The organism is Odoribacter sp. AF15-53, assembly GCF_003479425.1.
Classification (GTDB): domain Bacteria; phylum Bacteroidota; class Bacteroidia; order Bacteroidales; family Marinifilaceae; genus Butyricimonas.
In genome coordinates this window covers 173,015-288,357 of the sequence record NZ_QUHC01000005.1, presented here as the reverse complement: position 1 = coordinate 288,357, position 115,343 = coordinate 173,015, and the positions used below count along the sequence as shown (strand labels likewise).

The following is a 115,343-nucleotide window of genomic DNA, read 5'->3' as shown; positions in this document are numbered from 1 at the left end:
TCCCCTCTCGCGATCTTTGCCTCTTTCAGAAGGCCTGCCGCCTCCATGGCACCCTGCACCCGTCTCATCTCTTTGCCTTCACGGCTAACAAAAACCATCGTGGGCAACGCCTTCACGTCATATTTCTTTACCACCTCGCCATTCTCCTTCGCCTCCACGTTCACCTGCACGCAAACAAAATGAGCGTTGAAATAATCTCCCACCTCCGGCAACGTGAATATCCGTGTCGCCATCGCCTTGCACGGCCCGCACCAATCGGCATAAAAATCAACGAACAAATCCTTCTTTTCCTCTTTTGCCTTCCTCAAAGCTTCTTCATAAGAACCCTGGAACATAACGATTTGAGCAGACAAATTCCCCAGCATCCCGAACAAGAATGCTAACATATAAAATAATTTCACCATAAACTCGGATTTAATTTTTACAAGAATCGTTATTCAAGATTTATGACCCGCGACAGGCGGTCCCACCGCAAATCATAAATCTCAGAATCAAACTATTTATCCACTATAAAAGTGAATGCTTCTTCCAAGACAGCATACTGTCCCTCGTTTTCAATCGCTACCGACACGACATACCTTCCCGCGGGAGCCTTACAATCAAACGCGACATTCATACGTCCTCCCCCCAAAATGGTCAACGATTTACGAAATAACTCCGCATTTCCCGGGTTATCGTTCCTCACGTTCGCGATAGCATACGACAAAGGTTCCGTTCCCAACACACTTTCTATGGGTTGAGTTACCCACGGGGACTGATATTTAATTCGATTTTCAAGTTTAACGATTTCACTTTTCATGATTGCTTCACTCGCAAATCCCAACTCTTGAGCAACCTTATCAACTGTATTCTCTTTAATACTTGCAATTTCCTTCCCTAATTCCCTATATTTAGCAAAAAGAACCTTATACGAGTTATTCAATTCCTCAATTTGTATCCCAAGCTCCTCATATTCCTCATCACTAGTTGCCGCATCCTGAAGATCCATCAAATCATATATTTGATCCATGAGGTTATCCAATTCGTCTCCCATGTCAGCTTCCTTTTTTTGTAATTCCTTGATCTCATCAAGCAAAGATGACATGTGTTCATTATAATCAGCATTATATTTATCCAAAGTCTCTTCAACCTTATAGATATGCAAACTGTCTACAGCATACGCTGCGTTCTTCACGTCCAAATAGCCGACTTCGACATCGTTACAAGCGAAGAAGCCCAACGAACATCCGACTATTAATATATACCATATCTTTTTCATCATCTATTAATTAAAAAGTTACTTACATTAAAGTCATAATTCAAAGATTGTACTACCCCATTATTGGTTTGAATATTCGAAGACGCGACAACCTCTGGCTTTGCTTTCTCGTTATTCCGGATAGCAATATACAGGTGAAAAGCTCCCGCATGTTCCATTCCTTGATACGGGTCTTGCAATTTCCACAAGAAAAGTTCACCTCGTACACTTTCGTAAACAGCGCCTCCTTCTTCCGTGATATTATCCTTGATAACCAACCGACGTCCCTCCGGAATTTCTTCCGTCATAAGCCTTTTAGGAACAATCAAGGCTTCCAAAAGTTTTTTACAATCAGCCACGTCAATGTCACTCACGCGAGTATAACCTTTTTCCAATAAGTAACGGCAAATAACATGATTCGTTATCCCGAAAAAAGTAATTTGCTTGTACTCACCGGTACCATCAAAAAATGATTTCATACCCGCATGCTCGATCATCACTTTCGTGGAGTCCCAGTCATAACCGTTCGTGTGAAAATAATCCCACATAGAACAATCGTGTACTCCATTTGCTAATCCTCCATCTATATATTCGTACTTCGTGCAGGAACAAAATACCACAGCAACCATGATAATTACTCCCTTGCATATATTTTTTATTGTTGATGCCATAACCAATAATTATTTTGTTTCAATAATGTGTTTTTCTCAAAAGAATTGCGAGCAACAGGCAGATAAAGAGCCCCGTCTTTCACATCAGCATCCGTCAGACTCTTGTAGGCAGCAGACAATTCATCCCGGAAATATCCATTTCTCACGATATCATAATAGCGCTGTCCCTCGCCGAAAAGCTCTCTCTCCCGTTCATGAAAAATCTCTTTCCGTAATTCTTCCATATCCGCGGTACCACTACCCGCATATTTTCCCAGTCCCGCTCTTTCACGAATTACATCCAAATCATCTTTTGCAGTTGCCATCTTCAACCGGGCCCGGCATTCAGCCCGAAGCAAAATCAAATCCGCCAATCGCCAAACCACCCGATCTCCTTCCATGACCAGCAAAGGCGCAACCCCTCCAAGATGTTCGATCACCGTCTGATCCGTTGAATAATAGGGTTTATTCCATTTATTTATAAAGGCATATTCAGAATAAATATATTCTTGTTTAAAATCTCCAATTTCCTCATCCCAGACCAGCATTGAATCTATTTTTTGTTTCCCCAAATCTTTCCAGAACTCCACCCTCCGGGTATCCGTCTTCTCCGGGAATATTTCTTCCACGGTAGTAACCAACATTTTTATATATCCGGACTTTTCGAGTTCTCTAAGATCGTTGGTTAAATAGGGATAATTTATTAATGCCTGCCCGGGATAAATAGAATAAAATTCCACTTGCGCCCTTCGATCATCATCCTGATTATTTACAGCAATACTAAAAATCGTTTCACTACTGTTTCTAACAGGTCCTAACGTGTTATTCACCATATCCCCTACCGTCTTTTCCAACCTATAGTCCCCGACCTTTCCATCAATCACGAGTGAGGCGTGTTCTTCCGCTTTTCTCCAGTACTCCTCCTTGCCGTACAATCCTCCCATCCACGCGTAAATATGGGTAAGCAACGTATGAACCGTTCCCAAACTGGCATATTGTTTAGAAGTTACGGCCTCACCGTTGGCATCCGTCAACTTGTCATACGTGGGAAGTATTAATGCTTTTTCAGCAGCACTCAAGGCTCGCGCGAACAGAGAATCGACAGGGCTTTTACCAACAGCCTCGATAGATTCCGTCGGTTGATCCAGGGGAGCATCCCCCCAGTTTTGAGCCACGTTAAAATAGACCAATGCTTTTATAAAATTAGCCTGTGCAAGCCAGTAATCCGCTCTCTCTTTCGAAATATTCTCAAAACGGAATCTGTTTTCTTCAAGCATATTTGCAAGATAAATCGCGTTGTAATTCTGCGACCAACTCAACATGAACCTCCTGCTCATAAAACTCTGGGGATCGAGTTCCCGATAGCCTTCATTACCGGCGAGACTATCAGCTTGCAACCCGCACCACCCAAAGGGATGAACGATCGAAGAAGCATAAATATTTTTCTCGAACCCGAACATGGATATCAACGTACTTTCCAAGTCTTTCTCGCTCTTAAAAAAGTTCAAATAAGTAACAGACTTCTCGGACTCGATAGTCAACCAGTCGTTACAAGCAAAAAGCGGTAGAAAGAATAAAATGATAAATATTTTTTTCATAACCTCTCTTTTTTAGAAATTAACAGTCAAACCTACAGTGAATTTCCTTGGCAACGGATAAGTCTGCAACATATCTATACCACTCGTAATATCCACCGTTTCGGGATCCAAACCGGAATAATTCGTAATCATAAACAGATTTTCCATGGTCAAGAAAACACGCAGACCGCTAAGCCCGATCTTCTTGGCTATCCGATCGTGCAAATTATACCCAAGCGTCAATTGTTTTAAACGAATAAAATTCACGCTCTCGATATTTTTATCAAAGCCACCGTTAGACTGATACCCTAAACTAGTGTAGGATTGGTAAGCCGGGAAATCATAATTACCACCGGTTCCATCCCACATGCTATATTTTCGAACATCATTCAACAACGGGCTTTCATCCCCGAACGCAACACTTGCACGTTGATATTTTGCCTGATTAATGATATGACGTCCCAATGAATACACGAAAAAGACATTCAAATCAAATTGTTTCCATCGAATTTCATTGGAAATACCTCCATGCGCTAGCGGGAGAGGTGTTTCTGCATAATATTTGTCTTTTTCATCAATTGAGCCATCACTATTCAGGTCCAGTATCTTACGTGTTCCTTGAAAAAAGATTCCATAACCTCCATCCGTGTTCAACGGCTTAGGCAAACCTCCTTCTCTATCAATATAGTACACAGGAACGTCGGCCGACGTATCATAAAATCCGTCTGTTTTAAATACCTTCATGCGATATAACGGCTTGCCTATCACATTGTTTTCAAAATCATAACCATCTATCGTTTTATCCAAACGATTCCAATTCCGGGAGACGTTGAATTTCATTCTCCACTTCACGGCTGTTTCACGGAAGATATCAGCAGTAAGTTCCAACTCAATACCCTGGTTAGTCGTTGCCAACGCATTTTGCCACTGGAATGTATGAAGATAGATATCTCCCTGAAGCGGCATATTGTTCAGCTGCCCTGTGGTGCGACGATAATAATAATCAAGAGTAAACTTCAGCCGGTAATCCAGAAAACTCATATCCAACCCCACGTCATATTGAGCGGTCTCCTCCCATGTCAATTTCCTGTTTATCACGCCACCATTTACATTGGGTAAAATACCGATATTACCGTAAAAACTATTCTGACTCTCTCCCATTAATCCGTGTGCCAAATAGCGTTGGTTAAATTTCTGTCCCGATTTTCCCCAGCTGGCACGGATCTTTCCAAGACTTAACCAATAGAAAGGTTTCATGAAAGATTCATCCGAAAATATCCACCCGACAGCAAAAGAAGGAAAGGTCGCCCAACGTACTTTTTCCCCGAACACGGAAGAACCATCCCGGCGGACCGTGGCTTCAAACATATACTTTTCTTTATAATTATAGGTCAGACGCCCGAAATAACTATTCAAACGGTCTTCTTCAAAATCAGACGCGTAAGTAAATGCCGATATCCACACCGGGGTTTCCGACCCCGCGTCCGAATCGTCGACCAATCCTTGCCGATCTCCCCAAGTACCTTGAACATAATGGATAAAATCATTCGGTCCTTTTTGAGCGCCACCCGAATTGCTATAAACCTGATTCTTCAGGAACGACAGACCTAATAAGACACTGAAATTATGATCTTGTTTCAGCGTGTAAGAATAATTTAATAAATTCTCGTTCTGCAAAGATATACTTCTGGATACAGTGCCTTCTGATTTCGACCAATGGTGTCTTTCATCATTTGCACTCGGTTCAAATTGATTCATATTCTGTTGGCTATAATCAACCCCACCCGATATACGCAAAGAAAGATTCTTGATGATCTCGTAATTCAATACCATATTGTAGCGTGCTGAATAATCGTGATTTTTCTGTTCAACGCTATTCGCCCTGCCCAATAATTCATCCACGATATATCCACTACCAGGAACTAAGGTGGAAGTTTTCATCGGATCGACAGTAATTCCTCCAATCTTAGCCCCTCCTTTGGCTCCTCCCTTGCTCCTGTTGGAATAACCCATTGAAATTTGATTATCCACGGACAATCGTTTCGTCGGGCGAGCCGAGATATTGGTCATCACGTTAAGACGCTGGAAATCGCTGCCATACATGATTCCTCCTTCCTTAAAATAACCGGCTCCGATCATGTAAGTAATCTTATCCCCTCCCCCGCTTGCCTGTATATTCGCGTTGTACACGTTCGCCGTACGATAACCATACCGATACCAGTCCGTTGAATTATTGTAAAAACTATTCAAACTATCCTGCAGCACGAATGAAGTATTCGCACCTTTATTCGTCCCGAAAAACCAGTCATAATAAGGTTGATTACCCTCGTTCTTTGCCACGAAGTTGTACACTTCCCCGAAAGACGAAGGCATCCGCCAGGTTCCGTCAGCAGCCTGATAAGGCGTTTTTGTATTACGCAATCCTTGAAGATGATACCAACGTTCCAATTGTCCCCCGCTTTGCACCGGAGTCCGGGGCAACCAAGATGCAGAGTAAGAAACATTAACCAAGAACTTCGCCTCTCCGGAACGTCCTTTTTTCGTCGTGATCAAGATCACCCCGTTACCTGCACGCGAACCGTAAATAGCGGATGAAGCGGCATCTTTCAATACCTCGATGGACTCGATCATCGAAGGATCCAAAGATGATAACGTGTTCGTTCCCGTGACAGGCGAAGTAAAAGCCTGCATCGGGACTCCATCGACCACGTATAGCGGGGTCCCGTATGCCCTATCGGCTCCCTCCGCGTCTTGTCCATGGGCATCTTTCACGAAAAATGAATTGTATCCCCGGATCGCAACAATAGACCCACCACCACCGGGAGCTCCTGAAATATTATTCACTTCCACGCCAGCCATATGCCCCTGCAACAAACTCTCGAAACTATGCGTGGGCAATTCCTTGATATCATCTGCTTTTATTGAAGAGATCGAACTGATCACGGTCCGTTTCTTCTGTTGTCCGTAAGCGATCACCTGCACTTCATCCAACCCCGCGACATCCTCCTGCAAGACAATCCGGATAGAATCCCGTGTATTCTCCGTAAAGTTCACCTGTTGCGATTTAAACCCCACGAATGAAAACTCCAACGTGCCTTTCGTGATCGGCAATCGCAAAGCAAATTTACCAGTTTGGGCTGTCGCCGTACCCACAGTAGTACCCATGAGTTTTACCGTCACACCCGGCAAAGGCTGCTGTTTGCTATCCAACACCACTCCGGAAATCACGACCCCTTGTTGCCCGGAAGCAGTCACCTGCACGAACGGGCGCACGATCACCACGTTATCCGAAATCTCGAAACGATAATCCTTTCCGAAGACTAAAGGAAGAACCTCTTTCAAAGGCTTGGCAACCACCTCCACGGTCACCTTACGATTCGCGTCCACCTCCCGGTTACTAAAAAGAAAGTCTTTCCCGGTTTGCTTCCTTAACTCCTTCACGACATCCCCTAGCGGCATATCCTTCACGTGAAGAGTGATATTGCCGTTCTGGGCGCTTGCCGGCATTCCCGCCATGCACAAGCCACAAAACAACAAAACCAGAAACGCTCTCGTCGTCCGAAAAGACCGCGAGCAGAAACTCCGGGGAGTATTCTGTTGCTTGGTTTGATTTTTTTCCATAACTTTGTATTAATAGTTTAACATGACTAATCCCGAATCCTACTTCGGATTAGTTTACAGAACAAGACGGTATCTGCGCTAACAGATGCCGTTTTTTATAGTGAGGCATTCACCATTACCGTCCGGCCGGAGACGGTAAAGCGAACGTCCGTCGTTTTCTCAATCATATCCAAAGTCTGGCGAATAGTATTATCCCTCCACACTGCCCCCGTGAACTCGTAGACCTTCAACTCCTCGCTCGCCCAGAACACCTGCAAATCATACCAACGCTCCAATTGCACCAAAATCTCTTCCAATGGCATTTTCTCGAAATAAAAACGCCCGTTTACCCAAGAGACATAATCTTCCGCATTCACTTTCTTTACTTGCACTTCCCCGTGCGAGAGAATCGCCTGCTCGTCAGGCTTCAAAACAACAGATTCATCACCCAGGTATGCCCCCACTTTCACGCTGCCACTTACCAGAGTCGTGAACGACTTATCATTCCCCGGGTAAGCACTTATATTAAATTTCGTACCCAGCACCTCCACGATCGCATCATTAGCAACCACCCGGAAAGGAGCCGTCGAATCCCGCTGAACCTCGAAATATCCCTCTCCTTTCAAATATACCATCCGCTCCTTTCCCGTGAACGGCGAAGGGAAACGTAATTCGGAATCGGCGTTCAGCCGAACCCGCGTCCCGTCACTCAACACCAAGTTATATTCCCCGCCCCTGGGAACGATCACCGTTTGATAAGAAACCTCCGCATTTGCCGTTTCTTCTGCGTTACATATCAATGTACCCGAGGTATCAATGGCCAACAACTTCCCATCCTTCCCATGAATCGAATCTTTCGCCAAAGTGGACAACTCGATCCGTTTTCCCCCTTCCAGTAACAAAAACACCTTCCGGACAATCGTCGTGTCCGGCCTGCCAGCCTCCACCACCAAAGCAGGAACATTCCTCTCCTGCCGCATCAACAAGATGCAAGCCAGCAACAAGGGTAAAAGAAAAACAGCCGCGTATCTCACGTAACGCAACACCCGTTGCCGCGTGGACCTTCTAGCCAGTTCATCCTGAACTTCCCTCCAAATCTTCATTCGATCCGGTTGCAAACCCATCTTCCTCAACCGAAGTAATCGTCTTTTCACCGCATCCCGATCTTCACCCTTCAGTTCTTCCCGTAAGGCTTTCATATCCACCTCTTCCCCCTTTAACAAGAAACGCCGGATTAGACCATCTATACTATTTTCTCTCTCGTTTTCCATTTCTATCGCTTTACATCTTTATAACAAGATGAAGATAAAAACGAGTGAAAAGAAAATTTATTTTTTTTGAGAAATAATTTAACAGCCCGTTTCCAAACAGAAACAAACAACTGTATTTCAATGCAATAAAGCAATAAGAAGAATTATTATTTTTACAGGAACATTCAAATCATCCCGCAATTTTTTATACGCAAACCGAACTTGCGTCTTGACCGTGTTGATAGAAACTCCCAGTTTATCACACACCTCCGCATATTTCAACCCCTCCACGCAACTCAAAACAAAAATCTCCCGGCACTTCTCCGGCAACCGGTCAATGGCCTCCAGCAATTGACGTCGCAACTCCTCCAACTCATCAAGATTCTCCCAATCGAAAACCTCTTCCTCCGTGCTCAAAATTTCCTGCCGATACTTTTCTTCTACTTTGGCATGCACCTGTTGATTAATACAAATATTCCTCACGGATCGCTGCAAATAACCGTAAATTGAATCCGAGTACGAAATCTTTTCCCTCATCGTCCAAAAACGCACGAAAACCTCCTGCACCACATCTTCGGCAAACTCGACATCCTGGCAAAAACCTAGAGCATAGGCATACAAAGAATCAATATACGTTTTAAAAAAATATTCAAACGCATCCGAATCCCCTTTTTGCATCCGCTCAAAAATAATATTTTCATCCCCCTTCGCAGTAAATAACATCACCAATATATCATTATTGATCCTACACAGGAACATTTACACATTTTATATCAGCAAATGTATATAAAAAAGAACAACAACAAAATATCGCCCACATTTTTCACATTTGAATTATTTATATATATTTGTACCCGCAAACGGGGAATTAGCTCAGTTGGCTAGAGCGTTTGAATGGCATTCAAAAGGTCGTCGGTTCGATTCCGATATTCTCCACGCAATCCGCTTAAAACCAGTATTTTAAGCGGATTTTTTAATTCAGTTACGGATTTTCCAATTGAACCTCAGAGACCATTCTTATCTCTTTCGAGTTAAAGAATTCATTAATACAATATAAACGTGAAAAGATTAATTCTGAACAATCCCGAATTAGATCTTATCCTCTCTTGATATAATAGGTGCATCGACCATACGTAATTTTATTTCTTCTATATCCGCCGCCAACAATTTCATATCAAGCTCCATCATCCGAGAAAAGCATTCCTTCCCCCCCAAACAAGCCCTTACCAAAACTATACCAACGCTTACATCTCTTCCTTATCTCTTCGTTATCTTTTCGATATCTCTTCGTTGCTATATAGGAAACTTTAAGGATACTATAACGAAAAGATAACGAAGACATACAAGACTAACTATTTATTTACCCATGCTTTAAAGCAAATCAAACCCACCCGTAGACATCCCTGGAAATAACTCTCTTCTTTTATAAAAATTGCAAAATTTGGCATAAAATATGTTGCAACTAAACTCATCTAACCTTAAAACACAACATTATGGAAGTTATCGCAGCACGCACCATGAACACGCTCTACATGTACCTGGATGTCGCATTCTTGCTTTTCCTTGGGGCAACCCTGATTTACACGAAAAGATACCTCGCTATCCTTGTCGGACTATTGGCTGGAGTACTGTATTTCATCGTGGATTACGGCTACTTTTACCAGTTCTTGGGTACAAGAAGCGTCGAGGGAGCCAACCCGTTCTGGTTCCTCCTGTGGCTGAGTATGAGTTACGGTTTTACCAACTTCGTGTGGATATGGCTTTGGCTCGATCGCGACAAGCGGGCACTGGAGTGGTCCATACTCATCATCGCCTCCTGGTTCACGACCTCGTTGCTCAGTCAAACTTTCGGAACCGGATTCGACACGATATCCATTTCAAGAGGAACGGGAGCCTATCACGGGATCATGGCCCTCATCCTTTTCGTGGGATACGCCATACTTTGTATTCACAACATCAGAACAACAGATCCGGCCAAGAAGATCAACATCCCGTGGATACTCGCGATCGGGATACTCGTGCAGTTTGCCTGGGAATTCGTGCTTCTGATAACCGGAATACGTAACCCGAGTTTCATGACCATCGTGGTCAACTCACTCCTTGAAACCAACCTGGGATTACCCTACATGTATTTTATACACCGGGCCGTAAACAAGCGGTACAGCGAAGACCTCTCCCGCCATGAAATACAAATCAAGGCGTGAAAGACTCTCGCTCACTGAAAAAAAGGGCAACGGATACAACTCGTTACCCTTTTTTTCGTAAATTAGCCACGAACAAAAACTGGATTTTATGGAACAGGAGCGCAAAGAAGAGAACCAAAATCTGACAAAAAAGATTCGCCCGTACAAAATCATATATCCCATCATTATCGGGCTTGCAGTGGTCTCTTACATGCTATACAAGGAATTCGACCCAAAAGCATTTGACATGATTACCTTCACGTGGAATACCGTGTTCTGGTTATTCGTTGCCGTCCTGTGCATGGCCATTCGCGATTTCGGGTATATCGTCCGGATCAAAGTGCTTTCCGGCGACAAACTGACCTGGATTCAATCCATACGAATCATTTTCCTGTGGGAATTCACGTCGGCAGTCACCCCTTCCGCCATCGGGGGAACCAGCCTGGCGATCCTTTTCGTGCATAAAGAAGGCATCGGGGTGGGAAAAAGCTCGGCCATGGTCATGGCGACCTCCTTTCTGGATGAATTGTATTTCATTATCATGTTCCCTCTCATCCTCCTGTTTGTCAACCACCAAGCACTTTGGAATATGCCCGACACCACGAAAGCCGTGGCCGACGGGCTGATCCTTGTCGCCATCATCGGGTATTGCGTGAAATTAGTCTATCTCATCATATTAAGCTACGGACTCTTCAAAAATCCGCGGGGACTCAAATGGTTAATCATGAAATTATTCAAGTGGAGACTTCTGCGGAAATGGCGTCATGATGCCAACGAGGCGGGAACCGACATTATCCGGAATTCCCATGAATTAAAAAGCATGCCATTCGTGTTCTGGTTAAAAACATTCGGGGCAACCTTCTTCTCGTGGACAGCGCGTTACTGGGTGGTGAATGCTATTCTCGTGGCTTTTTGGTTCGGACGCTATGATTGGGCGCAACATTTTCTTATCTTTGCACGACAACTCGTCATGTGGATCATGATGCTGGTAAGCCCGACACCAGGTGGTAGCGGCTTCGCGGAATTCGTCTTCTCCAAGTACCTCGGGGAATTCCTTCCGAGTGCCGGGGTAGCCATAGCGATGGCCATTTTGTGGAGGCTCATCAGCTACTATCCCTACCTGTTTATCGGGGCATTTATCGTTCCGAAATGGATTGCCCGAAGCTTCGGCAAGACATCGAAGAAGACGAAAGTGAACAGTTAAAAATTTAACACATTAACGATTAGAGATCATGGGACTATTTAAACAACCGGAATACCGCCGTTTTGACCTGAAGCCCCGCTACTGGGACCCGGAGGCTGAGGCCAGAAAAGAACGGGAGAAACGCATCCGTGCCGAGCTAGGCTTGAAGGAAGACGGGGATGAATACATTCCCGATGTCAGGGCCGGATTACAAAGAGAATACGCGAAACGTAAAGGAGAACGCACCGGGCTACGGTTGGGTTACTCTACGCGTCTTTTCATGATTCTCATCATTTTGTTATTAGCAGCCTTCTACCTGGTAGCTTACAAGTTGGAGGTTATCATGAAATTCTTCTAAGGAACCCGGTATGGCAGACGTTATTCAATTATTACCCGACTCGGTAGCAAACCAGATCGCGGCAGGAGAGGTAGTGCAACGCCCGGCTTCTGTCGTGAAAGAATTAATGGAAAATGCCATTGATGCAGGCGCGACGAAAGTACAGGTAATCCTGAAAAACGCGGGGAAAGGATTCATTCAAGTCATTGATGACGGGAAAGGAATGTCCCCAAGAGACTCCCGCATGGCTTTTGAACGACATGCCACATCCAAAATATCCAGCGCACAAGATTTATTCAATATCCGTACCATGGGATTTCGCGGAGAAGCACTGGCTTCCATCGCTTCCGTGGCGGAAGTGGAACTACGCACGAAGCGGGAGGAAGACGAGTTGGGAACTTACCTGTTCGTGGCTGATTCCGAGTTGAAAAACCAAGAGAATATCAACTGTTCCCGGGGAACAAACATGATGGTCAAGAACCTGTTTTACACGATTCCCGCCCGGCGGAAATTCTTGAAATCGGACACCACCGAACTCCGTAATATCACCACGGAATTCCTGCGCGTGGCCCTTACCACCCCGGAAATAGCGTTCACGTTGACAAATAACGGGAACGAGATATACAATTTACCGGCCTCCGGGCTACGCCAACGAATCGTGAATGCTTTCGGCAAAACGATTAACACCAAACTACTTCCCGTGAACTGCGAGACCGGGATTGTCACGATCAACGGTTTCGTGTGTATCCCGCAACATGCCCGCAAGACTTACGGGGAACAATATTTTTTCGTGAACAACCGGTTCATGAAACACAATTTTTTCCATAAAGCCGTGACGGAAGCATACGCGGGATTAATCAGTGCAGACATGATTCCCTCGTATTTCCTGTATTTCACGGTAGACCCGGCAATCATAGATGTCAATATCCACCCGACGAAAACGGAGATCAAATTCCAGGACGAAAGCGCTATTTTCCAAATCATACTGGCCAGCGTGAAAGAAGCCTTGGGTAAATTCAACGTGACGCCGACGATAGATTTCGACACGGAAGACAAAGTCGATTTCACGCTACCGGAGACCCCGATCCTTCCGAAAGTCCCGAAAGTGAGCTACAACCCTCACTACAATCCGTTTAACTACTCCTCTTCGATCTCGAAAGAAGATTCCGATTTCGAGCAATCAAGAGACAATAGCATTCACAGGCACTCGGAACCCCGACACAAAGAACAGGTTCCCGCCAACTGGGATGTCCTTTTCGCAGGCTTGGAAGATAAGCCCGAAGAAGTACAAACGGAAATTCCTGAAATGGCCGAAAAACAAGAAGATCACGAGGGAATTATCTCTTTCGTGCAGATGAAAGGTCGGTTTATCGTAACCCCCGTTCATTCCGGCCTCATGTTTATAGACCAAAAACGGGCACACGAGCGGGTGCTGTTTGAGCGCTACCTCGAAACACTCTCACATCAACAGATCAGCGGTCAGAAAAGCCTCTTCCCCGAAACGCTGGAACTCTCGGCAGAGGATTTCATGCTTGTCAAAGAAATCATGAACGATCTGGCCATGCTGGGTTTTGAACTGGGAGAATTCGGCAAAAATTGCTATGCCGTGTACGCCACCCCTTCCGACCTGTCAACCTCCAGGGGAAAAGAAGTATTGATAAGCCTTATAGAGCATTACAAAAACACGGAAGGTTCCATTCGGGACAAAATGAGGGAACGTATCGCCCTCTCGCTGGCAAAAGCAGCATCGTTGGATTATAACACCTCCTTGGATAAACAGGAAATGAGTGATTTATTCGACAATTTATTCGCTTGCAAACACCCGAACTACACGGCAGACGGCAAAACGATTATCCACATTCTTAAAAACGAGGATGTAACCCAATGGTTCAAATAACCCCGGATCAAGTTAAAAACAATTTTCAAGTAAGATTCAATTTTCTTTCAGATACTCCCGCAAGATTTTAACCGTTTCGGGACTTGACGGACGGGACATATCCGAGTTGATAATACGCCCATCCGGGGCGATCAGTATAAACCGGGGGATACCCCGGATCATATAAAAATCCATGAAAGAACGATCACTCCCCATGTACAACTGCACCTCTCCCTTGGGATTCTCCCGAACTCGCTTTTCCCAGACGGCCCGATCGTTATCACAAGAAACAGCCACGAAAACAATGTTATCATCGGCAAACTGTTTTTCCAGTTTTTCCCACGCGATATTCTCATAACGACAAGGTACGCCCCACGTGGTCCACACGTTGATAAAAAGATATTTCCCCCGGAAATCCTCCAGTTTAACCGCCTGTCCGGCAATATCGGTAAACATGAAATTATAAGCCGGCTTACCGGGTACAATCTTCATGCAACGATCGTAACACTCCTGAAAACGCTTACGCAACGCGGGATCTTTCACGTGAAGATCATAAATTTTCAATATATCATCCGTGTGCTCGTCAATTCCCGCACCAAGCAAATAAGAGTAGATGTAACGATCGACCAGGAACTCCCTCAACGTCCGGTTTGTCAAATGATTCGCGACGTAATCCAATTGCGCAATCAATTGCTTGTAAGCATCGAATTCCTGCAAATGGTACGTGCTAATTAATGATACCAACGAAGCCATGCCCTCTTGATATTCTTTGAGAACTAACAATTTTTCATCTTCCTTGATCAAATTCTTGATGCACGACAGGTAAACCGTGTCCGGCTGGTAATCTTTATTTCCCGTACTCCACGCGTGATACAACGGGTAATTCTCCAGTGCCCTGTAAGTGGAATACTTGATCCGGTTCCGTTCCATTTCCGTGAACGCGGCATCAAAGCCCATGGTATCCAGGAAATGAACCCGTTCCTGAATCTGTCCTCTCAATTGCTCCAGAAATTCTGTACCGTCCAATTCGTAATCAAAAGAGAGATTTTTCATAATCTGGCTATTCAGATACCTGTTTTTGGGCGCCCCGTTCCCCTCGAAACGGACATTTCCCCTGGCATTATCCCCGTATATAAATATATTCAAGTCATTTCCTTCTTCGATAAACAAAGGGATACGATCTTTCCCGTATTTTAACGTCCCGTATCCATGCTCGCCCTGTTCCAAGGTAACTTTGGCATACCCCGCCTCGTTCACGTCAATATTCCGTTCTACCCCGTTAACCGTCAACTCCGGTTTATCCCCGGAAGCCCCGACAAGATTAAATTCCACAACAGTTCTACGGGTATCACAACACCACATCAATAATATTAGAATCAATATTATGCCTCCAAATTTTCCCATCATATAGCGCACCTTTTTTCCAATTTGCTAAAATAATCATAACTTCTTTTAACCTGCGTTAATATTTAAACTTTAACATTTTCTTAACGTTAGACACCTTGTTATTTAAATCAAGTCTAAATAGATTTACAATCCTTTAAAACGATCAAGAAAATGAACAACATGGACAAAAAACAAGCCTTGCATTATCACGCTATGGGACGCCCCGGAAAGATCGAAGTCGTTCCGACAAAACCACATAGCACACAATATGACCTCTCGTTAGCCTACTCGCCGGGAGTTGCCGAACCCTGTCTGGAAATTCAGAAGAATCAGACAGACGCTTACAAATACACGGCCAAAAGTAACCTGGTTGCCGTGATCTCGAACGGGACAGCCGTGCTCGGACTCGGCGACATCGGGGCATTATCCGGGAAACCGGTCATGGAAGGAAAAGGATTACTTTTCAAGATTTTCGCCGATATTGATGTTTTCGACATCGAGGTGGACACGAAAAACGTGGATAAATTCATCGAAACGATCAAGATGATCGCACCAACTTTCGGGGGAATAAACCTGGAAGACATCAAGGCCCCGGAATGTTTTGAAATTGAACGTCGTCTGAAAGAGGAACTGGATATCCCCGTGATGCACGACGACCAGCACGGGACGGCTATTATCTCGGCAGCCGGACTATTGAACGCCCTCGAAATCAACGGGAAAAAGATTGATTCGATCCGTGTCGTTGTTAACGGGGCCGGGGCCGCCGCCATTTCCTGCGCCCGCCTTTACAAAGCTCTAGGCGTGAAGAAAGAAAACATGCTTATGTGTGACAGCAAAGGCGTGATCTACACGGGAAGAGCCGGACTCAACGCAGAGAAAGAGGAATTTGCCGTTGAGACATCCGCACGCACATTACCTGAAGCACTCGTGGGAGCCGATATGTTCCTGGGACTTTCCGTTGCCGACATTCTAACCGAGGAAATGATTCAAAGCATGGCAAAAGACCCAATCGTGTTCGCGCTGGCCAACCCGAACCCGGAAATCGGTTATGACAAGGCCATACATAGCCGCCCGGATATCATTTTCGCTACCGGACGCTCCGACTATCCCAACCAGATCAACAACGTTCTCGGATTCCCGTACATTTTCCGCGGAGCACTGGATGTTCAGGCACGGGGGATTAACGAAGAAATGAAACTGGCCGCCACTTACGCGCTGGCCGAACTCACGAAAGAACCCGTGCCGGAAAACGTGAAGATGGCCTACAATGACCCGTCACTTGCCTTCGGGCGGGATTATATTATCCCGAAACCATTGGACACCCGCTTGATCAGCCGTATCGCCCCGGCTGTTGCCAAGGCTGCCATGGAATCAGGTGTTGCCCGTAAAGACATCGAGGATTGGGATGCCTATCGCGACCAACTGGAAAAGAGGATGGGACAGGATGAAAGACTGATGCGTCGCATGACCCGGAAGGCGAAAACCAATCCCAAACGGATCGTGTTCGCAGAAGGGGCAGACATAAAAACGCTGATGGCCGTACAGGAAATTCTTTCGGAACAAATCGCTCATCCCATACTCATCGGTACGAAAAAAGAGATCGAAGCCCTTCAAAAGCAATATAAACTGGAACTACCCGAACTCACCATTTTCGACCCGGCTAAAGAGGCGAAGAAGATCAATCAATACACCCAAGCTTATTACGAGAAAAGACAGCGTAAGGGGATTATTCTGGAACAAGCCAAAGAGTTAATGAAAAACCCGAACTTCATCGGGCTAATGATGGTAGAATCCGGGGATGCCGACGGGTTTATTTCCGGCATACACTCCAATTACCACGACGTTCTCCGGGCTGCCAAGGATATTATCGGCCTGAGAGCTTGTTGCAAATACGCCGTGGGAATGCACATCGTGACTAACAAAAAGGGAACATATTTCCTGGCCGACACGACCGTCAACAGCCACCCGTCAGCCGACACGCTCGAATGCGTGACCGTTTTAACCTATGAAGCCGTGAAACAATTCAATGTTGAACCCGTTGTCGCCCTGACATCATACTCCAATTTCGGGGAATACCGTCTGGGAAGCCCGGCACAAATACAGGAAGCCGTGGATACATTACATCGCAAATATCCTGAAATCTTGGTTGACGGTGAAATGTCCGCTTCTATTGCCTTCAACACGGAACTGAGACAAGCCCGTTTTCCTTTCTCCCCGTTGGCAAACAAGGATGTAAACACGATCATCTTCCCGAACCTCAGTTCCGGAAGTATCGCTTTGGGCGTGTTGCAAGAACTCGGAAACAACGAAATCATCGGTCCCGTCCTGTTAGGATTGAACAAACCCGTACATATATTACAAATGGGATGTAGTGTGAGAGATATCGTTTACATGACCACCCTAGCCGTGACGGATGCACAAAAGGAGATGCCGGTGGATATGTGTCGAATCTGACGATTCGAGTTTATAAAGTTTATAAGGTTCATAAGGTTTATAAAGTTTGTGGACCCCCGCGGGGCGCTTTGTATACGGCAGCAGAAGCTGCCGTTAACTTTGTCCGAAGGACACCCGTAATCTTATAACTTTATAAACTTTATGAACCTTACAAACTTTACAAACTTTATAAACCCAAGAGTTTTTATTCCCTCACCGGAATTTTATCAATCCTTCTCTGGTGACGCCCTCCCTCGAAATCCGTGGCCAAGAATGTATCCACAATATTCTGAGCCTCTTCGTAAGCAATGAAGCGGGCGGGCAGACCGACCACATTAGCATTATTGTGTTGACGAGCTAAAGCGGCAATCTCCATATTCCAGCATAAAGCACAACGTATTCCCTGGTGTTTGTTGGCTGTCATTGAAATACCGTTACCACTCCCGCAAATAGCAATTCCTTTCTCGTACTCTCCCGATTCAACGGCAGAAGCCATCGGATGAGCCGTATCCGGATAATCCATACTCTCGGCAGAAAATGCTCCGAAATCTTTTACCTCATGACCTTTTTCACGAAGATATTTCACTAATCGTTCCTTATACTCGTAACCGGCATGGTCACATGCTATCGCTATTTTCATCTTTATAAAAATTATAGCTGTCCAAACAGCATTAGTTATACATTTCTACATACAAAGGTAATACAATTGTCTATTACGAGGGTCATTCCGACAGAAATTATCACTAGTAATCACAATTTACGCCCCTCCAGCGGCAAACGTCTCGCGGCAAATATCCGGTCAATTCGAAGTTCATGTTTAATCAAACGACGAATCGTGCTGAACTTGGGATGAATGATATTCCCCATCCGCAAACTACTTTCCTTCAATATAAATATCAACAGACAAAACAGTGCCAGCAAGACCAACCAACCAAAAATCTCCTTCATAGAAACCATCATTGCCTGTTGCCGCACGATGCCATACAACTGGGGTAAAGGGATTCCCGCGGCCGCAGCATGCACGTCATCAAGCTCGCCACTCAACAACATCGTATTTTTTGTCACCACGACATTCAATATCCGTCCCAAAAGCGCGTTACCGATCACGCCACCCAAAGTTGCACTTACAAGCGTTTGAGTGGTAACCGCGTGAAAGAAAATACGAAAAGGCACACTTCCCGACAGAGCCGTCAGGAAACAGATCGCCACGACCACATATCCCATACCTCGCAAGAAAACAGGCAAATACAACGCTTCTTTGGGAAGATTATAATCCAGATGAAAATAAAACACAAGCAGATAAGCGGTAACACACGACATGGCAAAAACCAACATCCGCTTATATCCCCATTTACGGAGAGCAAAAGTATAATACGTGAAAATAGCCCCGGCAACGATCCCTAGCAACACAATCCAATTCAACGAAATCAAATGCAGGGCATCGTATTTCAGAATCCCCTCCATGTAAATATGCTCCAACACGTGCTGGGGAGCCAACAGGAAATCAATGACAATATAAAGCACGAACGTCAACCACATCGGCCGATACGTCCAAATCGACAAGTCAAGATAAGGATGCCGGATGACTAACGCCCTTGATATATTAAGCAAAAGAGAAACCACCGCTATAAACGAAGCCATCCGGATATGGGGAGAGGAAAACCAATCATAATGCTCGCCATACACGCCCACGAACACGATCGCCAACACGGTTATCCCCCAGAGAGCCCCACCGAGCCAATCAATCCCGTAAAGAGGCAAATATTTCATCAAACGATCGTCACGAAACCCTATCAGCACGAAAACAAGCACACCAAGCAGTAGCGCGATAACGAACCAATGCATGTACTGCCAGTTAATCCACGTGGCGATATGCACGGTCGTCAGCCCGGAAAGCTGAATACAGGCATTTACCATGAGAAAAATGTAACAGAAGAATATCGACAAATCCCGCTTGGGTGTAATCCAAAGCTGTAGAGACGAATTACATTCAAACGTCCCCCACATACGGAAAAATCCCGCGATAAAACTCACGCCGACCAACACCACCACGTTCCCGGTATTCAGGCAAATCAAATTAGCAAGGACGATAACAACCGCACAAACCGATAACGACGTGCGCGGCGGGAAGCGGAATTTAAGCCTGAACAGGATGGCAAAAGAGAGAGCCATACTTACCATGGAGGCGTAACCGGCCATCATGATATCTTCCTGTTTCAAGGCAAGCGCTCCCCCCATCTCGCTAACTGCCGCCAGATACACGCCGCCTGAAAATTGGAAAACAACGGCGATAAGAATTATAATCCAGGGACGAAGTTTTTCCGGGACGAAATCACGCATGAAAGCTAACGAAAACTTATTATGATCATCCATATCATCAATAATTTACAAAACATTGAACATTCATCCCGGCACGAAGACGACGAAGTGCTTGGGGATCGTTCTCTTCCGTAAATTCAATTTTCACGGGTATACGTTGTTCCACCTTGACAAAATTCCCTGCCGAATTATCCTGCGGCAAAAGTGAGAGAGAAGCCCCCGTGGCTTGGGATACAGAACGCACAACCCCTTTGAAGGTGACATCGGGCAAGGCATCAACCTGAATATCGACAGCGTGATCCGGGACAATATGAAGCGTCTGCGTCTCCTTATAATTAGCCACGATCCATTTGTCATTCTCGTCAATCACGTTCAATAACGTTTGCCCGGGTTGCACGAGTTGCCCCTCCTGAATATTCTTCCGTCCGGTAATTCCGTCACACGGGGCAATAATCACCGTGTACGAAAGATTCAACCGGGCAAGGGCAAGAGCCGCCTCGGCAAGTTTTATGCCCGCTTCGGTTTGCTCCAGACGCCGGGTTTGTTCCAAAGTAACCAGCGAAGCGGACTTTTTCTGCCGGGAAAGCAACTCGAACCTCGCCTTTGCCGCCAGGTAGGCGGTTTCCATTTTGTCATATTGCTGGCGGGTTACCGCATCCTGTCCCAAAAGATTCTTAAATCTCTTGTAATCACGTTCCGCGTTATCCAACAAGATCTTCGCCTCCTGAAGACTTGCATCCGAAACGGCAACATTGTTCTGGGTCGTGCTCACCCCGGTAGAAACGACATGCTTTCCCGAAATAGCATTCTGATAGTCGGCTTCTGCCTGAGCCAACCGGAGAACAAACTCGGCATCCTCGATTAATGCCAGCGTATCCCCCTTACGGACCTGCTGGTATTCATCGAAATAAACTTTCTTGATAAAACCCTGTACTCGGCTATTTACAGGCACGATATGCTGACGCACTTGCGCATTATCCGTGTATTCGACCGTCCCGAAATGAAAGAAACGGGAGCACACCCCGACAAACGCAATCAGTATGACAATGACAACAATCGTGTTCGAAATGATTCTTCTAGTTCTTCTATTCATAATAGTGTATTTTAAAGTGTTCCTGATACATAGAGAAGTTTATAATAATGGAAAATGATATTGATGCGGGCATTCACCAACTGCTGTTCTGCCGATAATTTGGCAGCACTCGCATCAAGCATGTCTGTAATAAGCGCCATATCATTCTTGTACCGGTTATTTACAATCGTGTAATTTTGATTGGCCAACTCGACATTCTTAATTTGCGCGTTAAGCTGCTCGTGCGCTTCCGTGTACCTGATATAATCTGCCTTCACGGCAAGTTCCGTCTGTTCTTTCGTATCGTCGTATTGCTGCAATGCCCGGCGAGTTGTCAGCCGACTATGTTTTAACGATTTGTTCGACTTGTAAAGCGACGCGATGTTATACTTTATTCCCACACCCACGTACCAGTAATTGAAATTCTTATCTATGGGCGGAACCTCTATCGTGATCGGGCCATCGAAATGATTACTCGCGAAAAAAGCAACCTTGGGAAGCAAATCCGATCGTGTCACCCGCTCCTGCTGCTTGTTCATCTCCACGGTCAAAAAACTCTGCTGCAATGGCAACGAATGACGTAAAGCCCGTCCGGTCCAATGCTCGGCATCATTGATTGGCATAAAACGGGATACGAGCGTCGTGTCCGGCTCCACGTACGTTTCTTCCGGTAATCCTAAAATTGTAACCAAATTGTTATTCAGAATTGCAACGGAATTTCGGATTTGAGTACGAGCCAATTCCAGGTTTGAAAGTTGAAGTTCATACCTCGTAACATCATTTCCCAGAGCCACTCCCTCCGTATGCTTCGCTCGAATATCCGCGAGAACCTGACGAGTCTGCTCGATATTCTGCTCGTAAACCCGAAGAAGATTCTTTTGTTTAAATAGATCAAGGTAATAACCCACCAACATAAAACGCAGTTTATCCCGTTCGTTTTCAAGGGAAAGACCCGCCATCTTTTCCTGCAACTTGCCGATTTCTATCCCGCTATTCACGACTCCTCCCGCGTATATCACCTGGGATACCTCCAAGGCAAAATTGTTACCGAAATGCGGCATGGGCGCCTTCGTAGAATTCGAAAAATCACGATCCAACAAAATCCCGTTACCCAAAAAACTGGCAGAAATTGACACGTCCATATCAGGAAGACGGGCACTTTTAGCGATTTTCACATTCTGGGTTGCTTCCTCGATCATCGTGGAATACGGCCGCAATGCCTTCGCATTGCGATCAGCGATAGAAAACATTTCCTCGATCGTGACAACCCGCCTGCCCGTATTCTGGGCATGCACACACACTGTACATAACGACACACAGAGCATCGCTATGAACAAAAATAATTTGCTCATACGTTTTTATTAATGAATTATAGAATTAAATGAAAAAAATAGGAAAGATCAGATGCAACTACCAGGTATTCTCCATTCACCTCCCCACAGATGGGTAAAAGTTAATCGAGAAGGAATAAACACGTGATTATCAGGATACCTTTTATGTAACATCAAAGTAAATTTTTCATTTTTGCGGGTGCAAAGATACAAAAAATCGAAGAAAATCAGAACCGGAGAAAAGAACAATTTTTGCAAAAAAAATAAACGCTCCCGTTACCGGAAGCGCTCATTTTATCTCATTACGAGATCAAAGAATCAATTTATATCCCTTACCGTGAACATTGATGATCTCCACCGACGGATCTTTCTTCAAATGTTTACGCAACTTCGTGATATAAACATCCATGCTTCTGGCATTAAAGTAATTGTCATCAGCCCAGATATTCTTCAATGCGTAATTTCTCTCTAATACTTTATTCACATTCAAGCACAACAAACGAAGTAACTCTGACTCTTTCGTGGTCAGTTTTTGTTCTTCTTCCCCGTCAAACAAGGTTTGTTTCTTAGAATTGAATGTCAATTTACCAATCTTGAAGATTTCTTGTTCATCTTCCGGCTTCAACCCGGTTGATCTTCTCAACACGGCCTCGATACGAAGCAACAATTCTTCCATACTGAACGGTTTGCTCATGTAATCGTCGGCCCCCAGTTTGAACCCTTCCAACACATCCTCTTTCATTGACTTGGCAGTCAAGAAAATAATTGGAATTTCACTATTAATTTGTCTTACTTCTTTCGCGAGCGTAAAACCATCTTTTTTAGGCATCATCACGTCGAAAATGCAAATATCAAACGGTTCATTCAAAAACGTTTCATACGCGATTTCTCCATCTTCACATAAAATAGTCTCGAAACCTTTAGCTCTCAAATATTCTTTAAGAAGCATACCCAAGTTGGTATCATCCTCTGCCAATAAAATTTTAATTTTCTCATCCATAGCTATGTTGTTTTAAATAATTCTCATTTTTAAATTCTCTGAAAAAATATACGAAATTAGAAAAATAAGGTTCTCTTTATTTTTTGCTTTTTTACGGTTAATGGTAAAACAATATCAAAACAGCTACCTTTCTCCAGGGAGCTTTCCACGTCAATCCTTCCACCGTGAGCCTCAACGATTTTCTTCACATACGACAGTCCTAAGCCGAATCCCTTCACATCATGCAGGTTGCCCGTAGACACACGATAGAATCGTTCAAAGATCAACTTCTGATCTTTTTTAGCAATTCCTATGCCATTATCTATGACACTTATTACAATTTCTTTATCTTTATTACGAGTATAAATCGTAATTTCGGGTGGTTTCACGCAATATTTTATAGCATTATCAACCAGATTCGAAATCACGTTTGTCACATGCACCTCATCTGCAAGCACTTCATCTTGATCCGCCTCAAGATAAGCCGAGAATTTTCCGCCTTTATCTTCCACACGTAAGCTAAATTTAGGTAATAAATCTTCAATCAACTGATTCATATTTATATTCTTTAGCTTAAGTTTCATTCGCGTCTCCGAAAATAAAGCCGTCTGCAACACTCGTTCCACCTGAAAAGTTAAACGCTTGCTCTCGTCCCGGATAATGGTGGCCACACGGTCTATGGTCTCCGGCGTATTCGTCACGGCCCCGTCTTTCAACATCTGCGAAGCCAAAGAAATCGTGGCGATCGGAGTCTTGAACTCGTGGGTCATATTATTAATAAAGTCATTTTTTATCACCGATAATTTTTTCTGGCGAACGATAACGATCAGACAGAACACGGCACAGAACACGATAGCAATCGTGATCAGCAATCCCGGCAACACCATCCACGCCGATCCCGCGGTATCAGTAGAAGCATCCGGGAATTTCAAATACAAAACAGCAGAATTACCAGCTTCACCCGGGAAGATCTTCCGGTTAAGCGTAATATCATCCGCCACGTGATTCAAAAAATTCTTGGATGTCAGAATAAACTTCCCGTTCTCCTTGATTCCGAATTCAAAACGAGAACGAATCCCTGCATCCTTCAAAGAATTTCCGATAAAGCCGTACAGATTATTCAAATCTACCCGCCCCTCGATCAAATGCTTATCTTCTTTACTCTCCGGCACGAACTTATAATTCTCACCCGTACGCTCCTTCATCGCCTGTTGCAACTTGGTAATCGAAGTCGCCAGATTATCCTCCTTAAACTTGCTTCCCACAAATTCACTCACATCTTTCACCTCCGCCTCATCATCCACCAGGCAAAGCATCTTACCCAACATCAATTCGGGGTCATTTTTCAAAGCAACCTGCCGTTTCGGGTCAATGTACATCGGGGCATCAATCTCCATGCCCTTCTCTTTTGCCGACAACAGATTCTTATTCTCCACAAGTCTCCCCGCCTCCTCCTGCTTGCGAATATAATCGACCATATCATCCATAGCCCGGTTCACAGAGTAAAAAAATTGCTCTTTTTTTACCTCGTAAGCCGTCTGGAAATAACTGGCCTGGAGTATAATCAACCCCAGCAAGGATATACCAAACACAACTCCTAATATAATTATCTGTTGTTTTCTCATACACGCAAATTTAACAATTCAATTTTAACAATTAGCACGCTTAATACAATTTAACAAAAATATAACTCACTGAGATTCTTTCGTGTTCTATACTTTTTCAAAATCCATCAAGCTTACGGGCCATTCAGTTAACATTTTAACGTTAATAAAACTTATAAATTTATCACTTAATCAAACACTTAGACGTCATGCCATCTCTTAATCCATCAAAACAGCGAGGCTTGCCAATCATCAGTTTTTCGATTCTTCCGAAGATGTTTATAAGCTAAATCGGTCACTTCTCGTCCTCTCGGCGTTCTTTTTAAAAAGCCTTCTTTAATCAAAAACGGCTCGTACACCTCCTCCAACGTGCCCGGATCCTCACTCACTGCCGTCGCGATCGTGGTCAACCCGACGGGACCGCCTTTAAATTTATCGATAATCGTCAACAAAATCTTGTTATCCATATCATCTAGACCGAACTTGTCAATATTCAACGCCTCAAGAGCAAACGTGGTAATCTCCAGGTCCACCACCCCATTCCCCTTCACCATCGCGAAATCCCGCACCCGGCGTAACAACGCATTCGCGATACGAGGCGTCCCCCGACTTCTCGAAGCAATCTCCTTGGATGCCTGACTAGTGATCTTTGTTCTCAATATAGACGCCGAGCGCTCCACGATCCCCGTCAACACGTCGAGGTCATAATACTCCAGGTGACTGTTTATACCGAACCGGGCTCTCAACGGTGCTGTCAACAACCCGCTACGCGTGGTCGCCCCGATCAGCGTGAAAGGACTCAATTGAATCTGCACGGAACGGGCCGCGGGTCCCTTGTCTATCATGATATCTATCTTGAAATCCTCCATGGCCGAGTAAAGATACTCCTCCACGATCGGGCTCAACCGATGTATCTCGTCAATAAAAAGCACGTCATTCGGCTCCAGATTAGTCAACAATCCGGCCAGATCCCCCGGTTTATCCAACACCGGCCCGGAAGTAATTTTTATTCCCACACCTAGCTCATTGGCAATAATCGCCGACAAGGTGGTTTTTCCCAATCCCGGAGGACCATGCAACAAAACATGATCAAGGGATTCTTCCCTCATTTTCGCGGCCTGCACGAAAACCTCCAGGTTATCCACGATCTTCTTTTGTCCCCGGAAATCACTAAAACTCAATGGCCGCAACGCCTTCTCCAGTTCTTTCTCACTATCTGGCACATTTCCGGTTCTTATATCAAAATTACCCATGTACTAATCCGTTTTTATTAAATGCTAATTTAGAATGGTAAATGTACGTCAAAGCAATTGAAAATGCAAAATTGAAAATGAAATGATTTAGTGATTGCCGATTCAATGATCAAGTGATTATTAAAAACGTTAGCCTAGCGCGGATGGAATCACCTCATCGGGAATCACGAAATCACCGCATTTCTCTCATCTTTTCTTTGAGAAGAACTCTTTCACCAATTCACCGCACTCGTCGGCCAATACTCCGGTAACCACGTTTGTCCTAGGATGTAACACGGAAGGTGACAACCGGGCATATCCCCGATGCGGGTCAGCCGCACCATATACCAATTCTCCCAACTGGGCCCAAGCGAGCGCACCTCCACACATCACGCAGGGTTCAAGCGTGACATAAAGCGTGCAATCATTCAAATACTTCCCGCCCAACAAAGAAGTTGCCGATGTAATCGCAAGCATCTCGGCATGCGCCGTCACGTCATTCAATCGTTCGGTTTGATTATGAGCCCTGGCAATCACCCGATCTTTACAAACCACCACGGCACCGACCGGAATCTCTCCCTCTTCCCAAGCCACACGGGCTTCTTCAAGCGCTTTTCGCATGAACATTTCATGTTTATCCATACTATATTACCTTTTATGATTATGCTCTTTCAATTTCCCCCACGAAATCCACGTGTACACCAAAACCGAAGCGATCACCCCCACAGTCATAATCAATGACAACACCAACCACCAATTCGTCTCCTCTTGTTTCCGGTTCATCTCCTCTATTTCCCGAAGAAGTTTCTGATTCTTGTACCTTTCCAACACCCGACGATAACGACCGTCATCATAAACCGACTGGTACTCCTCCATGATCGAATCCCGTCGATAGAACACCTCGCAAAACGCTTGCCGATCTCCTTGTTCCTCGTAGTACTCGCACAATTGTTCCAGCACCTGCGCCTGCGCCAACTGACTCTCACGTGATTCTGCTTTCTTGTTGCCCGCCTCGTTCAAATAAACGATCGCCGAGTCCCGTTGACCATCCTCCCACAAACAACGCCCATAATTCAAATAGTTCACAAGCATCACCCGCGGTATTTTCAAGTTATTCACCTTGGCATATCCCTCGTAAAAATCAATCGCTGTCTTTAAATACACCAGAGCCGAGTCTCGCAATCCCTCCCGCATAAAAGAATCCGCTATCCGACAAAGTAACACGTTACGTAACCCTCCCCTCGTCTCGTTCTTCAATCCCAATTTCAATACATCCCGTGCTTTCTCGTGATACCCCAACCCCGAATATGCCTCGGAAACCTGCACCCCGTAACGTCCGAACCCGCTAGAATCCGGCAATTCTTTCAACACCTCTTCATACCACAGCAAAGCTTCTTCATGACGTCCTAACTTTTTCAAACTCGCGGCCATCTGCTCATAAAATGGTTTCACCTGATTCTTTGTCCGGGATCTACGCAAAAGACGATACGCCTCCTCGTAGCAAGCATATTGTTCTTCATACTCCTCTAAAACCCCGTGAAGACTGGCTTTCAGACAATACGTCTCGATTTGTCCTTTCACGTCCGACAGTCCTTTATATAATGACAACGCCTGACCTACCGCCGTAAATGCCCGCTCCATATTGATAGATTTAAAAAAACGGGCTTTCAAATAATAAAATTCGGCCTCGTCTTCGCGAGTAAAAACAATTCTTGACCGTACCGTGCTCATAAAACGAATGGCCTCTTCCGTACAGTCATCCCGCAAAACAAGCGAACCGTACAGACGTGCCAATTCCAATGCCACGGACCTTTTCAAGTCTCGCGGAGCAATCCGGAAGGCTTCCTGCAAATACACTTTTGCCCGGCACAACTGTTCTCGTTTCATCGAATAACGGGTTCCTGCCGTCAAAAGTACTTTCGAACGAAAAAACTTGGGTAAGTGCATCGCCTCATTTACCAAAGAATCAAACACAGGCGACAGCATCACAGAACTTTCCAATTCTCTGCACAACTCTTCGGTTCGCATCTTTTCACCTCTCCGGCACGAAGATAACAGCAACAACACCATTACCCCCAAACATGCCACAATCACATTTTGTCTCATCTTTGCTAGTTTCATCTCCGCCTACCCGATATACAATTTTCGTTACACTCACGACCACACTTTCTTTACAGAAGGTAAAAATACAAATTTTCACTCACATTTTTTCCAACCGGCCTTAAATAAAGTTCATGAACTTTTATAGAGCAAATTATTTTTTGGTTTAATATGATTTTATCCTTACCTTTAGCTGTCGATTAAGTAATTTACTCATTAAAATAACAATTGCTATGCAGACAATTGATAATTACAATTTTAAAAACAAGAAGGCGCTTATCCGCGTAGACTTCAACGTACCTTTGAATGATAAATTCGAGATCACCGACGACACCCGCATGCGGGCAGCCGTCCCCACGATCAAGAAAGTGCTGGCGGGAGGAGGTTCCGTAATCTTGATGTCTCACCTCGGACGCCCGAAAAACGGACCGGAAGATAAATTCTCATTAAAACATATCCAAAAACACCTGGAAGAATTATTAGGTGTACCCGTAAAATTCGCAGACGACTGTATCGGCGAAAGTGCAAAGCAACAAGCCGCAGAGCTGAAACCAGGCGAAGTGCTATTACTGGAAAACCTTCGTTTCTACAAGGAAGAAGAAAAAGGGGATGAAGGATTCGCCCAGAAACTGGCTTCTTTAGGAGATGTTTGGATCAACGATGCATTCGGTACAGCCCATCGCGCTCATGCCTCTACCGCGGTTATCGCTAAATTCTTCCCGAATGACAAACTATTCGGTTACGTGATGCAGGGAGAACTTGAAAGCGTGGATAAGGTGATGCATAACCCAACCCGCCCCTTCACGGCCATCATGGGAGGTTCAAAAGTATCCTCCAAGATTGAGATTATCATGAACCTCCTGGATAAAGTTGACAACCTGATCCTAGGCGGTGGAATGATCTACACGTTCAAAAAAGCCATGGGCGGTCACATCGGAAACTCTATCTGCGAGGATGACAAACTTGATCTGGCTCTCAACATCATGAAACTTGCTAAAGAAAAAGGCGTGAACCTCGTGCTTGCCGCTCAAACGGTTGCCGCCGATGCATTCAGCAACGACGCGAATACCCAGCTCGTTCCTTCCATGGAAATACCTGATGGCTGGCAAGGACTTGACATCGGTCCGGAAAGCATCGCCGCATTCTCCAAGATCATCGAAGAATCCAAAACGATTCTCTGGAACGGACCGGTAGGCGTTTTCGAAATGCCGAAATTCGCCGTGGGAACGAAAGCCGTGGCTGACGCTATCGTGAAAGCAACAGCAAAAGGAGCCTTCTCATTAGTAGGTGGTGGCGATTCCGTTGCCGCCATCAACCAGTTTGACTTGGCCGACAAAGTAAGTTACGTATCCACCGGAGGCGGAGCCTTACTGGAATATATCGAAGGTAAAGAACTACCGGGTATCACCGCGATTCGTGGGAAATAAACCCTATCGAAAATTCATAAATAAATGACCGGAAAATAATCCGGTCATTTTTTATATCCTCATCAACCATTCTCCCATCTCTCCCAACCAAGTCAACAACTCTTTATACATCAAGGGAAAAAAATCATTGAAAACCAACCCATTCGTGCAAAATAACGGACACTCGGCCGGAGGCTCCATTCAGAACGGCCTTCCCGTCAACAACACGCTGGGGTGCGCGAGCTGGGGAAACAACTCCATCTCGGAAAACTTCACCTATAAATACCTGTTAAACATCACGCGCATCACCCCGTTATCCGCCCGGATACACGTGCCGTCCGATGCCGAAATATGGGAATTATAAAAAATAATCGTAAATTTGTGGGATTACAAGTGTCAGTATCTTTTTAACGTACGTGCTACACTTGTAACCCGCAAATTTCATGAACAGGATTATGGACTTCAGTATCAATATAAAAGAAATATTCACCGCCTTCATGGTTCTTTTCGCCGTGATCGACATCACGGGTTCTACCCCCATTATCATCGGTCTCAACAGCGCCGGGAAAAAAGTCAGTGCCGAAAAGGCCGCCGGAATATCTCTTGTTATATTCATCGCGTTCCTCTTCGCTGGAAATGCCTTGCTAAAACTGTTCAACATCGACATCTCCTCCTTCGCCCTAGCCGGGGCACTCGTGCTATTCGTGCTTGCCATCGAAATGACGTTCAACATCGAGATATTCCAGAATGACGGCCCCGAAGGATCGGCAACTATCGTTCCCGTCATATTCCCCCTTATCGCCGGGGCGGGAGCTCTAGCCACCACGCTAACCCTCAAATCCGAATGTAGCGTATTCAGCATCATCATCGCCATCATCCTCAACATGATCGTCGTGTACGTGGTATTGAAAAACGTTTACCTCGTGGAACGCGTACTCGGCAAAGGAGGCGTTTACATCCTGCGTAAATTCTTCGGGATAATCCTCCTTGCCATGTCCGTGAAAATATTCACGTCCAACCTGAACACCCTTCTGGAATCGCTGACTTGATCCGGAAATATCATGTCATTACCTTCCAACATCCGCAACGGGGAAAAAGATTCCGATCTTATATCTTAATTTTAAAAAAGATGCTGTAACTTTTCACTACCTTTGATCGTCTGAGTATAAAAACAGCATTATGAAAAAAATCGCATCATTCCTTTTCGTCTTCTTCTGCGTGATCGCCACGACCTTCGCACAGGAACAAACCACCATTACCCGCTTCGAGGGGAAAAAGATCACCGGAATCATCAGCCACGGGGCTTTCGACATCACCATTACCCAAGGCACATCCACCAAGGCAACTGTAAACATTCCCGCCCGCTTGGAATCCAAATTAAAATTCTCGTTAGATTCGGACGGCATCCTATCCATCTACATGCAAGGACGAATGCATCATGAAAAAAATGATCGTTACACGGCGGAAATCGTGTGTTCGTCCTTAAAAAAGATCGAATTAAGCGGGGCTTGCAAAATAAACGCAACCGGAAATTTCACTTCCCGCATATTCAACGTAAACCTCAGCGGGGCTGCCAAGACAAACTTCGAAGGAAAGCTTACCATACAGGAAAAAGCTAAAATAGACCTATCGGGAGCCTCCCTCGTCAAAGGATATATCACTTCCCCGGAAATCTTCATCGAGCAAAGCGGGGCCAGTTCAATCACTTTTTCGGGAAAAACAACACGCTGCGAAGTGGAAGCATCAGGCGCCTCTAAAACAAATCTGGAGAAATTCCCGATCGACATCCTGAAAGCCGAAATATCAGGAGCCTCTAAAGCCCAATTCCTCGTGAATAAAGAAATCAGCGTACACGCATCCGGGGCATCCAAAATAACTTACATCGGAAACCCGGAAATCATAACCCAAGAATCCTCTGGAGCCTCCAAAATAAATAAAGTAGTAAAAAAGCCATCTGAAATCAACAAGGAATATCAGAAATAACCACAAGTAAAATCTCCGTGTCATGAAAAAAATCATATCGCTTCTCTCCATCCTCTGTTTAGCAATTACCGGGGCTTTCGCGCAGGAACAAGTCTCCATATCCCGCTTCCAAGGCGAAAAAATCACCGCCATAAAAGTGATCGGGGCATTCGAAGTCACGGCCCGACAAGGGGAATCCACGGGGATATCGGTCAGCATCCCGGCACGACTGGCGCAAAAATTAATCCTGACCCTGAAAAACGGGGAACTACTACTCAGCATGGAAGGAAAAGGCAAGTGGAAGAAGAACGACAAATGCAAGGCCGAAATCACCGTTTCCTCGTTGGAGAAAATCGAACTGAGCGGGGCCTGTTCTCTTGATTTCTCCAAAGAAATTACCACGGACAACTTCAAGGCGGAAATCATCGGGGCCTCATCCGTGACGTTAAACAATCCCATCCACGTGAAACAGGAAGCAAAAATAACCCTGACCGGAGCCTCGAAACTATCCGGCCAGTTAACCTCCCAAGAATTAATTTGCGAAATTCTAGGAGCCAGCCAATTGACCTTATCCGGAGAAAGCGAGCAAGGAAAAATCAAAGTTGTCGGCGCTTCACACGCTTACCTCGATAAATTCTTGATAAACATAGCCGAAATCAAAGTAACGGGAGCATCCAAGGCCGACATCCACGTTGTCAAGAAACTAAGCGCGGAAGCCTACGGGGTATCTTCCATCGCCTACACGGGTGACCCGGAAATCATAAAAATGGAAACCGCCGGTATATCCAAAATACTACCGAACCTCACCCTGACCCCTGCACAAGCCGAGAAAACAAGAGAAAAAATGAAATAATAAATAATTCAAAAAAATATCTCAAAAACACCAACGGCTCTCTACATCTTCGCCACGAGTGCTTCCGGGAAAGAAGCTTCCGACTCGATATGCTTACGGGAACCCTGCGGACAACCTTCTTGACGAAGAAACCTCTGAACAACAAGCATACAAATATTTAAAATTTCACTTCTTTATTTCCTATTTTTCAAATAGCTTTGCATAGATACAACATATTTTTGTACGGATGTGTGTGAAACGAATGATATGAAAACAGGGAATAAATACAGTAACCCGGAAGAGGAAGAATACCTCTCCGAACCGGAAGAGGAAGAGCATCAAGAGAATAATCGGGATATATCCCGCAACCTTAAACCCGATATCCGCCTCAGGAAGATCGGAAAGAAATACGCGGGCATCCCGGAAGAAGATTTCTATCAATTCATGCTTTACAAGTTCCGTCAGGATGACATGGATTTCATCATGGACATTTTCGAGGGAGCGGATTTCCTCGGACCATCAATATTGAAAGCCTACAAGAAAGATTACCGAGGAGAATTGACGTTCAGGGAACTGATGGATGAACTTTACCTTCACCTGAAAGAAAATGACTGGAAGGCCCTCTCGGATTTCAGGGGGGAATGCAGCCTGGTCATCTGGTTACGTTCGATCGCCTCCAATTTCTTCAAGAGATTTTACAAGCAAAATCACTTGAATCATCCAACTTCCCCAAAAGAACAATTCAACATCGAATCACCTTATGCCACGGAGTATGACGTGGTCAATCTCATCAACCGGATCAGCGAGGAAAAAGAAAAAAATCTACTTTTTTTGAAATACGTTCAGAGAATTCCCGACGAGGAGACTCTTATAAAAATGAAGCTGAAGGATAACAAGAGCCTCGAACGCCTCCACCGCTTGGCGATCGAACGGGCCGGAAGGATGGCCGCCCAAGACGAATTTCTGAGCGCTATCTTTTTCGAGCAAGTCAACGGGGGAGTAGCAACGGTCCCGTTATCCGCGGTAAATTTAAACCATCACCACGGGTTGCTTGAAGAGCCCGAATGGAGTTATAATTTAACGACAGAGCAAATGAAAGATATTGTAAGAAATACGATTTCAAAATGGAAAACGGAAACCTATCGACGGGTCATCGAACTCCGGCTTTTGGAAGGGAAATCGACCGAGGAAACGGCCGAGGAAATGGGAGTTACACCCGGTAAAGTGTATAATTACCTGAACATCGCTTACAAGCGATTGCTGACGGAGATTCAAAACAATAAAAATAAATACTATGCCTGAAAGATCGAAACAAACGAAGAAAATCACTCTTGACCAGATAGAGAAAATTCTTGACGGCAGTGCCTCAGCGGAAGAATCGCTTGCCGGATTAAGCGCGGCCGTCGCTAACGAAGAGGTGGGAGAACTACTGACATCGGAAACCCCGGAAAACGACAAGCAAGACATCCGTTTCTTCAACAATATGTTCGCGAAGTATGAAGACGAGATCAAACGTTTTATAGAGAAACGAGAAAAGGGTAAAGTCGTTAACGTTGATTTTAAACCGGGTAACATCGGAGTAGCCGCAGCCCTGCCCCCAATCCCATCAAAAAAGAAGAAAAAAAAATAAATATTACCGATCATGAATGAATTCAATCAGTTGTGGGACGAAGTCTCGATCATGGTAGATTTCGAGGCCAAAAGAATTAAAAACAGTTCAGGCAAAGTGAACGTGCAACAAATTGAGAACTACTATAAAATCGAGATTATTGATAAACTATGGTTCAATTTCACGTTTCCCAACAAATACAACAAGTGGGTATGTGATTATTACAGAGAAAAACCTGCCGTTCAACAAGCGATCAGGAAAGAGATGGACCATTTTTCTCCCGCCTCCCGGGGGAAACGGTCTATCGGATTACTCGCAACCGGAATCGTGATTCTCATTCTGGGACTTCTATCTTACGCGATCCCGGATATAAAAAACGTTGTCCCGCTCGGCCTGACGTTAATCGGGATCGGTCTCACGATAGGCGGGACGGTCAAAAACGGTAACTCCCGAAAGTATTGTGATCTGGCAAGCCTGACCGGAGAATTAAACCGAATAAAGAATCAAGTAAACACCCTCATACATGAGCATGCAAATATTTGACAACACGTATCTTTCCCTTTCCGAATACATGGAGAAAGAGGTCCAAGGGTTCAAGAAATTTATCGAACCCCCGTTGTACGTGACCGAACAGGAGAAGGAGTTTCTGGACAGTATCGCCAAGTTTAACGAGGTGGCACCGGGATTTATCAAGTACACGTTCAACGAGAGTAATATGCTGCGTATTCAAGTTCTCCGGAGCGTGCTTGACAGACAACCTGTTAACGTGAACAATAATTCTCGTCTTTTTGATATTATCACAACGCTGTGTAAAAATCTGGGCATCCCGATGCCGTTGGTATACGTGTATTCGGACGAGGATATATACCGGATGGAACGGGCTTTGGAGGAAACGAGTCTGAAAGGACAAGAGCTTTTCCAAAGCAACAACGCTTTTACCTGCGGGTCGAAGGAGATGTTGTATGTCTTTATTTCCGAAGAATTGATGGCAAAGACGGAATACACGGACTTGGAGATCATGGCCCTGATCGGGCACGAAATCGGGCACGCATTGGCGAATCACCCGATTAAAGGCAGTATCATGGCAACAGATTTGTCAACGATAACCAACCCGCAGGTGATTGCCCGGATCAAGCAATTGCAACAGAATAATCAATATTCCCGGTTGCAGGAGATCACGGCAGACCGGGCGGCGGTGATCGCTTGTCGCGACGCCGCAGCAGCTCAATCCATGATCAAGAAAATGAATAACCTGAACGAGGCTCTTTGGGATTATGATCATTCGGAAGCAAGTCATCCTAACGGAAAGACCCGCGCACAGGCGATCGAACTTTTCGGGAAATCGCTTCTCTATGCCCGTTGTATCGAATTGATCGATCACACGACCGTTGACAAGAGTGCTTATCTTTTGTCAGCCCGTGATTTGCAAGCAGAAATCATGAAAATCATCTAAACCTATAAACCCGTTATGAGTGACAAAAATGATATATTGATTCCGGATCTACCCGGAGAGATCGGTTCGAAAGTGCAGGAGATGGTTGATCTCATTCCCTCTTCCGAGAAACAAGTATGTATTGCGTGTAGTCGGGATATTGAAGCCGAGGTCTGCTCGCTGTTCTCGGGGATGCTTCATTCCGGGATGTTTGAAGATTACACGTTTGAATTTTCTTCTATCGGCAACGACGAGGATATTTCCCGAAATGCACCTGTAAACCGGGCGGCACGTAATGTACTCGTGATGGATGCACAACACCTTCTGAAAGGTTCAGATGTAGCCTTACTTGATTACATCGCAGCTCACGATGCGCTCCGGGCCGGGCTGGCGATCGTGCTTCTTCACGCTCACTTGCTCCCTTCCGTGACAGAGGCGGTAGCCACCGTGGAAAAGGTGTTGGAGGTAAAAGGGATCACGGCTCCCGTACACGTGGAAGGCAAAGGGAATACCGGGGTGTGGCTCGTGCAGCATTTCATATCAAATCCGGTTAACCTGGATGATGTGGCTCGCGAGAAAGCACGTGATATAGACGTTTTCGTGCAGGCTTCTTTGGAAGAACAGTTAGCCCGGGTGGAGGGCAAGCTGGAAACTCTCGAACAGGCTATCGCTCGTTTCAAAGAACGGCGGGAATCGTTCGAGGTGTACGCAAAACAGCTTGACCTGACGTTATGGGTGAAGATTCAGAATTACTGCTCGACTCATTTTGACGAGGATATCACGAAGTTCGCCCGGGAAGCTCGCTTACTGATTGACAAGGAATTGCATGCGATAGATGTTCAGAAAATACAATTTTATTTCAGCCCTTATCTCAACTACCTGTGGGGAGAGTTCTTATGCAACGAGATCAGGAAGACGATGGACGTGGTGCGTGATGACATGGAATACAAATTGGCTTCGTTGACAGCGAAGTACAAAAGCTATTTCGGGAAAGAGATGGATGTTTTGCATCTGGAAGCGGACGGGGTTCGTGCGGGAAATCAACCGATCAGTTTCGACACGGTCGATTTGTATAACAATTCGATCAAGAACGCGGTTGAAGGCGTGATTCGTAACGTACTCGTGTTCGTGGCCAGTTTTCATGGCGGATTCTGGGGATATTTGCTGGGAGAGGTCGTGACGAATATTCTCATGAAGCTTTTTGGCGGCTTGCTGAAGATTAAACGCAGTAACACGGAACTCGTGCAACTTTACTCGGAGGCATTGACCCAGCAGTTTCAAGAAGGGCTTGAACACATCAAAACGCAACTCAAAGAGACGCTGATGCCCTTGCTGGAGAGAAATTTCAAAAATTCTATTCACGAGATCAAGGAGATGTTCCTGAAAAATATCGACGAGCTCGGACAACAATACGAGGGGGAAAGGACAAACCTTCTGGCTCGTCAGGCGGAGTTGAAGAATTTGCTAAATAAGATGATTTGAGTGTTATAAAAACAGTTGGTTATACAAAAATAATCTTTAAGATTGTATGAACGTAAAAGAATTTAACGAGACGGTTAACGTTTGCAACAAGTCTCTTCAAGATGTATTACTTAATATCGGTCATGAAGCACCCGCGTTGCAGTCCGCGGCTACGATCGAATACGCCGAAGCTATAGCGAAAGAATCCGTACGTAATAACATGGGACTTGTACGGGTGCTGTTCTTGGGAGCATCAAATTCGGGTAAGAGCGCGCTGATCAACAATTTGGCACGTAAGATTATTGTCCCGGAGGTAATTCATACCTCGACGCTCATGCCTACCTGGATCGGACGCACGGAGGATTACGCGAACGAGGGGGTTACGGTGAACTATTTTGATATTGACAAGGAAGGACGCCGGAAAGGTAGTTTGAAATCCAAACGGGAGACGATTGATGATTTTCGCTGTTATTATTGTTACACGGAGAAAGATTTGGCCGATCGTGATCGTCTCGTGAAACCCGATCGCTTTAAAAGTATGGAACTGAACGAGGCTTATATTTCGCTTCACGAGGTGGAGGGTGCCTGTAAAGATTACGCCCTCGTGCTTGTCGATACATTGGGGAACGGGGCTTCAAGCGTGGATGACGAGAAGGCCCAACACAACATGAAGAATTGCGATTTCGCTTTCGTGTTGGTTGATTCCCTTGGGAATCTCACGGATCAAGATATTGATTTTTTCGGTTCCACGCTTTTTAACCCGAAGGTTTCCAATATCAAGCCGGAGCATATTATTTTTGTCATCAACAAGATCGACCTGTCTCCCTCTCGGCATGGTTCAATCGAGAATTGCAAGAACAATATTGCGGCCCTGTTGAAAAAAGCCTATTCCGGTAAAGTGCCCAAGGAACTTTATGAACGATTGTGTTCGCAGATCGTGACTTACTCCGCTTTATATAATCGTCTGGCATTTTGCGGCGTGTATCCCTACAAGGAAGATGCCATTAAAATCAATGGCCTGAATCGAAAGGAGTTGGAAACTTCGGATGAAAAAAAGGTGGAGACCATTCGCACGATCGTGAAGGAGAAGGAAGAATTTGAAGAGGAAAAATCCTATCTGCCCAAGGAAATGTTACTTAAAAAGGGGTATTACGAGGATTTTAACGCCATATTGGGCAAGGTAATCGGCAACATGTTCGCTGACGGTACGATCTATGATAATCACCTGAACGGCACGAAAGAGATGGCGATGAATATTCGGCTGGCGATTCAGAATAGGATCAACGCCCTCGCATCAAATGCCGAGGCGATCGAGGCAAAGATAGCGGCATTCCAGAAAGCGAAAGAGACGATCCAGACCCTTTCCGGCAATTACGAACAGGAGAGCGAAACGATCGCCCGCAACTTCCCGTCGGAAGTCGATACGTATATCAAGCATCATTCCCAACAATTGCTTATTAGCGCAACCGTGGGGATCAACAAGATGATTGACGGGATCAAAATAGATGTCCCTCATGGTAATTACACGCCAAAGTCTTTGAAGGAGCTGACTTCCATCGAGATTGAAAATGACTTTTTACCTTCCCTGCTTAAACCGGTTCCCAAGATTGTCGATTTGATATGTAACACGATTAGCGCAAATATATTCACTCCCGTACAAACAACCCGGCAAACCCCGTATCGCCAGATCGTGGATAAGTTATCACAATCCATGAATAATTATATCACGTCTGTATTGGATGAGATTCGCACTATCAATTCGGATAACAAATTTAAGGTTACCGTGGTGAACAAATCTATTTTCGAGAAAAAGATCAGCGACAGCCTATACGAGATGAGCGTGCTTCTGATTATTATTATCCAGAAACAGATTGACGAGATCATCAACACGTCGATCTCTTCGACGGTCAGGAAATCGTTACGCGGGTGGTGGACTAGCGTGAAGATATTTTTCGGAGGCGGTAACGTAGATAAGATGTTCGAGAAGATGGAGGAAGCAGCTCGTACAGAGTTGCGGAACAAGATAAATTCGGATATTGCCGGACGTTTGGTTCGTTCGGAAGGTTTTCTGGGCAAGGATGCTACCCTGAATTTGTATAGCCTTCTTTCGAAAGCCACCCGCGAATGTGATAATATGGTCAAACTTTATCTCAGCAATATCGAACACGAGCTTAAGGCTCTTCGCGATCACCTGCAGGAGAATCAGGGGCGTATAGAGTTCTATCGTGATTTTGCCACGGAGAAGGTGAATAAACCCCTGGATCACGTGATCAAGGAAATTGATCGGTTGCGCGCGGACGTGATCGCTAACGGGATAGATACGATAAATTAGTGCCATGGCAACTCTTGATATAGAAGAAATAACCGAGATTCAGAAGCACCTGCTACTTTGTAAATCTTTATCTTTCCGCCGTAAGTTGGCCCTTGATTTAGGACTGTACAAGGTGGTAGTGGCGGGGACTTCGAATTCCGGGAAAAGTACGCTTGTCAATGCACTCTCGGGTCGGGAATTACTCCCGGAATCCATGTCTACGAGCACAAAAATCACGACTTATATCGGGCGTTCGTGTCTCGGGGCTAGCTATGATGTTATCGTTATGGGAGGCCAGGACAGGACACGGCAACACATGGAATATGACGCTTTTCTTCGCAAGTATGTTTATGGTTTGAAAGAAATTTATCAGGGGGAGCAAAGTGCCGAGAATTTAATGTCGGGATTCGTCAATTGTTCCCATGATTTGACGGATCACGGGGTGTGCCTAATTGACACGATCGGTATCGGGATTAATGACTACGACGTGAAACGCACGGCTGAGATTATGCGGGAGGCTGATGTTGTCGTGTTCCTTTATGACGGTTCCAAGCATGGAAATCTCACCAGTGACGAAATTGATTTTCTCAAAGCAACGTTGTTCAAAGATAAGAAACGGCCGTTGTTGCCTTACGAGCGAATGATTTTTGCCCCTAACAAGATGGATTGTGTCGCCTCGACGGCTCAGATCAAACAGATATTAAGTTATGATCTTGGTAATTTCGTCCCATCGGGTTCCGGGGAATGGCAGCAACTCGTGAAGAATATTTTCCCGATTTCAGCCCGCTATCACCGTTTGGCTCAAGTGGGAATCGCGAATTACTCGGCCGTGAAGGATTCAATGACCAGAGCCGAATTGATGAACAATGATTTTGAAATTATACAAAACGCCAGTTTTCGAAGCGGTGATTATAAAAAATACCTGAAAGAACGGTCGGGAGTGAACTTTTTAGTTGATCGTATCGTTGATATATTAGGAGATATCGACATAGACGATATTATAGATAAATATATTTAAATGCAACTTGTTATGGATGCGTATTTAGTAGATCAGTTCAAGACACTATGGGACGAGGTAAAGGTCATGGTGGATTTCGAGACCAAACGGTTGGTAGGGATGCACGATCAGAATATCGTGAAAAAACTCAACGGGTATTACGTTTATGAAATTCTTCGCGGCTTGTGGTTCTCCGAATCATTTCCCAACAAGTATAATGCCTGGTATGCCGCTCTCGCCGAGGCTGACCATCTCCGTGCGGAGAAAGTTGAAAAGATTTTGATGAAAAATAATGCTCTTCTGGATGATAATGATGAAGATCGGCTTGTGCGTAACGTGATCACGGGAGGATTGACGGGAACCGGATTGTTCGCCGCTCTTGCCAAGAAGCCCAAATTGGCATTGTTTATGCTTGGAGCAGCTTTGATTACCTTCTTTTTCACGGGCAATGAAAACAAGATTATCGCCGAGGCTCAATCTTTGGTAACGAAGCGTTTGAACGAGATCGAAGATCGGGTACTTGAGGTGTTGGAATAAAGAACATATATTTGCTAAATGCAAATAATTTCAATATATTATATATATTTGCATGATAAATCATAGATGAGCTGGTAATAAAGTAAAGGCCTATGCATGATGATGCAAATTTAGATGGTGCTGAATTAAAGGCTATCCTAGAGGGACATTCAAAATCTTTCGAAATATTATTTCGAAAGTATTACCAAGAATTGTGTGGTTATTGTATGGGTATTCTGGGTGATTCCGAGAAAGCGGAAGATGTAGTACAAGATGCATTTGTTTATTTGTGGGAAAATAGACGAAAGATAAATATAAAAGTGTCATTAAAATCTTATTTATATCAATCCACACGAAATGGTGCATTGAAAGTGTTGAGAAGCCAAGCGTTAGAACAACGCCACGCCCCTCATTTGACTGAATTCATAGAATATCTGGAACAATCGGAGTTTTCCGAGGATGAACTTGCCGGTTTGGATAGAGTTGAACGGGCGATAGAAGAATTACCTTCGCAATGCAAAACTGTTTTTTTGATGAGCCTAGTAGACGGGAAAAGCTATCAACAGATCGGGGATGAATTGGGAATTTCGTTGAACACGGTAAAAACGCATATTAGTAAAGCTTATCGTCTGATTAGAGAAAAAGTTCGGATCGTTAAAAAGATTTCCCTGCTTATGTGGTTATATTGCAGGCGATTAAAATAAAATTTTCGTTTTGCCTTTATTTTTTTCATTTTCCAGTCACCCTTTTGGAGTAGTTGTGGCCCTTAGGAAAAAATGAATACATGAAAGATGAATTGGATTATTCCATTCATCGGGTGAGCAACTCGATGAAGAAAAAGAAATATGATGAAGATGACGGATGGAAAAAGATCAAAAAAAGAACTCTTGATCGGCCCAAATTTCGTATGCCGCGCACGTGGATAAATTCGGCAGCGTGTTTGGCTGTCGTATTGGGAGGAATTTTATTTATCCATGAAAAGTTGAAACAAGAGCGAACAGTCGTACTGGTACAAAACGAAACATCACGACAAGCCGACACGGCAAGGGTCGAGTTGATTTTGGCCAATGGTAAAAGCGTGGATTTAAGGAACGTGAATCATCTGCACGAAGAAGAACTGGGGATAGACATCGTGCGTGACAGCACCAATGATCAATTGACGTTTCGGACACGAGAAGAAGCGTCGGATGAAATTCGTTATAATCGTTTAATGGTACCCAAAGGCTCTGACTTTACTTTTAGATTACCGGATGGGTCTTTGGTTACGATTAACTCGGAATCGGTTTTATCGTTTCCAGTACAATTTCCCACAGATTCACGGGTTGTCTATCTGGAAGGAGAAGCTTATTTTGAGGTGGCAAAAGACGTGGAACGCCCGTTTACAGTGTGTGTTGAAGGGGTGAACGTGACAGCTTTGGGAACAGAGTTTAATATTTCATCGGTAGGCGGAGACGGGGAGGTTTTTACAACTTTAGTGAATGGCTCGGTGCGGGTGAAAAACGAACAGGGGAAAGAGTGTATTTTGCAGCCCTCTCAACAGGCCGTTTGCCGGAGAGGTGATGAGGAGATAGGCGTACAGGAAGTGAATACGGCTCTTTATACTTCCTGGAAGGATGGGTATTATATGTTCGACAAACAGCCTCTGGAAAAGATCATGGAAACATTAGCACGCTGGTATGATGTCAAAGTATTCTTTGCCGATCCGCAAGTAGCCGGAATCCGTTTTTCAGGACGGGTGAAAAGATACGAGGATATTTATAGCGTGTTGGAAATGATTCGCTTGACAAATGACGTGGCTTTCGAGATCGACGGACAGAATGTCACGGTAAGTTATAAAGAAAAACGGAAATAGTGCTATTATTTCCGTTTTTGGTAACGTCTTAAGGTGCCGGCAAGCACCTGTGGACAATAGTTTAATAAATTCTTATACAAATGTATGAAAAAAAATTGGTTTAACACCATATCGGAGATATGGTTACGAAAAATGTTATGGCTTATGAGGCGCTTGGCTTTTATGATGCTGTTTGGAGTGTTTGCCACATCGGCAAATGTTTATTCACAAGAAGGAGTCATCAGTTTGAAAATGAAAAACGTATCGCTAGTGAAGCTTTTCGAGGAAGTGACACGAAAAACGGGTTATGATTTTTTGTATAATTATGACGCGATGCAAAAAAAGGGGAACGTGAACGTGGATGTGAAATCAGTACCATTGAAAGATTTCCTGACAGGGGTATTAGAGGAAAAGGGATTGGAATATGAGTTTCGCGATGAGGTGATTATCGTGCAGAATAAAGAGCAGGTTGCAGACTCGAAACCGATGGCCCAAGTGGTAAAAAAACGTACCGTTTCGGGAACAGTGAAGGACACGGACGGACTACCGGTTCCGGGCGCATCGGTGATTGTCAAGGGAACACAGATCGGAGTTGCAACGGATGTAGACGGGAAGTTCCAGATCAAGGTTGACGATCGCCAAGACTTGGTTTTTCAAATTACTTTTGTGGGGATGAAGAGCAAGGAGGTAAAAGTCGGGAATGTAAAGGTCTTGAATATTGTACTAGAGTATGACACGAAAGCTTTGGAAGAGGTGATGATAACCGGTTACCAAACGATTTCACGGGAGCGAGCCACGGGGGCCTTCGATATCGTGTCAGCCGACCAGCTATCCAAACCGACTTCGGATATTGCCACACGTTTGATTGGAACAATGGCGGGGGTACAGAATCGTTTGGACAGTGATGGTAAGTTGGTATTTGAGATTCGCGGCCAAACGAGTTTGAACACGGATACCCGTCCGTTAGTTGTGATAGACGGTTTTGCCGTAGAGGATGATTTCAGTTCTATCAACCCGAATGACGTGGAGAGCATGACCATTCTGAAAGATGCGGCAGCAGCTTCTATTTGGGGAGCACGATCGGCTAATGGCGTAATCGTGATAACGACGAAAAAAGGGAAAGCGAATGCCGCAAAAGGGATGAATGTCAATGTTTCGGCTTTTGTAAAAATATCACCAAAGCTGGATTTGGATACTTATTATCCTTTTGTTTCTTCGGAAGAAGTGGTAGAGTATGAAAAACGCGGATTTGCGACAGACTTTTTCGGAAGTTTTTGGGGACCGATTGACGATAGTTACCTGAATGTGACCGAAGATTATTCACAGGCGGTGGTCGCATTAAATGAAAACCGGTTGGGATACATGTCGGATGATGAAATGAACCGTATTCTGGAACAATTGAAAAAACAGGATAACCGCAGTCAAATAAAAAAATATCTGTTACAATTGCCAATCACGCAACAGTATAATGTAAGTATATCAGGAGCTACCGAAAAAATGAATAACGTACTTTCACTGATGTACGAGAACGAAAAGGATTATTTCAAGGAGAATAACACAGACCGGGTCTTGATAAATTATAGAACAAGCGCAAAATTATTCCGTTGGCTGAATTTCGATTTTTCCGGGATGTTCCAATACAAAAAATTGGATAACAGCGGTTCCAGCAATGGTATTTTGAGTCTTTCTCCTTACGATATGCTGGTAGACGAGAATGGAGCACGTCTGCCTGTCACTTACGGGTATTATACTCCTATACTGGAACGCCATGTGCCGACAGAAAATTTCCCTTATTCCGATTGGACTTATAATCCAATTACAGAAATTGAAAACCGAGAGGTACTTTCTAAACAGTTGAATGCAAGATTCCAAGCCGGATTAACCATAAAATTCTGGGAAGGGCTTTCGTTGGACTCAAAGATTCAATACGAGATGTTCAATACGAATAATTCAAGTATTTATAACGAGAAAACTTTTACAACTCGTCGAACCGTGAATCAGGCCGCATCTTGGGATAAAGTAACCAATAAAGTGACCCCGAATATTCCACTAGGAGGTATCAAGCATATGTCAAAATCAGAACTTAACGCTTATAGTTTCCGCAATCAATTGAATTTCAATCGTAACTTTGCAGATAAGCATGAGGTGAATTTTATTCTCGGCACGGAGATCAACCAACGTATTACGCAGTCTACCAACTATCCGATGACTGTCGGATACGATGATGACAAATTAACTGTCGGAATTTATCCCAACGGGGTAACAGGAACAGAGGACTGGATGGGAAGCAGGCAAAATTTCTCTTATACCAATGAATTTTCGTACGAAACCGACCGTTATTTTTCATTGTTCGGTAATGTTTCTTATACTTATGACGGTAAATATACACTCTCCGGCAGCGTACGTACAGACGCATCAAACCTGATCACGGATGACCCGAAATATCGTTATGCTCCTTTTTGGTCGGTGGGAATCGGCTGGCAAATCGGGAAAGAAAATTTCATGAAGGATATGGAGGCTTTAGACCGTTTGAACATACGTGTTACTTACGGGTATAATGGGAACGTGGACAAAACGACCTCCTTCCGTCCTTTGATTGATATTTCCGCTACCCAAAATACTTACACGCACGAGATCACGTCCAGCATCAGCAGCTTTGGTAATCCCACGTTAAGATGGGAAAAAACAGGAACCTGGGATGTTGGTATTGATTACTCTTTCTGGGGAAACAAACTAAGCGGAAAACTGGATCTTTATAACAAGAAGGGGAAGGATTTGATCACCTCGATGACAATTCCGGCTATCAATGGAACCCGGTCGCAAAAATTAAATACGGCACAGATGATAAATCGCGGTTTTGAATTGGAGGTAAGTACACGTATACCGATTTTAGCCTCGAATATTGTTTGGACCGGAAGTCTGAATTTCTCGTATAACAAAAATAAAATCACGAATCTTTACAGGGTAACTTATGGTTCTTATGATTTGTATTCCGGAGGTTCATCTGCCTACGTAGAGGGATATAACGCCAATACATTGTGGGCGTACAAGTATGCAGGCGTGGTAAATAGAGGTTCGGAGGATGATCCTTATTGGCTTCCAGCTATTCATGGCGCTGAAGGGGAATTGTTTGATTTTTCAGACTGGACTTCAGGAGATGCACGGGATTACATGGTAAACATGGGTACAAAGGTTGCCCCATATACGTTGGGTTTCTCCAATTCCTTCAAAATTTACGATTTTGACTTGTCGTTTATCATCACCGGTAAATTTGGACACAAATTCAGACGTTGTTCGTTTAATTATCCTGATATGTCAGGTGGTTACGCCATGCCGAATAAATATTACAAGGAGGTATTGGAATCCGACCCGATGGATATGGTACCGATTCCGTTTGACAGGCGAGAAGAGTCTTATTTGTACTGGAACAGTTATTACCCGTATTTGGATTACCTGGTGGAGAATGCTTCGCATGTCAGGATTCAGGAAATTAATCTCACTTATAATATGCCGACACGCTTGTTGTCAAAAATCGGTATTTCTTCCTTGCAAATTTATGTACAAGGAAATAATCTTCACACATTTGTCGCTAATAAATACGACGAAGATCCGGAATATCCGACAAGCATGAATGGAGGAACTATCCGCCCGAGGGCTTCATACACATTGGGATTGAAATTTAATTTTTAAAAATAAGGCATTATGAAACAAAGATATAAATTCATGTTATGGATATCGGTTTGTTTACCGCTAATGGTTTCTTGCGACGAATATCTTGACGTGCAACCTTCTAAAACGAGTTCTCTGGTCCCCACGACGCTAGAACATCTGGAGACCTTGTTGAACGATTACGATAGTTTTTATCAAGAAACGAATGGAACAGCTATTTACAGTAGCGATGACTATGGATTGTACAAGGAAATCTATGAAGCGAAATCCAACGCTTACGGTATTACGACTGTTGAGTTTGCAACTTGGGACATCGAGTATTTGCCAGGTAGAGGGGATGGCCTCTGGACAAGTGAATATAAAAAAATCTTTACGGCTAATATGGTGTTGGAAAATTTAAACAGAGTATCCGGCAATGCAGAACAAAAGAAAGTTTTGGAGGCAGAAGCTCACCTGATAAAAGCTTATAGTTATTGGATTTTGGCAAATACCCATTGCCTGCCTTACACGGAAGCCAATAAACATGAAATGGGTTTAGTTCTGAAAAACTCCGTAAATTTTGAAGAATCCCCTACCCGAGCCACACTGGAACAGACTTACACGATGATTGAACAGGAATTGGAAGGAGCCTTAAAGTTACAAAACCCTTTGACTGTTGTTAATAATAAATTCCGGACCTGGCGAGGTAGCAAACCGGCTGCAGACGCATTCGCGGCACGCTACTATCTTTTCCGAAATAATTACGCAGAAGCGTTGAAATATGCCAGTTACGCACTGGAAGGACATGATGAACTCATGGATTATAATGTTGATATGAGATATAGCGCAAATAAATCGGAAGTGACGATTAACCCCAATACAGATAAAGAAATCGTGGAGATAAAATTCCCTTACACGCACGATAATCAGATAGATATGACGGATATGATGGAATGGAAGGAATTCTATTATTTCCGGATGTTGAGTAATTCTTCATGGTGGTATATACCAAGCAAAGAATTACTAGCACTTTACGATCGGGACTATGATCTGCGCTATAAATATCACATGGTAGAAAATTATTCTTATGATAGGGGAATGACTTCTCCTGCATATGCATATCCGGGATATATCTTCTTTTATAAAGACCGGATCCCTTCAGGCCCGACGGTTGCCGAAATGATCCTGACAAAAGCAGAATGTCAGGCAAGGATGGGAGATTATATCGAAGCAATGAATACTGTAAATGTTTTACGAGAGAAACGCATAGACAAAAATGCACCTTCCGATAAAATTAAATTGTCGGCATCATCACAGACGGAAGCGATTTCCAAAATTTTGCAAGAACGTCGCCGGGAAATGCCGTTCTCCACACGTTGGTATGATATCCGGCGTTTCAATAATAATGAAGATCCGGATGATGATGTGGTTTTAACTCGTGAATTTTATCCTTATACGAATTTTGGTATTTTAGGGAAAGAGACTCTAAAAACATATTCGCTAGATAAAAATTCAAGACGTTTCGCTGCCCCAATCTTAAACACGGAGATTGAGAGCAGTCTCGGAAAGATTCAACAAAATATTTATTAACGTAGAGAAATTATACTAGGATATTAAAAATAAATGATAAAATGAAAAAGTTGACATTTATAATATATTGCACCTTGTGGTTAAGTTGTTGTATCGCATGTTCCGCAAAGGAAGATAAAAATACGTTCGTATTCAAAGGACGAATCGGAGGCATGGGCAGGCAGATGCACCTCGTGTATGTTGATTCGAGCGGAAAGTATGCACATTGCAATATCGCTTTGGAGAATGAACAATTTCATGTTGAATTCAAATTACCAGAACCACAAGTGGTAGAGGTTAATTGCAGACGTTTAATGAAAATGGTCGGAAACGGTTTTGTTCCTTGTAATTCCGGTAGTTTACTGTTCGTGGCGATACCGGGACAGACGTTAGAAGTGAATGGAGATTTAAAGAAGGATTTCGTAGATCTTTATCCCGGCGGAGATGCGGAGAACGACATTTTCCGGGAATACACATCACAGATGCATCCCATAGAGAATGAAAGTGTGAATCTGATGATTACGAACTGGACTGACTCAACCCTGACTACAGAAGAAAAAGCAGCTAATTTGCAGAAAATGGAAAGGCTCGAAAATGAAATGCAACGTATCCGCATGGATTTCCTTCAAAAATACGTTTCATCGGTAGGTGGTTTATGGTTATTGGAAGACATGTTGCAACGCACTCAATTGACAATGGAGGAGGCAGAACGCTTTTTCAGTATCGCAGATAAAAAATACGAGAAATTGACATACTACAAAAATATCGCTACCCGTATACAAGGAGCAAAAGCCACGGAGGTTGGTCAATTAGTACCTACTATTAAAACTTCCCGAACATACGACGGTAAACCTTTTGATTTGGCAGAATACAAGGGGAAGTATGTTTTGATAGATTTTTGGGGAACTTGGTGTGGTGCTTGTATTTCCGGAATGCCACAGATGAAAAAGTTTGCAGAAAAGCATGCGGATAAATTAGTATTATTAGGTATAGCCAAGGATAATAGAGAAACTTGGGAAGAGTATTTATCTAAATCGGAGTGGAATTGGAAACAAATTGTCGCTGGAGAAGGCGAGGAAGATTATGTTGTACGTTTTAACGTGCAAGGTTTTCCAACTAAAATTTTGATAGGCCCCGATGGCAAGATATTGAAGCGTACGGTCGGGGAAGACCCCGCTTTTTACGAGGAATTGGAACACCTCATGAAATAAGCGAACTTGTATCGCAGGCTTGCATTCAAAAAGAAATCGTCATAAACAACATTTTATGGCGATTTCTTTTTTATTTCGATGGTAGTAGTTTTTATAATCTATAACGTAGTAGTACAAGGTTGAATAAAAGTGTTATATCGTTGGCATAATCGGAAAGGCTGAAGATTACTGCTTTTTTCTCGTTTCATTTCAGAGATTTTCTTCGAGGATGCCTCTATTGTATTTAGAAAGCGAATAATAATACAAATAACATGAACGATTTTGTAAATACATTTGTACACCCGGAAGATGCCGCTGCCCTTAAATTGATGAAATCAATTCCCGGCTTTGATCTGGTGGTGAAGAAGGTTCTCGACCTGAGCTACGAAACTCTCTTGTACGGGATCAACATGGCCTCGAAAATCAGGCTCTCGGAAAAGCAAATGCCCAAGTTATATTATCGCCTTGTCATCATATGCAAACGACTGGGCATTGATGTTCCCGAGTTCTACCTCGAAATGAATCCCTATCCCAACGCCTACACATTCGGAGATACCCGGATATTTCTGGTTATCACCTCCGGCTTGCTTCAATACCTCAAAGAAGATGAGGTCGATTCCGTGTTAGCCCACGAATGCGGACACATCCTATGCCGTCACGTGCTATATACCACGATGGCCGACCTGCTGAAAACAGGCGGGGATGCCTTGGGACTTCTCGGACCTTTCCTAGTCCCGCTTCAATACGCCATGCTATACTGGTCACGCAAGAGCGAGCTATCGGCAGACCGCGTGGGAGCGATTATCAGCGGCAAGGATACGATCGTGAAAACTCAATTGCGACTGGCCGGCGGACCGGAAGAGGTTACCGGCGAGGTTAACGTGGAAGAGTGGGCGAAACAGGCCGACAGTTACGAGGAAATTCGGGACGGGAAGACATGGGACAAATTCCTCCAGATCGTGGCAACCGCAAATCTTGATCACCCGTTCGCCGCCGTCCGGGTGAGAGAAATCATGAAATGGTGTGACACTCCCGATTTTCAGGATGCCCGAAAATATATTCACGAACATTATGCGATCAAAAATCGCTGTCCCCGTTGCGGGGCCAAAGTCGAGGAAAACTGGACCCATTGTATCTATTGCAACACGAAACTTTAAACGCTCTTGTTTCATAAGTTCTAATCCAATAAATCATTTATCATGAAAAAAGAAAAGACAATCAAGCATTCCTCCCTCCGGGAGAAACTGTTAGAATATTCGAGAAAAGTGGGAAGGGCAAGCGCTCGCCCGGTACTACTCATGTACCAAGTCATGAAAAGTCCGAAAACCCCGAAGGGCGACAAACTTCTGATCTTTGCCGCGCTCTCCTACCTGTTACTACCCATGGACATTATCCCAGTAAAACGGTTGCCCCTTCTCGGCTGGTTCGACGAGATATTCTCGCTAACCGTAGTTTACCAAAAAGTCTGCAAGTATATCACCCCGAAAATAGAATACAAGGTTAATTGTACCCTGGACAAGTGGTTCCCGGAATACTCCAAATACGAGGTATTAACCCAATAACAAAGAACACCCGCATGAACAGAGAATTACGATATGCTTTACAGGGGACAGCCCGACACACGATCTTCGAGGGTGAAACATGGGTCAGCGATCTATTGGCCGACCTCACGGAAGAAAACGCGCGACACCAGATCTCCCAAAGATTTGACGACCGTTTTTCATACACATGGTTCGGGATTTTGTTCCAGCGAGGCCGAGCAAGCTGGGCCGAGAAATACGGGCTATTGTCGTTATTCAACAAGGGAAGTCACTTCATGTACATGCCGATTCACAAGAAACAATTCCGAGATCCCATCTGGGATAACTATCTGCCGGAACGTCTGAAAATGCTAAAGAAAGGGCATGTTCTGGCAGAACTCTCCTGGATTTCGGAAGACGAGATCGAACTCAACAAATGCATCCGAAAATATACCGATTGCGACAACGAGGAGTACGATGAACTGGAAATCCGGATGAAAGGATTTTATAACAGGCACGGTCATTTGAAAGCCCCGTTTACTATTGAAAAAGTTGAAATATATTAAATTAAAATACAAGACCATGAAATATTACGAAGTATGGAGACAGGACACATTTGCCGGAGAAGACTACTTTTGCGGGCGGTATCTTACCCGTCAGGAAGCTGTTGAAGCACTCCTGCAAAAAGAGAAAGAAGTCGAGAAAACACAAGACGAAGAAATACGAGATACATATTCCATTATCGTCATTACCGAAAACGAAATCGAAGAACGGGAAAAAGAACAAAACCGGATTAATATCGAGAAAGCAGCCGAAGCGTCCTTCAACGTAAAACACTTGACCCTCCACATTCGCGAACTTTTAAGGCTATTCAAGAACGCATGGGAAAAAACCGATCCAATATTATTAAGAAAAAACGAAGAAGAAAACAAGTTAATCCAAGAAGTAACATGCAATAATGAAGAAGATTGTTTCTCTCAAATAGGATTCAGCACATTTCACAGCAACGGGTGGCTCATCGTCAGCATTAATGTCACGGTACGAAGCGGAAAATATTTCCACGGAGGCCGCATCACGTCCAACCACGTGTTTATAAACTCCCGACGGGCTATGTTGGAATGGGCCGATACGAAGGAAGCCCTGGACGATTGCACGAACAAGATAAAAGAATTAATAAAAACTTTTTACAAAGACTAGTCTGAATAAAAAAAAGAAAGCTATGAAAAGATTGAAAAACATGACCATATTCTGGAAAATCATTGCCGGGAGCCTAACCGCTTGTATTTTGATTTTCACGCTGGCATTCTGCTATTTTTTCTACGAGAAAGAAATAAAAGATGACTTGTTTTATACATCCGAGTATTATGATACACAAATATCAAGGCATATATGGTACCACAAAAGCAGTTATGACGGCAAGGGATATATTTTCAACTGTGAAACCGGGAAGAAAACATTGAAAGATGTTAGCTGGATTACCCTCTCGGAAGAAGGAGATCCTCTTGCTGTCTTCTCCACGGGAGAGAAAAGAGGATATTTCAATATCCACACCGGGAAAGTATCCTTACCCGCCCAGTATTCCAAAGCCTGGATATTCTCGGAAGGTGTTGCAGCCGTGTCAACGAATGACAGCCTATTTTTTATAGACCACACGGGAGAGAAAATATTCGAGCATGGTTTCATCCTCCCGCAAGAAACAAGGGATTACTGTTTCCACAACGGTTATTGCCTGTTGGCAAACGAGAAAGGACAAATGGGATTGATTGACAAAAGCGGTAATTGGGCTCTTGCCCCGGAATACGATAACCTAGTACGTGAAGGACGCAATTACTGGTCCGCTTGCAAGGATGGACGCTGGGGTGTTTACTCCGATTCTCTGGTAGAGATTCTCGCTTGTGAATATGAAATGGTCACCGTGTCGGAAGACCGCGGGATTTACATCTCCCAAAGCGATCACATCCAAAAACGTTGCGACTACGACGGTACGATCCTCGACGATTTTATTTGCGGAAGTATCTATCAACTCAGTTACGACACGGGAATATACAACGAAAACGGAGAGACCATGATGGCCATGGCTCAATGCTGGATGTACGCGGTGGAAACCGGATATTACGGATTAATAAGTCCCGAGGGTAAACTCATCACCCCTCCTCGCTATAAAAACATCGAGGCTCTTGGCAAAGATATTTATCTCTGTTCATACGATTATAACGGAATATTCAGCCTTCTCCTTGACAGCAAGGGAAATATTATTCATCCACAATCGAGCAACCATTAACCGGAACATGATGAAATTCAAAATTCATAAAGCGACAATCTACCAAGATGCTTTCGACAAAGAAATCGGAACCTGTATCACCGTATATATCGAAAACGGGATTCTCTCGATCATTCAAGTCGATTGGGGCGGCATTACCCACGAATACTCCCGCGACGGCGAGGTCGAAAGCTTCCTGTTCTTCGATCTACCGAACATGAAGAAACTCGCCGGGACCTTACATGTCAAAGGAGATGAAATGCTGGTAAAGAAAATCGCAGAACATTTCGGACGACACAAGAGTTTTGCCAAGCACGAGATCCAAAAATACTGCGACAAACGGGAAATCATGTATAAAACTCACGTGTATTACTAGCGGATAGTTTCTCCCGTTCTTTCTTGGTAAGGCCGTTGACTACAATATCGTAAGATTTTTTCACAAGTTCCCGGATCTTGTTATCCGGGACATCCTGGTTGAAATGGACGCTAATCCAATATTTCTTGTTCATGTGCCAGCCGGGGGTTATCCCGACGTACCGGGCCCGTAATTCTACCGATTCGTCGGGATCACACTTGATACAACAAAAATCGAACACCTCGATATTCACGAAGCAAAACCATTTGTCCGACACGTAGAAACATAACACATCACGGCTATATTTATCCGCAACATTCGGAAAAGGCATTTTCTCGTACACGCCCTCCAGCGAAAGGCAATATTCTCTGAATTCTTCGATATTCATTTTATCTGACTTTTTTCCGATACCGGTTTTACCCGCGCCCAAATATAAAGAATAAAAAGGATATAATAATCTCCCTGCCACGAGTAAAATAAATCCTAAACTCATTATTGGCAGAGAATATTCATCTTCAGAAAATTTATTCACACCAAACCCAACAAAATCACCCAAAACAAAACACAACAAACAAAATACAATATAGAAAGTTTTCAAAATAAAACACACAACATACTAACAATAAATACATTGCTATTTTAATTACATCAACAAAATTATTTATTTCAAAAATCGCTATCATTATATAATTATTTTATCATACCTTTGTCATGCATTCGGTTCACCCCGGTGACGAACAGGGAAGCAGGTGAAAATCCCGCACTATACCCGTAGCTGTAAGTTCTATTTTAACGCTTGAATCAGGAATCCACTGTCTAGTGATGGGAAGGAGATTCAAGACGAGAACAAGTCAGAAGACCTGCCGATTGCAACTATAATTTTAAAGCTTTCGGGTCAAAAGCAAGAAAACAGAGTCGAGATCGAGCGATCTTTCTTCGTGTCTTTTTTCCCGGAATAATGTTAACCACAAAAAACTGAAACATGGAAAAATCAAACACGTTTTCAAAGATCGTGAAACGCAACGGGGAAATTTGCGATTTCAAAGCAGAAAAAATCGAACAGGCTATCTTCAAAGCGACACGAGCAACGGGTCAACCGGATCGCAAAACAGCACACGCTTTATGTACCAAAGTAGTTGAGATTCTCTCTTTCAACACCCCTGAGAATCAACTCCCGCACGTGGAACAGGTGCAAGATACCGTGGAATTGGTTCTTTTTCAACACGGTGACCTGCGATTGATGAAAACGTACCTACTCTACCGCAAACAACATGAACAAATTCGAAACTCAAAAACCCTGCTAACAAATATAGAGGTGATCGACAATTACCTGAGCCTAAGTGACTGGCGGGTAAAAGAGAGCGCCAACTCATCCTATTCCTTACAAGGATTGAATCAACACATCGCAACACAAATCACCTCCAATTACTGGTTAAGCCAGCTTTACCCGGAACGCATTTCCGAAGCACACAAAAGCGGGGCGTTACACATACACGACCTAGGATTCCTCAGCGTGTACTGCGTTGGCTGGGATTTGAAAGACTTACTAACCGTCGGGTTCCGGGGAGTGGAAGGGAAAGCACAAAGTAGTCCGGCCAAACATCTTCGCACAGCCCTCGGGCAGATCGTGAATTTCTTTTACACCATGCAAGGCGAGGCTGCCGGGGCTCAGGCGTTTTCCAATTTTGACACGTTTCTTGCCCCGTACATCCGATATGACAACCTGGACTACAAGCAAGTGAAACAATGCTTGCAGGAGTTCCTGTTCAACCTGAACGTCCCAACCCGCGTGGGCTTCCAAACCCCATTCACCAATATCACGATGGACCTGACGGTCCCGGACTTTCTAAAAAACGAGCATATCGTACACGGGGGAGAGATCAAGGAGGAGGTGTACGGGGATTTCCAAGCCGAAATGACCACGTTGAACAAAGCCTTCGCGGAGGTCATGAGCGAGGGAGACGCTTCCGGCAGCCTGTTCTCGTTCCCGATCCCGACGTATAACATCACGCCGGATTTCGACTGGGAAAATCCAGAGTACGAGGGTATCTGGGAAATGACAGCCAAGTACGGAATCCCTTATTTCTCCAATTTTGTCAACTCGGACATGAAACCGGACGACGTGCGAAGCATGTGCTGCCGTCTCCGCCTGGATAAACGGGAATTGATGAAACGAGGCGGGGGGTTATTTGCCGCCAACCCGCTGACAGGTTCCGTGGGTGTGGTCACGATCAACCTGCCCCGGTTGGGTTATGAAGCCAAATCGGAAGAGAATTTCTTCCAACGCCTGCAACACCTGATGGAGATCGGGAAAGAGAGCCTAGAGATCAAACGGAAAGTAATCGAACGATACACGGAAAAAGGGCTCTATCCCTATTCCAAATATTACCTGCGATACATCCGCGAGCGCAATGGTTGCTACTGGAAAAATCACTTCTCAACCATCGGGATTACCGGGATGAACGAATGTTGCATGAACTTCCTGGGTGTCCCCATATCTCACCCCGACGGAGCCGAGTTCGCACAGAAGGTGATGCACTTCATGCGAGAGGTGCTGACTCAATTCCAGGATGAGACCGGGAACATTTACAACCTCGAAGCAACTCCGGCAGAAAGTACCTCCTACCGTTTCGCACTGCTCGACACGGCCGAGTACCCGGATATCATCGTTGCCAATCACGAACAATACAAGAAAGGAGCGCAACCTTATTACACCAACTCAACTCACCTGCCAGTGAACTTCACAGACGATCTGTACGAAGCCCTAGACCAGCAAGACAAATTGCAAACCCTGTACACGGGAGGAACCGTGTTCCACGTTTTCACGGGAGAACGCAGGACTTCCGCCACGTCAGCAAAGAACATGATTCGCAAGGTGACGGCCAATTTCCGCCTGCCCTATATCACCCTCTCCCCCTCGTTCAGTATATGCCCGTCACACGGGTACATCGCCGGGGAACATTTCTCCTGTCCGAAATGCGGGGCGAAATCGGAGGTTTACAGCCGTATCGTGGGATACATGCGTCCCGTGAGTCAATGGAACAACGGGAAGAGAGCCGAGTTCGACGACAGGAAGTTGTTCGACAAAAGAGTACAGGAAGAAGAAGTTTGTTTATCATGCGAATAGGGGGATTCATCAAGCAAAGCCTGATTGACTGGGAAGGCAAAGTCACCTCGGTCATTTTCACGAAAGGCTGCAATTTCCGTTGCGGGTATTGCCACAATCCTTATCTCGTTCTGCCGGAATTAATCCGGCAGACACGAGACATGGAAGAGGTGGAGATTTTAAATTTCCTCTCCAAACGTAGACATTGGCTCGACGGGGTAGTCATTTCGGGCGGAGAACCGACCCTGCAAAAAGATTTACCCGATTTTACCCGCCGGATAAAAGAATTCGGCCTACCCGTCAAGCTCGACACGAATGGGTCGAACCCGGATATCCTGAAACAATTAATCCGAGACCGGAGCATTGACTGTATCGCCATGGACATCAAGTCCGTCCTCTCACCGCCTTGCTACCAGAAGGTCAATTACACGACAAACGCATCGTTACTGGAAAAGATAAAGCAATCTATACAGATCATCAAGCATTCGGGACTGGAGTATCAATTCCGGACTACCGTTATCCCACAAGTTCAAACACCCGAAGAAATAGAAAACCTAAAAGAACAATTCGCGGATTCTTGTTATATCATACAGGAATTCAGAGATGGCGATATTCTGGATAACCATTTGTTGATCAACACTTACCACGCCGGAGTAAGCCCCCAAGAAAACGATTGTCATAAATGATGTATTTTAGCGTGAAAGGATATTATCCACACAATTAAAATATTAATATTTAAGCACATAACCACAAAGCGATTTATCTATAAGTTTTTGTACCCTCTTTGAAAAGTATTATCTTTGCGCTGAATTTTGGAGCAAAAGAGGGAGTTTAATGTCGACTTTTCAGACATCCTCTTGATAGGGAATCCGGTGTGAAACCGGAGCTGTACCCGCAGCTGTAATCTCTCATCCAATTATCCGGTACCGTTATGCCACTGTTCTTTCAAGAATGGGAAGGCCCTCCGGATAACAGAGAAAGCCAGAAAACCTGCCAAACTTCACTTTGTTCAACGTTTCGGGGTGTAAACAATGAATTGTTCCATATCGGGCACACGCCCAAAAGAAACAGCATTCATCGTTTTCCATCCTTAATTTTAATATCGCAACAACTAAAATGATGAAAAAAATTCTATTCTTATTGCTGTTTGTAGCCGCCTTCATGGCTTGTTCGGATGATGACAATACTCCACAACCGGAACCGGGTAAAAAAGCAAAAATGATCGTGGTGAATGAAGGACTAATGGGCAAAGGTCTCGGTTCAATATCTGTCATCTACGATGACGGTAGCTCCGTTTACGATATCTTCCGGGATGTAAACAACAACCGTCCTCTCGGTGATGTCGCTCAATCTATTTCTTATATCAATGGAAATTATTTTGTTCCCTTGAATAACTCGAACAAAATAGAGGTTATTGACCCGGAAACATTTAAATCCGTGACCACGATTAAAGCTGATCCCGGTTCTCCTCGTTACATTCAAGCTATCAACGAAACAGAAGCCGTTGCTTCTGATTTAAATAACCAGCTCATTAAATTCAATACCCAAACATTCGAAATTATAGAAGCTATTGCAATCCCAACTTCTATCGAACACATGGCGACCATTAATAATAAATTATTCGGTCAAGCCAAAGGTAAGATTGTCGTATTTGATATTAACAATATCAAAGCAACAGGTATGCGCACGATAGAAGGTATTGACAACGTGGCAAACACGACAAACCTGATAGTAGATAAAAACGGGATGTTATGGGCTTATGGTAGTGAAACAGACAAAGTGACTCTACATTGTATTAATCCGACAACCGAGGAACTTTTGAATAGTTACGAAATTCCATTTACACCAAGTGATGCCGAAGATTTTGGCGAAGGATCTATCATAGGTGCACCTTTTAGCTGGGGCACGGACCTAAATCGCATGGATACCGATCGTACAAAAGAGAAACTTTATTTCTGCCTGAAAACATGTAAGGCCATCGCTTGGGACGGGGTTAAAGAGCAAATGGTAGTATATTCGTTTGACATCAACACACATGAATATACGCCCTACCGGACTCTCCTCGGACTAAACGAAATGTACGGGATGGGTATTTCGCCTGATGGAGACGTATTCCTATGTGATTGCCTCGATTACACGGCTCAACGCGGCTATCTTCGTGAGTTCAAAGCAGACGGAACAGTTGTCAGCACATATGTCGGCGTGTATCCGACGATGATTTATTTCACGGAATACAACACTCCCGTAACAAGTACACAAAAATAAACATCAAATAATCGGGTATTAGGCATCAACTTAATACCCGAATACTCAACACCATGTATCACTTAATCGGGTTCTTATTACTTTCTCTCGCATCCATCATTTCATTCGGTCAACAAACCGACAGTATTGCCATGTACGGGAAATTAGATAGCGTGCTTGTTCAAGAGAAAAAAACAAGCAAAATGAAAGATGCTAATGTCGGGGCCCGACTCAGTACCATTGAAATCGCTACCTTGAACGCCAATAAAACTAAATCATTGGCGGAATTACTAGCAGACAACTCTGTCATATATATCAAAAGTCTTGGACAAGGAGCCCTTGCCACGGCATCCTTCCGAGGAACAGCCCCTGCCCATACCCGGGTTAATTGGAATGAAATCAATATAAACCCTCCCATGTCCAGCACGTTCGATTTTTCCCAGATTCCAGTCTTTTTTATCGATAACGCAGAACTATCATACGGGGGAGGACAATTAAAAAATGGAACCGGGGGGCTCGGTGGCAGCATCAATTTAAACAACCTGCCGAACTGGCAAAAAACACGTCAGATATCTGTTTTCACGGAATACGGTTCGTATTCCACGTACACGGTTGGAGCTTCTGCCCGATTTAGTTCCAACAAATCACAATATCAGACAAGAGTTTATTTCCAACAATCGGATAACGATTACACATATATCAACAAAGTGTTAATGAAAAATCCTTTCCGGGAAAAGAGAAAAGAAGCCAAATATAAACAAGTCGGCTTGATGCAAGAAGCCTATTTCAATTTATCGCCATACACGACACTATCATCCAACGTATGGCTTCAATTCGGAGATCACCAACTTCCTCAGCCAATCATGGTAAATATCAATCAACATGAGCGACAGAAGGAGCTTGCTTTAAAGGGATACATGGGTGTAGATTACACGAAAAGAGCTCACAAGTTATACATTAAAGGAGCTTACCTACTCAATACGCTCCGATATAAATCGCAACACGATAATTACCAAGTCGCAGATAAAAAAAACACGAACCACACGAACACATATCATTTTAGTACTGATTACTATTATGACGCATGTCCCGGCCTGATACTAAACACCTCGCTTTCGTACACGCACGACCGCATCAAGTCGGAAGCATATCAATCACAAACGGATACTTCTAATCTCCGGACCCGCAATATACTAACCTGGCAAGGGAACGCCAGATGGAACGCCACGTCATGGCTTTTACTGAACGGGCAATACATGGCAGAACTCAATGACAACCGATTCGTATCGACGTACTCGATCGGGTTCCTCGCACAGATTGCACCAACCCTACATTTTAAAGGAAGCATGGCGTATAACTACCATTTCCCAAACATGAACGACCTTTACTGGGAACCGGGAGGAAATCCAGATTTGAAACCAGAGAAAGGGTATTCTTACGACATTCTTTTCTCTTATACCCCGAGTATCGGTAAATACTTCTCGCTAAAAACAGAAATCTCGGCATACCTGATCAATCTCGACGACTGGATTCTATGGCTTCCTTCCTCGGAAGGACGTTTTTACTGGTCTCCACAAAACAAACAAAACGTACGTTCATACGGATCGGAATTATATGTCAAGGGAGAATACACGAGAAAGAAGTTTTCTGGCAACATAGCGATCAATTATTCCTACTCCCCAGCCATTAACCGGGAAAGAGCTTTCGCCGAAGACGCCAGCTACCATTGCCAGTTACCTTATATTCCCAAACACAAAGGAAACGTACGGTTTGCCTTAGATTATAACAAGAAATGGAGTTTCACGTACCAAGTTACCTACACGGGTTTACGTTACACCACGGCAGACGAATCGTATCACACCAACGATTACACCCTGCATAATACAAGTTTGAGTTATCATCTTCTTATCGGTAAACGATACGAGGCTACCGCTCAATTACAAGTTGATAATCTTTTTGATGCCTATTACGAGTCAACACAATATTATCCCATGCCCCTAAGAAATTTCCGGGCATCGATTCTATTTACCTTTTAAAAAACAATACTCATGTATAAATTTCTTTTTTTGCCCATATTATTCCACCTCTTCGCTTTCACGGGAAAAGCACAAGAAAGTAAACGTATCGTGTCGCTAGCCCCATCGATCACGCAGAACCTATATTTAATCGAAGCCCAGGGACAGATTGTCGGGTGTACCCGGTTCTGTTTGACGGAAGCGAAAGACTCGATTCCCGTAGTGGCGGATGCCGTGAACGTGAACATGGAGAAAATTGTCGCACTAAGACCGGACATCGTGATCACCTCCGGGTTAACTCCCCCGAAAGTGTTAGACGGACTCGAACGTATGGGAATCAAAACCCTTCGCATCGGCCAACCTAAGAATTTCAACGAAATATGCGAACAATTGATAATCCTGAGTGAAATTTCAGGAAAGAAGGAATTGGCAGAAACGATCGTGCGGGAGAGTAAAACCCGTCTTGCCACCATACAAAAAAATATTCCCTCCGGGAAACACCCGAAGATATTCATGGAGATCGGAGCCAACCCTTTGTACACGGCACTTCCCGGTACATTTATGCACGACTATATCCAACAAATAGGAGGCCTCAACATCGCCCAGGAGCTTGACAATGCTTCTGTCTCGAAAGAATACGTGTTGCTTCAAAACCCGGAAGTGATCTTCATCGTGGGTATGGGTATCGCCGGGGAAGAAGAAAAGACCCACTGGCAAGAAATCAAAAGCCTTAAAGCCGTCAAGGATAATAAGATATTTACCCTTGATGATTATATTTGTAGCCCCACCCCCGTCACTTTCGTGAAGACGGTGGAGGAACTAATTCAAATGGTCTATTAAAACTCGATACTCAATTTCACTTTACCCCCCCAACCCCTTTTCAACAATTTCGAAAAGGGGCTTGAAGGTGATATTGTTCGCGTCATTAAGCAATCCGCACTCCCAGTTTGCGGAAGTTTTTCGGTTGTCCGAAAAGCACTAACACGTCTTTTTCCATGAAAACGAGATCGGCGGCAGGGTTATCCAATACCAGCGTTTTATTGGCCTTGGGGACGAAACGTTTTAAGGCCACGAGTTTCAGCCCGAATTCCTCCTCGAAATTAGCATCCACCAGTTTTCTCCCAATGAAGGCAGTATGCACCTCCCACTCGATCACCAAATGATCGTCATCCACCACGTAAGAATCGACCGTTGTGCCCAACTCAACTTTCGTGGCAAAAAAGTCGGCGTATTCCCATTCGGGATTAATCACCTCGGTAATCCCCATGGATTGCAATATCACCTTGTGTACAGGGGAAATAGAACGAGCCACTATTCGCTTTACCCCCAACTGTTTCAACAGGGCGACCACCAATAAGGAGGTCCCGAAATCTTTCCCGAACACGACAAACACGACATCCACTTCTGTCAACGGGAGAGTCTGTAACGCCTGTTCATTCCTCACGTCCAGGGCCACGGTATTTGTTATCGCATCCTTGTACAAATTTATCTTGCTAATATCCGAATCCACGCCCAATACCTCATTTCCCCGCTTCGTCAATCGCTGTGACAACGCCACCCCGAAATTACCTAATCCAAATACGATACACTTCATAATAATTGAAAATTGAGAATTGAAAATTGAAAATGAAAAGAGGCGCCCTTTTCAATACCAACTCCAATTCATTCGTTTATACTTTTTATATTTCATTCTCTTACAAATATTTCCAAATCTCCGGCAATAATACTTTTTCCTTCATCTTCAATTATCTAAAGTATTACCGTTTCATCCGGATAAGTATATAATTTCGCTTCTTGGCTATGTATGAAACAAGCCAGCAGGGTAATCAGACCGACACGTCCCACGAACATAGTCAGGCTCACAATGATTTTACTTGCCACGCATAGGGTTGGTGTCAGGTTCAGCGTGAGTCCTACCGTTCCCAAGGCTGACGTAATCTCGAATACTGCTTGCGTGATTGTCGCCTCCGGTTCCAGCAGGATAAGGGCAAACACGGCCAGAATCGTCCATAAAATGGAAAGCACGATGATCGCATGTGCCCGGTTCACGTTCTCCCGGGTCAATTGCCGACGGGCAATGATCACCCGATCCTGTCCTTTAAGAAGCGCCCAGATATTCTTCAGGGCAATCACGAAAGTCGTCACCTTGATACCACCACCGGTTGACATAGGCGCCGCCCCGATCCACATCAATACGATCGTCAGGAAAATGGTCGAGGTATGCAGGATAGACATATCCACGTTGTTGAATCCGGCCGTACGGGGAGTTACCGCACCCATGAAAGCCGTGGCAAATTTTCCGGTTACCGACATTCCTTCCAACGTGTTGTGATTCTCGAAAATCCAGAATAGTCCGGTTCCCACGACCAACAATACCAACGTGGCCGGCAAAACAATACGTGTTGTCGTACTCACGATTCGGGGTTGGTGTTCCACTTTATAACGCAATCCCAACAAGCATTTGATGTTATTCCGTATCCAATAATGGAAAAGCCGCACGTAATTAAACAAAATCGGGAAACCGATTCCTCCGAATATAATCAGGAAAGCCAGAATGACCTGCAAACCGTAGATATGCCTTATCAGCGGATCGTACAAGTTACCGGGTAATGTGGAGAATCCCGCATTACAAAACGCCGACACGCCGTGAAACAACGAGAAAAAGAACTTGTTGCCGATACCCGCCACATCCTGTATCTGCAAATACACGAGATACACACCTACCCCCTCGATGATAAACGTTGTCAGCACGATATACACGACGGTACGGAATATATCACTCAAAGAAGCCTCGTTCAATAAATTCTTCATCACGAACTGATCGTGAAAAGAAGTTCCACTGAGGAAGGACATGGCGAAAAAGCTGGTAAATGTCATCACCCCGATACCCCCGACCTGAATCAAAAACAACAGAATCACCAACCCTGTCGGCGTGAACGTGGCACTCGTGTCGACCACCGTTAACCCGGTCACACAAACCGCACTTGTCGAGGTAAAAAGCGCGTTGACAAAAGTGATCCCGTCATACGTGGCATTGGGCAGCATTAACAGTACCGCCCCCAACAAAATAATAAACAAGAAGCTCGTGGCAAAAAGCACTTCCGCTTTCACCCGGCTCCGTAATACCACGAATATCTGTTTCGACAACTGGATCACACTAAGCAGCAACACGATAATATAAGTCAGCCCCCGTTCCAACGAATGCCAGAAAGGATGTTGCGCCACGAAATCAGGGGCATCTATATAACTTGAAAAGAGGGTCATTCCCAACAACACGAGCAATACTAATACCTCTACCCAAAACCCTTTCTCCGCTCGCAACAGTTTAAAATTGAACAAAAATCGCAAAATTCCCAACATCAAGAACAATCGCAAAATCACCCGGTACGTGAAATACACCTCATGATGATAGCCTTCCGGCATCTCGAATCCAAAGCGGTAAATAATCAAGATCACCGCCAAAAAAGAGGCTAAAAACAAAAGCGCGTTACTCGCGATTTCCACGAGTTGCTTGACCGTGCGATATATTTGTTTTAACCGATATCGAACCTCCACTGAAAACATAGCACTACTTTTTTAACAAATAACGTTCATCTATTAGCAAGGGTTACACTTTTTCACCAAATAAAATCACACGCTACCGATAAGCCTCCACCGATTTCCAAGTTTAATCATTTTTTCGCATCTTTGCACGTCAAAGATCATTTATCACGAATAAAAATTCCCATGCGAGGAAAATATTACAAATGGATCGGTTTTCTGGTACTCCTGCTGGTACTCCTCATGGGAAGCATCCTTGCCGGGTTATGCTTCGGGGAAATACATTTCTCGTTCCGGGATCTGTTCGAATTATGGAATGGCGATCCCGAGGATGTCCGGTTGAATATCCTACGCCAACTGCGAGTTCCCCGTATCCTGCTCGGTCTTATCGTCGGTGGGGCATTAAGTCTTTCCGGTATTATCTTGCAAGGTATATTCCGTAACCCACTCGTGGAACCTTACACGCTGGGTATATCCGGGGGGGCGTCCGTGGCTGTCACCACGGCTATCGTTTTCTCACTACCCGCTCTTTACGGGAGTTTTATGCTACCGGTAGCCGGATTTATCGGGGCTTTGGTCACGATCTTCCTAGTTTACACGCTAGGCATTAAAAGAGGTAAAATCCGCATACAGACCTTACTCCTCACGGGAGTTATGATCAGTTTTATTTCCTCCTCTCTCATGCTCCTCATCATGTCGGTCACCAAGAGCGAGAATCTCCACGGCATTGTCTTCTGGATCATGGGTTCGTTGAATGAAACCGATCCCGTACTGATCACGCTGATCTCCGTGGTCTCACTTGTTGTCCTCGGGATAACTTTTCTTTATACCCCGATTCTCAACGCCATGCGATTAGGTTCCGAGAGAGCAATTCAACTGGGAGTAAACGCGGGGCAAGCCATAAGGGTCCTCTTCCTATTGAGTTCCCTGCTCACGGGAATGTGCGTGTCTATTGTCGGGGTCATCGGCTTTGTCGGGCTTATCATCCCACAACTCATGCGTTTTATAATTGGTTCTGATTTCCGGGTACTGATTCCCGCCTCTTTTCTCGGTGGAGGAATCTTCCTTATCCTGTCGGATATATTTGCCCGGACCATCATCGCCCCCAATGAACTCCCAATCGGAGTGATCACCGGAATCATTGGGGGGATCATATTCATTGCCGTCATGGGAAGTAGTAAAACCGCAAAAACATTGGAATGATATGGAGAACGCTATCGAAATAAAACACTTACAGGGTGGATACGGTCCAAAACTCACCATTCACGATATCACGTTCAACGTGCCCCGGGGAAAACTCACCTCCATTATCGGACCCAACGGGGCGGGAAAGACCACGTTGTTTCGCGCCATCACGGGTATGCTTCCCGTGAAAGAAGGTTCCATTCTCGTCAACGGGGAGGACTCTTCACGCATGACCCACAAACAACGGGCCCAAAAGTTGGCTATCGTCAACCAAACCGTGGAGGCTGATTTTATCTCTATCGAAGATTACGTGCTCATGGGTCGACTTCCCTATCATGCACCCTTGCAACTTTTCGAGAGCAAAGAAGATTACGCTATTGCCGAGGAAAGCATGAAATTAACAGGAATATGGAATAAACGAGAAAAAATGATGAACCGCCTGAGCGGGGGCGAACAACAACTGGCCGCTATCGCCCGGGCCCTCACACAACAAACCCAAATTCTCCTGCTGGATGAACCCACTTCACACCTGGATATTTCTCACCAGATGAGGATACTGAACCTCGTGCAACGCTTGAACCGGGAACGTGATCTCACCGTGTTGCTGATCATCCACGACTTGAATCTTTCCAGCGAATTCAGCGATCAACTGGTCATGTTGAAAGAGGGACGCATTCACACCACCGGAACTCCCGAAGAGGTGCTTACTTACGAGAATATCGAAACCGTGTATGATACGCTCGTTGTCACGCATTCCAACCCCCTTTCCGGTAAACCCTGCATATTTCCGGTGTCGGAGAAGCACCAGACACTCATTTCATAAACACGAAGTAAACAGCAAGCACCAAACAGACACACGCCGCCAAATGATTCCATTGGAATGTGACGCCCTTAAAAAATAACATCGAAAAGATGATAAAAATGGTCAGCGTGATGACTTCCTGAACCACTTTTAACTGCATCAGCGAGAAAGGGCCCCCGTTCCCGATAAATCCCAATCGATTCGCCGGAACTTGCGCACAATACTCGAACAAAGCGATACTCCACGAAAACAGGATCACGCCAAAAAGAGGCCAGTTATCTATCCACTTCATTTCCTGCAATTTCAAATGACCGTACCAGGCAAAAGTCATAAAGATATTTGAAACAATCAATAATAATATCGCATAAAGCCCTTGCATACTCTCTATATTTATCCGTTAAATGATTTTCAAAAACACCGCAAAAGTATAAATTTTATTACCTTTGTTGATAACGATTCAGATAAACTTTATCAAGTAAGTATCAGTGCCATGAAAGCAAATAAAATTCAGAAAATAGAGATTCGCAATATATGGGGAAAATATAATTTCCGGTGGGAAGGTCTTAACTCCGACGTGAATATCCTGACAGGTATCAACGGAAGCGGGAAAACCACGTTCTTCAACATTATCGACGCCCTGCTTTCTGCAGATATTAAACGATTGAAACTATACAATATCGAAGCCGAAGTTACCATTGACGGAAGCGACATCATCTACCGGAAAGATACCACGCTAACCACGGTAAAGCAAAAACTGGCCGGGGTGAATTACTTAAAAATAAGTACTTTCGACGTGCCTATCCGGGATCGCCGGAAAATGGGAAAAGAAGACAGTCCTCTGCTCAGCGAACTAAAAGAGATCGTGTACAGCGTGGGAGAGAACAACAACTCGTTTTCCGATTACCGCCTTCGAGCCACGAACTTTCCCGATCAGGCGGAAAAGATCAATCGTCGGATTCGCAAGTTTTATGACACGGTGAATCATTTGTTTGCCGGGACAGGCAAAACGATAGAAATTGACCCGATGAGCAACCAGCTCGTGTTCCGGGACGGGAACGAGATCATTCACTTGTACAAGCTCTCTTCCGGTGAAAAACAGTTGTTGATCATCCTGCTACGCGTGTTCCTCATGGACGAGCAGCCGTACATCCTACTCATGGACGAGCCGGAAATCTCGTTGCACATTGAATGGCAATACCGCCTTTTTGAAGAGATTCAAAAACTGAACCCGCGTTGCCAGATCATCACGTCCACCCACTCCCCGAGCCTTTTCGGTGACGGCTGGGGTGATAAACTCGTGTTTATCGAAGACTTATTGATTCAATAACCTTATTAATTTTAGATTTTAAATTTTAGATTTTAGATTTGATTCATTCTGTGACTTAGAGATTCTCGATTCTGTGATTCTTTTCATACTAAATTTCAAACTCTAAATTCTACATTCTTGAAATCAACAATCACAAAATCTATTTCACTTTTAGTTTTTAACTTTCATTTTTTATGTATCGTCCTCCCGTTTCCAAAGAAAAATATTACTACCACGCAGCCAAGAGATTCATGATGGACGCCCAACTGTTACGTTGTCGTGCAGCCATTCACGTGGAAGACAAAGATGATATTATTTTCTGGAGTTCCATATTCAAACATTTCCGCCCGAACGATCGGTTCCATTTTATCGCTGGCTCCCGTAACGAACGGGGACACGAAACGAGAGGCGTAACCCAATGCCTGAAATACGTCAAACACCTGAATCCCAAGTTCTTTATATGTATTGATAGCGACTACCGCTATTTGCTACAAGAACAAGGAATAGATATCAGACATTTCATTTTTCAAACCTACACCTACTCTTTCGAGAATCACCATTGTTACGATAAAGGCTTGAACGATCTCTGTTACCGGATCACGACATTACAGAATAACGTGTTTGATTTCCGGCAATTTTTGAAGGAGTATTCAAATATCGTGTACAAATTATTCTTGTGGCACCTTTATTTTCTCGTAGCCGATCCGAAACGATTTTCGATTGCCGAATTCAACGAATTGATCTCTTTTCAATGGCAACGCCGCCCGGATATCCGCCAAAACGGTCGTCATGAATTGAACAAACTGAAAGGGAAAATCGACGTGAAGCTTTCTCAGCTTCGGAAGAGTTATCCTAAGGCCGACCTCTCTATCCTGGAAAATAAATACAAGGATATAGGACTAACCCCCGACACCACGTATCTTTTTATCCGGGGACATAATATTTACGACATGGTTTACATGCTCAACCGGGAAGTATGCAAGAAAGTATTGCGGATGGCAAAGGATTCGTTCACGGGATCACAACCTCCTCACGTCAATCTTTTTGGTTACCGGAACAGTATTGACGATCAGATGAAAAAGAACCTGTACTTCGGGGCTTACCCCGCGATTCAAAAAATAGAAGAGGATATTCACGCTTTATTTTAGTCCTGACCGATTTTTTTCTCCGGCTCCACGATCGAAAGAACGGCCTTAGGCTTCTCCCCGTCTTTCCCGATGATGAAGCGCACGGTTGCATGTATTCTTATCCCGGAACGTGAATTTTCCCATTTGGGTCCCTGACTCAACAAACGGATCAGCTCTTTGTTGCATTCCTTTGAAAAACTATCTTGGATACGAATACGACTGGGCGTGTTCTTTTTATTCAAATCGAAAGAAAACGAAATCACGCCCTCATTATTTTTATCCAAATCTTCTTTCGGGTATTGTAAAGCTTTCTCCACATATTGATTGAACCGAATCACATCGAGCGGCGCAACAACAACATCTGTTTTATCCTCTAGGGCTGAAGCCTTCATTGTTGTAACCGCTCCTGCCACAATCTGTTTTTTTACCATCGAATAACCCGTCACAACGACTTCATCCAATCGTTCTTGCACATTTTCCATCTTTATCCGTACCTGTTCCCCGGCTTTCACATCACACCCCTGCGATTTCATCCCGATAAAATTAAAGGTCAAATGCGCCTTTGTTCCCGGAATTGTCAAACGGAAACGCCCCTCAGCATTTGTTGCTACACCTAAACTTGTTCCGGTTACCATTACCGTTACTCCGGGAAGAAGATTTCCCGCTTCATCCACCACCGTACCTTCCACCACATTCTCGGGAATGCTTGCCTTGCTCTTCATCAAAAGAATTGAATCCCGTTTTACGGAAACCCCTTGCACTTCATCAGCCATTTCGATTATTCCCATAGTTTCCACGACTTTATTCTCCCGAGTCGTATTTTGCTTCTGCCGTTGATACTCTTCAGCAAGCGGGGACTCAATTTTACCTAAAGAATCTTTCCCACCAAGTCCTATCGCCACAGAATTCTCCTTGCGTCCCACTTCAATCTGCTGTCCGTCTTCCAAAATAATGCCACGAGAGGGAGAAGAAAGTTGGGCAATCACGGGCTCCGTAAATTTGTCTTCGCTCTGAACGTACCATAACGTACCGCAAATTGCCAGTACCAGGATCGAAGCCGCCATGTAAAGCCACCCCCATCTTTTCTTCCGGGACAAACGAGCCCGTTCTTCCAACTGACGTTCCAAACGAATCAATCCGTCCATCGGATCGCCCGGTGTCGTCATCAATCCTTCCAATGCCTCAAACAGGAACGGATCGGACAAAGCTTCCCGCTCCAACCGATTGGCAGATCCTCCTTTCCGACTACCTCGAAGATATTCTTTTATGTCATCATTCCGTCCCATACGATCTTATTCCTTTACGTTCCAAACACATTTTCAAGTTTCGTTTTCCATTCTGGATGAAACTCTTCACCATTTTCAATGAAAACCCGGTTCGCTCTTCGACTTCCTTATAAGAAAGCTCATCCAAGAAGAAATGATTCACGCTGATACGTTGCTTTTCCGGAAGAGCCTCGATACATTCCTGCAACGCTCTTTCCCGTTCTTCATCCTCCCCTGTAATCGTAAGATGAAAATCATCGCAAAATTCCATAAAAGAATCGTCCAAAGAAACAGATAAATTTCGACTTCGCTTTCGAAGTTCCATCAGACAATAGTTCCGGACACACGTGTAAAGCCATGCTTTAAAAGATTCGATCTTTGTTTCTTTCACCTTTCCGATCAACTCCTCGAACAACTGCATGACAACATCTTGCGCATCTTCCGATCGTTTGAGATATTTCAACGCCACACCGTAAACGAGTGGCATATATCTCTTATAGACCTCCACCAGATACACTAATTCACCACCTGCACAATACTTATGCAGAAGTTCCTCGTCCGTTCTATTTCCCTGAACCTGATTCACATCCAAGCATTGATTTCTACAAATATACGAATTAAATAAATTTTCATTCAAATATTTATGGAATTTCTTTCCTCAAATCATCTTCATGTAAAATTAATTAAAAACAAGGCTTATGAAAACAAAACGACTTTTACAGAAAATATTATTGATCTTACCTTTAATGATAAGTATAAATATCATGACCTCCGCCCAAAAAATAGAAATCAACGGACAAGTCATTTGTAATGAAAGCAAAACACCGCTCCCCGGAGTTAGCGTGATTATTAAGAATACAGCGATCGGGGTCGTCACGAACACTTCCGGCAAATACACAATACAAGCACGAGTCGGAGATTACGTACAATTCAGCTTTATCGGGTACGAAACGAAAACGGTTAAAGTCCAAAAAGACTCTATCGTGAACGTCAGCTTAAAACCGGCTCTCGATCAACTAGAGGAAGTTGTGGTCACGGGATACATTCCGAAGAAAAAATATACAATAACCGGAGCCTGCACTCAAGTCAGCGGAAGTCCCATTTATCGTTCCCGATACCCGCAACCGATCCACGCGGAAGAATACAAGAACTTTAATCCAAATCATTTCCTCTTAGCTTTGGATAACCCGCTTTCCACATTCTCCATTGACGTGGATCAAGCCGCTTACTCTAACGTTCGGCGTTTTATTAACAACGGGACGCTTCCCCCGGTTGACGCCGTACGCACGGAAGAATTTCTGAATTATTTTACCTATGATTATCCTGCCCCGAAAGGCAAACATCCGGTAAGCATCACGACAGAAGTTTCCAGCGCTCCCTGGAATTCGCAACATAGATTAATACACATCGGTATCAAAGCGAAAGAAATTGCCCTGGAAAATCTCCCGGCTTCCAACCTCGTTTTCCTAATTGATGTCTCCGGTTCCATGTACGATCAGAATAAACTCCCCCTGTTAAAATCCTCCATGAAATTACTCGTACAACAACTCCGGTCACAAGATCAGGTAGCCATTGTCACCTATGCTAATAACACGAAAGAGTTACTCGCTTCAACTTCCGGGAACGAGAAAACAAAAATCATTGAAGCCATCGAGAGCTTACAAGCCAGCGGGGGAACTGCCGGGGGAGATGGTATTCAACGAGCTTATAAAGTAGCGGAAAAGAATTTCATAAAAGGAGGTAATAATCGTATCATTCTTGCCACAGACGGGGATTTTAATATTGGAATCTCTTCCCCGGACGAGCTGGAAAAAATGATTGAAACCAAACGAGCCACGGGAATTTACCTGACTGTACTAGGTTTCGGGATGGGCAATTACAAGGATAACCGGATTCAGGTTCTCGCGGAAAAAGGGAATGGGAATCACGCCTATATAGATAATCTACTGGAGGCGAAAAAAGTATTAGTCAACGAATTCGGGGGAACCCTTTTCACCGTGGCCAAAGACGTCAAGATTCAGGTCGAATTCAACCCCGCCCACGTACAGGCCTATCGCCTGATCGGATACGAAAGCCGGATGTTGGAGGACAAAGATTTTAATGATGACACGAAAGATGCCGGAGAAATGGGTTCCGGCCACAGCGTCACCGCATTATACGAGGTTATCCCCGTAGGCGTGAAAAGTAATATCGTGGGGGATATCGACCCCTTAAAATACCAAAAAGTCGAGAAGAACGAAAAGAGGACGTTAACAAATAGTCCGGAATTATTAACAGTAAAACTTCGTTACAAACAACCGAATGCTCTTACCAGTACAAAAATGGAAGTCGCTGTTCTCGACACGAAGACACCCTTAAACAAGAGCTCGGAGAATTTCCGTTTCTCTGCCGCCGTCGCTGGATTCGGGATGTTATTGCAAAACTCCGCGTACAAAAACGACTTGAACTTTGATCATGTTATTCAACTCGCCAAACAAGCGACGCACTACGATCCGGAAGGATACCGCAAAGAATTTATCCGGTTAGTGGAAAGTGCCGCATTGTTGCAATAAACAACATACGGTTACCCTCACAATCTACAAATAAAATGAAAGGATGTCTAGCAAGCTCATCAACCAAGACTACCCCCTCTAACCCCTCCTTACACAAGAGGGGAAACCGCTTGGTAATCATCCCTCCCCCTGTGTAAGGGGGAGTTGGAGGGGGTAGCCTTGGTTGATCGGCTTGCTAGACATCCTCTATTAAATATAAAAAACTACCTTACTTGATCAAAAGCTCCCCTTTTAATGCCGTTCTCGGCACTGTCACTTCAGCAATGCCACAAGCATAAGCTCCCAAAACATAGTGAGAATAGGTGAAACAAACCGATGTCGCATTAAAGTTAATAGCCGTCACTTCTTTCAGTGTCGGCTCCATCGTGAAACAATTTTCAGGATTCTTAAAATTAGCTTTCAATTGAGCATTGATCTGCGCTTCATTCGCGTAATTCAATATTTCTTGATTAGAAAGTAATTTCTGGTTTTTCACGTCATAGTTGAACGTGTAGAAATTCGTCATTCCGTGTGCACCTCCCGTAAAAATATAAGTCGTCAGGCGTACACTGATATACTGTTCGGTTGCCATGAAGACGCTGTCTTCCACCTGCAATTCGTATATCCATTCCGGACGTTCCATTTCATCCGCTTCAATGGAGCGGAAGAATTCCGTTGCATCCGCTTTTAAAGAATCCTGCAAATCACTCACGAATTTCTGAATTTCTCCGTTCAAGACCTCGCAACTTTTGTTCAAAGCTGCATCAACAGACGAGAACATCGAACGATTCACGTTAATGTCCCAATTCTCAGATTTCGCTGTCGTTTTCTCCTTTTTCACGTCCAAGTTCTGGACTTTCGGCTGGCATCCTGCAAAGGCAAATGCCACTAAAATCGCCATAATCAATGTACTTCTCATAGTGTGTTTGTTTTTGTGTGTTATGACAAATGTATTAAATTAAAACATCACTTGATATATGGATTTCATTATTTTTAATTATTTCCCCTCCGATTGATACGAAGCTATGAAAAAATTTATCAAAGGAACAGACTAACAGATAAATATTGTATTCAAAAAAAGGGCGACCCTTTCGGATCACCCTCAATCTCCCCTACAAATCTCCCTATTCTATTTCAACAATAAATCACCTTTCAACAACATGCGAGGTACCAATATTTCGGCTGCACCACAATAGTGAGCACCCAAAACCAGCGGGTTGTACGTGAAATACATATCACTTCCCGTAAAATTTACCGTGGTAACATTTGCCAGGGTCGGTACTTCCGTAAAACAATTATCCGGATTTTTGAAACTCTTCTGAATCTGCTTATCAATCTCCGCACTCTTGTCATAGTTCAATATCTCTTGGGATGTCAAGAATTTTTTATCTTTCAGACTATAATTAAACGCGTAATATTCCGTCAACCCGTTAGCACCTCCCGTCAAAGTATATACAGACAAACGAACGCTGATATAATGATGATCAGCCATAAACACGCTGTCCTTTATATCCAGTTCGAACGGAAGCATCGGTTCTTCTTTCATCTCCTGAGCTTTTTGCACGTACTCTTTCACCTGTGTTTTTAAGTCATTTTGCAAACTATCAATCAATCGAACAATTCGCCCGTTCACGACTTTACATTCCTGATCCACCTCTACTTTCTGGGAAGTAAACACCGGGTATTCCACCGTGATATCAAACTCGTTTGTCTTATGAGACAAAAAATCTTCCCCGACCTTTACCGTGACTTCCTGGCATCCGACAAATACAAATGATAGCAACACGGCTATAAAAGTACAACTTCTCATATCTCTTTTCATTTTCAATTTCTGCTTTATATACGGAGCCCCGAAACAAAGGTTCGACTTTAAGCGAAAAAAAGCTGCCCGAGACGGTCACAAATAACACCTCAAATTTTATAAGTAACAAATCACCACTCCAAACAAAAATACAACTACATAGCCTTTATTACATCTTTTTATTATTTTTGTATAAGTAACCAATAACCAGAGACTACAAAAAAGATAAAATAGTTAATATCAAGGAATAATGAAAAATACAACAACTGCTTTACCTGAAGAAAATAGTTTATACACAGATATATGCAAAATAATCGACAACACACGTACACGTGTAGCAACTTACTTGAATACCGAAATATGTCTTACGAATTGGCATATCGGAAAACGAATTAAAGAAGATATACTTTATAATCAGCGTGCAGAGTATGGCAAACAAATTATAAAGCGATTGGGAGAACGCCTAACTGAAAAATATGGTAGCGGTTGGAGTTTTCATAAGCTCCAACATTGTGTACGCGCCGCGTACACTTTTTCAGAAGAAGAGATTATGTACGCTCTGCGTACACAATTAACATGGACTCATTTACGTTCTTTAATGGGCGTTAAAGATGAATTAGCTCGCTCATTTTATATAGAAATGTGTCATATTGAACATTGGGACACTCGTACTTTAGACAAAAAAATAGAGGGACAACTATATGAAAGAACTGCTATTAGCCGAAAACCCGAGAATATAATAAAAAATGAACTAGCCCAAGTAAAAACAACAAATCAACTTCTACCAGATCTGGTATTCCGCAGTAGTTATTTCTTAGATATGCTTGGCTTACCTGATAGCTTCTCTGAAAAAGATTTGGAATCTGCAATTATTACACAGATACAACAATTCATCAATGAATTAGGAACAGACTTTGCTTTCCTAAGTCGACAAAAGCGCATTACAGTAGACTCCATTGATTATTACATTGACTTACTTTTTTTCCATCGCGGACTTCGTCGTTTAGTTGCGATTGATTTAAAACTCGGCAAATTCAAACCCGAATACGAGGGACAGATGCTACTTTATCTCCGATATTTAAACAAGAATGAACGCAAACAAAATGAAGAATCTCCTATAGGCCTTATACTTTGTTCAGAAGGAAACACGGAACATATTGAGTATCTTATGCTAGACGAAGAAAGTCCTGTTAAAGTGGCACAATACTACACCCAATTACCCGACAAACAACTTCTTTCAGAAAAGTTACAACGTGCTATAGCTATTGCGAAAGAACATTATATGGAACAACAGTCAAACAACGAAAAAAAAGAATAAATATCCAACAAGAAAGAGGCCGTCGCAAGACAGCCTCTTTCCACAACCACACACCCTCACTACTAATTTTCCCAGTCAGACAGAGGATTGACCTCTTCCGACTTTATTACCCAATCTCTTAACTTCACGTTTTTCAAGAACTTTCGTGCCACGTTACGAATATCTTCCACGGTAATACTTTCAATCGTTTTATTAAAAATCTTATGATCCGTGATATCAGTTCCGTATTCGGCATAGTTATTCAACACGCTCATCCAGTAATCCACGCCTATATTCTCGTCGGCCTGGGCCTGACCGCGTTTGATAGAAATTAATATCGGAGTCAATTCACTTTCCACGAAAAATTCGTTTTTACTCTTTTCCAATTCCGAGAAAATAATCTCTTTCATGGACTCCACTTTATCCCGCTGGGTATCGAAGCCAATCATTAACGTGGCCTTACGATAAGGGAAAGTCATGCTATTCACATCAACATTCACCCCGTAAGTGGCACCTTCTTGTTCCCGCACGATCGAGAAGAAACGATTACGCAACATCTGCCCCCAGATATTCAACGCCAACTGCTCTTTATCCGAAAATTTAGCGTCATTTTCCAAGGCGATATTCACCATACCCTTATCTCCCGGCATCTGAACCTTGAATTCCCGGGCCAGTGTGTCAACATCAACATCATAATTACGAATGATATATTTCTCCACTTTTCCCTTACGTGAAGGTAGAGCCCCGATATACTCGCTTGTCAGACGGACCGCCTCGTCCCGGCCAATATCTCCCACGATGCAGAAAACAAACTCTTTGGCATTCGAGAATCGTTCCCGGTAAAGCGGTTCCAACCGTTCGAAATTCATCTTGTCAAAATAAGCGCCTCCTAAATCCCGGTTGCGTTCATCCTCCCGGACAGTCAATTTCCGGATAGAATCCTGTACCAAGTCTTGCGGAGTCTGGCGGCGATTCTCGTACATGTATCTAGCACGTTCCACGTACTTGTCAAACGCCTGTTTCTCAAAACGAGGTTGCTCGAACATCAAGTAGAACAACTGGAACAACAACTCGGCATTATCCACCTTCGTACTTCCCCCGAATCCTTCCGTGTAATCCCCAATCATCATGTTCAATCGCACTTGTTTCCCTTGCACGAGTTCCTTCAGCGTGTTCAGGTCATACTTGTACAAACCGGACTTCATGGTCAACGCCTGCATAGCTGTTAAGGTGGGCAAATCCTCGGTTGCAACAACCGAACGACCGCCATGACTACTACACGCCATCGAGAAGAACCCGTGTCCCTCTTCCACGTATTTATAGAACACTCTAGCACCATTCGAAAGCGTCCACTCTTCCGCCTTGAAACGATCCAGTTTCTTCACTTTTTTAATCGTCCCCGCTTGTAGTCCCAAGTCAAATCCTGCCGGAATCTCATGTTCAACAACTTCGGGAGTCAAGTCCTTTTCACCAACCTTTGCCATGATATCCAACACCTGTTCTTTCGTCAGGTACTTGTAATCCTTATCATTACCGGACACCACGACTACCCGGCTCGTGTCTGAAGCCCACGAGCGAACCCAGGCATTCATATCTTCGGTAGTTATTTCCAACAACGCCTCTTTCAACAAATCCAACTCTTCTTTTTGGTCATGAAACGGGGTTCCGCTCAGGAAATTCGCCTGAAATACATTCACGTAATACGGGTTACTCTCCTTCTCCACGGCACTCTCCATTTTCTGCAATTCTTGGAAAATGGATTCCTGCACCCGTTCCACCTCACTATCGGTGAAACCGAAACGACAGATCTCTTCCCACACGCTCCACACCTGTTCAAAAGCCTCCGCATCTTGATTTTTATACGGGACCACGTCTATCGAGAACCCGTTGTAATTCCGCACGAATGTCCCGAATTCAGCCGACGCACTCAAAAACTTTTCCCGGTTAGCATTCACGATACGAGACAAACGTTGTCCCCAGATGGCATTAAAGATCCGGGCCTTGAACGAGTAAGATTTACGTCCCACTTCATCCAAATCCGTCACCCGGTGTACCCGTTGGTGATAGGAAATCATTTTAGACGGGTTCTCTTCATCCAAAATCAACATGTAATCCATGTCCGCCCGATCGGGAACCTCCACCTCGTAACGTTCCCGCGGATTCTCCCGGGCAGGGATTTGCCCGAACAGCTCTCTAACTTGTTTCTCGTACTCCACCTCATCAACATCTCCCACCACGATCACGCACTGCAGATCGGGACGATACCATTTGTGATAGAACTCCCGTAACACGTCATACGGGAAACTTTTCAACAACTCCACGGAGCCGATCACGTTACGCCGGGCATATTTCGTGTGATTATACACCACGGGAGCCGATCCCTCCTGTAAACGTCGCCCCACGTTATAATGACTTCTCCACTCCTCGATAATCACACCCCGCTCGTCATCAATATCCTTGTCTTTCAACAAAATCTCGCTACACCAGTCTTTCACGATAAACATACACGTGTCCACCAATCCCCGGTTAACCGTGGGAACATCCTCTATATTATACACGGTTTGATTAACTCCCGTACGTGCGTTAAAAGTAAAAATACCTTTCCCCCGCAAATAAGGCATCACGCCTTCCGGGAAATGAGTTGTCCCGTTAAACGCCATGTGTTCCAAGAAATGGGCCAACCCGTTCTCGTGATCCTCTTCCAAAATGGAACCCACGTTCTGCACCAGGTAAAAACTCACCCGTCCCGGTTCCGCCTTGGAATGCTTCACGTAATAGGTCATCCCGTTCTCCAACTTCCCGTGACGCAATCCCTCCATTCCCTCCTGGGCGATCAAAGGAGTGAAAGCCGCGACAAAGAAAACAATAAATGTAATAAACAATCCCCTCATACCGTTATTTTGCTAATTCTAACGCCTCCAATTTACGCTTCATAATCATCTGAATCTGTGCCGAACGCATCTTGTTCTCAATCTGCAACGCCTCCATGTATCCTTGATTATAAGCCTCTTTTGCTTTATCAAATTGCTTTAAAGCCTTATAAGTATCTCCCAACATAGTTACAAAATTGATCCTATCAATCAATCCCGTCCCCTCGTATTGCATGGCTTTCACTAGCCAATCCTTCACCTGCCCCAATTGCTCGTCATTCAATTTACCCTTACTCATGACGTACATGTTTTGAGCGATCTCCCCGTAATCATTCGCGCCAACCTGTTCTCCCAAAGCAGCAATATATTTGTTCATCAATTGAACATAAGAATCCACATCTTTTTTGTAAGACAACAAATACATCCCGTCATAGTAATACTTGAACTTCTCGTAAGGAGTCAATGTTCCCGTGGGCATAATGGCATAAGCTGCTTCCAGATCACCATTAATCCTCTCCAGATACTTCTTGTACTCATTCTTACCGGCCTTCGCCAATTGTTCAATAACCGCGTTATTATATTCCACCATCAAGATACCGGGAGCCTCACCCAGCTTATTCATGTAAGTTTCTAGGTTTTTAGCGATAAATTCCATCACGGCATCATCCTTCACGTTCTTTTTATTAAACGCCTGCACGATCTGCAAATCCTCCTTGTTGATGAAATCCGGTCCCATTTTCGTTTTAGCATACTCGGCATACAATTTATCAATCCGCACGATCCATTTCTGGGCTTCCATACCTTGCATACTTCCGACTTCTTCCGGTGCTTGTTTCAAAACCAGTTGCATATCGGCTAAATCCTTTTTAGATTTCGCCCGGTCATACAATTTCGTAAAACTTAATTGTTCACCGCAAGCCACTTTAGCACCATTCAAGAAGTCCGCCTTTTCACGAGCCCCAGCTAAACGTGATGCAACCGTGGCATCCGGTTTGAAAAATATCAATGTCGGCAATACCGTCACGTTGTATTTTTCAGCAGTCTCTTTCTGCCATCCGGCCTTTTCCACGTCAATCTGCATACAAACAAATTTATCGTTCATAAACTTCCCGACTTCCTCGTCTACAAATACTTTTTCAGCCATCTGCTTGCAAGGCCCACACCACACGGCGTAAAAATCAACAAACACCAATTTTTTCTCTTGTTTCGCTTTCGTTAAAGCCTCATCGAAAGTCCCTTTGAAAAACTGAATTCCCTGTCCGTTACTGGATACACTCCACCCCATAAGAAGGGTGAAGCATATCATCATGAAATATTTTCTCATTCTATTTATTTTATAATAAATGTAAATACATCTGGTAAAATTGCAGAATAATCTTCGTTATTTACCTTCAATGTCACCATATAGCGTCCCTTGGGAGCTGCAGGTTTCAACGGAACTTCCATTTTACCACACCCGCGCACAACCAATTCTTCACCGAACACTTTTGCATCTGCTACCGTCCCGTCAAGAGCTTTCACACTAACCAATTTATATTGCATGGGGTCTGTTCCCAAAACTCCACTAATAATATTCGTCACCCAAGGAGCATTATTTGCTTTTCGATTCTCATCATATTGATCATCACCCAAAACAGTTCGAATAATTAATGAATCTGGAAAATACTCCGCACCATCTGTCTGTAAATACCCAATTTTAACATTATTACACGCGCAAAATGCTAAAACTACCATTAATATAAAAAATTGTCTCATACTTTGCATTTTGATAATTAAAGCTGTCCTAACGTAAATCCATAAGCCAGAGAATGAACAATTCCATTCGTCGGTTCGATGTCTGTAGAAGCGACATCAATACTTGTCGAATAATTGAGTCCGCCCCTGACATATAATCTTATAGCTCCAGTTTCCGGAACACCATTAAAAGTTTCCCGGAAAGAGAAAACTCGGAACGTATTATCTGCAGCTCCGGTAAAAATGATTCCGGATTCTTTGTCTCCACTCGTTCCCATAGGAATATCTTCCACTTCATATTTTCCTTTCACGAGATGGCTTAAGATCAATTTCTTACATTTTTCAACACCCTCTCCATCCACCACTTCCTTCATGGAATGATATTTATACGTGACAATCCCCATATCATTATATGATTTGAAAGAATACATCCATCTACGAATGGAATGATTGGGGGGCCCGAAAAAAGTAACGGTTTCATACCCTTCTTTCTCACCCGTGAAATATTCCTCCAAACCCATATAATCAACCAACACCAATAAAGAATCCCAATCATAAGTATTCGAGTGAAAATACTCGTACATATTTCCCGAATACTTTTTTTGAGCCAAACCTGTATCTATCGAGTTATACTTCGTACATCCCACGACCATAGATACCAGTAATCCTAATAATATAATTTGTTTCATATCTCGTCTCTGGTTAATTCATATATTGAGCCCAATATATATTCTGTCTCAATAAGTTATTTAATTCAAATGCATTTGTACAAATCGGGAAAAATATCGCTCCATTCTTCACATCCTGATGTGTAAGTTTCTGGAAATCACTTGGCAAATAAGTATTAATATATTCCATTCCATTACGTACAATATCAAAGAAACGTTGACCTTCCATCAGCAATTCACGTTCACGCTCGTGGAAAATAGCATATTTCAATCCTTTCTCATCCCCACCACTACCAGGATAAGCATTCACGTTATTATACCCCCGAATTTCATTCAAATCCGCCTCGGCCAAACCATTTTCTCCAATTTTAGCATAACACTCTGCACGTAACAAATAAATATCAGCTAATCTCCAGTAAGAATAATTAGATTTTACAGCGATCAATTTAGATATCCATGGAAAATCTGCATCCACTTCTGTTATCGCCTTCCGCCATTTATAAGGATATGCATAGCCTCCCGTTATTTCAGTAATACTATCCCGATAGTGTTTAACTTTTACAGCTATCGTATCCCTAATCGCTTCCGGGTCCGTCATCCCCTCCGTCCATTTATCTTTAATCTCTATGACATCAAGACTATATTTTTTATAATCTTTAAAATAAGCATCCTTCCTAAGATCCAATGTATCATACAATTGTTTGATAGTCGTGTATGCTATTTTCGAATCTGCATACTTTTGATCCGATTCAGACACCCCAGGATCAACAGGATATCCGATTAACGGTCTCCCGACAAGATAGACAGAAGAAATATAATCCTTCTGCATATCCAACGTGAATTCCCAGATAGATTCAGGATTTTCCTTTGTTATATCCGAAAATAACTGGCATAATTCTTCCGGATTACGAATAAGACTATAAGCTCCCGCTTCCCCTTTAATCAAATGGGATGAATACTCGATCGCTTTATCATAGCACTCTCTCGAATTCCCAGCCAATTCCATCAAATCTATCATACTCCCCTTCCAAGCGTACGCGTGAGCCAGCAAAGCGCAAGCAGCTCCTTTACTTCCGAATTGTTTGGATTTAATAACGGCACCAGACCGATCAACTACGGATCCATAAACAGGTAAAGCATTATACGCCCTTGTTGCATTTGCAATAACCGTATCTAACACTTCCAAAAGCGGTTTCTTCCCGTAAACCTCACTAGAAGAACTATTTCTCGTGATCGTAACTTCCCCCCAACGACGGGCTAGGAAAAAATATCCGATCGCTTTACCAAAGTAAGCTTGTGCTTTATAATAAGCAATTCGTTCCGGCGTCACTTGCACTTCCGCCTTGTGAATATTGTCCAGTAATACATTCGCCATGTACACGACCCAATATGTTTGCCCCCAATCTGTTGCTATCGAACCGACAGCAGGACTTCCCACGATGGAAGAAGGAGACCAAATATAATCGCGTTTAGTGCTAGGCTCCATAATCAACCCAGCATTCTCTTGCACATGTTGCTCCATGATACGATCATGGATAAAACTTTGCAACTGGTATAACGTTACCTCCAAATCCTGCTCGTTTTTATAAAAATTATCAAAACTAACCAGGGTTTCCGGTTCCACGTCCAAAAGACTATCACACGAGGAAAAAAGCCCGATTAATAGGATATAAAGAATCTTCTTCATAATTAAAATTTTACAGTTAATCCTAATGTTAATTTCCTTGATGTCGGATAAGTGGTCATATTATCAATCCCGGTCATAACATCCACGTTCTCTGGATCAAGACCCGAATAATTAGACAACAAGAATAAATTCTCACCCGTGAAAAACACTCGTATACCTTGCAGATAACATTTTCTCGCCCATTCTGCCGGAAGATTATACCCCACGGTCAATTGTTTCAAACGAATGAAATTCACCGTTTCAATATTGGAATCAACTAACCCGTCAAATTGTCCTTTATTATAATAATAAACAGAACTCATCACCGGATAATCCGATTGATCGCCCTCTTTTTCCCAGAAAGACACGTTCCGATAATCTTCAAATACAGCCCCCAAACCCATCGGATTAAAATTCAACGCCCCTTTTCTAAATGCATTAATCATTTTCCTTCCCAAAGAATAGCTAAACAAAAGATTCAAATCAAATCCTTTCCAGGTTATCTCGCTGGCAATACCACCATAAGCCTTGGGCAAAGTCGAACCGGCAAAATACAAATCTTCATCCGCGATCACGCCATCTCCATTCAAATCCGCAAGCATATGCATTCCGGGTCGTGTCGGATTGGCCATACCGCCAACTCCCAGATATCGGGGATTTCCTTGACTATCCCAGGTTATCGGCACTTCGTTTGCATTCTGCACGTATCCCAAATCCTTATAAACTTGCAACTCGTTAGCGGAACGTCCGATCACGTACTTACCATCAATATCTACTCCCGTGTAAGTTTTTTCCAGACGATTCCAATTTCGGGAGATATTAAAACGCGCCCGCCATTTTACTTCCGTGTTTCGCAATATATCCAATTGAGCTTCCAATTCAACTCCTTCATTCGAAATCTCCACGGCATTATCCCACATGGTTTTGTGGAAATAAACGGTCCCAGGTAACTGAACTTCCCAAAGTAACGACTTCGTGTATTTATAGTAATAATCAAATTTAAACTTAAATCGATAATCAAACAAATCCATATCCAAACCCAAATCATACTGATTCGATTTTTCCCATGTCAAATTTCTATTTTCCATTTGAGTCGGCATCAATCCAGTAACACCCAAGAAAGAACTACCTACATCTATTATCCCCTGAGCTAAATAAGGATCCAAGAATGTCTGCCCCGAAGTTCCCCATGAACCACGAATTTTCCCATGACTTAACCACCAGAAATTTTTCATAAATGCTTCATCCGAGAAATTCCATCCCAAAGCAATTGACGGGAAAGTCGCCCAACGTACATCTTTCCCGAACACGGAAGAACCATCCCGACGCAGGGTTAATTCAATCAAATATTTCCGATCAAAATTATAAGCAACACGACCGAAATAACTGACCATTTTCTGTTCTTTAAACCCGGAATTAAACGACTGCATGGCCGTCATCGTGCCATTCAAATCTTTTATTGTAGGCATTCCTTCCACCACATAGTGAATATAATCACTCGGAGATCCTTTACCACTTCCGGCCAAATCGTTAGAAGATTGACGAGTATAAGAAAAACCGAACAACCAGTCAAAATTATGACGTTCTTTCAAACTAAAATTATAATGCAACAACTCTTCTGTCTGGAAATACATCGAACCATTCATCCGTCCCTCTGACTTACTCAAACCATAATTAGCATCCATGATGCTCGGCTCGAAACGATTCACTTGTGCCTGTGAATAATCAGCTCCCACGGTAGCAGAAAGTTCCAACCCGGAAATAATCTGGTAAGCCAGACGCACATTAGCCCGGATATTGAAATTGTATTTCTTTTCAGACACATCATTTATATACTTAAACATCTGATCATAAGCTGCCCCTGAACTCGGTAATAAAGTAGGAGTTCCTTTCGGGTTAACAGTCATGTAAGCGATCTTCGTTGATCCTAATCCCCCGCCAGACATACTCATATCGGAGTACGACAAAGACAACCGGGTATCCATTGTCAAATTCTTACGCGGGACAAAATTCAAATTCGAAATCAAATTCACCCGGGAAAATTCAGACCCGACATTGATCCCCTCTTCGTTATACCATCCGGCACCGACCATGTATTTTACACGTTCTGTTCCCCCCGAAGCCTGAACGTTCGCATTTAAAGTCTTTCCCGTCTGGAACACATATTTCCACCAGTTCGTAGAATTATTATAAAAAGGATTCAAACTATCCTGCAATTGTGGAAGTAAAGGAACTTTGCCGGACTCCTCCCAAGTGGAAGAAACCCCGTTCTTCCAGAAGAAATCATACATCCCGTTGGTTCCAATGGTCTCATCCATTGAAGTCGGCCATTTTATCAGATTTGTTTGCCGATCAGAATATCCCGTAATAGCATATTTAGCCGCGTACAACCACCATTGACGCTCCCCGTTTCCTTGTATCTGCACGGGAGTCTCCGGCAACCAAGTCCACGAGTAAGAAGCATTCGCTTGGAAAGTAGCTTTCCCTTCTTTACCATGTTTCGTTGTAATCAATATAACTCCATTACTTGCCCGAGAACCGTAAATAGCAGCAGACGCAGCATCTTTCAAAACTTCAACCGACTCGATTGTCATCGGGTCAATCTCCGCCAATGTATTTGTTCCCGTTAAAGGAGAAGTAAATGACTGGATCGGCACCCCATCCACCACGTACAAAGGAGTATTATCACTAATACCATTCTGCATCAATGTATTATATCCCCGGATAGCAATACGCGTACCTCCACCTCCGGGAGCACCGGAAACATTATTCACCTCGACTCCCGCCATATGACCTTGCAACAAGTTCTCCAAACTAGCAGACGGAACTTCCTCCAAATCTTTAGCTTTCACAGTGGACACGGAACTGATTAACTCTTTCTTATTTCTCTCGCCATAAGCAATTACCGTTACCTCGTCCAAATCCGAAGACTCTTCTTTCATCTTCACGATCAACTCGTCCCCCGCTTTAAAAACTTTTGTCTCCATCTTAAAACCGACAAAAGAGAAAATTAATTTACCGGATGCCACGGGTAATGTCAAGGAAAACAACCCCGACGCATCAGTAGCACACCCGACTGTCGTGCTATCCAGACGGATCGTTACCCCCGGTAGAGGTAAATTCTTCTCATCGACCACTTTCCCTTTCACGACATACTTTTTAACCTCTTTCTCGTCATCTCTCGCGACAGACGGTTTCACGATAATCACATTCCCCTCGAACATGAATTCCAAACGGGGAAACACACGTTTCAACAAAACATCTACACTTTCGTCCTTCGCGGAAACCGAGATTTTGTTGTATGAAATCAAATCCGCATCATTGTACACGAAATACAGATTTGTCTCTTTCTGAATCTCTTTAAATAGTTCCATCGCACCAACATTTTTCACGTCCAATGTTACCCGCTGTTGTTGCGAGAAACTATTGGCAGAAATTGTCATGCTGGTCATTGTCATCAAAATAAATAATAACCTCATGATTTTCAATAAACTCTTTTTACCATAGAAATAGTAAAAACTTTGGTTTTTTTTCATACATTTGATTTTTGAATTAAAACTACTTGGGCAAACAGGGTCGAATTTGTTTGCTCAGATCAAATTAAATCCCGGTTAAGTTGCTGCTTAACCGGAATTTTATTTTCGCACCACTATCACTCTACCTTTTATTTCAAAACGCACGTGGGATGTCTTCTCGATTAAAGACAACAGCCCATCAATTTGCTCGTAACGAGGAAGATATCCACTAAACCTTTCATTCTTCATTTCAGGATTCATAAAGAAAACCTGTATATCATACCACAACGAAAGTTCATCCAGAATCTCACCCATACTCTTGTTCTCGAAATAATAATTTCCTTGATGCCATGCCACGTAAGGCATCACGTCAACATCCCTCACGGACACCCGTCCCGAAAGTTTATTGAAAATCGCCTGCTGGTTCGGCTTCAACATCACCTCGGACTGTCCCCTCGGCTTAACGGATACGGATCCCTCCACCAACGTGGTATGCATCTGGTCCACACGACGGGTATTCAGGTTAAACTTCGTCCCGTACACTTTTACTTCCATTCCATTCGCCTCCACGATAAAAGGCTTCGTCACATTCTTCGCCACCTCGAAATAAGCCTCTCCTTCCAGATATACCCGTCTCTCGTTACCTGAAAACTTCACCGGATAACGGATCTCCGTGTTTGCATTCACCCATACTTTCGTGCCGTCTGCCAACATAATCGTGTACTCCCCACCTTTAGGAGTAATCAACCGATTCTGTAATTGCACATCCTCATCCTGCAAAGAATCCACGTACACTAGGGCCTGATCACTCGTGTGAACGCTTACCCCGTTAATCTCTTTCAAAAACATCCGGGAAGTATCCAGTGACAGTACTTTCCCGTCATTCAATACCAACGTAGCTTTCCGCACGCCATGCTCTATCGGCCCGATACCGTAATCTACGGCCTCGATTTCAGGCTGCCGGGACCAAAACAGTACCCCGACAATCACCGGGATCACCAACATCGCCGCGTAACTCATCACTTTCACCCACAAACGTTGATTCCTTTTCTTGTAGGCCATATTCATCCGGGCTTCAAAATCCCGTTTGAAACGTTTTCTCGTCATTTCATCCAAATGAAAATCTTCACGCTCCGACACGAAACGTTTCATGTTATCGTAAAGTTCTCGGTGTTTTTTCGATTCGTTCAACCAAGTTTCCAAAACTCGCTCATCCTCTTCATCCAGTGAAGAAACAAGACTCCGTTTTATCAACCTCCAATCTATTTTCATAGTATTTCCTAAAATTTATCCCTAAAACACGAAACTTCAAAAAATGTTTACAAGAAAAATTATTTTTTCAAATAAATTTCTCGCTCAAAAGTTACTCAATCCGAACTTGCCAAGAGAATAAACGCCACGAAATCGTACATTTCCCGGATAGAGAACGACTTATCATGCCAAGCGTCGGTGTTTTTTACAGAATCATCAACGCTTTAGGATTAAGGGTTGAAATCGTCAAAACGATCGGCTAATATAAAACAGCCATTTTCAGACCATTATAGAGAACTGATCAGCAAGAACAGGAGACAAAACAAAAGTATAAGAGCATAACAAAAACAACTTATCTTGGCTTTGTCTCGTCTTTATCTTGGCTTTATGTCGCCTTTAATGCCTGATCAGACCTCGATCACGATTCGATCATGATCCGATCACCCCGTCAAACTCATGAAAACTTCTCACGCTGATGCTATTCCTTCAAGACAAAACGCTAACACGAAGAGAATCAAGGCTAAATCATAATCAGCAAAACTATGTTTTAACTTTTCCAATCCTCTATGCAATTGCGCTTTCACCGTGTTCTCGTTCATCTCCAATTGTTCGGAAATCTCGCTATATTTATAGCCATGCACGAAACGCAACAGACACACCTCCCGACATTTTTCCGGTAATTCGTCCAACACCTCTTTGATTTTCATCAAAATCTCCTCCTCATCAATCATATCCACGTTGTCCGAATACACTGCGGCTTCCGCGTACAATGCCATGTTACGATCCTCAACTTTCGCATCCCGCAGGTAATTATAGCAACGATTACGCACGCTGGTATACAAATAAGCTTTCAAAGAACCTTGATAACTTTTCAATACCGATTTTTCATAAATAGCGATAAAGACCTCCTGAACGATATCATTCGCCACATCTTCCCGGAACACCATGTTCAAGGCAAACGTGAATAACTTGTCAAAATACCCGTCGAATAATTCCGTGTAAGCATTCCGATCATTCCGTCTTAATTTCTCTATAAGTAATAGTTCATCCAATTTTGCACTTATTTGAAATACTCAAGCTGACAAAAATATTTTTATTTTCCGTTTATTGAAAGCATTTCCCGCAAATTATCTCAAATTAACATACTTGACAACGAGATGCAAATAATTATTCGATGACTAAATTATTAAACTGTTCCCAGAAAGTCGGGAATGACTTCGAGACCACCCCGGCATTCCGAATAACCAACCCGGACAATTTCAACCCGGCCGGGGCAAATGCCATTGCCATACGGTGGTCTTGATAAGTGTCGATCTCCAGTGATACGAACGTGTTGCGTTCCCCGTTCCAGCATAGCTCTCCATGTTCGGGGACATTCAGTTCATATCCCAATTTACGCAACTCACAAACGGATGCAGACACCCGGTCGCACTCTTTTATATGCAAGGTCTCCAATCCCCGGATATGAAATGAAATATTTTTCAGACAACAAGCCACGATAAAAGTTAAGGCTAGATCGGGCATTTCCGTAAAATCCGCTTCAAAAAAATCAACAACCTGCCCGGAAGCATGTAAATAAACGCCGTTATCACACCATTCCGTTTGTATCCCCAAACGTTCCCATAATATATATTGTCGGGCGTCTCCTTGCAAGCTATCCGATTTCAAATCCGGAATAAAAATCCGCCCTTGCCCGACTAATACAAGCATTTCATAAAAATAAGAAGCCGCAGTCCAATCCGCTTCAATCCGCGATCCCGTCGGTTTATACCCTCCCTCGGGAATGGTAATCCTCTCGCTTTCCAAATCAACCACGGCCCCGAATTGCCTCATCATGGCCGCCGTCATCCGGATATAACTTCCCGAAACGATCTTTCCCCTCAAACTTATCGTCAATCCACCGGGAAGCAATGGAGCGATCATCATTAAGGCCGACACGTACTGGCTGCTCACCGAAGCATCCAGAGTCAATTCCTTCCCTCCTTGCAATGAAGAGGGACTTATCCACAAAGGAGGAAATCCCTCCTCGCCCAAATAGGCAATTTTCGCCCCCAACTTCCGAAGAGCATCCACCAACACGTGGAGAGGCCGTTGTTTCATGCGTTCCGACCCGGTTAATTCCCTCACACCACCTTTTAACGCGAAATAAGCCGTCAAGAAACGCATTGCCGTACCGGCATGTCCCACGTGAACCAAATCACTCGTACCGGACAAAGCCTCTTGCAACACCCGCGTGTCATCACTATCCGACAAATTCTCCGGCATCGGGCTACCAGACAAGACACTCAACACGAGCGCCCTGTTCGAAATACTTTTAGAAGCCGGCAAAACCGCCACACCTTCCACTTTTTCTTTTTCCCACGCGATAACTCGATCCATAACTTATACTTGACTCAGGGCTTCCACCACCAACTCTTTCGAGCAATAATTATCAATAGAGAATTCTCCGACATCCGAAAGTAAGGAAAAATTCACGCCTTTCCGATCGTTCTTTTTGTCGTGTAACATCAACTCGTACAAGGTGTCGACATGATTCATCAACGGGTAATTCGGGTAATAACGTTTAATAAAATCCCGGACCCGCGTGTAAATCTCGTTCGGAAATTCCTTCACCTTGACCGATAAATATAACTCGGCAACTAACCCCAAGGCTATAGCTTCCCCGTGCAATAAACTCTCTTTCCGCATCATGGCCACGCTCTCGACGGCATGTCCGACCGTATGCCCGAAATTCAAGACTTTCCGAATTCCCTGCTCCCTCGGATCCAAAGACACGATTTTGTCCTTTATCGCCACGGAATACCGAATCAATTCCAGAAAATCTTCCCGGGTTGTATGCTCGTCACTACATGCTAACAAAGAGTCCAGATGCTCCCGATCGGACAACAACCCGTGTTTAATCATTTCCACGAAACCGGACATTCGTTCCCGCACGGGCAATGTCTGTAAAAAATTGATATCTATAATCACCTTTTCGGGTATTGAAAAGGTTCCGATCTCGTTCTTTAACCCGTTAAAATTGAACCCGGTTTTTCCACCCATAGACGCATCCACCTGAGCCAACAACGTGGTAGGGACATGAATACATCGCATTCCCCGTTTAAACGTCGAGGCGGCAAATCCCCCTAAATCCGTCACCATTCCACCACCCACGCACACTAGAATAGAAGAACGACGAGCTCCCCGTTTACTCAAGATAGTCCAAATTTTCGTCACGCTTTCCAACGATTTATTCTCCTCCCCACAATCCAATACCGTCACGTGAGAAGGGACCCAATCTACCTTCTCGAACAATTTATCACAGAACCCGACCGTATGTTTGTCCGCAACGATAAACAATTGTTCATGCCTGACACCTCCCAGCAATCCCGCGAGAACGATGCTGGAGTCTGTTGTGAAAATGATATTCTCCATTAATCCCGTATTTCTGCACAAAATTACACTATTTCAAAGAGAATTAAAAATTGAACGTTGAAAATTGAAAATGAAAAAGCGTTAGCCTTGCGTGAGAAAATCACTCAATTTGAAATCATAAATCCCCAATTAATTGTTTTTCTCGCCGGGAAAAAGTAACTTTGTTACAATTCATTAAATCCTTCGGCGTATGAATTCTGAAAATGCGATTCTGACACAAGTAGCCCTTACCATGGCACCCCGGCTAAACAATGCACTTTATACTCCATTGTTCCAACAATGCGGTGGTATCGCCGGATTTTTTCAGGAAACAGATGCAAACATCGAAGCACTCTTCAGGGAAAACAACCTAACAAACATTCAGCCAGAACGTTCCCGGTGGTTGAAAATGGCAGAACAGGAATTGAAGGTTATGGAGAAACACCATATTCAAACATGTGGAATCGAAGATCCGAACTATCCCCGCCTCCTAAAATTCTGCGCTGATGCCCCACTCGTGTTATTCTATAAAGGTACACTAGAGAACACGGACGCTAAAAATATAGCCATCGTGGGAACCCGAAAAGCCACGGAATTAGGAAAGAAACGAGTAGATACATTCCTCCGGGAAATCGCGGAAATGGGTTACCGCCCGAATATCATCAGCGGGCTCGCTTACGGGATTGACATCGCCGCACATTCGGCATGTATTCATTACACGCTCAAAGCCCAAGCCGTTCTGGGACATGGCCTACACATGATTTATCCCGCTTCTCACAAAAATATTGCCGAGAAAATTGTAGAGCAAGGAGGAACGTTACTTTCAGAATTCCCGACATGCGCGCAAATATTACCCACGAACTTTCTCCAACGGAATCGTATCGTGGCCGGGATGAGCGAGGCTGTTCTCGTTGCCGAATCCCCGGTAAAAGGAGGCGCCATGGCTACCGCCCGACAAGCCCTCTCGTATAGCCGCGAAGTCATGGCCATTCCGGGACGACCGGAAGATACCAACTCGGCCGGATGCAATCTCCTGATCAAGCAAAACATTGCCGCTCTCGTCGAAAACGTGGCTGATATACTCAAAATTCTTAACTGGGCCCCCTTACCAACCTCTCCATATCAAACTTCATTAGATTTATTTCCGGAATCCGATGATGAAACATTACTCAAAGAGACTTTGACCCGAACGGGCGAACAAAATATTGACCAGTTGCACCAGCTCACCCGGATTCCTGTTCATGATCTCTCTGTCCTCCTGTTAAAAATGGAATTGGAAGGCGTTGTTATGCAACTACCCGGTAAATGTTATGCACTTATTTAACCAGTTTTATTACAGATTCATAGCGCTTCATGAATTGCAATTGAAATTTTAAACTATTATAACGTTTGCACCTACCAAAAAATAACTCGAAAAATTTTTGGAATCATAAACAAAAGCATACCTTTGAACCGAATTTTTACAATTCAAGTCAATGAAAATGTTTTTTTAAAGTTTTTACTTAAACAATATTCAAATGAAAGCAGAGATTAAAGAATTCATGGATGCCTTAAAGGCTAAGACTGTGGGTGAAACTGAATTCCACCAAGCAGTTCAAGAAGTGATTGAAACTGTATGGGATACCTACCAGGCAAACCCGAAATACAAGGCTAACAAAATCCTTGAGAAAATGGTTGAACCTGAGAGAGTAATCATGTTCAGAGTGCCTTGGATCGATGATAAAGGTGAAGTACAAATCAACCGCGGTTATAGAGTACAATTCAACAGTGCTATCGGACCGTACAAGGGAGGTTTACGTTTCCACCCGTCAGTAACCCTTGGTGGTTTGAAATTCTTAGGTTTCGAACAAACTTTCAAAAACTCTTTGACTACTCTGCCTATGGGTGGTGGTAAAGGAGGTTCTGACTTCAACCCGAAAGGAAAATCTGATAACGAAGTTATGCGTTTCTGCCAAAGCTTCATGACCGAGCTTTGCAAACATATCGGACCGAACACTGACGTTCCTGCTGGTGATATCGGTGTTGGTGCTCGTGAAATCGGTTTCTTGTTCGGACAATACAAGAGAATCCGTAACGAATTCACCGGTGTATTAACCGGAAAGAACCGCGAATTCGGTGGTTCAAGAGTACGTCCGGAAGCTACCGGTTACGGTACCGTATATTTCGCACAACACATGTTGGCTGAAAAAGGTGAAAAAATCGCCGGTAAGACTGTAGCTATCTCTGGTTTCGGTAACGTAGCTTGGGGTGCCGCTCAGAAATTAGTTCAATTGGGTGCTAAATTAGTTACCATCTCTGGACCTGACGGATACATCTATGACGAAAAAGGTTTAACTCAAGAAGGTGTAGACTACATGTTGGAATTGCGTGCTAGCAACAACGACGTTGTAGCTCCTTACGCTGAGAAATTCGGTGCTAAATTCTTCCCGAAAGCTAAACCGTGGGAAGTTAAATGCGACATCGCATTCCCTTGCGCTATCCAAAACGAGTTGAACGAAGAAGATGCTAAGAAATTGGTTGCTAACGGTTGCCAAATGGTAGTTGAAACTTCTAACATGGGTTGTACCGCAGAAGCTGTTAACTACTTGAACGAGCACATTACTTTCGCTCCGGGTAAAGCAGCTAACGCCGGTGGTGTTGCCGTTTCTGGTCTTGAAATGAGCCAAAACTCAATGAGATATAGCTGGACTGCTGAAGAAGTAGACGCTAAATTGTCTCAGATCATGAAAGACATCCACGATACTTGCGTTAAATTCGGTAAAGAAGGTAACAAGATCAACTATGTTAAGGGTGCTAACATCGGTGGCTTTATCAAAGTTGCTGAGGCTATGTGCGCTCAAGGACACTGCTAATAATATAGCAAGTCAATATAAAGAATCCGCCCCAAAATTTGGGGCGGATTTTTTGTGACCTTCCCCGTAAAATTGGTAAAACAAAAAGTAATTTGTATATACCATTGTTGAGTCGTTCCTGTACTTTTGTGCCGTAAAATTTTCATGAAAATATGAACACGCATACCCAAGACAAATCATCACAAAGCGCCGTCCGTATGGATATGTTACATGGCAGTCTACTGAACAAAATTCTGTTATTTTCACTACCACTGGCGGCAAGCAGCATCTTGCAACAACTGTTTAATTCAATAGATATCGCGGTTGTCGGGAAATTTGCCAGCGCTCAAGCCTTAGCTGCCGTGGGAAGCAATTCCTCTGTCATTAGCCTGATGATTAATCTGTTTGTCGGTATTTCAGTCGGGGCAAATGTCGTAATCGCAAACTATATCGGCCAAAAAGATCAACAAGGAATAAAAAACGCGATACATACCGTTTCTGTCATCGCACTAATAAGCGGATTACTACTACTCGTTGTCGGATTACTCGTTGCACGCCCCATATTAAAAGCCATGGACACGCCTGATGATGTTATAGATCTAGCTGTTCTGTATCTTCGCATATACTTTCTCGGGATGCCTTTTTTCATGGCTTATAACTTCGGAGCCAGCATTCTCCGCAGTATGGGGGACACGAAACGCCCGCTTTATTGTCTCGTCATAGCAGGAATCATCAACACAATACTAAATCTTCTACTAGTCATTGTATTCAAAATGAGCGTTGCGGGAGTTGCCATTGCCACGGTCATCGCCAACATGTGCTGCGCGGTTATGGTAATATACATTCTCCTACATGAAAAGGGACCATTCAAACTTGATATCAAATGTCTTCAGATCACCCGCCCCGAATTACGGAAAGTTCTCCAGATAGGCGTTCCTGCAGGTATCCAAGGTATGGTATTCTCCATTGCTAATATTTTCATTCAAGCAGCCATTAACCGATTTGGTTCTGCCGCCATTGCCGGTTCCGCCGCAGCACTCACTTACGAGTATTATTGTTATTTCGTGGTCAGTGCATTCAGCCAGGCCGCCGTAACTTTCATCAGTCAGAATTACGGAGCCGGACAAATTGATCGCTGCAAAAAGATATTTCGCCAAACCATGTTCCTCAGTATTGTTTGCTGCGGGACTCTAAACGTATTATTCGTGTGGCAAAAACATCTTTCAATCAGCTTTTTTACATCGAACCCAGAAGTATTTCACTATGCGGCGCTCCGAATGAACATTGTCCTGCTGACACAATGTATCGCCTGCTCCTATGAAATAGCCGGGGCTGCCCTTCGGGGATTGGGCTACTCCATGCTCCCGGCCATTCTTACCGTCTTCGGCACGTGCATTCTACGACTGCTATGGATATACTTGATCTGTCCCCTGTTTCCAAGTTTTGATGCCTTAATGATCGTTTACCCGATTTCATGGATTGTCACGGGTGTCGCTGTTCTAATCGCTTACCACATCGTGCAGAAAAAACTGTTTGGTTCACACAAAAAGCCTATTTGGGTCGGTTAGAAAGAAAATATTTCTCAATAACCTCTTTCAAGAGCGGACCATGTGGATTGCGAGCAAGGATTTTACCGGAAGAATCAATCAATACCGTAAACGGTATCGCCTGAACCCCGTAATTAATACGAGAAACACTTTCCCAACCTTTTAACTCGGAAATTTGAATACCTGCCGGCTCATGCTTGTCAAGAGCCTCCTCCCATTTCTTCCGGTCAGAATCAACAGATACTCCTATTACTAGCAATCCTTTACTTTCATATTTTTCCTGCAATTCTTTCAACAAAGGGACTTCCTGAATACAAGGAATACACCACGATGCCCAAAAATCCAATAAAATAAGCTTGTTTTTACCGACATAATCCGACAAACGAATCTCTTTACCGTCACGCATACAAGCCACAATTTCCCGATAAGGCATCCCTACTGTCGTGGCTTTTTGCGCATTCGCAAAATATGCCTGTTTTTCCTGTCGAGCCCGGTTAAAAGTCTCGTATTGCTCCCGAATTTCCGGTCGGATTGTCGGATAAACGGCATCTACAAATTCTTGACTATACAACTCTTTCGCACAGCAACGAAAGAAAAAGAAATCCCCGACACTCGTTCCCGCATATTCCCGAACAAATTTTTCTGCAGCCGGAACAACGTTTTCCTTGAAAATCAAGCTACTTTTCTGATTGTAATAAGTATCCACATCGTTATTCTCGCATCCCGGCAAACATTTTACACTATCCCGCTCCCGCAACAGAATTTGACGTTGACGCACCGTTTCCCGCTGCGCCATTCCGATCGTCACCATGTAACTCTCATTCACGGGAGTTCCCGACAAAGTAATTCCCATGGTATCGTAAACCATCTTGATATCACCGGGTTCAACAATCACCGTCATGGCAGTTAGATCCGGGATCTTATAATCATTCACCCCATCAATCGTCACCATATGGACCGTCGGCTCTTGAATAGTCCCACGAAACCGGAATTGACCGTTTTTGATTTCCACGCTATCCACGGGGCAAGCCTTTTCCTCAGAAAAATAAAATGCAGCAGGAGCTAACCGAACACGACACCCGTCATAACGAGTCGGTAAATTCCCGGTAATCGAATAATCATTACGGTTGCCACAAGAGCAAAAAAATCCTGCCGCTCCCACGAGCAACAGGATTATAAAACTACTTCTTAACATGATTATCCTCCTCTTTAAGAATCTCGATAACGTAAGAAATTTCATCCATCAAACCACTGGGACTCCCACCATATCCTTCTGCCCGGTAACGAATATACCCATTTTTAAGAATAGCCTTTTGAGGAATACCCGAAGTTCCCGGGAACATTGACTTATACACAACATTCCGAGAATTCTTACCTTTAGGATTCGCATCATAAAGGACCTCCATATTCCGGAAGTTATTCTTTTTCCACAAAGCATCAATCTTCTCCTTGTTAGGTTCATCCTGCGTAATTACAAAATAGAATTTCACCGTCGGGTCATTGGCATAAAGGTCCACGGCCATCTGCATCCCGTCTAAAGCAGCAATACAAGGAGCACACCACAACGCCCAGAAATCAATAACGACAATTTCATCCTTTTTAAACTTAGCCGATTTCACCTTTCCTCCCAGATGTGATTCCAAAACAAAAGGTTCAAAAGGCACATTCACCATTTCAGCCCGAAGTTGATTCTTTATTTTTTCAACTTCATGTTTAGGTTTCAAAGACGCAATCCATGCTTCAAAAGTTGCCGGCTTATCTTTCAATACGGCATAATGCTCCCTTAGCTTGTCATAGATCTCCGGCGTCATCTGTCCGGCACTTGCCACTCCTTTCATTGCCTCGAAAGCTTCATCTGCACGTCCCAGCTTTTCCAAACTCACAACATACGCTTCATTGCCAGCCGGGTAAGAAGCATACCGTTGATTCTCATCTATCAAATTCATCACATCCACGACTTCTTGATAACGGCCACATTTCTCTGCAACCTGGGCATGTACACAAAGATAATAATTCAACCACAAGCGAGCAAGCTCCTCGGCTTGTCGGGGAGAAGCTGCTATCGTCTGCATATAGGAACCATCTCCGACCTTGGATATCATCTGATCTATAAACTTCTTGGATATATCAATATAAGTTTCCGGCGGCGTGGGAGTTTTCCGAATAGCAAATTCCACGCTTTTTCGATACACATCATTGATCCACACCATATCCATTTCGGGCAAAATCTCTTCCAGTTTCTTGTAGTTACCAGACTTGTAATACCTCGTGGCCAACTCCCGATAAAAATTATTATACACGAATCCTCTTGGGTTCGGATTTTTCCTCCAAGCCTCTATCGGGAAATCCTTTCTAAATTGATCTGCGGCAGCAAAATATTGTTTTTCGGGCAAACTGTTTAACTCGAAAGACCGATTAAAACGAGCCAATCCCCCCCGCGGGAACAATTTAAGAATCACCTGATCAATACTATCCGCCTTGACTTTATTTTTCAAATCAACACGATAAGTCGTGCTAATCTCCTCGTATTCATTCTCCGTCAAGTCAGGCTGGCTTTCCATAACCTTCAACAGATGAGCAATCCCGGGAAGACTATTATCGCCATACATCTTTCTCAACACAGATTTCATCGTACTAAAAAAATGCCGTCCGTATTGAGGATAACGCTTCGTCTCTTGATCTGTCCACATCATTGCCGCTTCGTTAGAAATTTCTTTATAATTCCCAGAAAAATAATTTCCAATTTCCGCCCCTAATGAAGGCATACGAAATATTCCCCAAGCAAGGTATCGACCCGGCAAATATTCTCCCGCAACATCTTGGGGAATAAACATAAACCCTTTATCATTATTATTATCCGTGGAATCCGGCTGCAAGGTGAAGGAGGATTGAAATTTAAAAGCGATAAAAGCACAATTATCCGGCACTTCAAAAGTTCCCTTCCAAAGATCACCTTCTTGTTTTAATCGCACATCACCCATCTCCCAACGATAAAAATTATACATATACACGATCCCGACCAAATCGGTTCTTCCATCTAACGGGCCTCCTTTCGGGTCATAAGTCAATTCCAAATCCTGACCAACAATAGGAACTTCCGGGTTCAAAACCAAACGAGATTCATTTTGCTGGCCTAAAGCCATGTTAACCATGGCCAGGCAAGCAAAAAGAACATAAACAAGTTTCTTTCTCATACTCTACAAACAATTTTATATACAGTGATTTATTCAAAAGTCGTATTACCTATTTTCCGAATGTCAATACCAAACTCCTTTTTATAATAGTCTATTAAAATATTCCACTTTTTCTGGATTAGCTCGTATTTCGGATTATTCAAGAACCAAGCGACCTCTGCATCCGTCCTTTCCCTCAAATGGAACATAAAAGATTTCAGATCATTCTCTTTCGCTTGGGTCCAGGCATAATCTCCCCAGAACCATTCACTCGGTGTTTCACCATAATAAGCCGAGGGAAGAAAACCTCTTTTCCGATAAGCTTCTAAAGCCTCCTCGCCACCCGACGGAAGAGCAGGAATTTTCTCATAGTCTGTATCTTTATAAAATTCATCCGGAACATTCAACAAGCCCTGAGCAATATAATAATCCCACATCGCTGAGATCAACTCGTTCTTTCTTGCTTTTTTAATACTCGCACTCATTCCGGACAAATCTTTATTCATACCGGCAATTGAAACAGAATTTCCATTAATTCTCTGGTTATAACACGTGTACCATCCCGGGGATATGGCCGAACGATCCCAATAGATTGAATCGGCTAAAAAAACCCGGTAAGGAATTCCTCCTTTTTTCAAAAATTCATCCGGGAAGAATTGCAACCAGATGTCATGAATATAATCAAGCATCTCGTCAACATACCGGGTTTCGCCTAACTTGATCACGTATATTTGCGCACTACCACCCACTGCCGTTTGCGTCCAAAACGCATCCTTAGATGAGTAATTATAAAGCACGTAAGCACCATAAGTATCATAAATATCTTGTATTCTATCATTAGCTTCATCCGAAGCATCGCCTTGTGGTAACACATAGTCCGGTAGGATTTCATCCGGAGTTCCGATTTTCGTATCTTCACTACAAGATACACCTAATCCCCACAGACAAACTATAATAAATATTATCTTCTTCATAGTATTCTATTTTACTTTATCTCACCTTGTCTCTCCCCCATTTCCCGTGACGAGTTTTGAACAAGAGCTCTATTTTGTAACACGACACTATTCGGGAACGGTATGGTATACATGGGATCACCCTGTTTCAAAACGTATTCATATACGGCTCCACCCTTTTCAGCCTTGTAAGTATGTTTGATTTCCGGCATTCCTTGACGACGCAAGTCAAACCAACGATGTCCCTCAAAACAAAGTTCTTTCCGACGCTCCAACCGGATCTCATCCAAAAGAGTCTGCCCGCTCAGGCTTACATCCGTGTAACCGATAATTCGAGCTTTCCGGAATGCATTCAACTCGGCTAATGCCAACCCCTCCTCTCCGGAAAGAGCATAAGCTTCCATACGATTCAAAAATGCTTCTGCCGAACGAATAGATTGTCCCAATTGCAAACCACCCATAGGTTTTCTCAAATACACCGTATTGGCCTCATCTACAACTTCAAGACCATAGGCCAGAAAACGCTGGTCATTCACCTGATCCCATAAAACCCGGAATGCAGGTGCGGTTCCCGGTTGATATTCCCAGTGATTCGCAACCGCACTCGGTCCAAAGAACCATTCAACCTCAGGATTATTGTAAGAAATCGGAGCATAACCGTTTTCGGTTAAAATAGCATCCAAATTATTCACCATATTCAATAATTCAATCCCTTGTTTCTCGGCCTTCTCGACCTCGGCAATACATGCTTTATAATCCTCCATATACAAATAAACTCGGGAAAGCAAGATGTGAATAGCCGGTTGATTTATCCGGTAATTCTTGCGCATCACCGGAAGAGACTCCATCAAACGGGCCGCCTCCAACAAATCTTTCAGGATCACCTCTTCGTAAACATAACCGACCGTGGAACGTTCTATCTGTTTCTCTGTCAAATCGGCAATCAATCTAACCGGAACACCCAAAGCTTCCTTATTATGATTGTAGGGTTCCCCGTAAATATTCACCAGTTGGAAATACAATAACGCTCTTACAGCCAAAGCTTCCGCTTTCACTCGATCCCGATCATCCTGGGTCCCTATGGCCTCGTCGATATAATCCAGCACGGCATTACACCCCAATATCTTTGAATAAAATTGGGCATACACGGTCGAACTTGCCGTTTCATTAATCGCACTATTATAACCGTCGTAATCGGCAAGAGTCGACTGCCACGAATATATCGGGAATTGGGTTATAGCATTAGAAGTTCCAACCGTTCCCTCCGGATCCCACGGACTTGCGTAGGTCAAGAAATGGGCACAATCATCATCCATCAAGGATATAAAAGAAATATTCGGAGCAGATTCGTCAGGATACCCTGTACCCAATAATAGCTCGGAAAAATCCGATGTCGTTTTCGGGATCACTTCACTCTGTGATTCTTCCTCCAAAAAACTTCCACAAGACCCTAACATAAACGATCCCGCAATAGCTCCTAAAATAAATATCTTGTTTTTCATCATTCTAATAATTATCCGTTCAATTAAAAATTAAGAGTCAGCGAGCAAGAAACAGTCCGACGAGCAGGCCAGTTTGCTGTTTCAGGATCACGGCCTTTCCATGCTTTATCAAAAGCAATAAAGAAAGGATTAGAAAGACTGGCGTTCACGGAAGCCCGTCTAACACCTATTTTATTTACCCAAACATCAGGCAGGTCATACTGCAAGGATATCGTTCTACACCGGATAAAATCAGCATCCGCAACCCTTAAATCCGATTGATTATACATCGTGTAAGGACTAACGGCGACATACCCTTCAACAGGCAATTGAATATTCATCTCATTAGGATTCCCTACAGGAATAGAAGGGATATTCGTATTCTTTTCATCTCCGGGTTTACGCCAGCGCTTAAACAAATAACGCGGAGCATTTTGTTCCGGCCTCGGAGCCCCTGCCGTGGCAAAGAAATCGGGGAGACGAGTCTGCGCCCCGAAGGACATGGCAAAGCTTGCACGCAAAAACAACCTCTTGTAACGCAAAGAGGTATTAAGACCTCCTGAAATATCCGGTTCTGAACAACCGATTTTCACTAAATAATCCAAATCATTCTCCGTTACATCAATATCCATATTCTTGAATGTCGGCCTTCCGTTAGTCGGATCCAATCCATTAAACGCATACCCGTAAAACGTTCCGTACTTCTCCCCGCTCACAATCGCTGTCCCATTGATGTAATCCTCCCGAGTATTTTCCCGTTCATTATTTCGGATCGTATTTCTCACCTTACTCGTGTTAAAAGAAAGTGACCAAGAAAAATCTTTCGTTCTAACCGGGGTTACACTAACGGCCAATTCATACCCGCTATTCTTCATTGTTGTCCCATCAATATAAGCATTTGCCACACCATTTTCAATAGGCACCTCCCGAGAGGCCAACACATGACTAATTTTATTGTAGCAACTGAACCCGGCACTTATTCTTCCATTTAAGAATGAAAAATCCACGCCCAAATTCCAGTCCTCGGTCTTTTCCCATCCTAAATCAGGATAAGGCAAGGAAACCATCTGGAGCGTATACTGCTGGAAATACTTATTCAACCCGCCATCTTTAGCAATCAGGTAAGGAGAAACGGCCTCCACGGCATTCCCTCGCCAACCGTAAGAAAACGAAATATCAAACATATCATACCATGAAGAAGCCCAGGCCATAAAAGGCTCGTTACCTATCCGCCATTTCACCCCGATTGATAAACTGGGATTAAATTTCTTATTTTCATCCTGTCCGAAACGATTGGAAGCATCCAGCCGGGCATTGAAATTCAACACGTAACGTTCCTTATAACCATACACGGCCGTGAAATATTCACTGACTGTATTATTTTTCGTCGTCGTGATCGTGGTTCCCGCACGCATTTCATCATGAAGATCCCTTGAATTCTTATGCAAACCGTTGGCTGCCGTTATTTCCGTGGGGACCGTGGCAAACTTTTCTCCCCGGTAGTAAAGATAGCCGTATCGAAGACTTGCATTTCCCTCCTGACTCACGGAATTAACCTGAAATCCCAGATTCAACGTAAGACGATGATCCTCGTTAAACATTTTATTATACACCAAACTACTTCTAAAAGAATAATTCTTTGTCTGGGCGTATTCCGATTGCAACAAACCTCCGAACGGGAGTACACTAGCATATTGTTCCGCAGAATTCGGTAAAACCTCTCCCACCTCGTAACCGCGTATCTGAGCTATATAGTGAGTAGCCTCCGTTGCCCACGACTTAATTTTATTCGTGGCAATAGCGTAAGAAGCTGTTGTCTGAAATTCAAGATCTTTCAACAAGTTCAATCTAAGATTTAAAGCGGCCTGCAAATTCGTACCATCAGTCTCTGTACCCGAATTATCCCGCTCGTTCAAAATATTATAATTATACGAAACCTTGTTAGGGATAGAATAACTCATCGTCCCGGCCTTCTCGTAATAATACAACGTACCATCTTCATTGTAAGCCGGAATATCACGGGCAGTATTCATGGCATACTCGTAAGGACTTACCCCGAAGGCGAAATCCTCGGTTTCACGATAACTACCATTTAATTGAAGATCAACAATTAAACGCTTATCTAATCGGAATGTGGTATTGGAATTTGCCGTCAATGATAACATATTATTTCCTTTCGCCTCGCCCCGAGTGCTGTTCACTCCTACCGAAAAACGGCTTGATACTTTTTCTCCTTGAGCTGACATGCTAATATTATGTGCATGACTAAAACTATTTTGAAACAATATATCAAACCAATCGGTATTCATTTTTTCCATCTTCCGATATTCCTGCTCAAATTGCTGACGGGTAATCTCTTTTTTATGCAATTTCTGAATCAAACCGGCATAACCGACAGGCAAGATATTCTGATTATAACTGTCCCGATCCTCCCATAACTCTTGAGAGAATCTCATATGTTCCTGAGAATTCATCATATCATACAACCGATACGCAGGTTTCATTCCCACGCTAAAATTACCGCTGTACGAAATATTCAAACCATCGCCTTTTGCCTTTTTCGTGGTTATCACGATCACCCCGTTTGTCGCTTTCGTTCCGTAAATTGCCGTGGCAGAAGCATCTTTCAACACCGTAATCGTCTCGATATCCGCGGGATTAAGCCAAGAGATCGCATTACTAGCCGTTTCACGCAACCCGTCCATCTCGGCAGAAAGAGGACTCGCATCATCCGGGATCGGAAGAGGATCCGACTGAATCACCCCATCTACCACCCAAAGCGGCTCCTGATTACCTAACAAAGTCGAAGTTCCACGGATTCGAATCTTGGGAGAACCTCCTACTTTTCCCGTCTTGTTTATAACAGACATCCCCGGCACCCAACCTTGCAACATTTGATCAATAGTTGCCTCCCCGGCTACCTGTATATCTTCCGCACGTATTTGAGTCACGGCCCCGACATAGCTACCGCGATCAATCGTGGCGTAACCGGTGACTATAACATCATCCAACGTCTCCGAATCCTCTTGCATAACCACATTGATCGTATCTTTACCCACGTATGCTACTTCCTTGGTTTTCATCCCGACAAAAGAGAAAAGCAAGGATAATTTCTCCATTTTGGGCAATGATAAAGAATATCTCCCGTTCGCATCCGTCGCGGTCCCGATTGTCAACCCCTTCACAATCACCGTAACACCCGGTAAAGGAGTTTTCTTATTATCCGTCACCAAACCGACAATACGCAGATTTTTCTTCGTCTCATCGTCTTTCACCTCACCTTTAGGCACGATCATGATCAGATCATTCTTAAACTTAAAAGTCAAATCCGTATCCTTCAACACACGATTTAAAACCTCCTCTACGGTTTCATTCTTCACCCGCAATGACAATTTCCCTAATTGTTCCGTCTGATTCGGATTAAAAATGAAACATAGATTTGTTTGTTTTTGAATTTCATCCAACACGACTTTCACAGACACATTTTTTAAATCGAAACTAACCCGCTCTTGCTGTGCAAACGAGCTAGCTGAAAGTGTCAATGTAAAACAACAAATTAACAAAAGACACAATTTCATAAGCATCAAAAGTTTTTTAACATACCCTCGATAAAATCGAGAGCATAATTGTTTTTTTTTCATACATTTGTAAATTAGAACAGTTAAACATTCAATAAGCCTTTCTCCAACAAAAGCTTGTTGATTTTAGTATGGTTCAACGGGAAGGCTCCAACCCTTTCCGTTTTTTTATTTAGATACTATTATCGTTTTTCCGTTTATCGTAAAGCTAACACCTACTACATCTGTAATTGCACTTAAAATTTCCGAAATATCATCATATCGTTTCATAAACCCGGTGAAAAGCAAACCTTTGGCAGAATCGGATTGGAAAAACACATCCACATCATACCACAAAGAAAGCGTCTCCAATATCTGCTCCAAAGTCTCGTTCTCAAAAGCAAAATATCCATCTTTCCAAACCACATATTGCCGGACATCCACCCCTGTCACTCCAATAGTCCCCTCTTTCCGGTCAAAACTAGCCAACTCCCCCGGTTTCATCATGATCTCTTCAACCGCATTCTGCTTTTTTATTCCAATTTTACCGTTAACCAACACGGTTTGAACCTTCTCCGCATGATGCGTGTTTACATTAAACTCAGTTCCATATACCCGAATCTGCACCTCCTCTGTCACCACGTAAAAAGGGCATTCCGCATCTTTCGCCACCTCGAAATAAGCTTCCCCTGATAAATACACTCGCCGTTCTTTCCCGCCAAATCGTACCGGATATTTCAACTCCGAAGCCGAATTCAAATAAACATTTGTACCATCCGCCAAGGTTAATTTAAACTCCCCACCCCGGGGAATTTTTAGTGTATTCATCGCTAATGTTACCTCCCGATCCAAGCCTGCCAATGAATCATACACTATTTTACCACCACCATCTTTTACCATAACACCCTTCTCCACTTCAATCACCCGCCGCTCTAGCCCTTCATCCAACTCATGAATCTTTCCGTCAGAAGAAATCAACACCGCACGTGCTCCACCCGGAGTAATCGTTGTTGCCGGACCAGAGCCTACCGGAGTCTGCTTCCCCTCCTCTAAAAACAAAAAAACTGCAGCTACCACCAAAGGCAACACAAGCACAGCCGCGTACCTCAACACCTTCCGGATCAGAACACGCCTCTTCCTTGCCCGTACGGACACTTTAAATTCCCGCCACGCCTTCTCGTCATCCAACGTACAAAACACGGGCCCTTCAACCGAAGCTCGTACTTCCTTTTGTATTTTTTTAAATAACAGATCATGCTCTTCAGACTCGTTCCGCCATACCTCCAAATCGAGCCTCTCTTTTTCCGAGAGTTCTCCTACTAACGAACATCGTATCAATCGAGCAATATTCTCATCGTATAATTCCATGACGTTTCATTTATTTTACATCATATACAACAAGAACAAAAAAAAGTAGTAAAAAAAAACCGATTATTTTATCCTAAAAATCATAATTCATTCATATACACGAATAAAAGGAACAAATTTCCCACCCGCTCCTTTAAAAAATGAATGGCATTTTGTTTGTGCGATTTCACCGTCAACACGGAGATCCCCAATATTTTCGCGATCTCGTCATTTTTCTTTCCCTCCAGATGCAATTCAAAAACTCTTCGACATTTTCCCGGTAACTCCCGGATTGCGATATACAACTCCCGGTAAATCTCCTCTTGCATCAGATCATAATCTCCATCAACCTCCTCTTCCGTAACCTTCACGTAAGAAACATACTTATCTTCGACGGCCCTATGTTTCAAATAATTCGTACATTTATTCTGCACCAGCTCGTACAAATACGCTTTAAATCCCTGGTAAGAATTATAGGTTTTCTTACTTTCCCACACGGTAATAAAAGTTTCTTGCACGATATCCTCTGCCACCTCCAACTGCTCCACCCGCCGCATAGCAAACAACACAAGATAACTCCGGAATCTCGTGAACAAATCATGAAAAGCCTCCTCCTCTTTCACGTTTATACGTTGAATAAAATCTTGTCCCGAATCGTTCATTTTCACTTCCATAGGATTTATCACAAAGATAAACGATTCTCCACAAATAAACAACGTCCCACCAAATACAAATCTCCACTTTTATTCAAGATTCCTTATAAATACAAACAAACCATTAAACCAATAAGAGTATGCGTTACAAACAATTGCAAAGAAATTATCTTTGTAATTGTTTGTAACGCATCAACAAAATAGTCTTACTTTTTTATCGCCCTCTTCTTCTCAACCAAATAAAAAGATACCACAACAACAATATTCCGGGGAGACCACCTAAAAACAAGATATTTATGAATGTAACCCCTTGCCTACTCACCTTCAACTTATTATCTGTTGGAACCGGGCGACGCATATCTATAGGGACCTCTCCATCTGATAACCAGAAAAAGGCACCTTGAATAATCGTGTAATTCGATCCGCCCATATTACTCCTATTCCGACTCAATTCTCCGTTACTGATACAATCCGCATCCCCGAATATAATAATTTTCTGTTCCCTGTCGCCATGTTGACGAGAAAGCGCCAGTACCGTAGGATAAGCCTTTTCCGTTTCGCCTTGCTGAACATTCAAAATAACCGGAACATCCATATCAGTAAAATCAGTTTGTTCCAACTCATTCCACCCTCCGATAGTGTCACTAACGAACCACGTAGTAACTTTAAAACCTTTGTCCGCGACTTGTTCCAACGCAACAGTTCCAGGCATCACCAGTTTTTCTCGATATCTTAACATTTTCCCCAAATGATACGACATTTTCACGCTCTCTTTCGTCGGACTAGCCAATATCAAATCAGCCAAACGATTCTCGCTCGGACGTACCAAACGTCCCGGCATAAACCTTACCCCGAAATTCTCTACGACAGGATTCATAATTTCTTGTCTACCAGTCTCTCCACAAATAATCAGATTTCCTCCTCGCTCAATATACCGATGCAAATTAGCATTTTCTTCCTCCGAAAGAGCAACACGCATATCTGCGATACACAAAATATTAACATCGGCAGGAATCTCATGTTTCAAAGACACCGTATCACAATCAAATCCCTGATTTATCAAAGCATACCTGAAATAAAGGTTCCGAGAAAAAACACTATAATCCATTTCCCGCATTCGGGTCATATCTCGCTCACCATGTCCTACCAAAAAACCAACTTTGGGTAAAGGCATAATCAAACGTTTAAATGCAGCCGAAATCTCCGCCTCTGTCGGGAAAAGCATATTATCCTCAAACACACGTAAGAATATTTTTTGACCGTTCTCCCGCTCTACCAAACGAACTAAACGGTAATTTTCACCAGATAAATCGATCTGCTTTTTTATTTCCTCGGGAGATAAAACTTTCCGAGGATTCATTTTTTCTATCTCACAAATTTTTTCAACGCACTCCTCAACAGTCGCCCCTGGAAAACGTTTCTTTAAAGAAGCCGTATCCGGATTAGCGTAATAATACACGTATTTCATTTTTATTTCCGGTTTAAAACGTGTATATTTTTCCATACGACGTAAATCATGGTTTATACTATGAGGTAACATATAACGATAATACGAATCGAACATATTTACATAAGTAGTTATAGTCAGTCCCCCATTCATTGCTTCAACGATCTCGCGGCTTCCTTTTGTCAAAGTATTTGATTCATCTTCAGACATATCCCAATATTTTTTCAACACAGGACAAGAAGATAAATACCCCAATAACAACGCAACACCCCAGACTCCCAAATATCTCCCCACAGTAACAATAGCAACAACTTTCCGACGCCTTGAGAGCATCCGAATAATCGTCATTACTAAAAACAACACAATTACAATTACAAAATATAAAACATCCTCACTTGAGATTAAAGCACTAAGAAATCCTTGAATACGCCCCGTAAGTCCCAACCAGTAAGTCAAATCTCGGACAAATTCAATGGATTGCCATAACCGACTCACGTAAGTCAAACAGGCCAACACGCCTAATGTACCAACGGCCGCAACGATTTGATAAGAAGTCAAACTAGACATAAACAAACCGATAGCCGCATAAGCACATAATAATAAATACACGCCTAATAAACCTGTTAAAATAACCCCGACATCAACATTTTCTATCACGATACATCCACATATCGAGTAAATCACCAATACGAACATTAACACCAAACCGTAAATCAGCATTGCCAAATACTTTCCCAATACAATTTGAGTATTTGTTACTGGAGAAGAATAAAGTAGTTTTATCGAACCACTTCCAAATTCTCGACTCATCAACCCCATCGTCAGTAACGGAATATAAAGATATAAATACTGCTGTACAGTTAAGAATAACCCATAATACCCACCAAAAACCTCCATCGTGAGCATTCGATTTCCATATCCAAGAAATTCATTACGAGCCAGTCCTTCTATTGTCCCTGCAAAAAACATCCCTGTCTGAAAAGTAAAAATAATCAGAATCAACCAGGCAATAGGAGAATAAAACAGAGTTCTTAACTCTGTTCTTGCGATTTTATATATCATCTTCATTTTTTAAATTGACTTTAATTATTCTTTGACAATTCAGCAAAAATCGTATTTAACGAACTTTTTTCTGGATAAATCTCCATCAGATCCCATCCCTTAGCAACACTCATCTCGACTAAACATCTTGTAACCTCTTCAACACCTGAATATCTAAGCCTATAACTATTTTCTCTCAACATTTCTCCCCCAAGCACTCCCGGTAATTGCAATAGTTCATCTAAAGTAGGCCCATTTTTTAAAAGAACTACCAGTGAATTCGGAGTAATGTAATGATCAAATTCATCTATCGATCCGGAAAATACCAAATTTCCCTGTTCAATCATACGAATATAATCACAAGTTGCCTGAACTTCAGAAAGGATATGCGTAGAAAGAATCACCGTACGTTCGTTCGCGATCTCTTTAATCAAATGCCGAATCTCCAAAATCTGATTAGGATCAAGCCCATTGGTCGGCTCGTCCAACACAACAAAAGAGGGATTATGAATGATCGCCTGCGCAATCCCTACTCGTTGTTGATATCCCCCCGAAAGATTGCGAATCAATCTTTTCCTGAAATGCCCAATGCCGCAACGTTCCATTACCTCTCCGACAGCCTTTTTAACTTCCGAATCAGGAATATATCTCAAATCTGCACAGTATTGTAGATACTCCTCCACGGTCAATTCCGGATGCAACGGTGGCACTTGGGGAAGAAACCCCAAGTGCTTTTTTGCTTCTACCGGATCTTCTCGGATATCAACACCTTGAATATAAACGTTCCCTTCTGTCTGACTCAAGACTCCACACATAATATTCATCATCGTTGATTTTCCGGCCCCGTTAGACCCGAGCAATCCATAAATACCATTCTGAGTAATCTCAAAACTAATTTTCCGAATCGCCCACTGCAAACTGTAACGATGTGATAAATTTTCTACTTTTAGAATAGAATTATCCATATATAATCTCGTGTTAAATTAATAAGCGTCTACCATCCCGTAAAAAATCCCAATCTCTTTACAGGTTACCACCTTCCCATTTAATTTGTACTCATTAATCAATTTAGGTGCCCTAATATTAGCTATATCATAGAACAAAAGCTCCCCATTTTCACAACCAATCACCAATTTTTTGTATTCATCAGCAGCCGTATTGTTCGTTGTATAACCCATATAAGTAACTTTAGAAGGTGCCTTTAAAAGAGGAATAATCTCATCATTCAAACTTCTATCAATGCAACAAACCTCTTCTCCTTTTGAATAAATAACCCAATTCGCTTTTGAAAGTGCACTAGTTAAAATCACTGCATCCTTGTCCAAATTTCCTCCCGGGAAAGGCTTCACAAACGTTTGACCATATTCTATACAAGCACCAGTTTTAGGACTGACAACAAAATCAGACATCCAAGTCTGACCATCTTTATCATTATAATAAATACTAAACATCATTGATGTAGTCGAGGGGAACATGATCACCCGATCCGTCTCACAAAGTAACAAAACCTCAGTCCCTTCCGGCATCGCCCAAACAGGAGCAATATGATCCAATTTCCCTCCTGCCACCGGGTAAACGGGATTAAATTTATGCATATCAGCATAGCTAATAATAGGCCTACTACCATCCCAATCAATAACCATTTCCCTTGTAAAAGAAATAACAATCACACGTCTATTCTTCCGGTCATAACAAGGAATCGTTGTTTTACCGACCCGGCCCAAACCAAATTCAACAATTTCATACCCTTTATTATCGATATAATAGGGCTCCGTCAAAAACTTTCCCCCCAAAAAATTCTCTGACATAACTCTTCGAAATACCCGTCCATCCTTCGTGGCAACAAAAGTATAATGATCAGCATCCCGTCGACTAACAACCTGAAAATTCGCTGGGGTTCCATCCAAAAACTCATCCTTCAATTCACTAACTTTCAGCAAGCTTTCATTACTGATCACGTAAGCAACCTGATCCGTAATAATCGTTGTCGCTCCCAACGGACTGATATTCGTAGAAGGAGATTTTACCATCATCAACGGTTTACCAGGAATAGAAGACCCGTTCAACCGTTCATACAAATTTTCTTCCAGTACAAAAGAAGTAACCAAAGTTCCATTAATCATCTCCTTTTTGTTCTTCACAAACGAGCACACTGTATTTCCCCCTTGCTCCGTCAATACTAACCAATCCCCCTTGGAATAACGGGAACGGATTGTAATAAGCATCTTTGCCATATAATTCACTTCACTTGCCCGATCTATTACACTAAAAGACCCATATAATCCATTCTCACTAAACTCTGTTATCCCTAACATCTTGATAAGGGTATCCGTTGGCATATCGAAATCTGCTTTATCACCAATCACGATATCGTTTAATTTCCATTCATAACGAACCTTATCTTCCATTCTTGCCGAATCCTCTTTCCAAACAAAATAATCATGCCCTCTGAACTTCACCGTTTCCCCTTGACTACAAGTCACTCGAATCGGCTCCGTTTCCGTGTTAATCAACCAAGTCGGCCCCTCAACTTTTTTGTAATCGTAATTTCCTTCATCTTCGAAACATCCGACAAAAAGCAACATTCCGAATAACAACAACAGAAATATATTATTTTTCATGATTTCCCATTTTCAAATTAAACATTTACAACCATCAAAGAACCATCATCTTCTCTAATAGCAGGCTCCTGTTCACTCAACCATTTTTTGAATTCCAATGCCTTCTTAATCGCTTGATCCGGACTATTCTTGATCAAATCCCCATTAAACTCTGCATTTCTATCCACATTTTCCAAAAATAATTTATACTTCTTCTGCGAATAAACTCCCAACAATTCATTCTCCACTTCTGATGTCCACCAAACAGGTTGAGTTTGCACCGTCGTCGCAATAATTTTCGCCCGAATACGTTCCACCTGTCCCAGCTGTATTCTATCATTCGGGACCAATTCGACCACCAACCGCACGCCTTTCTCCAAAGTTTTCATACGTTCACTCCGACGCATCACCACTCGAATAACATCTTGATACTGTATCGAATCCTCGCTCATGGCATTCGCATGAAAAATATACTTTTCATCTATCATATATTCATCCGGCAAAGCCGTAGTTTCCTCTTCCACTACCCGCAAGCCGAATTCCAAATCACTCATCAATTTGAATCCAGACAAATTCACCTTCAATTCTGCTGGCAACTCTAACACATTATCGGCAAAAAAGAAAAACGAAACCAATGTCGAATCGGCTGATTCTGTTCCCGGATACATCGCATCTACATAAAACTTATCAAAACATATTTCATGCTCATCCTGAAATATCAAAGTATCCTTACTCTGGCAAGCCGTTAAACAACATATCCACAAAAGTGCTATAGTAAAATTTGTTTTCATATTACTCTACAAATAAAATAATTATAAAAATTGATCTGCCGGAACCGGGACCAAATACTCCTCCCTCTTCAATGGTCTTGATTCTGCCCGATTAAATTCAATATCTGCATTCAGACGCTTATACAAATAAAACAACTGTCCCTCGGATATCCACTCTCGACGAGCATCCAAAATCAATTCCTTCACAAAACCATCCCAGCTCGCACCACCGTCAATTGTCACGACACATCCGCGATCGGAACGAATTTCATTTAAAATACGATAAGCTTCCACATAATTTTGCTCACGTGCATAATACTCTGCCATAATATATTGCATCTCCGTTGCCCGAATCACAGGCAATATCGTAACATTACGTTCACGGATCAACTCGTCATCACTACAATACCATTTCCCAGATACAGGAAACTGACCGCCCGCAAGATAAATCATATACTTTGAACGATAATCCAAATTTGACTCATCATCACCTTGTGAATTATAAAACAATTCCTGTTTTTCAGAATTTACAACCAACCAAGTCTTATTATCACTATCATTTTCTTTTTTAAAAAAAGTAGTCAATTTATTATCCGTGTATTGCTTCTCATTATAAACTGCAAAAATCAAATTAGACACAATTTTTAAATCCGTCTTTGCTTCAAACGTACTAGGCATCACTCCGTTAAAATTCACGTCGCCATAAAAAGATTTACCTTTTAATTCAAACTTCATCACCTCTTCGGCCAAACGGAAAGCATCCTCGTGACGGTCGGCATATTGATACACTCTAGCCAACAATGCTGAAATAGAGTAATAACTTAACCGGTATCCCCTACCGTTAAAAAATCCTTCCGCATAAAAACGTTTTTCTCCCGTTGCACTTGCTGCAATTCCCACATCCGTGGTATCGTAAACGGCAACCAACTCCCGCGCATACTCCAAGTCCGCAATAACCTTATTTAAAAAAGGTTTTACAGCGATTGCATCTGCTTGTATGTCAGGATATTTCTCCACGTAAGGAACATATGATTTCCCATCATCATTCACGGGAGCTGGAGCAAACAAACGTAACATGTCAAAATGCATCAATGCCCGACAAGCATACGCTTCCCCCAAAATCACGCTCTTCTCCCGCTCTTTCAACTGAAAAAGATCGGGCGACTCGTCTTGGATATTTTGTATTAAATTATTAGCATTTGCTATCACATTAAAAGCCGACTTCCAAATACCTTCAAGCACCGGAATTAATGAAACATCCGTGTACTTGTAAGCTCCCGCTGCAATATATGGATCATTCAAAGACATCGCAGTCATTTTCTCTAAATCATACTGCTGAGACATACAATCTACGATACCAAAGCCCAACTCTATCCCATACAGACTTCCACTTCCCATAGACTTATATAGCCCGTTTAACACGGAACGATAACCTTCCCCCGTGCTAAATACATCCGTTTCCGTCGCATCCGTTTCCGGTTTTAAATCCAACCAATCCGCACAAGCACATAACCCGACGCAACAAAAAATCACAATTATTTTAGAACAGATATTCATAATACACCTATTTTTTATTAAAAACCTAAGGATAATGTAAAACTATAATTTTTAGAATAAGGATAGTTGGTTCCCCTTTCTTCTTTTACCGTTGACCAACGACATAAATCATTCATATTAAAACGCAAACCCAATGATTTCAATCTCCAGCGACTGATTAACTTCTGATTAAAATCATACCCGCACGATAATCCCGTGAAATTAAAATAATTATAATCTTGCACGAAACGAGATGTCGGTTTCGTTGTCGTCGTATTTTTCAAATCATAAAACGGGGCTACATCTCCTGGTTTTTTCCAACGTTCAGAAATAAGACGCCGATCCACATTCTCACTTGCCACCCTGGCATTCTCCACTTTATTCAATAAAGTAGAATTGTAGGTTTGAGCTCCCCATTGATACATAAAAGAAGCATTCAAATAAAATCCCCGGAAACTAAGATTTAATCCCAAAGATCCTTGAGCACTCGGGTTATTATCGCCAACCACTACCTGGTCATTAGCACTCCATGTATAAGTTGAGGTCCCACCTTTTTTGATAAACTTCTCTTTCCCGTTAGATGGATCAATACCTGCTGATCGTACAGCATATATTGCAGAGGTTGAAGCCCCCACATAATATTGAATCAACGGCGTAGTTTGCAAATCAACATAATCCGGCCAAGCAGCATCGTAATTGTCATTCAATTTCTTATTATACGCCTGAATGTCCTCACCCAACTCAGTGATTTCATTCTTATTTGCACCTAGATTCGCATTTACGGTCACCATCCAATCCTTATCTCTATATACCGTTGTATTTAACTGAATTTCAAATCCTTTATTAACGATTGCCCCATTATTTGTCTGATAAGAAGTAAAACCTGAAGATGACCGGATTGAAACTTCATCAATTAAATCTCTCGTCTCCTTATGATAATAACTAGCTTCGAGATAAAACAAATCATTCAAAAAACCTAAAGAAAAACCGACATCCAACGTATTCGTTGTTTCCCAGGTCAATCTAGGATTTCCCAAATACTTCAGACTCGAAGCCGAACCCGTATAATACCAGCTATCAACATCCGTCGCGTAAGTGGTTACCGCCGTGTAAGAAGGGAAATTCACCTTCCCCGTACTACCATAAGATCCCCGTACACGTAGACTACTAAGTAACCAGTTATCTTTTAACCATTCATAATTATGAACGTTAATTCCAACCCCCACGGACCAGAAAGGAGCAAAACGTTTATCGGAACCAAACTGAGAAGAACCATCCAAACGGAAAGAAGCATCCAAAAGATATATATTATTATAAGTATAATTTAAAGATGCCAGAAAACCGATCAATCGACTTTCAGTTGAAGACACATTCGTCTTATTTTCTTGTTTGGCAGCATAGGCCGAAGAATGCAGGGAACCCAATTGGAATCCCCTAAACTTCATGGAACTACTTTCACCCCGGGATTCTTGTACATTCACCCCGGCAACAGCATTAATATAATGATTATTCAATTGATTATTATAATAAAGCATTGCATTTACATTCCATGAATAATTATCTGCACGAGATAGACTAAGCGAACCTTTATCCCTTAACGTCGAATTTTCGAAAGTTGGATCTTTCGGATCAACAAATGATTCTGATTTATTCTCTGTTTTAGTAATACTGAACTGTCCTTTAAACTGCAATCCTTTCAATAAAAAGAGATTCACGTTCAAATTCTCGGTCAAATCATTCAAATGCGCCTTACCCGTATAGCTCTCTAAATTCTTGACCTTCCACAAAGGATTAATCGTTTTATCGACCAAACGATCCAGCAAATTACCATCTTCGTCATAAA

General features: G+C 43.3%; 90 protein-coding genes, 1 tRNA gene, 2 pseudogenes and 2 riboswitches (2 of these 95 running past the window's edge). Of the genes and pseudogenes, 45 read left to right on the top strand and 48 right to left on the bottom strand.

Features of this window, described 5'->3' with window-relative positions; translation table 11 throughout:
* The 7 genes from DWW52_RS12735 to DWW52_RS12705 all read right to left on the bottom strand — a co-directional run.
* Nucleotides 1-404: the 5' end (the start) of a thioredoxin domain-containing protein gene (locus DWW52_RS12735; protein WP_233556888.1), read on the bottom strand. The gene continues 874 nt to the left of window position 1, outside the view; 404 of the gene's 1,278 nt are visible here — the first part of the coding sequence; it begins with the start codon at nt 402-404; the stop codon falls past the left edge of the window.
* 92 nt (nt 405-496) lie between these two features.
* Complete coding sequence (locus tag DWW52_RS12730) at nt 497-1,258, bottom strand: hypothetical protein (RefSeq protein WP_148315369.1); 762 nt, start codon at nt 1,256-1,258, stop codon at nt 497-499.
* Entirely contained in the window at nt 1,258-1,908 is a 651-nt protein-coding gene (locus DWW52_RS12725) for a hypothetical protein (RefSeq protein ID WP_118715888.1), read from the bottom strand. Before DWW52_RS12725 ends, DWW52_RS12730 begins: the two co-directional genes overlap by 1 nt.
* Nucleotides 1,893-3,485, bottom strand: coding sequence for a RagB/SusD family nutrient uptake outer membrane protein (locus DWW52_RS12720; protein ID WP_118715887.1), 1,593 nt, complete (start codon nt 3,483-3,485; stop codon nt 1,893-1,895). Before DWW52_RS12720 ends, DWW52_RS12725 begins: the two co-directional genes overlap by 16 nt.
* A gap of 12 nt (nt 3,486-3,497) precedes the next feature.
* Nucleotides 3,498-7,085: a SusC/RagA family TonB-linked outer membrane protein gene (locus DWW52_RS12715; protein ID WP_233556886.1), complete on the bottom strand. Its 3,588-nt coding sequence runs from the start codon at nt 7,083-7,085 to the stop codon at nt 3,498-3,500.
* Nucleotides 7,086-7,180: 95 nt separating this feature from the next.
* Nucleotides 7,181-8,335 carry a FecR family protein gene (locus DWW52_RS12710; RefSeq protein WP_118715886.1) on the bottom strand — a complete coding sequence of 385 codons (1,155 nt, stop codon included), beginning with the start codon at nt 8,333-8,335 and terminating at the stop codon, nt 7,181-7,183.
* Nucleotides 8,336-8,452: 117 nt separating this feature from the next.
* The gene (locus DWW52_RS12705) at nt 8,453-9,037 is read right to left on the bottom strand and encodes an RNA polymerase sigma factor (protein WP_233556896.1); all 585 of its coding nucleotides are present in this window, start codon (nt 9,035-9,037) and stop codon (nt 8,453-8,455) included.
* Between the two features lie 139 nt (nt 9,038-9,176).
* Here DWW52_RS12705 and DWW52_RS12700 point away from each other — a divergent pair.
* The 5 genes from DWW52_RS12700 to mutL all read left to right on the top strand — a co-directional run bounded on the left by DWW52_RS12700 (nt 9,177) and on the right by mutL (nt 13,914).
* A tRNA-Ala gene (locus DWW52_RS12700) sits at nt 9,177-9,250 on the top strand.
* 557 nt (nt 9,251-9,807) lie between these two features.
* The gene (locus DWW52_RS12695) at nt 9,808-10,518 is read left to right on the top strand and encodes a hypothetical protein (protein WP_118715884.1); all 711 of its coding nucleotides are present in this window, start codon (nt 9,808-9,810) and stop codon (nt 10,516-10,518) included.
* 88 nt (nt 10,519-10,606) lie between these two features.
* Complete coding sequence (locus DWW52_RS12690; RefSeq protein ID WP_118715883.1) at nt 10,607-11,701, top strand: lysylphosphatidylglycerol synthase transmembrane domain-containing protein; 1,095 nt, start codon at nt 10,607-10,609, stop codon at nt 11,699-11,701.
* A gap of 28 nt (nt 11,702-11,729) precedes the next feature.
* Complete coding sequence (locus DWW52_RS12685) at nt 11,730-12,038, top strand: hypothetical protein (protein ID WP_118715882.1); 309 nt, start codon at nt 11,730-11,732, stop codon at nt 12,036-12,038.
* Between the two features lie 10 nt (nt 12,039-12,048).
* A complete protein-coding gene (gene mutL, locus DWW52_RS12680; protein ID WP_118715881.1) occupies nt 12,049-13,914 on the top strand; it encodes a DNA mismatch repair endonuclease MutL in 1,866 nt (621 codons plus the stop codon).
* Nucleotides 13,915-13,950: 36 nt separating this feature from the next.
* Here mutL and DWW52_RS12675 read toward each other — a convergent pair whose 3' ends face one another.
* Nucleotides 13,951-15,300 carry a TlpA disulfide reductase family protein gene (locus DWW52_RS12675; RefSeq protein ID WP_118715880.1) on the bottom strand — a complete coding sequence of 450 codons (1,350 nt, stop codon included), beginning with the start codon at nt 15,298-15,300 and terminating at the stop codon, nt 13,951-13,953.
* A 150-nt stretch (nt 15,301-15,450) separates the two neighbouring features.
* Between DWW52_RS12675 and DWW52_RS12670 the strand changes: the two genes are divergently transcribed.
* The gene (locus DWW52_RS12670) at nt 15,451-17,733 is read left to right on the top strand and encodes an NADP-dependent malic enzyme (RefSeq protein ID WP_118715879.1); all 2,283 of its coding nucleotides are present in this window, start codon (nt 15,451-15,453) and stop codon (nt 17,731-17,733) included.
* Between the two features lie 184 nt (nt 17,734-17,917).
* Here DWW52_RS12670 and rpiB read toward each other — a convergent pair whose 3' ends face one another.
* From rpiB to DWW52_RS12625, 9 genes are all read right to left on the bottom strand, one after another.
* A complete protein-coding gene (rpiB, locus tag DWW52_RS12665) occupies nt 17,918-18,352 on the bottom strand; it encodes a ribose 5-phosphate isomerase B (protein WP_118715878.1) in 435 nt (144 codons plus the stop codon).
* Nucleotides 18,353-18,462: 110 nt separating this feature from the next.
* Nucleotides 18,463-20,085 carry a hypothetical protein gene (locus tag DWW52_RS12660; protein WP_118715877.1) on the bottom strand — a complete coding sequence of 541 codons (1,623 nt, stop codon included), beginning with the start codon at nt 20,083-20,085 and terminating at the stop codon, nt 18,463-18,465.
* 4 nt (nt 20,086-20,089) lie between these two features.
* Entirely contained in the window at nt 20,090-21,124 is a 1,035-nt protein-coding gene (locus tag DWW52_RS12655) for an HlyD family secretion protein (RefSeq protein WP_118715876.1), read from the bottom strand.
* A gap of 11 nt (nt 21,125-21,135) precedes the next feature.
* The gene (locus DWW52_RS12650) at nt 21,136-22,455 is read right to left on the bottom strand and encodes a TolC family protein (RefSeq protein WP_118715875.1); all 1,320 of its coding nucleotides are present in this window, start codon (nt 22,453-22,455) and stop codon (nt 21,136-21,138) included.
* 289 nt (nt 22,456-22,744) lie between these two features.
* Entirely contained in the window at nt 22,745-23,434 is a 690-nt protein-coding gene (locus tag DWW52_RS12645) for a response regulator transcription factor (protein WP_099290923.1), read from the bottom strand.
* A gap of 56 nt (nt 23,435-23,490) precedes the next feature.
* On the bottom strand, nt 23,491-25,038 hold the full coding sequence (locus DWW52_RS12640) for a sensor histidine kinase KdpD (RefSeq protein WP_118715874.1): 1,548 nt from the start codon (nt 25,036-25,038) through the stop codon (nt 23,491-23,493).
* A gap of 206 nt (nt 25,039-25,244) precedes the next feature.
* Nucleotides 25,245-26,270 carry a Holliday junction branch migration DNA helicase RuvB gene (gene ruvB / locus DWW52_RS12635; RefSeq protein ID WP_118715873.1) on the bottom strand — a complete coding sequence of 342 codons (1,026 nt, stop codon included), beginning with the start codon at nt 26,268-26,270 and terminating at the stop codon, nt 25,245-25,247.
* 186 nt (nt 26,271-26,456) lie between these two features.
* On the bottom strand, nt 26,457-26,891 hold the full coding sequence (locus DWW52_RS12630; protein ID WP_118715872.1) for a nucleoside deaminase: 435 nt from the start codon (nt 26,889-26,891) through the stop codon (nt 26,457-26,459).
* 6 nt (nt 26,892-26,897) lie between these two features.
* Nucleotides 26,898-28,355 carry a tetratricopeptide repeat protein gene (locus DWW52_RS12625; RefSeq protein WP_118715871.1) on the bottom strand — a complete coding sequence of 486 codons (1,458 nt, stop codon included), beginning with the start codon at nt 28,353-28,355 and terminating at the stop codon, nt 26,898-26,900.
* Nucleotides 28,356-28,582: 227 nt separating this feature from the next.
* Between DWW52_RS12625 and pgk the strand changes: the two genes are divergently transcribed.
* The 24 genes and pseudogenes from pgk (at nt 28,583) to DWW52_RS12505 (ending at nt 53,269) form a co-directional block, all read left to right on the top strand.
* Nucleotides 28,583-29,776 carry a phosphoglycerate kinase gene (gene pgk, locus DWW52_RS12620; protein ID WP_118715870.1) on the top strand — a complete coding sequence of 398 codons (1,194 nt, stop codon included), beginning with the start codon at nt 28,583-28,585 and terminating at the stop codon, nt 29,774-29,776.
* Between the two features lie 163 nt (nt 29,777-29,939).
* A pseudogene (locus DWW52_RS12615) lies at nt 29,940-30,119 on the top strand (succinate-semialdehyde dehydrogenase); the annotation flags it as partial.
* 91 nt (nt 30,120-30,210) lie between these two features.
* Nucleotides 30,211-30,804 carry a MarC family protein gene (locus DWW52_RS12610; protein ID WP_118715869.1) on the top strand — a complete coding sequence of 198 codons (594 nt, stop codon included), beginning with the start codon at nt 30,211-30,213 and terminating at the stop codon, nt 30,802-30,804.
* A 130-nt stretch (nt 30,805-30,934) separates the two neighbouring features.
* Nucleotides 30,935-31,738, top strand: a complete 804-nt coding sequence (locus DWW52_RS12605; RefSeq protein ID WP_118715868.1) for a GIN domain-containing protein — start codon at nt 30,935-30,937, stop codon at nt 31,736-31,738.
* Between the two features lie 22 nt (nt 31,739-31,760).
* Complete coding sequence (locus tag DWW52_RS12600; RefSeq protein ID WP_118715867.1) at nt 31,761-32,570, top strand: GIN domain-containing protein; 810 nt, start codon at nt 31,761-31,763, stop codon at nt 32,568-32,570.
* Between the two features lie 246 nt (nt 32,571-32,816).
* Nucleotides 32,817-33,851, top strand: coding sequence for a sigma factor-like helix-turn-helix DNA-binding protein (locus tag DWW52_RS12595; RefSeq protein ID WP_118715866.1), 1,035 nt, complete (start codon nt 32,817-32,819; stop codon nt 33,849-33,851).
* Nucleotides 33,844-34,179, top strand: a complete 336-nt coding sequence (locus DWW52_RS12590) for a hypothetical protein (RefSeq protein ID WP_118715865.1) — start codon at nt 33,844-33,846, stop codon at nt 34,177-34,179. Before DWW52_RS12595 ends, DWW52_RS12590 begins: the two co-directional genes overlap by 8 nt.
* 12 nt (nt 34,180-34,191) lie before the next feature.
* The gene (locus DWW52_RS12585) at nt 34,192-34,701 is read left to right on the top strand and encodes a hypothetical protein (protein WP_118715864.1); all 510 of its coding nucleotides are present in this window, start codon (nt 34,192-34,194) and stop codon (nt 34,699-34,701) included.
* Nucleotides 34,682-35,611, top strand: a complete 930-nt coding sequence (locus DWW52_RS12580) for a M48 family metalloprotease (protein ID WP_118715863.1) — start codon at nt 34,682-34,684, stop codon at nt 35,609-35,611. Before DWW52_RS12585 ends, DWW52_RS12580 begins: the two co-directional genes overlap by 20 nt.
* 15 nt (nt 35,612-35,626) lie before the next feature.
* On the top strand, nt 35,627-37,072 hold the full coding sequence (locus DWW52_RS12575; protein WP_118715862.1) for a hypothetical protein: 1,446 nt from the start codon (nt 35,627-35,629) through the stop codon (nt 37,070-37,072).
* 46 nt (nt 37,073-37,118) lie between these two features.
* Nucleotides 37,119-39,383 (top strand): dynamin family protein, encoded by a 2,265-nt coding sequence (locus tag DWW52_RS12570; protein WP_118715861.1) that lies wholly within the window; start codon nt 37,119-37,121, stop codon nt 39,381-39,383.
* Nucleotides 39,384-39,387: 4 nt separating this feature from the next.
* Nucleotides 39,388-40,380, top strand: a complete 993-nt coding sequence (locus DWW52_RS12565; RefSeq protein WP_118715860.1) for a dynamin family protein — start codon at nt 39,388-39,390, stop codon at nt 40,378-40,380.
* Nucleotides 40,381-40,392: 12 nt separating this feature from the next.
* Nucleotides 40,393-40,896, top strand: a complete 504-nt coding sequence (locus DWW52_RS12560) for a hypothetical protein (protein ID WP_148315368.1) — start codon at nt 40,393-40,395, stop codon at nt 40,894-40,896.
* A gap of 92 nt (nt 40,897-40,988) precedes the next feature.
* Nucleotides 40,989-41,579, top strand: coding sequence for an RNA polymerase sigma-70 factor (locus DWW52_RS12555; RefSeq protein WP_118715858.1), 591 nt, complete (start codon nt 40,989-40,991; stop codon nt 41,577-41,579).
* A gap of 80 nt (nt 41,580-41,659) precedes the next feature.
* A complete protein-coding gene (locus DWW52_RS12550; protein ID WP_118715857.1) occupies nt 41,660-42,727 on the top strand; it encodes a FecR family protein in 1,068 nt (355 codons plus the stop codon).
* A gap of 84 nt (nt 42,728-42,811) precedes the next feature.
* Nucleotides 42,812-46,396, top strand: coding sequence for a SusC/RagA family TonB-linked outer membrane protein (locus DWW52_RS12545; protein ID WP_118715856.1), 3,585 nt, complete (start codon nt 42,812-42,814; stop codon nt 46,394-46,396).
* A 12-nt stretch (nt 46,397-46,408) separates the two neighbouring features.
* Entirely contained in the window at nt 46,409-47,944 is a 1,536-nt protein-coding gene (locus DWW52_RS12540) for a RagB/SusD family nutrient uptake outer membrane protein (protein ID WP_118715855.1), read from the top strand.
* Nucleotides 47,945-47,985: 41 nt separating this feature from the next.
* The gene (locus DWW52_RS12535; RefSeq protein WP_118715854.1) at nt 47,986-49,134 is read left to right on the top strand and encodes a TlpA disulfide reductase family protein; all 1,149 of its coding nucleotides are present in this window, start codon (nt 47,986-47,988) and stop codon (nt 49,132-49,134) included.
* A gap of 251 nt (nt 49,135-49,385) precedes the next feature.
* Nucleotides 49,386-50,270, top strand: a complete 885-nt coding sequence (locus tag DWW52_RS12530) for a M48 family metallopeptidase (protein WP_118715853.1) — start codon at nt 49,386-49,388, stop codon at nt 50,268-50,270.
* Between the two features lie 42 nt (nt 50,271-50,312).
* On the top strand, nt 50,313-50,675 hold the full coding sequence (locus tag DWW52_RS12525) for a YkvA family protein (protein ID WP_118715852.1): 363 nt from the start codon (nt 50,313-50,315) through the stop codon (nt 50,673-50,675).
* 14 nt (nt 50,676-50,689) lie between these two features.
* Nucleotides 50,690-51,199 carry a hypothetical protein gene (locus tag DWW52_RS12520; RefSeq protein WP_118715851.1) on the top strand — a complete coding sequence of 170 codons (510 nt, stop codon included), beginning with the start codon at nt 50,690-50,692 and terminating at the stop codon, nt 51,197-51,199.
* Between the two features lie 16 nt (nt 51,200-51,215).
* The gene (locus tag DWW52_RS12515) at nt 51,216-51,830 is read left to right on the top strand and encodes a hypothetical protein (RefSeq protein WP_118715850.1); all 615 of its coding nucleotides are present in this window, start codon (nt 51,216-51,218) and stop codon (nt 51,828-51,830) included.
* Nucleotides 51,831-51,852: 22 nt separating this feature from the next.
* Nucleotides 51,853-52,914 (top strand): WG repeat-containing protein, encoded by a 1,062-nt coding sequence (locus DWW52_RS12510; RefSeq protein WP_118715849.1) that lies wholly within the window; start codon nt 51,853-51,855, stop codon nt 52,912-52,914.
* Nucleotides 52,915-52,924: 10 nt separating this feature from the next.
* Nucleotides 52,925-53,269, top strand: coding sequence for a hypothetical protein (locus DWW52_RS12505; protein WP_018338683.1), 345 nt, complete (start codon nt 52,925-52,927; stop codon nt 53,267-53,269).
* Here the strand turns inward: DWW52_RS12505 and DWW52_RS12500 are convergent.
* Complete coding sequence (locus DWW52_RS12500; RefSeq protein ID WP_118715962.1) at nt 53,241-53,636, bottom strand: MmcQ/YjbR family DNA-binding protein; 396 nt, start codon at nt 53,634-53,636, stop codon at nt 53,241-53,243. The genes DWW52_RS12505 and DWW52_RS12500 overlap by 29 nt on opposite strands.
* Before the next feature lie 313 nt (nt 53,637-53,949).
* Nucleotides 53,950-54,131, top strand: a riboswitch (cobalamin riboswitch).
* 99 nt (nt 54,132-54,230) lie between these two features.
* Between DWW52_RS12500 and DWW52_RS12495 the strand changes: the two genes are divergently transcribed.
* The 5 genes from DWW52_RS12495 (at nt 54,231) to DWW52_RS12475 (ending at nt 61,453) form a co-directional block, all read left to right on the top strand.
* Nucleotides 54,231-56,375, top strand: coding sequence for a ribonucleoside triphosphate reductase (locus DWW52_RS12495; RefSeq protein WP_118715848.1), 2,145 nt, complete (start codon nt 54,231-54,233; stop codon nt 56,373-56,375).
* Nucleotides 56,366-57,040, top strand: coding sequence for an anaerobic ribonucleoside-triphosphate reductase activating protein (locus DWW52_RS12490; RefSeq protein ID WP_158582587.1), 675 nt, complete (start codon nt 56,366-56,368; stop codon nt 57,038-57,040). Before DWW52_RS12495 ends, DWW52_RS12490 begins: the two co-directional genes overlap by 10 nt.
* A 131-nt stretch (nt 57,041-57,171) precedes the next feature.
* Nucleotides 57,172-57,367, top strand: a riboswitch (cobalamin riboswitch).
* Nucleotides 57,368-57,473: 106 nt separating this feature from the next.
* A complete protein-coding gene (locus DWW52_RS12485; protein WP_148315367.1) occupies nt 57,474-58,619 on the top strand; it encodes a YncE family protein in 1,146 nt (381 codons plus the stop codon).
* Nucleotides 58,620-58,672: 53 nt separating this feature from the next.
* Entirely contained in the window at nt 58,673-60,634 is a 1,962-nt protein-coding gene (locus DWW52_RS12480; protein WP_118715845.1) for a TonB-dependent siderophore receptor, read from the top strand.
* A gap of 12 nt (nt 60,635-60,646) precedes the next feature.
* Complete coding sequence (locus DWW52_RS12475) at nt 60,647-61,453, top strand: ABC transporter substrate-binding protein (RefSeq protein ID WP_118715844.1); 807 nt, start codon at nt 60,647-60,649, stop codon at nt 61,451-61,453.
* A gap of 85 nt (nt 61,454-61,538) precedes the next feature.
* On the opposite strand, the gene DWW52_RS12470 is transcribed toward DWW52_RS12475, so the two are convergent.
* Both DWW52_RS12470 and DWW52_RS12465 read right to left on the bottom strand, forming a co-directional pair.
* Nucleotides 61,539-62,207: a TrkA family potassium uptake protein gene (locus DWW52_RS12470; RefSeq protein WP_118715843.1), complete on the bottom strand. Its 669-nt coding sequence runs from the start codon at nt 62,205-62,207 to the stop codon at nt 61,539-61,541.
* Nucleotides 62,208-62,362: 155 nt separating this feature from the next.
* Nucleotides 62,363-64,177: a TrkH family potassium uptake protein gene (locus DWW52_RS12465; RefSeq protein ID WP_118715842.1), complete on the bottom strand. Its 1,815-nt coding sequence runs from the start codon at nt 64,175-64,177 to the stop codon at nt 62,363-62,365.
* Nucleotides 64,178-64,339: 162 nt separating this feature from the next.
* On the opposite strand from DWW52_RS12465, the gene DWW52_RS12460 reads away from it, so the two are divergent.
* Both DWW52_RS12460 and DWW52_RS12455 read left to right on the top strand, forming a co-directional pair.
* Complete coding sequence (locus DWW52_RS12460; protein ID WP_118715841.1) at nt 64,340-65,356, top strand: iron ABC transporter permease; 1,017 nt, start codon at nt 64,340-64,342, stop codon at nt 65,354-65,356.
* 1 nt (nt 65,357) lies between these two features.
* A complete protein-coding gene (locus DWW52_RS12455; protein WP_118715840.1) occupies nt 65,358-66,161 on the top strand; it encodes an ABC transporter ATP-binding protein in 804 nt (267 codons plus the stop codon).
* On the opposite strand, the gene DWW52_RS12450 is transcribed toward DWW52_RS12455, so the two are convergent.
* A complete protein-coding gene (locus DWW52_RS12450) occupies nt 66,151-66,519 on the bottom strand; it encodes a DMT family protein (protein ID WP_118715839.1) in 369 nt (122 codons plus the stop codon). The genes DWW52_RS12455 and DWW52_RS12450 overlap by 11 nt on opposite strands.
* A gap of 111 nt (nt 66,520-66,630) precedes the next feature.
* Between DWW52_RS12450 and DWW52_RS12445 the strand changes: the two genes are divergently transcribed.
* Both DWW52_RS12445 and DWW52_RS12440 read left to right on the top strand, forming a co-directional pair.
* Nucleotides 66,631-67,467, top strand: a complete 837-nt coding sequence (locus DWW52_RS12445) for an AAA family ATPase (RefSeq protein ID WP_118715961.1) — start codon at nt 66,631-66,633, stop codon at nt 67,465-67,467.
* Between the two features lie 173 nt (nt 67,468-67,640).
* Nucleotides 67,641-68,594, top strand: a complete 954-nt coding sequence (locus tag DWW52_RS12440; protein ID WP_199691996.1) for a DUF4435 domain-containing protein — start codon at nt 67,641-67,643, stop codon at nt 68,592-68,594.
* Here DWW52_RS12440 and DWW52_RS12435 read toward each other — a convergent pair.
* Together DWW52_RS12435 and DWW52_RS12430 are read right to left on the bottom strand one after the other, a co-directional pair.
* Complete coding sequence (locus DWW52_RS12435) at nt 68,591-69,859, bottom strand: carboxypeptidase-like regulatory domain-containing protein (protein WP_118715838.1); 1,269 nt, start codon at nt 69,857-69,859, stop codon at nt 68,591-68,593. The genes DWW52_RS12440 and DWW52_RS12435 overlap by 4 nt on opposite strands.
* Entirely contained in the window at nt 69,846-70,475 is a 630-nt protein-coding gene (locus tag DWW52_RS12430; RefSeq protein ID WP_233556883.1) for an RNA polymerase sigma factor, read from the bottom strand. The genes DWW52_RS12435 and DWW52_RS12430 overlap by 14 nt, the downstream gene beginning before the upstream one ends.
* Nucleotides 70,476-70,536: 61 nt before the next feature.
* On the opposite strand from DWW52_RS12430, the gene DWW52_RS12425 reads away from it, so the two are divergent.
* A complete protein-coding gene (locus tag DWW52_RS12425; protein ID WP_118715837.1) occupies nt 70,537-72,390 on the top strand; it encodes a von Willebrand factor type A domain-containing protein in 1,854 nt (617 codons plus the stop codon).
* A 208-nt stretch (nt 72,391-72,598) separates the two neighbouring features.
* On the opposite strand, the gene DWW52_RS12420 is transcribed toward DWW52_RS12425, so the two are convergent.
* Both DWW52_RS12420 and DWW52_RS12415 read right to left on the bottom strand, forming a co-directional pair.
* Complete coding sequence (locus DWW52_RS12420) at nt 72,599-73,288, bottom strand: DUF4163 domain-containing protein (protein WP_118715836.1); 690 nt, start codon at nt 73,286-73,288, stop codon at nt 72,599-72,601.
* Between the two features lie 210 nt (nt 73,289-73,498).
* Nucleotides 73,499-74,179, bottom strand: coding sequence for a DUF4163 domain-containing protein (locus tag DWW52_RS12415; RefSeq protein ID WP_158582586.1), 681 nt, complete (start codon nt 74,177-74,179; stop codon nt 73,499-73,501).
* Nucleotides 74,180-74,420: 241 nt separating this feature from the next.
* On the opposite strand from DWW52_RS12415, the gene DWW52_RS12410 reads away from it, so the two are divergent.
* The gene (locus DWW52_RS12410) at nt 74,421-75,488 is read left to right on the top strand and encodes a YhcG family protein (protein ID WP_118715834.1); all 1,068 of its coding nucleotides are present in this window, start codon (nt 74,421-74,423) and stop codon (nt 75,486-75,488) included.
* A gap of 62 nt (nt 75,489-75,550) precedes the next feature.
* Here DWW52_RS12410 and DWW52_RS12405 read toward each other — a convergent pair whose 3' ends face one another.
* From DWW52_RS12405 to DWW52_RS12375, 7 genes are all read right to left on the bottom strand, one after another.
* Complete coding sequence (locus DWW52_RS12405; protein WP_118715833.1) at nt 75,551-78,358, bottom strand: pitrilysin family protein; 2,808 nt, start codon at nt 78,356-78,358, stop codon at nt 75,551-75,553.
* Nucleotides 78,359-78,362: 4 nt separating this feature from the next.
* The gene (locus tag DWW52_RS12400) at nt 78,363-79,661 is read right to left on the bottom strand and encodes a thioredoxin family protein (protein ID WP_118715832.1); all 1,299 of its coding nucleotides are present in this window, start codon (nt 79,659-79,661) and stop codon (nt 78,363-78,365) included.
* A gap of 5 nt (nt 79,662-79,666) precedes the next feature.
* Entirely contained in the window at nt 79,667-80,092 is a 426-nt protein-coding gene (locus DWW52_RS12395; RefSeq protein ID WP_118715831.1) for a hypothetical protein, read from the bottom strand.
* 17 nt (nt 80,093-80,109) lie between these two features.
* Nucleotides 80,110-80,760 carry a hypothetical protein gene (locus tag DWW52_RS12390; protein WP_148315366.1) on the bottom strand — a complete coding sequence of 217 codons (651 nt, stop codon included), beginning with the start codon at nt 80,758-80,760 and terminating at the stop codon, nt 80,110-80,112.
* A 13-nt stretch (nt 80,761-80,773) separates the two neighbouring features.
* On the bottom strand, nt 80,774-82,426 hold the full coding sequence (locus tag DWW52_RS12385; protein WP_118715829.1) for a RagB/SusD family nutrient uptake outer membrane protein: 1,653 nt from the start codon (nt 82,424-82,426) through the stop codon (nt 80,774-80,776).
* A 2-nt stretch (nt 82,427-82,428) separates the two neighbouring features.
* Nucleotides 82,429-85,941, bottom strand: coding sequence for a SusC/RagA family TonB-linked outer membrane protein (locus DWW52_RS12380; RefSeq protein WP_118715828.1), 3,513 nt, complete (start codon nt 85,939-85,941; stop codon nt 82,429-82,431).
* Nucleotides 85,942-86,040: 99 nt separating this feature from the next.
* Nucleotides 86,041-87,192 (bottom strand): FecR family protein, encoded by a 1,152-nt coding sequence (locus DWW52_RS12375; protein WP_118715827.1) that lies wholly within the window; start codon nt 87,190-87,192, stop codon nt 86,041-86,043.
* An 84-nt stretch (nt 87,193-87,276) separates the two neighbouring features.
* On the opposite strand from DWW52_RS12375, the pseudogene DWW52_RS12370 reads away from it, so the two are divergent.
* Nucleotides 87,277-87,434, top strand: a pseudogene (locus DWW52_RS12370) (helix-turn-helix domain-containing protein); the annotation flags it as partial.
* A 204-nt stretch (nt 87,435-87,638) separates the two neighbouring features.
* Here the strand turns inward: DWW52_RS12370 and DWW52_RS12365 are convergent.
* The 3 genes from DWW52_RS12365 to aroB all read right to left on the bottom strand — a co-directional run bounded on the left by DWW52_RS12365 (nt 87,639) and on the right by aroB (nt 90,585).
* Entirely contained in the window at nt 87,639-88,223 is a 585-nt protein-coding gene (locus DWW52_RS12365) for an RNA polymerase sigma factor (protein WP_158582585.1), read from the bottom strand.
* Between the two features lie 115 nt (nt 88,224-88,338).
* Nucleotides 88,339-89,550, bottom strand: coding sequence for a 3-phosphoshikimate 1-carboxyvinyltransferase (locus DWW52_RS12360; protein WP_118715825.1), 1,212 nt, complete (start codon nt 89,548-89,550; stop codon nt 88,339-88,341).
* A 3-nt stretch (nt 89,551-89,553) separates the two neighbouring features.
* A complete protein-coding gene (gene aroB / locus DWW52_RS12355) occupies nt 89,554-90,585 on the bottom strand; it encodes a 3-dehydroquinate synthase (RefSeq protein WP_118715824.1) in 1,032 nt (343 codons plus the stop codon).
* 190 nt (nt 90,586-90,775) lie between these two features.
* Between aroB and dprA the strand changes: the two genes are divergently transcribed.
* From dprA to DWW52_RS12340, 3 genes are all read left to right on the top strand, one after another.
* A complete protein-coding gene (dprA, locus tag DWW52_RS12350) occupies nt 90,776-91,888 on the top strand; it encodes a DNA-processing protein DprA (RefSeq protein WP_118715823.1) in 1,113 nt (370 codons plus the stop codon).
* A gap of 193 nt (nt 91,889-92,081) precedes the next feature.
* Nucleotides 92,082-93,416: an NADP-specific glutamate dehydrogenase gene (gene gdhA, locus DWW52_RS12345; protein ID WP_118715822.1), complete on the top strand. Its 1,335-nt coding sequence runs from the start codon at nt 92,082-92,084 to the stop codon at nt 93,414-93,416.
* Between the two features lie 203 nt (nt 93,417-93,619).
* Nucleotides 93,620-94,963: an MATE family efflux transporter gene (locus tag DWW52_RS12340; protein WP_233556881.1), complete on the top strand. Its 1,344-nt coding sequence runs from the start codon at nt 93,620-93,622 to the stop codon at nt 94,961-94,963.
* Here DWW52_RS12340 and DWW52_RS12335 read toward each other — a convergent pair.
* The 13 genes from DWW52_RS12335 to DWW52_RS12275 all read right to left on the bottom strand — a co-directional run.
* Nucleotides 94,947-96,137: a TlpA disulfide reductase family protein gene (locus tag DWW52_RS12335; RefSeq protein ID WP_158582584.1), complete on the bottom strand. Its 1,191-nt coding sequence runs from the start codon at nt 96,135-96,137 to the stop codon at nt 94,947-94,949. The two genes, DWW52_RS12340 and DWW52_RS12335, sit on opposite strands and share 17 nt — an antisense overlap.
* Nucleotides 96,124-98,136 carry a redoxin domain-containing protein gene (locus tag DWW52_RS12330; protein WP_118715819.1) on the bottom strand — a complete coding sequence of 671 codons (2,013 nt, stop codon included), beginning with the start codon at nt 98,134-98,136 and terminating at the stop codon, nt 96,124-96,126. Before DWW52_RS12330 ends, DWW52_RS12335 begins: the two co-directional genes overlap by 14 nt.
* A gap of 29 nt (nt 98,137-98,165) precedes the next feature.
* A complete protein-coding gene (locus tag DWW52_RS12325) occupies nt 98,166-99,089 on the bottom strand; it encodes a hypothetical protein (RefSeq protein ID WP_118715818.1) in 924 nt (307 codons plus the stop codon).
* Between the two features lie 11 nt (nt 99,090-99,100).
* Nucleotides 99,101-100,570, bottom strand: a complete 1,470-nt coding sequence (locus DWW52_RS12320) for a RagB/SusD family nutrient uptake outer membrane protein (protein ID WP_158582583.1) — start codon at nt 100,568-100,570, stop codon at nt 99,101-99,103.
* Nucleotides 100,571-100,593: 23 nt separating this feature from the next.
* The gene (locus DWW52_RS12315) at nt 100,594-104,127 is read right to left on the bottom strand and encodes a SusC/RagA family TonB-linked outer membrane protein (RefSeq protein ID WP_118715958.1); all 3,534 of its coding nucleotides are present in this window, start codon (nt 104,125-104,127) and stop codon (nt 100,594-100,596) included.
* Between the two features lie 168 nt (nt 104,128-104,295).
* Nucleotides 104,296-105,474: a FecR family protein gene (locus DWW52_RS12310; RefSeq protein ID WP_118715816.1), complete on the bottom strand. Its 1,179-nt coding sequence runs from the start codon at nt 105,472-105,474 to the stop codon at nt 104,296-104,298.
* Between the two features lie 80 nt (nt 105,475-105,554).
* Nucleotides 105,555-106,127, bottom strand: a complete 573-nt coding sequence (locus tag DWW52_RS12305; protein WP_118715815.1) for an RNA polymerase sigma-70 factor — start codon at nt 106,125-106,127, stop codon at nt 105,555-105,557.
* A gap of 193 nt (nt 106,128-106,320) precedes the next feature.
* Nucleotides 106,321-108,615: a Gldg family protein gene (locus DWW52_RS12300; RefSeq protein WP_370449518.1), complete on the bottom strand. Its 2,295-nt coding sequence runs from the start codon at nt 108,613-108,615 to the stop codon at nt 106,321-106,323.
* Between the two features lie 20 nt (nt 108,616-108,635).
* Nucleotides 108,636-109,559 (bottom strand): ABC transporter ATP-binding protein, encoded by a 924-nt coding sequence (locus DWW52_RS12295; RefSeq protein WP_118715813.1) that lies wholly within the window; start codon nt 109,557-109,559, stop codon nt 108,636-108,638.
* An 18-nt stretch (nt 109,560-109,577) separates the two neighbouring features.
* Nucleotides 109,578-111,215 (bottom strand): PKD-like family lipoprotein, encoded by a 1,638-nt coding sequence (locus DWW52_RS12290; RefSeq protein WP_118715812.1) that lies wholly within the window; start codon nt 111,213-111,215, stop codon nt 109,578-109,580.
* 17 nt (nt 111,216-111,232) lie between these two features.
* Nucleotides 111,233-111,985 carry a DUF4843 domain-containing protein gene (locus DWW52_RS12285; RefSeq protein WP_118715811.1) on the bottom strand — a complete coding sequence of 251 codons (753 nt, stop codon included), beginning with the start codon at nt 111,983-111,985 and terminating at the stop codon, nt 111,233-111,235.
* Nucleotides 111,986-112,006: 21 nt separating this feature from the next.
* Complete coding sequence (locus DWW52_RS12280) at nt 112,007-113,521, bottom strand: RagB/SusD family nutrient uptake outer membrane protein (RefSeq protein ID WP_118715810.1); 1,515 nt, start codon at nt 113,519-113,521, stop codon at nt 112,007-112,009.
* 17 nt (nt 113,522-113,538) lie between these two features.
* Nucleotides 113,539-115,343: the 3' portion of a SusC/RagA family TonB-linked outer membrane protein gene (locus tag DWW52_RS12275; protein WP_233556879.1), read on the bottom strand. Its footprint extends 1,516 nt past the window's final position; only the last 1,805 of its 3,321 coding nucleotides appear in the window; its start codon lies off the right edge, out of view; the stop codon is at nt 113,539-113,541.

Bases quoted from the DNA above. Each gene is read 5' to 3' on its own strand.
- DWW52_RS12730 (WP_148315369.1), bottom strand. From the start codon at position 1,258: ATGAAAAAGATATGGTATATATTAATAGTCGGATGTTCGTTGGGCTTC.
- DWW52_RS12725 (WP_118715888.1), bottom strand. From the start codon at position 1,908: ATGGCATCAACAATAAAAAATATATGCAAGGGAGTAATTATCATGGTT.
- DWW52_RS12720 (WP_118715887.1), bottom strand. From the start codon at position 3,485: ATGAAAAAAATATTTATCATTTTATTCTTTCTACCGCTTTTTGCTTGT.
- DWW52_RS12715 (WP_233556886.1), bottom strand. From the start codon at position 7,085: ATGGAAAAAAATCAAACCAAGCAACAGAATACTCCCCGGAGTTTCTGC.
- DWW52_RS12710 (WP_118715886.1), bottom strand. From the start codon at position 8,335: ATGGAAAACGAGAGAGAAAATAGTATAGATGGTCTAATCCGGCGTTTC.
- DWW52_RS12705 (WP_233556896.1), bottom strand. From the start codon at position 9,037: ATGTTATTTACTGCGAAGGGGGATGAAAATATTATTTTTGAGCGGATG.
- DWW52_RS12695 (WP_118715884.1), top strand. From the start codon at position 9,808: ATGGAAGTTATCGCAGCACGCACCATGAACACGCTCTACATGTACCTG.
- DWW52_RS12690 (WP_118715883.1), top strand. From the start codon at position 10,607: ATGGAACAGGAGCGCAAAGAAGAGAACCAAAATCTGACAAAAAAGATT.
- DWW52_RS12685 (WP_118715882.1), top strand. From the start codon at position 11,730: ATGGGACTATTTAAACAACCGGAATACCGCCGTTTTGACCTGAAGCCC.
- mutL (WP_118715881.1), top strand. From the start codon at position 12,049: ATGGCAGACGTTATTCAATTATTACCCGACTCGGTAGCAAACCAGATC.
- DWW52_RS12675 (WP_118715880.1), bottom strand. From the start codon at position 15,300: ATGATGGGAAAATTTGGAGGCATAATATTGATTCTAATATTATTGATG.
- DWW52_RS12670 (WP_118715879.1), top strand. From the start codon at position 15,451: ATGAACAACATGGACAAAAAACAAGCCTTGCATTATCACGCTATGGGA.
- rpiB (WP_118715878.1), bottom strand. From the start codon at position 18,352: ATGAAAATAGCGATAGCATGTGACCATGCCGGTTACGAGTATAAGGAA.
- DWW52_RS12660 (WP_118715877.1), bottom strand. From the start codon at position 20,085: ATGGATGATCATAATAAGTTTTCGTTAGCTTTCATGCGTGATTTCGTC.
- DWW52_RS12655 (WP_118715876.1), bottom strand. From the start codon at position 21,124: ATGAATAGAAGAACTAGAAGAATCATTTCGAACACGATTGTTGTCATT.
- DWW52_RS12650 (WP_118715875.1), bottom strand. From the start codon at position 22,455: ATGAGCAAATTATTTTTGTTCATAGCGATGCTCTGTGTGTCGTTATGT.
- DWW52_RS12645 (WP_099290923.1), bottom strand. From the start codon at position 23,434: ATGGATGAGAAAATTAAAATTTTATTGGCAGAGGATGATACCAACTTG.
- DWW52_RS12640 (WP_118715874.1), bottom strand. From the start codon at position 25,038: ATGAGAAAACAACAGATAATTATATTAGGAGTTGTGTTTGGTATATCC.
- ruvB (WP_118715873.1), bottom strand. From the start codon at position 26,270: ATGGGTAATTTTGATATAAGAACCGGAAATGTGCCAGATAGTGAGAAA.
- DWW52_RS12630 (WP_118715872.1), bottom strand. From the start codon at position 26,891: ATGGATAAACATGAAATGTTCATGCGAAAAGCGCTTGAAGAAGCCCGT.
- DWW52_RS12625 (WP_118715871.1), bottom strand. From the start codon at position 28,355: ATGAGACAAAATGTGATTGTGGCATGTTTGGGGGTAATGGTGTTGTTG.
- pgk (WP_118715870.1), top strand. From the start codon at position 28,583: ATGCAGACAATTGATAATTACAATTTTAAAAACAAGAAGGCGCTTATC.
- DWW52_RS12610 (WP_118715869.1), top strand. From the start codon at position 30,211: ATGGACTTCAGTATCAATATAAAAGAAATATTCACCGCCTTCATGGTT.
- DWW52_RS12605 (WP_118715868.1), top strand. From the start codon at position 30,935: ATGAAAAAAATCGCATCATTCCTTTTCGTCTTCTTCTGCGTGATCGCC.
- DWW52_RS12600 (WP_118715867.1), top strand. From the start codon at position 31,761: ATGAAAAAAATCATATCGCTTCTCTCCATCCTCTGTTTAGCAATTACC.
- DWW52_RS12595 (WP_118715866.1), top strand. From the start codon at position 32,817: ATGAAAACAGGGAATAAATACAGTAACCCGGAAGAGGAAGAATACCTC.
- DWW52_RS12590 (WP_118715865.1), top strand. From the start codon at position 33,844: ATGCCTGAAAGATCGAAACAAACGAAGAAAATCACTCTTGACCAGATA.
- DWW52_RS12585 (WP_118715864.1), top strand. From the start codon at position 34,192: ATGAATGAATTCAATCAGTTGTGGGACGAAGTCTCGATCATGGTAGAT.
- DWW52_RS12580 (WP_118715863.1), top strand. From the start codon at position 34,682: ATGAGCATGCAAATATTTGACAACACGTATCTTTCCCTTTCCGAATAC.
- DWW52_RS12575 (WP_118715862.1), top strand. From the start codon at position 35,627: ATGAGTGACAAAAATGATATATTGATTCCGGATCTACCCGGAGAGATC.
- DWW52_RS12570 (WP_118715861.1), top strand. From the start codon at position 37,119: ATGAACGTAAAAGAATTTAACGAGACGGTTAACGTTTGCAACAAGTCT.
- DWW52_RS12565 (WP_118715860.1), top strand. From the start codon at position 39,388: ATGGCAACTCTTGATATAGAAGAAATAACCGAGATTCAGAAGCACCTG.
- DWW52_RS12560 (WP_148315368.1), top strand. From the start codon at position 40,393: ATGGATGCGTATTTAGTAGATCAGTTCAAGACACTATGGGACGAGGTA.
- DWW52_RS12555 (WP_118715858.1), top strand. From the start codon at position 40,989: ATGCATGATGATGCAAATTTAGATGGTGCTGAATTAAAGGCTATCCTA.
- DWW52_RS12550 (WP_118715857.1), top strand. From the start codon at position 41,660: ATGAAAGATGAATTGGATTATTCCATTCATCGGGTGAGCAACTCGATG.
- DWW52_RS12545 (WP_118715856.1), top strand. From the start codon at position 42,812: ATGAAAAAAAATTGGTTTAACACCATATCGGAGATATGGTTACGAAAA.
- DWW52_RS12540 (WP_118715855.1), top strand. From the start codon at position 46,409: ATGAAACAAAGATATAAATTCATGTTATGGATATCGGTTTGTTTACCG.
- DWW52_RS12535 (WP_118715854.1), top strand. From the start codon at position 47,986: ATGAAAAAGTTGACATTTATAATATATTGCACCTTGTGGTTAAGTTGT.
- DWW52_RS12530 (WP_118715853.1), top strand. From the start codon at position 49,386: ATGAACGATTTTGTAAATACATTTGTACACCCGGAAGATGCCGCTGCC.
- DWW52_RS12525 (WP_118715852.1), top strand. From the start codon at position 50,313: ATGAAAAAAGAAAAGACAATCAAGCATTCCTCCCTCCGGGAGAAACTG.
- DWW52_RS12520 (WP_118715851.1), top strand. From the start codon at position 50,690: ATGAACAGAGAATTACGATATGCTTTACAGGGGACAGCCCGACACACG.
- DWW52_RS12515 (WP_118715850.1), top strand. From the start codon at position 51,216: ATGAAATATTACGAAGTATGGAGACAGGACACATTTGCCGGAGAAGAC.
- DWW52_RS12510 (WP_118715849.1), top strand. From the start codon at position 51,853: ATGAAAAGATTGAAAAACATGACCATATTCTGGAAAATCATTGCCGGG.
- DWW52_RS12505 (WP_018338683.1), top strand. From the start codon at position 52,925: ATGAAATTCAAAATTCATAAAGCGACAATCTACCAAGATGCTTTCGAC.
- DWW52_RS12500 (WP_118715962.1), bottom strand. From the start codon at position 53,636: ATGAATATCGAAGAATTCAGAGAATATTGCCTTTCGCTGGAGGGCGTG.
- DWW52_RS12495 (WP_118715848.1), top strand. From the start codon at position 54,231: ATGGAAAAATCAAACACGTTTTCAAAGATCGTGAAACGCAACGGGGAA.
- DWW52_RS12490 (WP_158582587.1), top strand. From the start codon at position 56,366: ATGCGAATAGGGGGATTCATCAAGCAAAGCCTGATTGACTGGGAAGGC.
- DWW52_RS12485 (WP_148315367.1), top strand. From the start codon at position 57,474: ATGAAAAAAATTCTATTCTTATTGCTGTTTGTAGCCGCCTTCATGGCT.
- DWW52_RS12480 (WP_118715845.1), top strand. From the start codon at position 58,673: ATGTATCACTTAATCGGGTTCTTATTACTTTCTCTCGCATCCATCATT.
- DWW52_RS12475 (WP_118715844.1), top strand. From the start codon at position 60,647: ATGTATAAATTTCTTTTTTTGCCCATATTATTCCACCTCTTCGCTTTC.
- DWW52_RS12470 (WP_118715843.1), bottom strand. From the start codon at position 62,207: ATGAAGTGTATCGTATTTGGATTAGGTAATTTCGGGGTGGCGTTGTCA.
- DWW52_RS12465 (WP_118715842.1), bottom strand. From the start codon at position 64,177: ATGTTTTCAGTGGAGGTTCGATATCGGTTAAAACAAATATATCGCACG.
- DWW52_RS12460 (WP_118715841.1), top strand. From the start codon at position 64,340: ATGCGAGGAAAATATTACAAATGGATCGGTTTTCTGGTACTCCTGCTG.
- DWW52_RS12455 (WP_118715840.1), top strand. From the start codon at position 65,358: ATGGAGAACGCTATCGAAATAAAACACTTACAGGGTGGATACGGTCCA.
- DWW52_RS12450 (WP_118715839.1), bottom strand. From the start codon at position 66,519: ATGCAAGGGCTTTATGCGATATTATTATTGATTGTTTCAAATATCTTT.
- DWW52_RS12445 (WP_118715961.1), top strand. From the start codon at position 66,631: ATGAAAGCAAATAAAATTCAGAAAATAGAGATTCGCAATATATGGGGA.
- DWW52_RS12440 (WP_199691996.1), top strand. From the start codon at position 67,641: ATGTATCGTCCTCCCGTTTCCAAAGAAAAATATTACTACCACGCAGCC.
- DWW52_RS12435 (WP_118715838.1), bottom strand. From the start codon at position 69,859: ATGGGACGGAATGATGACATAAAAGAATATCTTCGAGGTAGTCGGAAA.
- DWW52_RS12425 (WP_118715837.1), top strand. From the start codon at position 70,537: ATGAAAACAAAACGACTTTTACAGAAAATATTATTGATCTTACCTTTA.
- DWW52_RS12420 (WP_118715836.1), bottom strand. From the start codon at position 73,288: ATGAGAAGTACATTGATTATGGCGATTTTAGTGGCATTTGCCTTTGCA.
- DWW52_RS12415 (WP_158582586.1), bottom strand. From the start codon at position 74,179: ATGAGAAGTTGTACTTTTATAGCCGTGTTGCTATCATTTGTATTTGTC.
- DWW52_RS12410 (WP_118715834.1), top strand. From the start codon at position 74,421: ATGAAAAATACAACAACTGCTTTACCTGAAGAAAATAGTTTATACACA.
- DWW52_RS12405 (WP_118715833.1), bottom strand. From the start codon at position 78,358: ATGAGGGGATTGTTTATTACATTTATTGTTTTCTTTGTCGCGGCTTTC.
- DWW52_RS12400 (WP_118715832.1), bottom strand. From the start codon at position 79,661: ATGAGAAAATATTTCATGATGATATGCTTCACCCTTCTTATGGGGTGG.
- DWW52_RS12395 (WP_118715831.1), bottom strand. From the start codon at position 80,092: ATGAGACAATTTTTTATATTAATGGTAGTTTTAGCATTTTGCGCGTGT.
- DWW52_RS12390 (WP_148315366.1), bottom strand. From the start codon at position 80,760: ATGAAACAAATTATATTATTAGGATTACTGGTATCTATGGTCGTGGGA.
- DWW52_RS12385 (WP_118715829.1), bottom strand. From the start codon at position 82,426: ATGAAGAAGATTCTTTATATCCTATTAATCGGGCTTTTTTCCTCGTGT.
- DWW52_RS12380 (WP_118715828.1), bottom strand. From the start codon at position 85,941: ATGAAAAAAAACCAAAGTTTTTACTATTTCTATGGTAAAAAGAGTTTA.
- DWW52_RS12375 (WP_118715827.1), bottom strand. From the start codon at position 87,192: ATGAAAATAGATTGGAGGTTGATAAAACGGAGTCTTGTTTCTTCACTG.
- DWW52_RS12360 (WP_118715825.1), bottom strand. From the start codon at position 89,550: ATGGATCGAGTTATCGCGTGGGAAAAAGAAAAAGTGGAAGGTGTGGCG.
- aroB (WP_118715824.1), bottom strand. From the start codon at position 90,585: ATGGAGAATATCATTTTCACAACAGACTCCAGCATCGTTCTCGCGGGA.
- dprA (WP_118715823.1), top strand. From the start codon at position 90,776: ATGAATTCTGAAAATGCGATTCTGACACAAGTAGCCCTTACCATGGCA.
- gdhA (WP_118715822.1), top strand. From the start codon at position 92,082: ATGAAAGCAGAGATTAAAGAATTCATGGATGCCTTAAAGGCTAAGACT.
- DWW52_RS12340 (WP_233556881.1), top strand. From the start codon at position 93,620: ATGTTACATGGCAGTCTACTGAACAAAATTCTGTTATTTTCACTACCA.
- DWW52_RS12335 (WP_158582584.1), bottom strand. From the start codon at position 96,137: ATGTTAAGAAGTAGTTTTATAATCCTGTTGCTCGTGGGAGCGGCAGGA.
- DWW52_RS12330 (WP_118715819.1), bottom strand. From the start codon at position 98,136: ATGAGAAAGAAACTTGTTTATGTTCTTTTTGCTTGCCTGGCCATGGTT.
- DWW52_RS12325 (WP_118715818.1), bottom strand. From the start codon at position 99,089: ATGAAGAAGATAATATTTATTATAGTTTGTCTGTGGGGATTAGGTGTA.
- DWW52_RS12320 (WP_158582583.1), bottom strand. From the start codon at position 100,570: ATGAAAAACAAGATATTTATTTTAGGAGCTATTGCGGGATCGTTTATG.
- DWW52_RS12315 (WP_118715958.1), bottom strand. From the start codon at position 104,127: ATGAAATTGTGTCTTTTGTTAATTTGTTGTTTTACATTGACACTTTCA.
- DWW52_RS12310 (WP_118715816.1), bottom strand. From the start codon at position 105,474: ATGGAATTATACGATGAGAATATTGCTCGATTGATACGATGTTCGTTA.
- DWW52_RS12305 (WP_118715815.1), bottom strand. From the start codon at position 106,127: ATGGAAGTGAAAATGAACGATTCGGGACAAGATTTTATTCAACGTATA.
- DWW52_RS12300 (WP_370449518.1), bottom strand. From the start codon at position 108,615: ATGATATATAAAATCGCAAGAACAGAGTTAAGAACTCTGTTTTATTCT.
- DWW52_RS12295 (WP_118715813.1), bottom strand. From the start codon at position 109,559: ATGGATAATTCTATTCTAAAAGTAGAAAATTTATCACATCGTTACAGT.
- DWW52_RS12290 (WP_118715812.1), bottom strand. From the start codon at position 111,215: ATGAAAAATAATATATTTCTGTTGTTGTTATTCGGAATGTTGCTTTTT.
- DWW52_RS12285 (WP_118715811.1), bottom strand. From the start codon at position 111,985: ATGAAAACAAATTTTACTATAGCACTTTTGTGGATATGTTGTTTAACG.
- DWW52_RS12280 (WP_118715810.1), bottom strand. From the start codon at position 113,521: ATGAATATCTGTTCTAAAATAATTGTGATTTTTTGTTGCGTCGGGTTA.